Origin of the sequence: Streptomyces sp. NBC_01669 (assembly GCF_026339735.1) — a bacterium.
Lineage (GTDB): Bacteria > Actinomycetota > Actinomycetes > Streptomycetales > Streptomycetaceae > Streptomyces > Streptomyces yanii.
Window position 1 is genome coordinate 8,307,837 of sequence record NZ_JAPEQG010000001.1, and the last position, 115,343, is coordinate 8,423,179.

Sequence of the window (115,343 nt, forward strand, 5' to 3'; positions counted from 1 at the left end):
ATCGTCCGAGAGCTGTTCGCACCATCGCGCCCGTGCCCGACCCGCGCGAGGCGGCCGGGTAACACCCCTGGATGATGGGCGCACCACCAGACGGCCGCCCTGACCACCCTGACCGGAGGTATCCGATGAACGGCGCTCCCCACGTACGGCACGCGCGCCCCGCCGATCTGCCGCGCATCGCCGAACTCGCCGCCGAGCACGCCGCGTACGAGAAGGATGCCTCGCCGTCCCCGGGTCTGGCGGAGAGGCTTGCGGTGCTCCTCTTCGACGTTCCGGACCCGCGGTTGCGCTGCCTCGTGGCGGAGCGGGCCGACGGAGAGGTCGTCGGGTATGCGACCTGTATGCCCGAACTGTCCACCTGGGAGGGGCGCGAGTACCTCCACATGGACTGCCTCTTCCTCCGCGACGGCAACCGGGGGCTGGGCCTCGGGGCGCTGCTCATGGATGCCGTAGCGGCAGAGGCGCAGCGGTTGGGGCTTACCGAGGTGCAGTGGCAGACGCCCGCGTGGAACGAAGGAGCGATCCGGTTCTACGACCGTCTCGGCGGCCGGGCGAAGGAGAAGATCCGCTACACGCTGCCGGTCATGGACTGAGCGTCCGCTCCTCGGTGCGGAGCCAGTTGCCGTGCAGGCCCAGCGGTACGCGTACGGGGATGCGGACCCGGGCGAGCGGACCCGATCCCGGGTTGTCGGCGGGGATGACGAGCAGCCAACTGCTCGCGTGCGTACGGTCGGTGGCGTACGTCATCCAGTAGCCGTTCCCACCGGATCCGTTCCCCGTGGAGGGGGCGAAGACCGGTTCGCCGACCGACAGGTCGCCGGCCCGCCACAGCACCGAGGCTCCGGTGCCGTCTTCGGTGTCGTACCGGCGGATCGCGTCGTACTCGCCGGGCAGCAGGTCGACGTCGCCGGTACCCGAGGCGACGGCGGTCCAGAGGTGCTGACGGCCGATCAGTCGGTCGCCGATCCTGCGGGGTTCGATGCGCGAGTCATCCAGTTGCGTACGGTGCATCGTGCCGCGGAACGGGTCGATGACCGCCCGCACCGGACCGCCGGGGTTCGGGCGTTGTCCCTCGACGGGTGCGCCCAGGGAGAGGTGCGCCCACTGGACGTACTCCAGCACGACGTCGCCGTCACCGGGGACGGTGCTGTAGGCGTTCACCATGTGCCAGAGCCAGAACGCCTCGTCGTGCGCCCCCCGCACCGGCCCGTCGTCGCGGGGGATCAGTGCCACCCGGGTGCCCTGTTCGGGCCTTCAGGCGATCTTCGATGTCGTGGCCGACCCCAGTACGTGGAAATACGCGGCGTTCGCCGGACTCATCGCCGCGGTCGTGCTCAACTATGCCGATCTGCGGCGCGGCAGCTACAAGATGCTCGACGTCACGGGCATCGCCTGACCGTGTCCGAACGGAAGCGAGGCCGATGGCCTGCCACTCACTCATGGAAGAGTGGCAGACCACCGACCGTTCACGTGGTGCGGCTGCTTACTTGGGCCGGCGCGTGTCGCCGGAGCCCATGTTGCCGAGCTGCTCGCTCTGCTCCTGCAGCTTCCGCGCCTTCTCCTGGAGCCGCTGACGCTGCTCCGGGTCGGTCGCGCGCTCCGCGGCCTCGGTCAGATGCCGGGCCTTGTCGCGCATCTCCTGGGCGCGGCCACTGGTTTCGCCTGCAACGCTCATCGTCACTCCTAGGACGGTAGGGAAGAGCGGGCTCATTCAGAGAACCAGCGTCCGGCTGTCACCGCATTCCGAACCGTTACGCTGCGTTACCGGCTGTCCGTGGGGCCGTGGGCCGGGTCGGCGCTGGCATGATCAGGGGTATGAACGAGTGCATCATCGCCGCGTGTGACGGGGCATCGAAGGGGAATCCGGGGCCTGCGGCCTGGGCATGGGTCGTGGCCGATGCGCAGGGGACTCCGCAGCGTTGGGAGGCGGGGCCGCTGGGCACCGCGACCAACAACGTCGCCGAGCTCACCGCACTTCAGTCGCTGCTGGAGGCTACGGATCCGGCCGTGGAGACCGAGGTCCGGATGGACTCGCAGTACGCGATGAACGCGGTGACGAAGTGGCTGCCGGGGTGGAAGCGGAACGGCTGGAAGACCTCGGCCGGCAAGCCCGTGGCCAACCAGGAGCTGGTGGTCCGCATCGACGAATTGCTGAGCGGCCGGACCATCCGCTTCGTCTATGTGCCAGCCCATCAGGTGGACGGCGATCCGCTCAACGCCCTTGCGGACCAAGCGGCCAGCGAGGCCGCCGTGACGCAGCGGGCGGCCGGTACTGCGCACGGCTCCCCGCTGCCGACGCCCGCCGCGGCCAGGGCGTCCGAGAGCCGAAGCGGCAGCGCGGCGGCGAAGAGGAAGACGGCGGGCGCTGCACGCCCCGTGCGCACCGGGGGCACCATCCGGGCCAAGTTCGCCGGGCGTTGCCACTGCGGAAAGCCGTACGCGGCGAAGGACGTGATCGCGAAGAATCCGAACGGATGGGGCCACCCGGAGTGCAGGTCGGCGCCCGCCTGAGCCGACAGCCTGCCGGGCCGGGACCGGGGGAGTGCTCACCTGAAAGAGGTTCTCCGTGCCATGATGCGGCTCCGAACGCAGCGCTTTCGGTGTTCCGCCGGCGCTGCGGGAACGGCTGGACGCTGGGGGGCGGATGGGATCCACAGGCACGGTGCTGCGCGAGTTGCGCGGCGCGCAGAAGACCGCAAAGGGTGTGTCGCTCTACTCGCGGTATGTCAACCGCCCGGCCGGGCGTGTGCTTGCCGCGGGCGCCTACCGGATCGGGCTCACGCCCAATCAAGTCACCTTGGTCAGTGCGGCCTTCACTTTCACCGCAGTTGCCTCGGTGGCGCTGGTCCGGCCCTCCTGGGGGCTCGCCTTCGCCGTGTACGCGGGGCTGGCCGTCGGCTTCGCCTTCGACTCGGCCGACGGGCAGCTCGCCCGGCTGACCGGACGGGGCGGGCCGGACGGAGAGTGGCTGGACCATGTCGTGGACTGCGCCAAGCTGATCCTCGTACACACCGCCGTACTGATCTCGTTCCACCGTTTTGCGCAACTGCCCGGCGAGGGCTGGCTGCTGCTGCCGCTGGGTTTCCTGTTCGTCGCGGTGCTCACCTTCTGCGCCGGTCTGCTGCGCGAGCAGCTCGGCAAGGCGGCCGCCCGCCCCGCACCGGCCGGCAGTGCCACGGCCCCGGTGTCCCGGGTGCGGGCCGTGGCACTGCTCCCCGCCGACTACGGGGTGTTCTGCCTGGTGTTCCTGCTGTACGGCGACGAGACCGCGTTCCGTATCGGCTATGCCGCACTCGCCGTCGTGCACGCGCTGTTCCTCGTGGCGTTCCTCGTCAAGTGGTTCAGGGAGCTGAAAGCGCTCCGGGCTGCGGACTGACGAGGGTGTCCAGCGCCCGGCGCAGCTGGGTGCTGGACGTGTGCACGGTGTACGGGAAGTAGACCACCTCCACACCGACCTCGGCGAAGTCGCGTTCGAGTCGTTCCCCCTTTTCCGTGCCCCGCCAGTCGTCGCCCTTGAAAATGACGTCGAACCTGACCTGCTGCCACGTCTCGACCTTGTCGGGAACGGTCTCGACGAACGCCGCGTCCACATAGCGCACACTGCGGACGATCTCAAGCCGCTCCGGCAGCGGGATCACCGGCCTGTGGCCCTTGGCGAGCGCGGCCATCTCGTCCGAGACGACCCCCGCCACGAGGTAGTCGCACTGGCTGCGGGCATGCCGCAGGATGTTCAGGTGCCCTACGTGGAACAGGTCGTAGACCCCCGGCGCGTAGCCGACCCTGTGCACCATCCGTTCTCTCCCCCCACGGTGAACATGATGTCCGTGTTCCGGTCGCAGGTGTCCGGACATGGCATCCGGTCCTGCGGGATATCGGTATCCGTGCTGATGGTGCAATGACCTTACTGTGAAGACCACTTGCGCATCACGTGAACGGATAAGCTCACTTTTGGGGTTGTTCCCTCGGGGGAACAGAGGCTGTACCGGGGGGAAGGTGATCGTCCGATGTTCCACGCTGATCACGGCAAGCCGTTCGCATACCGCAGGCTTCTCGTGGTGTCGACCAACTATGCGCCGGAGCTGACCGGAATCGGCCCGTACGCCGCACAACTCGCCGAGCACTGGGCAGCGTCCGGAGCGGAGACCCACGTCCTCACCGGCATGCCGCACTACCCTTCCTGGCGCACGGACCCCGAGTACTGGGGGGTCTGGCGAACTACCGAGAGCCGCGCCGGGGTGCTGGTCCACCGACGAAGACATTATGTGCCGCCTCGTCAGACCGCCCTTCGCAGAGGTGCGTTCGAGGCGACCGTGCTCGCGCACGCTCTGCTCGCGCCGCCCGGGTCCCGGCCGGACGTAGTGGTATCCCAGATGCCGAGCCTGGCCGGCGGTGTCATCGGCGCCAGGCTGGCCCGCCGCCACCGGGTCCCGTACATACCCGTCGTACAGGACCTGATGGGCGCCGCCGCCGCGCAGAGCGGCATCCGTGGCGGGGACCGGGCGGCGGCCGTCGCCGCGAGGGCCGAGCGGTACGCGCTCCGCTCCGCCTCCCTCGTCGGCGTCATCCACGAGAGCTTCGTCTCCCGTGTCACCGCCTACGGCGTCGACCCGGGACGCATCCGCCTGGTCCCCAACTGGACCCATGTGCAGCGGTCTTCGGCCGACCGCGCCGCGACCCGGGCCCGGCTCGGCTGGCACGCCGACACCCCGGTGGTGCTGCATTCCGGGAACATGGGGCTCAAGCAGGGACTCGACGTCCTCGTCGACGCGGCTCGACTGGCCCCCGATGTGCGCATCGTGCTGATGGGCGACGGCAATCAGCGCGAGGAACTGCGCGCCCGCGCGACGGGCCTGCCCAACCTCGACTTCCTGCCGCCCGCCGGTGCAGATGAGTTCACCGACGTCCTGGCCGCCGCGGACGTCCTCGCGGTGACACAGCGCGCGTCCGTGCTCGACATGAGCGTGCCGTCCAAACTCACCTCGTACTTCGTCTCCGGCCGCCCCGTCGTCGCCTCGGTGGCCGACGAGGGCGGCACCGCCCAGGAGGTGCGTCGCTCCGGCGCAGGGATCCTGGTCGCACCCGAGGACCCCGGCGCGATGCTGGCAGCCGTACGGAAGCTCGTCGAGGGACCGGCCGAGGCGGACGCACTGGGCGCCCGCGGGCCGGAGTACGTCGCACGTCACCTGAGCCGCGAAGCGGGCCTCGCCCGGTTCGACGCCCTGCTCACCGAGGTCCTCGAAGACGCACAAGGGAGACCACGCCGATGACGCATCCGATCCGCGCGCTGGAGGAGCAGGACGAACCCGCTCTGCTGCGCGACCAGTTCCGGCAACTCCTGCGCTACCGCGCACTCCTCGCCGTCGGCGTGGTCCTCGGATTGCTGGGCGGCGGCTGGCTCGCCCTCAGCGGCGAGGCGAGCTACACGGCCACCGGCGAGGTGTTCGTCCGCAACGCCACCTCCGACCCCTTCGCCACCGGCGCCTCCGCCGACAAGGGGATCAACATCGGGTCCGAGCGGCAGACAGCTGTCAGCGACGCGGTGGGCACCATTGCCTCTCGCGCCCTGGCGCGGCGCGACGACCGGGTGAAGGTCGGGAAGCTGCTCGCCGGTCTCCAGGTCACCAATCCGCCCAACACCCTCGTGCTGCGCTTCTCCTACACCGCCCGCACTCCCGCCCTGGCCAAGCAGCGGGCCGAGGCGCTCGCCGACGCCTATCTGGAGATACGCAGGGAGCGCACCGAGAACAGCATCGACAACATGGTCGACGGCTACCGCGCCCAGCTGAAGCCGCTCACCGAACAGCGCGACAAGCTGGCCGGCGAGTCGGCCGGGACCAGCGGCGACGACGTGACCAGCGCCCGGGCCAACCTGGTGGTCGCGATCTCCGAACTGAGCAGAAAAATCTCGGAGTTGCGCGCTCTGGACACCACACCCGGCTATCTCAACAAGAAGCCAGTCGCACCGGAGAAGCCCACGGGGGCGGGACTGCCCCTGCTGCTCGGGCTCGGCGGCGTCGTCGGACTCGCGCTCGGTCTGCTGCTGTCCTGGGTGCGTCTCGTCTTCGACCCGGCGGTCCGCTCCACCCGGGAGCTGGTCCGCTCGCTCGGTGCCCCGCTGCTCGGCACCCTGCCGAAGGAACGCGGCTCCCAGGGGGCGCTGCTCGCCATCGGACGAAGCGGCAGCAGGCTCGCCGAGGAATACCGGGCGGTGGCGTTCCGCCTCGCCTACGACCCGTCGTTCGAACAGCGCCGACGGCTCCTCGTCACAGCCCCGCGCGGCGACAACGAAGCGGCCACCGCCGCGGCGGTCAACCTGGCAGCCGCCTTCGCCGAAATGGGCCGTGACGTGCTCCTCGTCGAGGCCGATCTCCGTACCCCGTCCCTGGCCCGCGATCTCGGCGCGGCCGTACAGGGAAGGCCCCGCTGGGCCGCGGAGGGCGACGACCGTGCCTGGCCGTCGGACAGCCGTACGAACGTGGACGTGCCCGGCTCCGGCGCCTTCACCCTGATCGCCGGACGCCGGATCGACAACGTGCCGCGCGCATTGACCTCGGCGCCCGTCAGCCGCATCGTCGCCGAGGGGGACCGCCCCGGCTCAGTGGTCATCGTGCTGGCGCCGCCCGTGCTGTCGTACGCCGACGCCGTCGCCCTGATCGACCGCGTCGAGGGCGTCGTGGTGGTCTGCGACCCGCGCGAAGTCCACCGCAGCGACCTGGAACGGATCCGCGAGATCATCGGCGCGGCCGGCGGCACCGTACTCGGTACCCTCCTGCATCCCGGGCGCGGCCGCTTCGAGCGCAGGTCGCGCCAGAAGTCCGGCAGGCGCCGCACGAACGGGGGTCGGCCGGGGCAGGACGGCCAGGACGGCCGCGGTGGACCCGAGGGCTCCGAACACACCGGCGACCCCACCGAAACCCTCGGGCTGCGCACCTTCGACACCTCCGCAGGGCGCCGGTGAGAGCACGCACCGCGGTCGTCAGCTCCGTCGCGGACCAAGGGGTGGCGGCCCTCACCAACATCCTGGTGCTGGTGGCGGCCGCACGGCTCTCCACCGTCGCCGACTTCGCCCGCTTCTCGGCCGTGTATCTCGTCTTCACGGTGCTGCTGGGGATCTCCGGCGCCTACACCGGACAGCCGCTCGTGCTGCGGCGCGGCGCCGGCGAGGAGGTGCGCGGCGCCTGCAGGTCGGCGGTCGACTTCACCCTGCTTGCCGCGTCGGCGCTCGGCGCGTTGCTGGCCGCGGTCTGCCTGTTCGTGCCCGGGGACACCGCGCGCGCCCTGATGGTCCTGGGGCTCGTCCTGCCCGTCGTGCTCGGACAGGACGCCATGCGCTACGCCTTCTCCACCCTGCAGCGGCCGCACCTGGCGCTGGCGAGCGACGTGCTGCGGCTCGCCTGTGTGCTGGGCGCCCTGGCCGTCCAGCCGTACGGCGCCCCGGCCGCACGGCTCGTCGCCGTCTGGGGGCTGTCCGCGCTGCCCGCGCTGCTGCTCTCCGCCGCCCTGCTGCGCCGCCACGTCGCCGGTACGCAGCGGAGGTTGAAGGTCCTGATGGGGCGAGGACACCTCGGGCGGCGGTTCGTGGTCGAGTTCGGCGTGGGGAACGCGACCAGCCAGCTCTCCGTTCTCGGACTCGGTGTGTTCGGCAACCCCCTGGTCGTCGGCGCGCTGCGCGGCGCGACCACGCTCTTCGGACCGCTCAACGTGCTGTTCACCTCCGCCACCAGCTTCGGCCCACCCCTGCTCGGACGGCTCGGCTCCGAGCGGCGCCGGATACGCGCCACCGCCGGTCTGGCCGCGGTCCTGGCCGCCACCGCCGCGGTCTGGGCCTCCGCGCTCGCGCTGCTGCCCGACGGTGTGGGCCGCCATCTGCTCGGTGACACCTGGCCCACGGCGGCGGCACTGCTGCCGGCGACCGGCAGCCAGTACACGGCGATGGCCGTCGGCACCTGCGGGCTGCTGGCGCTGCGGATGCTGGACCCGCGCACCACTCTCTCCATCCAGGTGGTGTTCTCGCTCGCCGCCGTCGCGTTCCTGGCGGGCGGCTACGCGGTCGGCGGCGTGCCGGGTGCTGCCTGGGGGCTGTGTCTGGGATCCGTCTGCAAGGCGGTGGCGACCTGGATCCGGGTGGCCGGGCTGCACCGGCGCACCGCACCCGCGCAGCCTCCGGTCAGCGTGTCCGTGGCCCGCCCCGGCCCCGGAAGCTCGTGACCAGCAGCAGGCAGAGTGCTCCGATGGCCAGCTTCCCGACGGACTGCAGCAGCGGTCCGCGCAGCAGGATGAATGTGTACCCGGCGATCAGCGGTGCCGCGATGGCCAGGACACTTCCGGGCCCGGGTCCGTCCCGGGACACCGCCAGCGCGTAACGGCGGTCGGTGCGCGCGGCGGCGTACCCGATCAGTGCGAGACCGCCGACCATCCCCGGCGCGCCGAAGTCGACCCAGAACTCGGTCCACAGCGGCGCCGAGAGGTTGGTCATGTTCATCCCCATCCACTGGCCGACCCGGACCCCGGTGTCCTCCGGCTTGCCGCTCCACACCGCCCGCGGCACGAAGAACAGTGCGGAGCCGGCCAGTTGACGCCCGTACGTGTGGTCACGGGTGTCGACCCAGGAGATGGTGTTCGCGAACATCACCGTCTGGTCGTAATCCTTCGTCGCCAGTGGTTCGAAGACGGACGACGACTGCACCGGCCGGTACCCGGCGTCGTCGTATCGGAACCGGTCCGCGTACGGGAACAGCACCAGAGCCCCGACCACCCCCATCGCGAGCACCGACCGGTACATCGCGGCGCTGCTCGGGAACGCGGTGAAGAGGAGCGAGACCAGCACCGTCAGGAACCAGTAACGGGCATTGGAGATAGGGTTGTTGACGATGATGTTGAGAATCGCCAGCGCCAGCCAGACCAGAACCGTCGAGGGGGAGCGGCGGGCCCGCCGCGAGGTCACCAGCCGACGGGTGTAGAACAGCAGCGCCAACAGGGCGGGCACCGTACCGAAGCCCTTGAGGAAGGCGGAGCCCACGTTCGACTCGGAGGACGCGACCGAGCTGACGGCGACGGTGGCGCTGATCTCCTGGCGGCTGGTGAAGAAGATGGCGGGCCCGCCGAGCTTCAGGATGTAGTACCCGCTCGCGGCGAACGCGAGCAGCACCAGCAGCCGGAGCCTGATCCGGTGCGCGGTGGCCGGGCCGCTCCCGCTGCGCGCCGCCGTGCGCCGGCGCAGCGGCCGCCGGGACGCCAGCAGCGCACCGAGGTCGAACGCCGCGCAGCCCACCAGGATCAGCGAGATCGCCGTCACCAGGTCCGACCGGGGCCCGACCATCGGCGTCGGGGTCTGGCCGATGACCGCCTGGGCGAACGGAGCCACCCCCATCGCGATGTACACGAACATCCAGAAGACGCCCTGGAGCAGCCGCCGTCCGGTCGACAGGATCATCGTGGCCAGCCGCGCACCCGCATAGCAGGTCAGGACGAGCTGCAGCCAGTAGGCGGTGTCGCGGACGCCCGTGCCCGGCTGGGCGGCGATCACCGCGGGCAGGAAGCAGACCAGGCCGAGGATGAGCGGCACGGCCAGCGCCCGCGAGAGCATCGCCCAGGACATCGGCCTCGCCGGAGGCCGGACCCGCCGGCCATCGCCACCCCGCCGTACGGGTACGGGCGGCGCCGTCTCGTGCACGGACGTCATACGTCCCCCGTTCCGTGGATCGGTGAACACTCTAACGAATCAACCCACTTGGGGTAATCAGGATGACTACTCTGTGAAGAGTAGGCCGAGGTCGAGGGGAACCCTGGTGAAAATCCTGCACATCGTCACACTGCACACTCCGGACCATGCGTTCGGTGGTCCGACCCGGGTGGCGCTCAACCTGTCGAAGGTCCAGCGTGCCCATGGCGACGACGCCCGGATCCTGGCGCTCGGCGACGGCTTCGTCGGCGAGCTGCCGAGCGAGGTCGAGGGCGTGCCCGCCCACCTCTTCCAAGCCCGTCACCTCCTGCCGATGTTCGAGGTCAGCGGCATCACATCGGGCGCGCTGCTGCTGGCCGCCCGGCGCCGGATGCGCGGGGCGGATCTCGTCCATGTCCATCTGATGCGCGACCTGGTGACGCTGCCCGCCGCCCTCCTCGCGCTGGCCCTGCGCCGCCCGCTGGTCGTCCAGACACACGGCATGGTGGACCCGACCGAGAAGCGCGTCGCCCAGCTGACCGACCTGCTGGGCGTACGGAAGGTGCTGCGCGGCGCCGACGCGGTGCTGCACCTGACCGAGATGGAGCGCCTCGATGTGAATGCCGTGGCCGCCCCGGTGCCGCTCACCCGCACCGTGCGGCTGGTCAACGGCGTACGCCCGCAGAAGCGCAAGCCCGCCCGGGACCCGGGGCAGCCGCCGACAGTGCTCTTCCTGGCCCGGATCCAGGAGCGCAAGCGCCCGGAGGACTTCGTCGCCGCGATGCCCGCAGTCCTTGCGAAGTACCCGGACGCCCGGTTCGTGCTGGCAGGACCGGACACCGGAGCACTCCCCGGAACGCTGGAACTGGCCGCGAGACTGGGAGTGCTGGAGTCGCTCGACCATGTGGGACCGCTCGGCCATGAAGAGGTGCTCGCCGCCGGACGGCGCGCCGATGTGTACGTACTGCCGTCGATCGAGGAACCCCTCGGGGTCTCGGTCCTCGAAGCGATGTCGGTCGGTACGCCCGTGGTGATCACCCGTACCTGCGGGCTGGGCCCCGATGTCGCGGAGGCCGGGGCGGGCCGGGTGATCGACAGTCGGGTCGGCGAGGACGAGGCCAACGCCCAGAAGGTCGCGCAGGCGATCCTCGAACTCCTGGAGCCGAAGACCAACGCCGAAGCTGGAAACGCTGCGTGGCAGCTGGTCAATGAGCACTTCACCATCAAGGCCGTGGCGCAGACCCTCCGGCGGACCTATGAGGACGTGGTCCGCCGGAAGGCCGCACTCCGCTGACACCGGAAACGGTGCGGGAGGTTCACCCCACCTTGCCCTCACGGGACTTGAGGGCGATCTGCCACCGGTAGAAACTCATCGCCAGCGCGAAGTCGAAGCCCGCCCGCCCGTCGAGGAAGCCCCGCCGGTAGACGTACATGTACGCGAACGACACCAGCGGCTTGAACGGCGCCTTGTGGAACAGCTGCCCCTGGCGCGACTTCACCTTCCGGACCTGCTCCTTGACGTCCGGATGGTGCTCCAGCCACGCCTCCCAGTCCGAGTAGCGGTTGTGCCGCTCGAACCACGCCGTCACCGGGTCGAGGTCCTGGTGCTCGATCGGGTTGCGGAGCGCACCCGCCGTCGGCGCGACCGGCTGGTAGTGCCCCTCGACCTCGCCGATCCCGGGCGCCGCAAGATCCCCGACCTCCGGATAGTGGCACCGGGTCCGGTCGGTCAGGGACCGCTTGCGGATGGTGTACCCGTGGCGCAGCCTCCGGCCCGAGAACCAGTAGCCCAGCGGGATGTCGTACGCCGCCGGCTTCGGTGCCCCGGGATCGGCGAAGATCTGCCGCAGCTCGGCCAGCAGACCGGGACTGAGCCGCTCGTCGCCGTCGAGCAGCAGGATCCAGTCGAGGTCCGTGCGGACGTTCTCCAGGCACCACTGCTTCTTCCGCGGATGACCGCCGTCCCAGGTGTACGTGACCACCTCGGCGCCGCAGCTCTCGGCGATCTTCGCCGTGTCGTCGGTGCTGTGCGAGTCGACGACAACGACCGCCTCGAAGTGGCCGAGGACCGATTTCACCGCCTCGGCGATGTTGAGGCCCTCGTTCTTCGTGGGGATCGCCACGGCTATCGGCAGCTTGCTCATCCCTTGTCTCCTTCGGGCAGCCAGGCGTAGCAGCCTGTGGAGGTGAAGGCGCGGGCCGTCGTCGCGACGGTGATCCCCACCCGCTTCCCGGAGCCGGAGGTGCCCGACGCCAGGTTCTTGCCGCCCGCCCCCGTGACCTGCCAGGTGCAGCTCTTCGTGGGGGTGACGGCGTAGTAGCGGCCCGGCCGGATCTGCTGGTTCTTGTACGTGCCGTCGGCGTACCCCAGAGCGGCCCGGTCCACCAGGTCCTGATGGTCGGTGCAGAGGTGCGCGACAGCGGGCTTCGCACCGGCGACCTCGCCGGTGACGATGGCCGCGACCGCGGTGTCCTTGTCGACCTTGACCAGGTACGACAGCTTGTCGCAGGTCTCCTGGCCGGTCTGGAGCACCGCTGCCGGGTCCATGCCCTTGGGCACCCGGTCGACCAGGTACTCCTTCTGCTTCTTCGTGAAGGAGCCGGTGGCCGGGGTGAGTTCGTCGGTGGGCAGTTTCGGTGGTTCGCTCGTCTTCTTCGCCGACGGGCCGGCGGACGCGTCGGCGTCGGGCCCGGCCGTCGCCCCCGCGACGGGGGACTCGGCGGCCGACGGCTTCGCGCCACCCGCCTCCCGGTGTTTTCCGTCGGAGGACGAGCCGCAGGCGGCCAGCGCCGCCGTCAGTACGACGACGGCGGCGCCGGCCAGGAACGGATACCTCATCCACCCGTCCTCAGGGCGTAGTGGGCACTGATCGTGGAGCTGCTGAGCGCGGTCGGGTAGACGGCGGTCTCGTCGATCTGCCCGGCGAAGAAGTCGCTCGTCGGACGGTTCGGCCAGCTGCCCAGGTTGTCCCCGCCGACCCGCCAGTACCCGTTGTAGCTCTCGTTGGCGGTGTACAGGATGTTGGACGCGCGCAGCTGTCCGTCCACGTACAACGCCATGCCGGAGCTGCCCTGCGTGGCGACGACATGGTGCCAGGTGCCGTCGTTGTAGGCCCCGGAGGTGGTGATGGTCCGGGTGCCGCCGCTGTAGACGCCGAAGGTCAGCCGCCCGTCATTGAGCATGTACACATGCTTGTCGTACTGGTTGCTGTTCTGCATGGTCAGGTTGCCGAAGCCGATGATCTTCCCTCCTCTGGTGGTGGTTGTCTTGATCCAGGTCTCCACCGAGAACTTGGTCGGCTGCGCATGCCGCTTGTTGCTGTACGCGTACTGGGTGGAGCCGTTGAAGCCGATCGCGGTCGACGGTCCGGAGACCGCGGCCGGAGTCTGCCGGTAGGCCGGAGCGTTGCGCAGGAAGCCGTTGTCCAGACCGGTCCCGGTGTCGGCGGCGAACGTCGACGTCCCCTCGTCGTACCGCCAGTACAGCGACGCGCCGTCGGCGAGCACCCTGGCCGGGTAACTCTCCGCCGCGGAGGCCACGATGGCGGTCTGGGCGGGGGACTTGGCGCTCGTGTTGGTGCCGTCGCTCGCGCTGATCCGATACGTGTGTGTCTCGCCCGGAGCCACGTCGGTGTCGGTCCACCTCAGCTGCGGCCGGTCCCAGAACACCGAGCTCCCCGTGGTCGTGTACACGGGGGTGCTCGCACCGTCCTTGTAGATCCGGTACGTGAGTTCGCCGTCGTCGGTGTCGAAGCTGGTCTGCCAGTTGACCTCGACCTTGCCCGCGGCGACCGTGGAGAGGCTGACGTTGGGCACCCACGGGGCCCCGGTGTCCGGACCGTCGGCGAACCGGGTCAGGCCCTGCTGCGCGGAGCCGTTGACCGTGGTGAACTCACCGCCGACCCACAGGTAGTGGTGCCCACCCTGGTCGGTCTGGGCCATCACCCGCGGTCCGACCGGCTCCCCGATGCCGTCGTTGGTGTCCGGGAACCACGGCAGCAGTTTTGGATCGTTCACCGACTGGGCGAGGAGATGCTTGCGCGGCTGGTCGGGGAACTCGCCCATGCTGGAGCAGTCATGGGCGTGACTGCCGCTGTACAGGACCCCGTCGTGGACCAGCACGGCCTGCGTGGCGCCGAGGCAGGTGTCCCGCCAGCGCTGCTCGAAGTTGCTGAGGTTCAGCGCGATCCGCCCGTCGAAGACACCACCTCCGGTGCCTTCGTTGGCGGTGTAGAAGCCGGTGGCGTCCGTGGTCAGGTCCTGCACCGTGGAGGTGTCCGGGATGAAGCCCGGGTAGCTCTTGGTGATCGCACCCGTGGTGGCGTCCACGACGGCGAGGGCGTGCGAGGTGGTGCCGTTGACGGTGAAGAAGTCGCCGCCGATCAGCACATGCTGCCCGTCGGGCGTCACCTGGACGGCCCGGCCCACCTCGTCCGTATTGGCCGTCCACGGCTTCAGCTGGGCGCCGGTGGTGACCGCGGCGAACTTGTTCCGGGTCTGCCCTGCGACGGTGTTGAAGTCGCCGCCCAGATAGACGGTGTCGTCCGTGACGGACAGGGCCCGTACGGTCGCCGAGACGGCGACCTTGAAGTCCTGGCGCGGGGTGCAGGTCGCCGTGTCGATCGCGGCGATATTGCTGACGCCGACCCCGTTCACCGCACCGAACTGCCCACCCGCGTACAGCGTGGTGTTGTCGGGGGAGAGGGCGAGGGCCCGAACGGTCGCCGTTCCGGAGGAGAGGGTGAACGACAGGCTGCAGCCGGTCGGTGCGCCGGTCGCCGCGTCGAACGCGGCGAAGTTGACCGCGGGCTGTTCGGATGTGCCGGCTGCCGCGCCCGGGGGACGGACGGTGGAGAAGGTGCCACCGGTGTAAACGACCCCGCCCGTGGCAGCCATCGACCAGACGATGCCGTTGGTCTGCCAGGTGGAGAGGTCGTCCGCGGTGAGGGAGACCGGCGGTGTGAGAGCCGCCGCCGGGGAGGCCCCGACCGCGGTCGCGGCCAGGGCTCCGGCGAGCAGGCAGAGCGCGGCGGACGCGGCACGCACCCGGCCACGTCCCGCGCGTCTGCGCCCCGTACTTCCGTTCATCATTCAGCTCCGAAGGTGAGAACGAGCTGCGGCCGGTAGGCCGCGGTCGATACCTCGCTCGACCAGATGCGGAGACTGTCCGTCCCGCTGCTGGTCAGGGCGAGTGAGTAGACGGAGCCGAGTGCTCCGCCCAGTGCCGGTGCGTTCAGCTCCACCGAATGGTCGGTGGAGACCGAGGTCGCGCCGGTGATGGTCCCCAGCACGGTCGAGGAGAGCGACGGCCGGGTGTTGTAGGTGACCGCCGACTCGGTCCAGGTGCCGGTGACCGGCACCACGGTGTGGCTGTCGGAGGAGCCCGCCGTCGAGTCGGACGACGTCCGGAACGTGAGCCGGGCACTCTTGAGGACCTGTCCGGCAGGGGCCGCGGGCACGGTGAAGCGCAGATAGCTCAGATACGCCGTACTGCCGCGCGAGGCGAGCTGGTTGTCGTTGTAGTTGGTGTTCGGCGCGACGCTGTTGACGTACGCGTCGTCGTCCGGAGTGAGCGTCACGGTGGTGTCTCCGGGGCCGGACGGGGTGTCCGCCAGGGCGTGGTGCGCGGCGACCTGGGCGGCGGTCAGCGCCGACGGGTAGACCGCGGTCTCGTCGACCTGCCCGGCGAAGTAGGTGCTGGTGGGACGGTTCGGCCAGGTGGTCGGCATGGCGTCGCCGCCCACCCGCCAGTACCCGTTGTACGAGCGGTTGCCCGCGGTCGTGTTGGAGCCGACGACCACCCCGTCCACGTACAGCCGCATGCCGGACGGTCCCTGGGTGGCGACGACATGGTGCCAGGTGTTGTCGTTGTAGGAAGCCGTTGTGGTGAGGGTGGGCCTGCTGCTGGTGCTGCCGACCTGGACGCCGAAGGCGAGGCGCCCGTCATCGGTCATATAGACGAGCTTGTCGGAGATGCTGCTGGTGTGGCCCTGGGCGGTGCCGATGTTGTTGCCGTAGCCGACGATCCGGCCGCCCCGCGTGGTGTTCGTCCGGAACCAGGTCTCGATGGAGTACGGCGTCGGCGAGGTGTAGTGGTGCAGACGGTCGCTGTACACGTACTCGTCCGTGCCGTTCAGGGACAGTGCCGCCGAATCGGCGACCGCGGACGGGGTCGACCGGTACGTCGGCGCGTTCATGTACACCCCGCCGTCGTCACCGGCCGAGGCATCCGCGGCGAACGCCCCACCCGCCTCGTCGTAGCGCCAGTACAGATTGGCACCGTCCGCGAGCACCCGCTCCTGGTACGGGCTCGCCGAAGCGGCCGCGGTGACGGAGGCGGCGGCCGACAGGGCGCTCGTGTTGGTCCCGTCGCTCGCCGTGATCCGGTACGAGTACGTCCGTCCGGCCACCACATCGGTGTCGGTGAACGTCAGCTGCGGGCGGCTGAAGAACAGTGAGGACCCCTGCGTCGTGTACACGGGCGTCGAGCCGCCGTCGCGGTAGACCCGGTAGGTGAGCAGGCTGTCGTCCAGATCCAGACCGGACCGCCAGCTGACCTTCACCTCACCGGCCCGGGGAGCGGAGACACTGACGGCTGGCACGGACGGCGCGCCCGTGTCGGGCGTGTTGGCGAACCGGGTCAGGGACTGCTGGGCGACCCCGTTGACCGTGGTGAACTCGCCGCCCACCCACAGGAAGTCGCGGCCGTCGCGGGAGGACACGGTCAGGGCGCGCGGCCCGACCGGCTCACCGATCCCGTCATTGGTGTCCGGGAGCCAGCCGAGCATCGCCGGATCGTCGACGGACTGGGCGGTGAGGTGCTTGCGGACCTGGTTCGGGAAGCCGCCCATGGTGGAGCAGTCGTGGACATGGCTGCCCGCGTACAGCACTCCCCGGTAGACCCGCAGTGCCTGTGTCGCCCCCTGGCAGGTGTCCCGCCAGCGCTGGTCGAACGTACCGAGCCGCATCGCGAGCCGGCCGTCGAAGGAGCCGCCTCCCGTGCCTTCGCCCGCGACGTACCAGCCGTCGGAGGCGGTGTCGGTGACGATGTCCTTGATGACCGCGGTGGACGGGATGAAGTTGCCGGTGTAGGCGCGGGTCAGCGCGCCCGAGCCGGCGTCGGTCACCGCGAGCGCGTGCGAGTCGGCGCCGCCGACGGTGAAGAAGTCGCCGCCGATCAGGACGTTCCCGCCGTCCGGAGTGACTTTGAGCGCCCGGCCGGGATCGTCGGCGTCCGGGTTCCAGGCGGTCACGGCACCGGCCGCGGTGACGGCGCCGAAGAAGCGCCGGGCCTGGCCGTTGACTGTCTGGAAGTCGCCGCCCGCGTAGACCGTGCCGTTCGCGGCCACGTCGAGCGCCCGCACGGTCGCCCCGAAGTTCGGCGCGAACCCCGGACGGAGGGTGCAGGTCGCGGTGTTGATGGCCACCAGGCCGTTGGCAGACGTCCCGTTGACGGCGTTGAAGTATCCACCGGCGTACAGCGTGGACTTGTCGGGGGAGAGCGCGAACGCCCGGACCGTGGCGGTGCCGCTGCTGCGGGTGAAGGAGAGCGAACAGCCGGTGGGCGCCCCGGTGGCCGCATCGAACGCGGCGAAGTTCACGGCGGGCGTCGTGCTGCTGCCCGCCGGGGCACCGGCCGGCCGTACGTTGGCGAAGGTGCCGCCCGCGTACACCACCCCGTTCGCCTCGGCGAGCGCCCAGACGATCCCGTTGGTCTGATAGGTGGTCAGGTTGTCGGCGGTGAAGCCGACCGGCGGAGTCAGCGCCGCGGCCGGGGGAGCGGTGGCCGCCGAGGTGGTGAGTGCGCCCGCGGCGAGCGCGAGGACGGCGGCGTACACGCCACTGCGTCTGAGACGTCTTGGCGCTCTCATCGATCCACCCGCACGGCTGCACCGGTGAGCTGGTCGGAGAGTTGCCGGATGTCCGCCTCGACCATGATCCCGGCCAGCTCCTGCGCCTTCACGACGGGCTTCCAGCCGAGCAGTTCCTCGGCCTTGGTGGCGTCGCCGATCAGGGCGTCGACCTCACTGGGACGCTCGTACTTCGCGTCGTACCGGACATGGTCACGCCAGTCCAGCCCCGCATGCTCGAAGGCGAACTCCAGGAACTGCCGGACACTGACCCCTTCACCGGTGGCCACCACGTAGTCGTCCGGCGAGTCGCACTGCAGCATCCGCCACATCGCGTCGACGTACTCGGGGGCGTAACCCCAGTCCCGTACGGCATCGAGATTGCCGAGGTGGAGGTGTTGCTGGAGCCCCGCCTTGATCCGCGCGACGCCGCGGGTGATCTTGCGGGTCACGAAGGTCTCGCCGCGGCGCGGGGACTCATGGTTGAAGAGGATCCCGTTGACCGCGAACATTCCGTACGCCTCACGGTAGTTGACCGTCGCCCAGTACGAGTAGACCTTGGCGACGCTGTATGGGCTGCGCGGATGGAACGGGGTCGTCTCGTTCTGCGGCGGTGGAGTGGCGCCGAACATCTCGGACGACGACGCCTGGTAGATCCGGGTGTCGATGCCGCTGGCGCGGACCGCCTCCAGCAGCCGGATGGTGCCGAGCCCCGTGATGTCGCCGGTGTACAGCGGCGCGTCGAACGAGACCCGGACGTGCGACTGCGCACCCAGGTTGTAGACCTCGTCGGGCTGGATGTCGCGCAGCAGGTTCACCAGCGCGACTCCGTCGGCGAGATCGGCGTGATGCAGGACGAAGGACCGGTTCTCCTCCTCCGGGCCCTGGTAGATGTGGTCGATCCGCTCGGTGTTGAAGCTCGACGAGCGGCGTATGAGGCCGTGGACCGTGTACCCCTTGTCGAGCAGCAGCTCGGACAGGTACGAGCCGTCCTGCCCGGTCACGCCGGTGATGAGCGCGGTCTTCGCCACGACTCCCCCCTTCTGTGGTCGTCTGTGTTGCTGTGGGTGCACCGAAATATCGCGATCTGAGCGATCCGCGGCAAAACGTCACCGCGACATACAGTTACTGGCACAATCCGAACCATGACGACTGATCTCCCCGGCCCTCCCCAGGAATCCGTCCGCCCCCTGCTACGTCCCGGCTCCCGCATATTCGTCGCGGGACACCGAGGTCTCGTCGGCTCGGCGGTGGTGCGCCGCCTCACCGCCGAAGGCCACGAGGTGATCACCCGCGGCCGTGACCGGCTCGATCTGCGCGACGCCGCACCGACCGAAGCCTTTCTGCGTGACATCCGCCCGGACGCCGTGGTGCTGGCAGCCGCCAAGGTCGGCGGGATCATGGCCAACAGCACGTATCCGGTGCAGTTTCTCGAGGACAACCTGCGCATCCAGCTGAGCGTGATCGCCGGTGCGCACGCCGCCGGGGTCGAGCGGTTGCTCTTCCTCGGCTCGTCCTGCATCTACCCCAAGCGCGCTCCCCAGCCGATCCCCGAGGACGCCCTGCTCTCCGGCCCGCTGGAGCCGACCAACGAGGCCTACGCGCTGGCCAAGATCGCCGGGATCGTGCAGACCCAGTCGTACCGGCGGCAGTACGGCGCCTCGTACATCAGCGCCATGCCCACGAATCTCTACGGGCCCGGCGACAACTTCGACCTGGAGTCCTCGCACGTCCTGCCCGCCCTGATCCGCCGCTTCCACGAGGCGGGACGGGGCGGCGCCCCGGAGGTCACCCTCTGGGGCTCCGGCAGCCCCCGGCGCGAGTTCCTGCACGTCGACGACCTGGCCGCCGCATGCCTCCTGCTTCTGGAGCGTTACGACGGTGACGAACCCGTCAACGTCGGCTGCGGCGAGGATCTGACGATCCGCGAACTCGCCTCCACCGTCCAGGATGTGACGAACTACCAAGGTCGTATCTCGTGGGACACGACGAAGCCCGACGGCACCCCGCGCAAGCTTCTCGACGTCTCCCGCCTCTCCTCCCTCGGCTTCAAGCCGCAGATTCCGCTGCGTGACGGCATCGCCCGGACCTACGCCTGGTGGCTGGACCACCGGGGCGCCCAGGACTGACCGCGCCCCCGGCCGGGCCGGGCGGGCCGCCGCAGAGCGCCCCCGGCCCGCCCGGCCGACCCCGTACGGCCGGTCGAGGTTCATCTTCCGCATCCGGTCCCCGCCGCTCTCAGTACGCCCCGCGGCCGTCGGTGACGGCGCGCAGCGTACGGGCCATGAGCCCCAGGTCCGTGGCCACCGACCAGTTGTCGACGTACCACAGATCGAGCGAAACGGTCTCCTGCCAGGAGAGGTCGGAACGCCCGCTGACCTGCCACAGTCCGGTCAGCCCGGGCCGGACCGCGAGTCGCCGGAGCTCACGCTCGTCGTAGCGGGACACCTCCTCCGGAAGAGGCGGACGAGGACCCACCAGGGACATCTCGCCACGGACGACATTGAGCAGCTGCGGCAGCTCGTCGAGCGAGCTCCGGCGCAGCAGCCGGCCGATCCGTGTCACCCGGGGATCACGGCGGATCTTGAACATCGCACCGTCGTTCTCGTTCGCTGCGAGGAGTTCCGCCTTGTGTGTTTCGGCGTCCTCGACCATGGTGCGGAACTTCCACATGGTGAACGGCCGGTTGTGCCGGCCCTGGCGGATCTGGCGGTGGAACACCGGGCCCTCGGATGTGAGCCGTACGGCTGCCCCGATCAGGAGCAACAACGGCGCCAGCAGCACCAGCCCGAGCGCCGCACCCGTGCGGTCCACCGCACCCTTCAGGGCCATCTGTGGCCCCTGGCGGAGCGGCGGCACGATGTGCAGCAGCGTCAGCCCGGCCGCCGAGGCGGGCCGGACCCGGTCTGCCGCGATCTCCGAGAGGTCCGACAGCACGGACAACTGCAGCCCCCCGTCGTGCAGGCCCCAGGACAGTTGCCGCAGCCGCTCCCCGGAGAGCTGTGATCCGGGTATCACCAGCGCCAGGTCCGCCTCATGGGCGAAGGCTCCGCCCAGCACCGTCGACACGTCGTCGTCGGCGGGAGCCGGTGCGAGGCGCCCCGGGACCGCAGCCTCGCAGCCCAGTGGTGCCTCACCGACGGGTATGGCCGCAACGACGTTGTATGCGTGGTCCGTTCGGGAACCGAGCAGCCGTACCGCCCGGTCCACCCCCGAAGCCTCACCGACCACCAGCACGCGGTGCTCGGCGCGTTGCCGCCTTCCTGGCCAGGTGAGTTGGCGGACGAGCGAAGCAGTCACGGTCACCAGCAGGCCGGGCAGGAGCGCCACGACCGCGGTCACCGGCCGTACCGGCTTGCCGAACACCGCGCTGAGGACGGCCAGTGCGCCGATGAGCAGCAGCCAGTCCCCGGGCGCGGTCAGTGCGCCTCGGAGGCCCCCCGGCCGCCTGGTTGTGTACCGGCCACGCGCCAACCGGGTTCCGCACCACACCAACGCGGCGACGAGTGCCGCCAGTTGGGCCTGTGGGAGCCCGCCCGTGCGAAGGATGAGCCAGGCCGGTATCCCCAGCCCGAGAAGATCGGCCCCGACGACGAGCGGCAGGTGCCGGCCCCGTCTTCTTTTCGGGGCGAGCGTCTGGTCAGAACGTTTGCGCTGTACGGTCGGGGCACTCCACAGCTGTTCAAGTTCCCTGCTGCGAGGCCGATTTGAAGTGGCCCGTGGTCGTGACGCCCCCGCCAGTCCCACGGATCCGGGTATGTCGGATTCGGGTAGCTCGACATGCCCCATGAACCCCCCAGTCACAGTTGCATCTCCACAAACGGGACGCATCCGCCGATCCCATGGACTGACGGATGCGTCCTCGCTCGCTGCACGATATCCACACACGTGCCATTTCGCTGGAGTTCTCGTGAAGTTCAGACATAAACGATGGCTCGGATCTCGTCCCGTTCCGCGCTGAATACAGGAGGTCTGCGGTCGGCTGTTGGCATTTGGCGGATTCCGCCCTGCGATTATGTGCGGATATGTCACGTCCTCGCAATGCCGCACCCACGTCTGGGAGAATCCACCCATGGCGGCGAGCGCCGGCAAGCAAGAGAAAGAAGGCGTGCGGTGACTCCCGCGGAGAAGAACTGGGCCGGAAACATCACCTTCGGGGCGCGGCGCCTCCATGCCCCCCGCTCGGTGGCCGGGATCCAGGAGATCGTGGCCTCCGGCACCACGGTACGGGCACTGGGCACCCGGCATTCCTTCAGCACCGTCGCCGACACGGCCGGAGACCTCGTGTCGCTGGCCGGATTGGACCGCGTCGTCGAGATCGACCGGGCGGCCGGATCGGTCACCGTCGGCGCGGGGCTGCGTTTCGGGGAGTTCTCCGATGTCCTCCATGAGAACGGCTACGCCCTGCACAACCTGGGCTCACTGCCGCACATCTCCGTGGCGGGCGCCTGCGCGACCGGCACGCACGGCTCGGGCATCGGCAACCGTTCGATCGCCGGAGCGGTCAGGGCGCTGGAGATGGTCACGGCGGACGGCGGGATCGCGGAGCTGAAGCGCGGCGACGCGGACTTCCCCGGAGCTGTGGTCGCCCTGGGCGCCCTGGGGGTGGTGACCCGGCTGACCCTGGACCTGGTGCCCGCCTTCGACGTACAGCAGTGGGTCTACGAGGATCTGCCGCAGTCCCGGCTCGGCGACCCGGACGGATTCGACGAGGTGATGTCCGCCGCATACAGCGTCAGCCTCTTCACCGACTGGCGCGGTGGCCCGGTGAACCAGGTCTGGCTCAAGCAGCGGGTGGACGCCGGAGGAGCGCGGCAGGCACCCGCCGAATGGCTCGGTGCACGGCTCGCGGACGGCCCGCGCCACCCGATCCATGGCATGCCCGCTCAGAACTGCACCCGGCAGCAGGGCGTCCCCGGCGCCTGGCACCGGCGACTGCCTCACTTCCGGCTGGAGTTCACCCCCAGCAACGGGGACGAGCTGCAGTCGGAGTACTTCGTGGCACGGCGCGACGCCGCGGCGGCGTACGAGGCACTGGACCGGATCCGGGACCGGATCGCCCCGCTGCTGCAGATCGGTGAGATCCGCGCCGTGGCCCGCGACGACCTGTGGCTCAGCCCCGCGAGCGGCATCGACGCGGTGGCCTTCCACTTCACCTGGGTCCCGGACACGGCCGCCGTCACGCCGGTGCTCGGCGCGATCGAGGAGGCGCTCGCACCGTTCGGGGCCCGGCCGCACTGGGGCAAGGTGTTCACGACTGCGCCCGAGACGCTGCGCACGCTGTACGGGCAGTACGCCGACTTCGAGAAGCTGATGGCCCGGTACGACCCGTCCGGCACCTTCCGCAACGACTTCCTGGACCGCCACTTCCCGCGGTGACGCACAGTGTGAAGGTCAGCGGCCGTCGCGCTTGTGCCGGTATCGGGACGGCCACGCGGTCGCCGATCTTCCCGGCGCGAGATGTTCCACCACCTCGGCGAGCTCCTCGCAGGCCTGCTCGATCCTGCGACGGATATTCATGTCCTCGCTGACGATCGATGCCAGCAGCAGTGCGGTGAGGGCCATGGAGCCGTTGAGGATCGTCAGATTGAGCATGATCTCAAGGATCGTGTGACCGGTGAACGGTCCCACTTTCTCGCTGCCCGCGACGATCGCCAGCACGGACAGCACCAGGGCACACGGCGCGCTGCCCGCGAGCTGGAAGCGCAGCGCGGCCCAGATGAGCACCGGGAACGTCACGTAGAGCATCGACAGAGAGCTTCTGGTGGCCACCAGGCCGAGCACGACGCAGACGACTGCCAGCGCGGTCGCCTCTGCCCACCGGTCGGTCCTCCGCGGCAGCCGCGCCCTGCGCATCACGAGGAGCAGCGGGGTGACGATGAGTACGCCCATGGCGTCCCCCGCCCACCAGGCCGCCCAGACCGGCCAGAAGTGGCCGAGCGGCAGCCTGCCGGTGAGTGCCAGCATGCCTGTGCCCACGGTGGCGCTGATCAGCATCCCGGCCATCGCACCGAGAAAGACCAGGACCGCCCCGTCGCGCAGCCGGTCCAGCTCCTTCCGGAACCCGGCCCGGCGGAGCATGAGGTACGCACAGACAGGCGCGAGGGTGTTGCCTGCGACGATGCCGGGGGTGGCGAGGTCGACCGGGCCGGTGATGGTGGCGACGACGAGCAAGGATCCAAGAGCGATACCGGGCCAGATACGCAGGCCGAGATAGAGCAGAGCGCTCAGTGCGATGCCCGTCGGCGGCCAGAGGGGGGTGACTCTGGCTCCGTGGATGGTCACCTGCCTGAGCAGACCGATCTGTCCCGCAGCGTAGTAGGCGGCGGCAACCGCCAGGATACTGAGGGCGGTCACCGCCGTACCTCTGGTTCCCTCACTGCGGATCACAGCTCTCATGAGACACCGCGGGCCCGGGGCGGCGGCTGTGTGACACGCTCGGCTCGGGGATGCTCACGGTGCGCTGCCGGCGTCACCCGTCGTCACGCTGTGCGGCCCGGGATGCGTCGTGGCGCAGGACAAGTACGGCGGCATCGTCCTCGTGCCCGGTGCGCTCCGCCGCCTGCAGCACCGCGTCGGCCAGCTCGTCGGCCCCGGCCCCGGCGCGTGGGGCCACCAGCCGCACCACCGTGTCCATGCCCTCCTCGATCGGGAACGACGGCCCCTCGACCACCCCGTCGGTGAGCAGCACGAACACCCCCGGGGTCGTCAGCCGGTGCCGCGTGACCGGATACTGCGGACCGGCCTGAATGCCCAGCGGCAGACCGCCCGCGTCCTCGGAGATGCCGGAACGTCCGTCGACCGTCGCCCATACCCCGGCCACATGTCCGGCGCGCGCGGTGTCGAGTACCCACGTGCGCGGGTCGAGACGGGAGAACGTGCAGGTCGCGAAGAGCGTGCTGTCGACGGACAGCAACAGATCATTGGTGCGGCTCAGTATCTCGCCCGGATCCGAGGTCGTGGCGGCGATCGCCCGCATCCCGATCCGGATCTGCCCCATGAACGCGGCGGCTTCGACGTCATGGCCCTGTACGTCCCCGATGGCGAAGGCGAGCGTGCCGTCCGGCAGCGGAAAGCAGTCGTACCAGTCGCCACCGATGTCCAGGCCGTTGCGGGCCGGCGTGTAACGGGCCGCCGTCTGCAGACCGGGTCGGGTGGGCAGGGTGGCCGGCAGCATCTCGCGTTGCAGCGCCTCGGCCAGCTCCACGCGCGCCTGATGCAGCTGCACCTCCTGCCGCGCCCGGGCGGTGAGCCGCTGCAACGTCGTGAGCAGCTCCTCCGCACTCACCGAAGTGGGAGGACGACGCCGGTTCATGGGCCGCTCCGCAGTGCATTCGTTCGCGAGCCGCAACACACAGGGCCTGACGTGGCGGGACGGAACCGTGAGGCCCTTCTTCCGGCTGCCCCTGCATCATATTTCGACGTTGAACACTCTGCAGTGCGAGCAGCCGCCGGCGGATCGCATCGTGCCGACCGGAAGGGGCCGGGCCGGGAGCGCGCGAACGGACGCGTGTGGAGAGATCCTGAGAACAGGACCGCGTCGTGGCGGCTCATCGTGGCCGGACGCGGGAGAGGAGGTGCGCGATGACACGCACGCTGGAATGGAAGCTCCGCCTCGATCTCTCCGAGGAGGAGGGCACGACCAAGGCCGAGGCCGTGCTGGACACCGGTTCCGAGAAGCTCACCGGCCACGGGGTGGCGCGCTGCAACCCGACGGACGTGGATATCCCCAGCATCGGTGACGAACTCGCGGCGAGCCGTGCGATGAAGGATGTCGCCGGCCAGCTGATGAGAGAGGCGGACCGTGAAATGGAGTCAGTGGGTGCCGGACCCCCGAAGGGTCCCCTCGGCAAGCCGTACGCCTGGACCGACGTGTCGAGCTGAGGCCCTGGTTTCGGGTCGGACCGGATCAGGGTGTGGCCCGCCGCCGAGTGACCGGTGTCGCCGCGGTGCGCGCGGCCGCACGGCGGAGGGGGGAGACAACGGGATGGCTTGCCCCCTGCCTTCAGGGCTGTTCCTGTCCCCCGGAGGACGTATGACACGTATTTCATTGAAGTGTTCACGATCAGCACCCGGCTGACCCGGGTGACCCGCGAGATGACGCACCGCGATCCGGACACGGCACCGGCCGCCGTTGCGGCGGCCGTCCCCGACCGGAGCGGCGGCACCCGGCCGGGCGAGACGCCGGGTGCCGTCCTCTACACAGGGGGCCGACGTGCCACCGCACGTGGAATCGCGGCCCTCGTGCTCTCCGACAACCGGGAGCGCGACTATCCCGCGCTGCTCGCGGATCAGATGCGGCGGCTGCACCGGCCGGCACACCGGGTGGTGCGGTCCAACCCGCGCCAGGCCGGACCGGGTTCCGAACCACGGGCAGCGGTCATGGCAGCAGCGCTGCCCGGCGTGGACGCGTTCGTCGACGAATACAGCCTGCAGGCCCTGGAGCAGTTGGCGGCCGTCGTCGGTGGAGCCGCACCGGCAGGCGGTGAGTGCCATGCGTGAGATCCTCCCGGCGCTGAGCCGCTGGTACGCCTCCGGTGAACCGTTCGGACTTGCGACGGTCGTCGCGGTCACCCGCAGCGCGCCCCGCGGACCCGGGGCGGCGATGGCGGTGGGGCCCGGAGACGAAGTCGTGGGCAGCGTCTCCGGCGGCTGCGTCGAAGGCGCCGTCTTCGACCTGGCCAAGGAGGTCGTGGAGACCGGACGGGCACAGCTCCACACCTTCGGATACAGCGACGAGGACGCCTTCGCCGTAGGGCTCACCTGCGGAGGCGAGATCACCCTCCTGGTACGTCCCGTGTCGGCCGTCACCGACCCCGCGTTCGGCGAGGTCGCCGCGTCGGTCGCCGCACACCGTCCGGTGGTGGTCGCCACCGTGACCGACGGCCCCGCCCCGCGCGGCGCCGCGCTCGCCGTATGGCCGGACACGGTGTCCGGCTCCCTGGGCACCAGCGGCCTCGACGTCGCCGTCACCGCCGACGCCCGGGGCGAACTGGCCCAAGGGGCAACGGGCCTGCGCCACTACGGACCGCGCGGCGAACGCCGCGAGGACGATGTCACCGTGTTCCTGCAGTCGTTCGCGTCGCCGCCGCGCATGCTGGTCTTCGGTGCGATCGACTTCGCCGCCGCCGTGGCCCGCATCGGCGCGTTCCTCGGCTATCGGGTCACGGTGTGCGACGCCCGCCCGGCCTTCGCCGATGCCCGCCGCTTCCCGGCCGGGGCGGAGGTGGTCGTCGACTGGCCGCACCGCTACCTGCGCGGCACCGACACCGACGAGCGGACCGTGATGTGCGTACTCACCCACGATCCGAAATTCGACGTCCCGCTGCTGGAGGTGGCCCTGCGCTCCCCGGCCGCGTACATCGGCGTGATGGGGAGCCGCCACACCCATGAGGATCGTCTGGCCCGGCTGCGCGAGACCGGACTCGGCGAGGCGGAGCTCGCGAGACTGCGCTCGCCCATCGGCCTCGACCTCGGCGCCCGTACCCCCGAGGAGGTGGCCGTCTCGATCGCCGCGGAGATCGTCGCGCTTCGCTGGGGCGGTACCGGCGCCCCCCTGGCGGACACGGCCGGGGCGATCCACCGGCCGCGACCGAAGTCCGTGTGAGGAGGAGACCATGCAGTTGCACAACTCATTCACCGTTCCGGTACCGGTCGACGAGGCGTGGCGGGCGCTGCTCGACATCGAGCGGGTCTCGCACTGCATGCCCGGCGCCACTGTGGAGGACTTCGACGGCGAGACCATCAAGGGCTCCGCCGAGGTGCAGGTGGGGCCGATCACCGTGACATACCGCGGCACGGCGACCTTCCTGGAGAAGGACGAACCGGAGCACCTGATCGTGCTGGCCGCCAAGGGCAAGGAGGTGCGGGGCCAGGGCATGGCCGCGGCCGCCGTCACCGGGACGCTCGTCGAGCGCGGCGGCGGCACGACCGTCACGGTCGACACCGACCTGACGATCACCGGACGGCCGGCCCAGTTCGGCCGCGGAGTGATGAGCGAGGTCAGCGACGGGCTCATCGGGCAGTTCGCCGGCCGCCTCTCCGCACAGCTGTCGGAGGCGGCAGCGGCCGCGCATGGACCCGCAGCGCAGAACGGCGCCGCGGAACCGGCTGCGCGCGGGCCCGTCTCGCGGACCGGCGCCGCGGAGCCCGAACCCGCGGCACCGCTCGTGGGCGGCGGCACAGGCGCACACGAGGCGGAACCGGTCGATCTGCCGCGCAGGGCGGGTGCGCCGGTGGCCGAACGCGCTGCGGCGGTCCTCGGCGCGGCCGCCCTTGCCGCGCTGGTCGTGGTTCTCCTGCGCGCGATCTGCCGCCGGCGGGGCGGCCACGGCCGGTCCGGTGAGGGGCCGGCCGGCCCAGGTGCCGCGGCCGGCCGGACCGTCGTGGTCCCGATCGGTTCTCAGCCGACGTAGGTGATGTCCGAGGGGGAGTGGATGCGGTTGCTGCCATCCGCTCCGGTACCGTTCCTGGTGGGTTCGCCGCTCATCACACCCTTGTGCAGATGTCGATATCGGTGCCGGCATCGTCATGGATCGTGAGGCCCGAGAACTGAGCTGCGTCACCGTAGTTGGTGTTGATGCCGACGAGGGTGTCTCCCGGCGAGGTGACCCGGATGTTCTGCAGTTGGACGTGCCGGCCGTACATCGTGGAGCAGTTGCCGCGCGAGCGGTACAGCTTGCCGAATTCCTCGACGAACCCCGGCAGGGGCAGCCTGCGGGCGCGCCCTCGGCACTCGTGTGACCGCAGATGCCGGCCGCTCGGGCCGTAGCGTTGCCCCTGCCAGAGATCGATCCGTGCGATTCCGGGGCGGGATGACGCCATGTGCTGGAGTGCCACCGCCGATCTCGTGGCCGGTACGGGCATCGCCGCGATCGGAGCGGCCTGCGTCGCGCGCACTCGCCGAACCCGTGATCTGCCGCTCGCCGCACTGCCGTTGCTTCTCGGAACCCATCAGATCATCGAGTCGATCGTCTGGCGCTCCGGTGGCGGCACGGGCCCCGCCACCGTGGCCTGGGCCGTCATCGCCCTTCCGGTGCTGACGTTGTGGGTGCCGCTCGGGGCTGTGCGCCGCGCCGCCGCATGCCCGGCGCCGACTCCCGATCCCGCTCACGGTGGGCGCCGTGACCGCCACCTCCCCCGCGTCCTCTCTGGCCACCCGCCCCGTGACCGCAGAGATCCACGGCCACACCCTCGGCCATGTCCTCGACCTTCCCCACTCCGAACTGCTGGTCGTGGGTTACCTCGTGGCCACGGTCGGCTCTCTGCTGCTCTCCGGCGACCGGCTGCTCCGGCTGCTCGGCGTCCTCGTCGCCGTCGGGGCCGTCGGGGCCGGGGTGTGTGCGGCGCTGTGGCGGCTGGAGTTCGTCTCGACCTGGTGCGCGTTCGCGGCGGTGTGTTCGGTCGTCCTCCTCGTCCGGGCGCGACGCGGTCCGTCTGCGGATCCACGGACACCGGCGCAGAACTGCTGAGGTTCACTCCACCGACGGGGCCGGCAGCCCGATGGGATTGGGGAACGGCAGCACCTTGGCCTCCAGCACCCGTCGGGTCGGCAGCTCCAGCGCGGCGAGCAGGGTATCCACGGTGGTGTCGTCGAGCGTGCGCAGCAGCCGGGCGGCCAACCGGTCGGTGGCGTCCTCGATCAGAGCCCGCTCCCCATGGCCGCGTGGCGTGGCGGCCCCGTCCGCGTCGACGAGTCCGCGCGCACGCAGCCGCTCCTGGGCCGCTGCCCACTCCTCCTCGCTCCAGCCCCGGTCGAGCCGGATCCCGTCGCGGGGGACCCGGTCGGTCGCGGCGGCGAGAACGAGGGCCTCCGGAGCGTCCAGACCATGGTCGGCGAGCACGGCTACATGGGCGTCTCCCCGGAACTCCCGTACAGATGTGCTGAGTTGCCACAGTCTCTCCACCGGGTCATCGCGGTCGCAGAGCGGGCGGTTGGCGGCGAACAGGGGCCGGGCCATCAGGGGCGCGTCCTCCACCATGGCCGCCAACGGCGGGCAGAGCTCACCGGCCCGGGCCTCGATGCCGGGGATCACCTTGCGCAGCGCCTCGGCGGCCCGCTGGGCGCGCATGTCCGTCATCGCCCCGGGAGAGACGATCTGCCACGCCGCGGGCAGTGCCCGCGCCACCATCCCGGGGGCGAAGACACCGAGTGCAGCGGCGGCCGCACCCGGGTCGACCCGCCCCATCGGGGCGGTGCGCGCGGCGAAATATCCCATCCAAAACCCCTTCAGGCCAAGGGATTTGCCCATGGCGCGGCACTGCGCGTCGAAATACGTGACCGCATGGAGGGGTTCGGTGCGTAGCCACAGGGTGCGGGATCTCGACTTCATGCACACCAAGCTAACGCGCGCCGAAGTGCCGCTCCACGATCGCCGTGGTGTCGGTGCCGCGCGGCAGGATGCCGTACTGGTGACCGCGGTCCGCGCCGAGGCGTGCGGCGACGAACGCCTCGGCCATGGGCGCCGGAGCATGCCGCAGCATCAGCGAGGACTGCAGGGCGAGCGCCATGCCCTCGACCGTCGCCCGCGCACGGAACTCCGCGGCGAGCGGATCGGGCAGATCCGCGACCAGCTCCTGACGCACCCGACGCACATGGGCGTCCAGCGCAGCACTGGCCCCGGCCGTGGTCTCCAGCTCGGCCCAGAAGGCATCCAGGGACTGTGGGGTCCTGGCGATACCACGCAGCACATCGAGCGCGATCACATTGCCGGAGCCCTCCCACACCGCCATCACCGGCTGCTCGCGGTAGCGCCGGGCGAGCGGCCAGTCCTCGGTGTAGCCATTGCCGCCCAGACACTCCAGGGCCTCGTACGCGTGGTGCGGACCGCGCTTGCAGATCCAGTACTTGGACACCGCGGTGGCCAGTCGGCGGAACATCGTCTCGGACTCGCTGCTGCCGGTCTCGTAGGCCCGGGCGAGGCGTAGCGAGGTCCAGGTCGCTGCCTCCGTCTCCAGGGCCAGGTCGGCGAGGACGGCTGTCATGGCGGGCTGCTCGACCAGCCTGGCACCGAAGGCGCTGCGGTGCTGCGCGTGCCAGATCGCCTCGGACACCGACTGGCGCATGCCCGCGGTGGTGCCGAGAACACAGTCCAGACGGGTGTGGTTGACCATTTCGATGATGGTGGGAATGCCGCGACCGGGCTCGCCGACCCGCACCGCCCAGGTTCCGTCGAACTCCACCTCGGACGACGCGTTCGACTTGTTGCCGAGCTTGTTCTTCAGCCGCTGGATACGGACGGTGTTACGGGTGCCGTCGGCCAGCACACGCGGTACGAGGAAGCAGGTCAGCCCGGCCGGGGCCTGGGCCAGAACGAGGAAGGCGTCCGACTGCGGGGCCGAGAAGAACCACTTGTGGCCGGTCAGCAGGTGGGTCCGGCCGTCGGGGTCGGAGGCCACCGGAACCGCGCGGGTGGTGTTGGCGCGAACGTCGGATCCCCCCTGCTTCTCCGTCATGCCCATGCCGAACGTCAGCCCCGACTTGCTGCCCGGAGCGATCAGCCGTGGGTCGTACGAGCGGCTGAGCAGGCCCGGGAGCCAGTCACGGCCCACCTCGCCGTCGCGCTGCAGGACGGGGACCACGGCGTGCGACATCGACATCGGGCAGGCGTGGCCCGGCTCGATCTGGGCGAACAGCATGAACGACGCCGCCCGCGCGACCGCGGCACCCGGCTTCGGATCGGCCCAGGCCGCGGTGTGCGTGCCGTAGCCCACGGCCGCGCCGATGACCTCGTGGTACGCGGGGTGGAACTCGACTTCGTCGACGCGAGTGCCGTACCGGTCGTGGGTGCGGAGCACGGGAGGTGATGTGTGCGCGAGCTCCGCGCTTTTCTGGAAGGGTTCCGAGCCGACCAGGCTGCCGATCTCATGGAGCTCCGGCTCGTGCCAGGCCGCGCCGAATGCCCGTACCGCCTCGGAGAGCGGCAGATTGGTGCCGTACTCGTCCAGGCCGGTCCGGGGCGGCACCTGATTGGTGACCTCGTGGGTGGGGTGCGATGCGGGAGCCCCCGACCGGAGGCCGGTGGGGTGGGCGGTGACGGTCATGGCGGCGGTCCTGTCTGACGTCGACGGTAGGAATTTCGGCCGGGAGGTTGCTCTGCTGGTACGGCGGTGCGGGGGAGCGGTCAGGTGCCGCCCGCTCCCACCGCTCTCAGGCACAGGGCGGCGATCTCTGCCACGACCGGCTCCGGGTCGGTGCGTTCGCCCACCGGGGAGAGCGGACCGAGCAGCGCCTCGCTGATCGCCCCGATCACCGCGGCGGCCGAGAGCCGGACGTTCTGCACGGGCAGCTCGCCGGCCTCGATCCCCGCGGCGATGACCATCTCGGCGAGGGTGTGGTAGCCGCGGCGATAGGTCAGCCGCTCCGCCTCGACCAGTGGATCGACCGGCTCGGCGAGCAGCGCCCAGGCCGTGCGGGGGGTCCGCAGCGCCCGGAACGCGAAGACCTCGACCAGGGTGCGCAACTGCTCCGCCGCCCCGCTTGTGGCGCCCACGGCCTGCTGCACCGCGGTGAGCTCATGACCGGCGACATGACGGAAGACCGCGGCGAGCAGCTCCTGCTTGGAGGCGAAGTGGTTGTAGACGCTGCCGGTGGCGACTCCGGCCCGCTCGGCGAGCGCGGAGATGCTGGCCGCGGCGTATCCGCCCTCGGACAGCAGTTGCCGCGCGGCGTCCAGCAGCCGCTGGCGATGCGCGAGCCGGGTCGCCTCGGTACGGGCGGTGGGGCGGTAGGCCATGATGCTCTGAACCTCGATTCATAACTTCAGCTCCCACTGAACCACCGTTGTGTCCGCCGCGCAAAGAATCGTGGTCGTCGGCCGGCGACGGCAGGGAGGTAGAACCCTCTTTCTCCTTTCTCCGGGTAGCAGAAAGCCCGTTCGAGGCCGGTCGAGCGACGGCTGTTACAGAATTCCGTGCCGGTCTCGCAAGGGTGAGCCGTGGTGCGCGCGGGTTGACGTGGCGCGCGCTGTGCCGGGTGTGCCGGTATCGAACGGGTGGGTGCAGTGGTCAGCGATTGACAGGTACCCGGGTAGTTGAATACGTGCCAAATGCACGCGTGTGTGACGGAAATGTCTGCATTTCGTAACACGTAATGAGGCGTGTGCCGCAAATCGGGCAATAGGGCCAAAGTGTGTGCTCTCGGCATCACGCCGGGACCGATCAACGCTCGGGCCGCACGGTCCGGGCCTGCACTTGAGGGGTTTTCATGTCCCGTTCCGCACGGCGGTTCGCTGCTGCCGTTATTGTTGCCGGCGCGCTGGTGGGCGCCGCCGCTCTCCCGGCCGCCGCCGACGACAACGACCGCGGTTATGGCCGGCCGAGCTCGTATTCCGGCGTCGACCTGGGCGACATCCAGTACAACAGGCCCGGATCCGACAACGGCACCAACCGCAGCTACGACGGGTGGTGGGGCCACGGACGTGACGACGACAACCGCCGTCACGAGAATCGCGATCACGATGGTTGGGGCCACAAGGACCGCGACCACAAGGACCGCGACCACAAGGACCGCGACCACAAGAACCGCGACCACGATGGTTGGGGCCACAAGGACCGCGACCACAAGGACCGCGACCACAAGAACCGCGACCACGATGGTTGGGGCCACAAGAACCGCAACCACAAGAACCGCGACCACGATGGTTGGGGCCACAAGGACCGCGACCACAAGAACCGCAACCACAAGGACTGCGATCACAAGGACCGCGACCACAAGAACCGCGATCACGACGGTTGGGGCCACGACGGTCGTCGTTGACCCCCTGCACCCACCTGTCCTGACCCTCTGACCCCCGCTCCCTGACCCGGGAGCGGGGCCCCGCCCCATTCGCCCGCGGCGCACCCCGGCCCCCGGCCGGGGTGCGCCGCCTGACTCAGAGGTACCGGTCCATGGGTCGGGTAGTTGTACAGGTCCTCGTCCTCGCCCTGCCGCTCGCGGCGCCCGGCCGGCGTGGGCAGCAGCGGTGTCTCCGTGTCCGGGCTGAACATGATGCGCTCAGTGGTCCGGTCGATCTCGGTGAGGGACCGCCGTGTCGATGCGGGCTCCAGAGCGGCGGGCAGCTCGGACGGGGGGCAGCACGGTGCTGCGAGCCGTGGCGGTCACGGCCATCACCGGCGTGCACAGGGCGACGACGACGAAGGCCAGGGTCCGCAGCGGGTGCGGCACCGCGCGGCTCGCATGCGGTTCTCCGTGGGACGTGTGCGTGCCCATCCCCTTGTGCTCCGTCGCCCTGCGGACCGGGGTGACCGGAGGGTGCCCACGTCATTCGGGGCGCGCGATCTCTTGTTCGGCCCAGAGCGCCTTGCCGGTCCGGCCGTATCGGGTGCCCCAGTGGGTGGCGAGCTGGGAGACGATGAAGAGCCCGCGTCCGCCTTCGTCGACGGTGCGGGCGTGGCGCAGGTGCGGGGCCACCGGACTGTTGTCGTGGACCTCGCAGGTCAGCGAGCGCTCCAGGATGAGCCGCAGGTGCAGCGGCGGGGTGCCGTAGCGGACGGCGTTGGTGACCAGCTCGCTGACGATCAGTTCGGTGGCGTAGACCGTCTCGTCGTCGAGGTCCCAGCCGTCGAGCCGGTCGCGCACGAGCGTACGGGCGATGGCGGGTGTCGTCCGGTCGTGGGCCAGCTCCCACGTGGCGACGTGGTCGGGCGGGACGGTGCCGGTCCGGGCGAGGAGCAGGGCGACGCCGTCGGGGAAGCTGCCGGACGGCAGGTTGTAGACGACGTCGTCGCACAGCTCCTGCAGGCTGCGTCCGGGGTGCACGAGCGCCTCCCGGACCCGCGCGGCGCTTTCGGCGTCAGGCAGCAGCGCGCGGGTGCCGAGCGCCAGGACGCTGCCCTCTTCCAGCTGAAGGGTGGCAGTGGCGAACGGGGCGCTGTCGGCGGAGAAGAGGGCGGGCCCCTCAGGTAGGTCGAAGGGCGGCGTCCTGCCGTCGGGGCCGATGACGAGCGGCTCGGGATGCCCCGCCAACGCGATCGTGCAGCGGCGCGTGAACGGGTCGTAGACCGCGTACAGACACGTCGCCGTCAGAGATTCCCGGTGCAGGGAGTCACCGGGGGGCAGTGCGGCACGCTCCTGGGCCAGGCGGCCGGCCGTGTCGCTCAGCCGGGCCAGGACCTCGTCGGGATCCAGGTCGAGGCCGGCCAGCGCATGGATGACCGTACGCAACTGTCCCATGGTGATGGCCGTCTGGAGACCGTGCCCCGCGACATTGCCGACAACCATTGCGGTGCGGGCGCCGGACAGGCCGATGGCGTCGAACCAGCAGCCGCTGTTGCGCCCGGGAAGGAGGACATGCGCGGTGTCGACGGCGACATGGCTGCTCTCGTGCTGCGGCAGCAGCCGCCGCTGCACCGTCGACGCGATCACATGGTCGCGCTCGAACCGGCGCGCATTGTCGATGCTCAGTGCGACATGGGCGACCGCGGTCAGCGCGAGAGCGACGTCGTACTCGTCGTACGGCTCCGACCCTCCGCGGCGGTACAGGCTCACCAGGCCGAGGACGGCGCCACGCAGCTTCAGCGGGGCAACGATCAGCGAATGGGCCCCGATCGCCCGGATCAGCCGGGCGCTCTCGGGATCCGCGACCAGCCACGGGGTGTCCGCGTCGAGCCGGATCCGACGGGGCCGCAGGTCGGACATCGCCAGGGCGAACGGGGTACGGGCGGGCAGCCTGCGTGTGTCGCCGACGAGACCGTCCTGGGGACCGGTGCCCTCGGCACCTCGCAGCGCTGCCCGCCGCAACGGCACTTCGGGCGCCAACGGGCCCACCCGAGGATCCGCACCTCGCAGCACATCGTCCACCACCTCGACCACGGCGAAGTCGGCGAACCCCGGTACGACCGCGTCGACGAGCGCCTCGCAGGTGGTCGCCACATCGAGGGACCGGCCCACCTCCTTGAGCACGCCGGCCAGGGTCGCGGACCGTGCGCGGGCCTTCTCACGTTCGGTGACATCGACGACCGAGGCGAGCAGGCCGAGGGTCTGCCCCTGTACGTCGTCGAGGCGGTAGACGGAGACCATGAGATTGCGATCCGGACCGGGCGTGTCCTGGAGGCGGCCCCGGATGAGGCGGTCGCGCACGGGCGCGCCGGTGTCCAGCACTCGTTGCAGCACCGCCCTGGCCTCGTCGGGCCGTTCGAGGTGGTACGCGTCGGAGAAGGGACGCCCGACAAGCCGCTGGGCGTGGGCAGGGTCGGACAGGGAGTTGATCCGCACCAGCCGCAGCTGCGGATCGAGCACATGGAGGCCCACCGACGACTGGGTGAACAGTCTTTCGAGGAGCGCGGTCCCCATGGCGTCGGGCGGCATCGGCGCGGGGACGGTGGGACCTGCGTCCGACACGGTTGCACCCCGATCGCGCTCTGCTGGTCTCTGTGCATCGACACGTATGGGATCAGTGTCCGCGCTGCCCGCGCGCCCGGCCACCGATATGTGGCAGACGGGTGAACGCGGAACAGAGGCGTCGGCACACCCCCCGGCGGAGGGGGCGGCAACCTTTCCGCTTCCGGCGGCAACTGACGTGACGACATCCGCCCCCGGCCCCGAAGGTGCCTACCGTGGCTCATCCGCATCACCGAACCGCCCGCAGACGCCGCGCAACCCGGTCGCACACCCTGTTCACCGCACGGCCCTGGCGTGGCAGAACACCGCGTACGACCAGCCACCGCACCCCAGTTTCTTCATCGGGACCGGAATGCCGACGGCGCCGCGGCCGAACGTCTCCACGCCGTGACCACGGGCGCCTGATCCAGAGCGGCCTGTCGGGACGGTTCTCCGTCCCGGCAGGCCGTTCGGATACGAGGAGGACCCGACGCGGTCACTGAGGGAGACAGGCTCTCAGGCGGAGCCGACCTCGGACGCCTTTCCGGGGACGGAGGACGCCGCGGAGGACCGCGGTGTCATGGACTCCGTGTTCGCCGGCTCCGGGGCCGGCCGGGACGCGGGCGACTCGGTGACGGGCGGTGGTGCGGAGGCCGTCGGCTCCGGGGAACGCGGGGACGGCGAATTCGGCGGCTCGGTCGACGGCGACTCGGATGCGGGCGGGTGCGAGGACGGGGACTCGGATGCCGGCGACTTCGATGACGGCGACTTCGAGGACGCCGAAGCCGACGGGCAGGGGCCGGTGGAGGGGCAGGGTCGCGGTGTGCGCTCGGCGGGCGGCTCGGTCTTCTTGTCGCTGCCACCGGTGTCACCCGCCTTACGGGCGAGCCAGTCCCCGGACTTCGGGTCGAACATGATGAACTCGTCCACCACCTGGGCCGCGGGTTTCACCACCACGACGTGCGAGGAGCTGAATCCGGGCCAGGCGTCGCCCTTCAGCCGTGTGGTGCCCTTCACCGCGACCGGCGGGAGCAGCGGATTCCCGCACGCGCAGCGCACCCGCGGTACACCGTGGTCGTCGACGAGAACGGCCGTGCCCGCCTGAAGCACCGCCTGGTAGCTGGTGGGGGCGCCGTTCCGGTACCCGTGGTTGGTGACCCGGGTGTCCATCCGCAACTGGACGGGGGTCAGCGCCCGCAGGTAGTCGGGGACGCCCGACGGATCGATGCCCAGGACGGAGGCGAAGGCCCTGTTCTTGTCCGGATCGGCTGTCAGCGCGGTGATCTGTTTCTCCACGTCGCAGCTGGCGACCTTGCGGGTACCGCCGTACAGACCTGGGGTCGCCCCGTCCACGCCCTGCGTGACGTTGGCCCGGGTCTCCGACGGGTTGGGCACCGGGGTCGGTGTCGCCGGGGCGCTGGTGCGCGCCGTCGACTCGGTGAACGGATCCTGCCCGGCCGACCCCGTCGGCTGCAGGAACACCTCACCCGCCGCCACCGAACCGCCGTGGGGGCGGGTGAGCACGATGGTCAGGACCACCGCGGCCACGAGGGCGGCGCCGATCGACGCCATCTTCGGCACGGAACGCCACCAGGGACGGCCCGGACCACCGGGTCCGCCCGGGACGGATGGCCCACCGGTGGAGCCACCACGGCCACCGCCACCGCCCGACGGGACATCGGGCGGTGGCGGCACGGAACCCGGCTTCGAGGGGCCCGAGAGCGGGCCTGAAGGGGGGCCTGTCGGGCGGCCGGACGACGGCGGTTGGGCACTCACGGGCTCTTCTTCCCAACGGAGGGATCAGTCCCAGGTTCTTCCGTTACCCGCCCATTGTGTGCCGGGTACTCGCGCGGCCCGCAAGCTGACGCCGTCGGGCCCTCCCAGGGGGCGGATGGCCGCGCTCCTGCCTAGCGTGGCAGCGTGAGCCACCAGGGAGCCATCGACCGAAGCGGAGCGCCGCGCGCCGCGCACGGCTGGGGTGAAGCTCTCCTGGCGGTGCTCGCCGGACTCGTGGTCATGGCCGTCACCGCGGCCCTCGGTCTCTGGGCGGCAGGTGCGACCGGTCTTCCCGCGGGCGCGTTCGCGCGTGTCGTCGCGGCCGTCGTGGTGATGGCGGCGGGCGGCTCCGTCTCCCTGTCGGGAAATGTCGGGGAACTGGCCAGCACCCATGCGGAATTCTCGGTGCTTCCGCTGTCCGTGACTCTGGCCGGGGCCCTGGTCATCGCCGCCGGCTTTCTGCGGCCCCTGCGCCACCGGGCGGTCGCGGGCGCACGCGAACTGGCCGGCTGGGCCGCCCGGGTGGCAGTGCTGTGGGCGCTGGTCCTGATCGGACTGTCGCTCCTGGCCCGTCAGAGCTTCGACGTCCCTGTCCAGGATCTTCCCCGGGATGTCATCGGTGACCTGCTGGGCGCCTCGCCGAAGGTCGGATTCAGGACCGACGTCCCGCTCACCCTGCTCCTCGGCCTGCTCTGGCTGGTGGGCGTCCTCGTCCTGGCTCTCGTCGTGTCGCGCGGCGCCCCGCTCCCGGCCCGCCTGCTGCGCTTCCAGGAGTCGGTGCGCCCAGCCGCGTACGCAATGGTCGCGCTGCTGCTCGCGTACGTCGTCCTGGGCGTGATCGTCGGACTCGTCGTCGTGGTGACCCGGGGCCACCCGGCCGAGACGTTCGCCGTGATCCTCCTGGGGCTGCCGAACCTCGTCTGGCTTGCGTACACGCTCGGGCTCGGGGCGTCCTGGGAGGGCAGGGTGGACGGGCCGTTCGGGCTGCCCATGCCACAGGTGCTGGACTCGGTTCTGCGTACGCCGGACCTGTCCACCCTCAGCGTCTCCACGCTCGCCGACCACGACAGTCGGGCCTGGTGGCTGGTCGTCGCCGCCGCCGTGCTGAGCCTGGCCGCCGCCTTTCTCATGGCGGTCCGCTCGCCCAGCTGGATGCGGCCTTGGCAGCACGCCGTACACATGGCGGTGGCGCTCCTCCTCACCGTGCTGACCATCTGTCTCGTCGCCGGGGTCTCGGTGCACTACGGCCTGTCGCTGCTGGGCATCGGGGACCTGGGTGGCGGTCTCGGCGGAGAGGTGACGCTGCGCCCGCGACTGGGATCCGCGCTCGTCGTCGCCGTCGCGTGGGGGCTGGTCACCGGCTTCCTCGGCAGCCTGCTCGCCTCAAGGATCCACCGGCGGGGAGAAGTCCCGGCGGACGGCTGAGGCGGTTACGGACTTCGCCTTCCGTACCAGCCCGGGGAACACGGGCAGTGCCCAGCGCGGCGGCGCGGGCGGCGGTTCGCCCCCCGCCTCCGTGGCCCAGGCACCGATCCGCATATCCACCTGCGTCGGCGGATGGTTCTCCTGCACTGCGCCCCGGGCGGCACTGCGCAGTGCCGCCACGAACTGCAGACACGAGTCGTACCGGTCGTCCGGGCTCTTGGCCAGGGCCTTCGCCAGTACGCCGTCGACGGTGGCCGGGAGATCGGGGCGCCGGCCGGTCAGCGGTGGCGGCGGGTCGAACTGATGGGCCCACAGCAGCGCCATGTCGTCGTCGCGCTGGAAGGGCGGCGCACCGGCCATCGTCTCGTACACGACACAGGCCAGGCTGTAGACATCGCATCGGCCGTCCACCGGGCGGCCGGAGATCTGTTCAGGCGCCACATAGTCGAGCGTGCCGACGAACTGGCCCACCGAGGTGAACCCGGTCAGCGACAGCGACTTCTTCGTCAGCCCGAAGTCCGTGAGGTACACATGCTCCGGGTGGTCGCTGTCCGTGCCCGCCGCGACCAGTATGTTGCCGGGTTTGACGTCCCGGTGCACCAGATCGTGGTCGTGGGCGGCATCGAGCGCGGACGCCACCTGCGTGGCGATCCGGACCGCCGCCGCGATCGGGAGCGGACCCTGACGGTCGATGAGGGCGCGCAGGTCCTGCCCGGCGACGTAACGCATCGCGATGTAGAGGATGCCCTCGGTCTCCCCGGCCTCGAAGACCGGCACGATATGCGGGTGATCGATCGCGGCGGCCACCCGCGACTCATGGGTGAACCGCTTGCGGAAGGTGTCGTTGCGGGCGAGTTCGGGGGCGAGCAGCTTGAGGGCGACGGTGCGGTCCAGTCGCAGATCCCTGGCCCGGTACACGACGGCCATGCCGCCGCGGCCGATCTCGCTCTCCACCTGGTAGCCGGCGATCCGTCTGCCGAGCAGATCGGACGGGCGGCCCACGGGCAGTGCCGTGTCCTGCCGGGGGTCGGGGGAGTGCGGGGCGCCCGGCGCGGGGTCGGGGGAGATCATGCGTCACCCGTCCGGGTGGGTGGATGCGCGATGTCCGCCCCGGACCGGTCGACGGGCCGCAGGAGCTGCGTCGGCTCGGCATCGGCGGGATCCGCCGGGCGGTACGGGGCCACCTGCACGGGGTCGACGATCTGCGTCGGCTCGGGCTCCCGTGCGTGTGCCTCGCCCTCTCCGCGGTCCGTGGGGGCACTGCTCGGCCGACCGGGACCGCCCGAGGCCGCGTACGTGCTCAGCTGTGTGCCGTCGCAGTACACCCAGCGCTCATGCTCGGCGTCGTACAGCCACATCGCCTCGCCGTCGACGACCATGCCCACCCGCAGCCCCTGGGTCCGGCGGCGGAAGGTCTCCCCGTCGATCCGGCCCTCGGCCAGCTCCTCCGCGGCGCGCCGGTACTGGGTCAGCGACTCCTGGACCCGCGCCATCAGCGGCCGGGGGTCCGCGGTGCGCGCGAGCGGCTGTCCGGACTCCGGCGGGCCGTGGGGGACGGAGACGAGCAGCCGGCCGTCGACCCATGCCGACCAGCCGTTGGCGCAGAGGATCTGCCCCCAGTCTCCCCGCCGGCCGAGCAGCTGGACGGGAAGCAGCGGGTCGAGCGGCTCGGTGGGCCGGGTCGGGTCGGGTGCCTCCCAGGCGGACATCCCGTCCGGGGGGACCACGTGTGTGGGGCGGAACCCCGGTGTCGTCATGGGCTCCCGCCTCCGCTACTTCCGCATGATGACGGGCTCGTGCCGGCGGAGCAGCCGCGCCACCACCAGTCCGAAGACGACCGACAGCACCACCAGCATCCCCATGTTCAGCAGCCACGCCGCCGCGGTGTGCTCGAACAGCGGATCCGCGCTCACCCTTCCCGGCACGATCCTGGCGAGCCCGATGGTCCCGCCCATCGCCGCGAGCGCCCACCGGGACGGCACCAGCCACGCCAGCTGCTCCAACCCGGGCACCCCGTGCAGTTTCAGCAGCGCACCGCAGAACACGACCTGGACGATGGCGAGGAGCACCAGCAGCGGCATGGTGACCTCCTCCTTGCGCACCAGCGCGGAGACGAGCAGACCGAGCATCATCGCCGTGAACGACAACAGGGCCATGGCCAGCGTGACTTCGACCAGTGGTGGCAGGAGAACGCCTTTGCCGCCCGGGGCGTTCAGATCGACGCCCACCAGACCGACCAGCGTCAGAACCACCGCCTGCAGGACCGTAACGGTGCCCAGGACCACCACTTTGGACATCAGATACGCCGATCTGGACAGCCCGACGGCCCGCTCCCGCTGGTAGATCGCCCGTTCCTTGACCAGTTCCCGTACGGCATTGGCGGCGCCGGTCAGCACGCCGCCCACACAAAGGATGAGCAGCGCGTTGATCGCCGTGTCCTGGGTCAGCCGACTGCCGGCCAGGGCCCGGGTCATCGCGCCCATCACGAACGGCAGAGCGATCATGATGGCCAGGAAGGTCCGGTCGGCGCTCAGCGCGGCGGCGTACCGGCGCACGAGCGTCCACAGCTGAGCGCCCCAGCTCCGGGTCTTCGGCGGTGGCGCGACCGGGGCGACCGCGGCGTGCGGCAGCCGGGGCTGCGCGGTGGAGTTCGCGATGCACTGCCGGTGGAACGGGGACGCGCGGTACTCCGCCGACCAATCCCGGCCCCGGTCGTGCTCGAATGCCTCGAACGCCTCCGGCCACTGCTCGAACCCGAGGAAGGCGAGTGCGTCTTCCGGGGGCCCGAAGTAGGCGGTCTTCCCGCCCGGGGCGAGAACCAGCAGCCGGTCGCAGACGTCGAGGCTGAGCACACTGTGCGTGACGACGATGACCGTACGCCCGTCGTCGGCGAGCCCCCGGAGCATATGCATGACCGAGCGGTCCATACCGGGGTCGAGCCCCGAGGTCGGCTCGTCGAGGAAGAGCAGCGACGGCTTCGTCAGCAGCTCCAGCGCGACGCTGACGCGCTTGCGCTGGCCGCCGGAGAGGCTGTGGATCGACTGTTCCGCCCGCCTTTCCAGACCCAGCTCACGGATCACTTCGGTGACCCTGGCCCGGCGTTCGGACGGGGCTGTGTCGTGCGGGAAGCGGAGCTCGGCGGCATACCCGAGGGCGCGGCGCACGGTCAGCTGGGAGTGCAGGATGTCGTCCTGCGGGACGAGCCCGATGCGATGGCGCAGCTCGGCGTAGTCGTGGTAGAGGTCGCGGCCGTCGTAGAGGACGCTGCCCTCGTCGGCCGGGCGGAGGCCGGTCAGTGCGTTGAGCAGGGTGGACTTGCCTGAGCCGCTCGGACCCACCACGCCGAGCAGGCACTTCTCGCCCACCGGGAAGGAGACCTGGTCGAGCAACGTCTTGCGGCCCCGGTCCACGGTGACCGCCAGGTCCTGTACATCGAGCGAGACCTCACCGGTGTCGACGAACTCCTGCAGCACGTCGCCGACCAGAGAGAACTCGGAGTGACCGATACCGACGATGTCACCGGCGGCGACCGGGGCGCGGCCGACCAGTTGGCCGTTGAGATACGTCCCGTTGTGCGAGCCGAGGTCGACGATCTCGTATGTGCCGTCCGGATGCGCCCGCAGTTCGGCGTGCCGGTGCGAAACGGTCAGGTCGTCGACGACGAGGTCGTTGTCGGCGCTGCGGCCGATGCGTACGGTATGGACGGGCCGCGGTCGCACAGTGGTCGGCTGCCGGAACGTAACGGTGGCGGCCGGCATGGAGACGGTGGACGGGCGGTCCGCCGGATGCAGAGCGGGGGCCGGGGGTTCCTGACCGACCAGAACGGCGCACGGCCCGTCCGCGGGATGGCCGAACCGGATGACGCTGCCGGGTCCTACGCCCGACTCGTGGATGCGCCTGCCCCCGGTGTACGTACCGTTCGTGCTGTTCTCGTCCTCCAGGGACCAGTGGTCCGCCACGGGCCGGAGCACCGCATGGTGCCACGAGACCCGGACATCATCGATGACGATGTCGCTCAGCGGGTCGCGGCCGACGTGGTAGTCCCGGCTCGGACTCATCACCGTGGGTCCTGCGTCGGTTTCGAGAATGAGCTCGGGCGCAGTCGACGCGACAGGCCTCTCTGACATGGTCGAATTCTATCTATTGGTGGGGATATCTGCTCATGGGTCCACGCCGGGCCGCTCTGTCGCAACATGGCGGGCTCACGGGGCCGGCGCGCATGTCCCCAGGCCTGACCGGACCCGATTTCCCGGCCGTCGTGGTGCGATGCCCAGCGGCCACGCTGTCGGCGCACGCTTTCGCTCGGAGAGCCGGCGCGGACAAGTCGTCGACCCGGCAGGGAAGGAGACCCGTCGCCGACCCGGGTGACGATCACTGAAGCAGACCCGCCTCATGGTGCCCGCCTCGTCCTCGCCGGGGCAGATCCCCGATGCATCGTTCCCGGCCGGATCGCGTGGGCACAGAATGGCTTGATGGCACACGTACGTGACGATCCATCGTGGTGACGCCATCCGTCGCCGGGGGTTACCTGATGGCCGGCCCCGGTTCGCTGGTGGCGGCACCTGATCCGACCGGCGACTTCGCCCGCCGAGCCGTGTCACGCACCGCGGTCCCCCAGCGGTAGGCTCGCCCTGTCGGAAGGATCCCGGTGGCGGCGACTCCGCCGCCGAACTGGGGAGGTGAAGTGCAGAGACGGCGAAACCCCGGCCATGGTGCCGGGAGCTCTGCCCCCGGCGGAGACCGCGGGGCCCTCCTGATCGAGGAAGCGGTCTCCGTCATCTGCCTACGGCCCGAGAGGAGCGCAGAGCCGGCTGCGACCGAGATCGCACCGCGAGGTGTGAGGGAGTGGCCCCGCCTACCCGCCCGTGTAGAAGCCGATCGTCGCTGCCGTCGTGGCCGCCACGACCCCCCCGTCCGCGCCCGAGGCGGCATAAGCGGCGCCCCACTCCTCGCCCGACCGCGTCATGAACTCCTTCGCCTCGGGCGACGTCTGCCAGGCCGCGGCGTCCGCCTTGCTGATCTCGCCGCCCGCGAGGTGCCTCCCGAGCCCCAGGAGCATCAGGTCCCAGCCGACCCCGACCGCCCCTGGCCCGAACTGCCCCCAGAACTCCTCCGGCACCACGGCCACATGCTCCAGCTCGAACACCGTCCGTCCCTCGCCCTCCGGCGTGAGCCGCACCTCGACCTCGCTGAACCCGGGATCCGGCCCGAACAGCCAGGTCACCCGCAACCGCTCCGGCGCGACGCACTCAAGGATCTCGCCTCCGGCGTTCCCCTCCAGCTGGTACTGCCCGCCGACCTTGAACTCCCCACTCACCGGCAGGAACCACCGCCCGATCCGCTCGGGTGACGTCACCGCGTCCCACACATCGGCAACCTCGACGTCGTAGGTGCGCCGCAACAGCACCGTACGAGCCTCACCCTCCTCGATCTGCCGCCCGCCGACCTCCCGGTGCAGCCGGTTGATCTCCTCGACGATCTCACTCATCCCTGCTCGCTCCCTCGCTCAGCCTGCGCTCGCGCTTTCCCCGCGCGATCTCCGTCCCCAGCGCGTCGAGCCGCTGCTCCCAGAACCCCCGGAACCTCTCCAGCCATGCGTCCACCTCCCGCAGCGGCCCGGTCTCGACGGCGTACAACCGCCGAGTCCCCTCCGCCCGCACGGAGACGAACCCGCTCTCCCGCAGCACCCGCAGATGCTGCGACACGGCCGGCTGCGAGATCCCGAATTCCTCGCGGATCACGGCACTGACCTCACCCGATGCCTTTTCACCCGATGTGAGTAGTTCCAATATTCGGCGCCTGACCGGGTCCCCAAGAACATCGAAGGCATGCACACGCCCGACTATGCCATCATTCGCTTATATAAGCGAACCCTTAATAAAGAGCGCAACATCTACCCGCATCCGGGTGTGCAGCTCCCGGACGCGCTCCAGCTCCGGGGGCCGGCAGCGGCCGTCATGGTGGGGCCTCCTCCGGCCGCCATCCCCAGGCCGTGATCATTCCCGGCGACAGCGCAGCGCATTCGGGTGAGTCGAGATACCGGACCGCCGCGTCGACCGCCGCGTCGTCCACCAGCCCGGTGGCCAGGATCGCCTCCCTCGCCCGGTCCCATGTCCCGGCCCAGAAGCGGCTGATGGGGCTTCCGGGGGCCAGGGGTGGCACCTGGATCTCGGCGGCGACGGACACAAGCCCCGTGGCGCGCAGCAGATTTGGGTAGTCGGGGACCCAGGAGACGTCGGTGCCGATGGTGTCCCGCAGCCCCTGCCACATGGCCTGCATGACCCGGGTGTACGGCGTCGTGGGCGCAGTCGCGGTGGTCAGGTCGATGGCGTCGCTGAGGACGAGCACCCCGCCGGGAACCAGAAGTTCGGCCAGGCCGGCGATCAGGCGCTGCCGCGAGGGCAGATGCATCAGGACGAATCGGGCGTGTACCAGCTGGAATCGGCCGGGATCGAACCCGGGGGCGCTGATGTCGGCCTCCAGGACACCGAGCCCCGGGAAGGGGCGGGCGGTGAGGAAGCGTACGTCGCGGTCGACGGCGAGCACGGTGGCGACACCCGCCTCGCGCAGCAGCCGCCGGGCGATGGTGCCGGTGCCGGCTCCTACGTCGAGGCAGTTCCAGCCCGGCCCGACCTCCAGGTTCCGCAGGCGGGCCATGGTCATGTCGTCGTACGCGAGAGCGCCGAGGTCGATGCGGTCGTCCTCGCCGGCCTGGTCGGGCCGGAACACTGCCTCCCCGTAACGGCCTGCTGTGGACAACCCCGGCGGCTGTTCGCCGGGCCGCGCGCGTGCGCACATGCGTCGGTCACCGCCTCTTTGCCTCGGAGGGCTTCGCGCGAGCGGCCTGATGCCCCTGGGGTGACGGCCACCGCCCGCCGCGGGCACTCCTCCATTATGGCCGGGGTGCTCCGTGCCTTCCTGGCGTAACTGCGGGCGGGCATGGTCCTGACCCCCGGACCCTTGACGGCGAGGCCTGCGAAGAGGGCGAGATGCGGCCGGGTCCGTCGGCCGCCGACGGGTCATGGCGGCGACCCCGGTCCTTCAGTCCGGGTTCACCGCCGGGTTCCGGAACCAGGCAATCCTGCCCGGGACGGCCCTGGGGCCCCGGCCCGGTGCTGTCCACGACGAAGGAGAACTCCCCGCATGTACCGCCCCGTGCCCGAATGGGCCGACCCCCAGGTTCCCGCAGAGACGCTCGACGCCCAGGGGCTCAGCCGCCGCGGTCTGATACGCCGCGCGGGCCTGTTCGGTGCGGCTTTCGCCGCCGCGTCGCTTGCGTCGCCCGCCCGCGCCGCGACCCCGGCCGCCGAGGGGAACGGTCGCGCCCCCGACCTGGTCTATCTGGTCGGCGACCACCACAACCACTCCGTGTACAGCCATGACGCCAAGTACACGTTCTCCCAACTTGCCGCCGCCGGGCAGAAGTTCGGTCTGGACTGGATGGTCTTCACCGAGCACAGCAACATCGGCCACGTCGACTTCGGTGCCGCGCTGGAGCACCAGGAGATCCTCAGGGCACGCGCCGACAACAAGCGCATGCTGATCTTCCAGGGGCTGGAGTGGTACATCCCGGGCGCCGAACACTGCACCGTCTTCTCCCCGCCCGGACGGCACGAGGTCGAGCTCCTCACGAGGTTCGAGAAGGCATTCGACGGGAAGCTGCTCGGCTACACCGCCGGCGCCCCGGACCACCCCGACACCCCGCGGAACGAGGCGCACGCGGTGAAGGCCCTCAGGTGGCTGGCCGAGCAGCGCCGTACCGGATACGTCGACGACGTACTCGTCCTCGCCAACCATCCGATGCGTCTGGGGATCGACTCCCCGCACGAGATGCGCGGCTGGCGTGACGCCGCACCCGGCATCATGATCGGCATGGAGGGCGCCCCGGGCGCCCAGGCCGGCGCGATCCCGGGCTGGCACCCGGACACCAACATCCGCGGCGAGTACACCAATGCGCCGTCCGCCGACTCCTGGCCCGGCTATCCGCGCGAGGCGTACGTCACGTACGGCGGCTTCGACTGGGCGACCGCGACGGTCGGCGGCCTCTGGGACGCGATGCTGGCCGAGGGCAAGCTCTTCACGATCACCTCGAACTCCGACGTCCACCGGGTCGCCCAGGACACCTGGGTCAACGGTGCCTGGCCGCCCGGCGAGAACTTCGACAGCACCGGGCATGTTCCCGACCCGTACGACACCACGGAGCCGCAGCCCGGCGGCGACTTCTGGCCGGGTCAGTTCAGTCGTACGCATGTCGGCGTCACCCGGTACGGCTACCGCCATGTGATGGAGGGTCTGCGGGCCGGCCGGGTCTGGGTCGACCACGGGCACCTTCTCGACGGCATCGACGTCAAGGTGCGCGGCGAGCACGGCAACAGCGCGACGCTCGGCGGCCGGTTGCGCGCCCGGCGCGGCGAGCGGCTCACGCTGACCGTCACGGTGACGGCAGCGTCCCGCCGCAACCCGTACGGGGTGCTCCCGCAGCTGGAGCACGTCGACGTGATCCGCGGCGCGGTCAGGGGCCCGGCCGCCGACCGCGACGACTGGCACGCTCCGGACACCCGGGTCGCCCACACCGTTGACGTTTCAGGACGCCGCGGCACGTACACCCTGAACATCCCGGTCGGACGCGCGGACGAACCGTTCTACCTGCGGCTGCGCGGCAGTGACGGCAAGCGCCACGGGACGGGGTTCCTCGGCGCGTCGGTCGACCCGCACGGTCCGCTGCCGCACGAGCCGGGGCAGGGAAACCCGTGGCTCGACACGTGGTTCTACACCAACCCGGTGTTCGTGGAGATCGTCCGCTGACCACGCAGCCGCCTCCCGCGCGACGCCCGGACGTCGCGCGGGAGGCGGCCCTTCGACCGCTCAGGCGCCCAGTGCCGCCGAGACCACGGCCTTGGCCTCGTCCTGCACCTGGTCGAGGTGATCGGACCCGAGGAACGACTCCGCGTAGATCTTGTAGACGTCCTCGGTGCCCGAGGGGCGGGCGGCGAACCAGGCGTTCTCCGTGGTCACCTTGATGCCGCCGATCGGTGCGCCGTTGCCGGGAGCCGAGGTGAGCACTGCCGTGACGGGTTCGCCGGCCAGCGTGTCGGCCGTGACCTGCTCCGGCGAGAGCTTGGCGAGTACCGCCTTCTGCTCACGGTTCGCTGGGGCATCGATGCGGGCGTACGCGGGCTCGCCGAAGCGGGCGGTGAGCCCGGCATAGTGCTCGGACGGCGACTTCCCGGTCACCGCGAGGATCTCCGAGGCGAGCAGCGCCAGAATGATGCCGTCCTTGTCGGTCGTCCACACCGATCCGTCACGGCGCAGGAACGACGCGCCGGCGGACTCCTCGCCGCCGAATCCGAGCGACCCGTCGACCAGACCGTCCACGAACCACTTGAAGCCCACCGGCACTTCGACCAGCGGCCGTCCAAGATCGGCGGCGACCCGGTCGATCATCCCCGACGACACCAGGGTCTTGCCGACGCCCGCCGAGTCCGGCCACTGATTACGGTGCGCGTACAGGTAGTTGATGGCGACGGCCAGATAGTGGTTCGGGTTCATCAGCCCGCCGTCCGGGGTCACGATGCCGTGCCGGTCCGCATCGGCGTCGTTCCCCGTCGCGATCCGATAGCGGTCCCGTTGACCGATCAGCGACGCCATCGCGTACGGCGAGGAACAGTCCATCCGGATCCTGCCGTCCCAGTCCAGCGTCATGAAACGCCAGGTGGGGTCGGTCAGCGGATTGACGACGGTCAGATCGAGCCGGTGCTGCTCTGCGATACGTCCCCAGTACGCGACCGACGCGCCGCCCAGCGGGTCCGCGCCGATCCGCACCCCGGCCGCGCGGATCGCGTCGAGGTCGAGCACGGACGGCAGGTCCGCGACATAGGTGCCGAGGAAGTCGTACGTGGAGGTGGTGGGCGCCGCCAGCGCGCGGACGTACGGCAGCTTCCGTACGTCCTTCATGCCGGCCGCGATGATCTCGTTGGCCCGCTCCTGGATCCAGCCGGTCGCCTCGGACCCGGCCGGGCCGCCGTTCGGTGGGTTGTACTTGAATCCGCCGTCGCCCGGCGGATTGTGCGACGGAGTGACCACCACGCCGTCGGCAAGACCCGAGGTACGGCCCCGGTTGTGGGTGAGGATGGCGTGCGACACCGCCGGGGTGGGGGTGTAGCCGTCGGCGGAGTCGATCAGCACAGTCACGTCATTGGCGGCGAACACCTCGATCGCAGTGACCCGTGCGGGCTCGGACAGCGCATGGGTGTCGGATCCGAGGAACAGCGGGCCGTCCGTGCCCTGCTGCGCCCGGTACTCGCTGATGGCCTGACTGGTCGCGGCGATGTGGTCCTCGTTGAACGCCGTGGCCGTCGACGTCCCGCGGTGACCCGAGGTGCCGAACGCCACCCGCTGGTCCGGCTCGGCCGGATCGGGATGCAACGTGTAATACGCCGTCACCAGCCGGGCCACATCGGTCAGGTCCTCCGGACGTGCCTGCTGTCCGGCTCGTTCGTGCGGCATCTGCCCACTCCTCCGTATCGGTCGGTCGTTGCGATCTGCCCGCCGGATCAGTTTCCCCGGTGGCCGACCTGGACCGGTGGGTGCCCCGCCGTACGCACCGCCACGGCGGCGGCGTACCCGGCGGGGACCAGCACGTCGGTGACGGTCCAGCCCGGGGGACCGGGCTCCGGCACGGGCCCGGTGCCCAGATGGTCCAGCGAGAGCTCGCGTGCGAGCCCGATCCCTTCGCCCTTCAGATACGCCTCTTTGCGGGTCCACGCCCGGGCGAAGGCGGCGGGCCTGTCCTCCGCGCGGAGTTCCGCCAGCTCCCGTACCTCCGCCGGATGCAGCATCGCCCCGACGTCCGCGGCGGCCCTGCTGTTCGGTACGACCTCCACGTCCACCCCGACCGGCGCGGCGGCGAACGCCAGCAGCGACAGGTCCCGGCTGTGCGACAGGGAGAAATGCACCCCGCCGTCGGTCGCCGGACGGCCGTGCGGACCGCCGCAGGACGGGCACGGCTCACGGACCAGCCGCACCTCGCGCGGTTCGACACCCAGCCGGGCCCCGAGCAGTATCCGCAGCGCCACATGGGCCGCGACATAGCAGCGCCGGTCGGCCGGAGCGACGAATCTCCCGGCACGCCGCTGCTCCCCGGCGTCGAGAATTCCGGGCGCGAGCCGCTCGGCCGGATCACCGTGCCGCACCGCGTCCACGATCCACAGAGCAGGTATTCCGGCAGGCCAGGAGGGCAGCATGCCCCGGGCGCCGTCCGCCGGGTCGAACTCGATGGGCTGATGCACCGGTCGGATCATCTCCAATCACTGGCGAACGCCGTGAGGGAGCGTCATCGGCGCGGGGAGCAGCGTCAATTCTATGGAGACCCCGACAGGACCCGGCATAGATTCGTCCACGATGTGAGCAGCTCATCGTGCCGGGGAGGCGCGACGAGCGCTGTTGCGACAGGGAGAAACAAGATGGCACCCAACCATTCCGCGCCGGCCGACCCCGTACTGCTGCGGAGGGCCACCGCCGAGGACGCGGCCCCCCTCACCGAAGTCTTTCTCGCGTCCCGCGCCCGGTCCATGCCGTATCTCCCGAAGGTCCACAGCGATGAGGACACACTCGCCTGGATGACGCACGTCGTCCTGCCCGAAGCAGAGGTCTGGGTTGCCGAGGCGGTGAGCGGTGAGGTGCTGGGCTTCGCCTCCCTCGACGGCACCGAGCTCGAACACCTCTACCTGCGGCCCGACGTACGGCGCCGCGGCATCGGCTCGCTGCTCCTGGCGAAGGCCCGCGAGATCTCCCCGGCGGAGCTCACCCTGCATGTCTTCCAGCGCAACACCGAGGCCCGGGCCTTCTACGAGCGGCATCGGTTCGCCGCCGTCGACTTCAACGACGGCAGCCGCAACGAGGAGAAGGAACCCGACGTCATGTACCGGTGGGTCGCGCAGGGCTGACCGACCGGCACAGCGGCCACGTACCGCATGCACCGGCTCGTACGGGTGTGGACGCGACCTGTTGCGCTGTCCGGATGATCACGCTCAAGGCGGCAGCGGGTCCCGGACGAAGGACAGGTGTCCGCTCTTGTTCGCGCTCGATCCAGGCATTCCAGGAGTCATGCATGCGTTTGCGTACACGATGGGCGTCGGTCGCCCTGCTGCTGCTCGTACCGCTGATCAGCAGTGCTTACGCCGTCGCCGCCGTTCCGGGTGACGGCGGCGTCGTGGTGGAACGTTCCGCGCGGGCCGTTCCGGGGCAGTACATCGTCACCCTCCAGCCCGAGTACTCGGCGACCTCCGCCATGGAGCAGCTCGGCGTGAAGCCTCTCTTCACGTACAACAGTGTGCTGCGCGGGTTCGCCGCCGTGCTCAGCCCCGCTCAGCTGGCCACGGTCCGTTCGTCACCCGATGTGGCGGCGGTCGAGGAGAACTCCGTGGTCACCGTGAGCGAGCCGCCCGCCGCGTCCGCCGCCGTGCCGTCGCGCTCCGCGGTCACGGCGGCGAGTTGGGGACTGGACCGGATCGACCAGCGGAAGCTTCCGCTCGACCACGCGTACAAGGTGACGGCCACCGGCAGGGGCGTCACGGCGTATGTCGTCGACACCGGAATCGACACCCGGAACAGTGAGTTCGGGGGACGCGCCGTCGTCGGATTCGATGCCGTCGCCGATGGTCACGCCGGGCAGGACTGCCATGGCCACGGAACGCATGTGGCGGGCACGATCGGCGGTGCCACCTATGGAGTCGCCCGATCGGTGTCCCTTGTCGCCGTGCGCGTTCTCAACTGCAAGGGGAGTGGGACCGCGGCCGGGATCCTGGCCGGATTCGACTGGGTGGCCGGGCATGCCAAGCAGCCCGCGGTCCTGAACGCCTCCCTCGGCGGCCCCGGGTCCGCGGCGGTCGACAACGCCGTCAACGCCATTGCGGCCCGGGGGACCGTGCCCGTCGTCGCGGCGGGGAACAGTTCGTTGGACGCCTGCACCATCTCCCCGGCCCGCGCGGAACACGTGGTCACGGTCGCGGCCAGCGACGGTCAGGACCGGCAGACCAGCTTCAGCAACTACGGCCGCTGCGTGTCGATGTACGCCCCCGGCTCTGCGATCGTCTCGGCCAAGCTCGGCGGTGGTTCCGTGGCCATGAGCGGAACCTCGATGGCCAGCCCCCATGTTGCCGGGGTCGCCGCTCTCTACAAGCAGTGGAAGCCGGCCGCCACGCCGAACGACCTCACTCGCTGGCTCGTCGACCAGTCGACCAAGAACGTCCTGTCGTCCGTGGGCGCGGGTTCGCCGAACCGGCTCCTCTACACAGCGGGGCTCTGATCGCGATCCACTGAAGCCGTTCGACCGGCGGGGTCCGCATCCGCGGGCCCCGCTTGCTGCTGTGCGGTGCACAGTCCTTTCGCTCTTCCGCACATCCATTGCGCCATGTGCGACGCCATCTGTCGATCTGCGTGGCGCGCCCCGGCGCCGGGCGTGCGGTGAGTCTGCCGGGTACGGCGGCTGCAGGCGCCTCCCCTGAGGGCGAGGGGCGCCCGTTCGGTGGACAGGGCGGCGCTTCGGGCTGTGCACAGCCGTCGACGCGCACGCCACATGCGTACTGCTGTCAATCATTTACGAAAACTGCGCGAGATATTGCGCTGTCATGGGGGTGGTGGTTGAGTGTGCCGCGCCCCGGCAGAGAGCCGGCCGCGGGCCTTCCGTGCTCCTGCCCGAAGGGGACCAACGATGAGAAGTGCTGGGTTCCGCCGTCATCGCCGTACACGCCGCACCTCCGCGGCCGCCCTCGTCACCGCCCTCACCCTGACCGCCCTCGCCTCCTGCGGTACGAGCAGCAGCGGCAACAACAACGGCGGTGGTTCCGGAGGCGGTTCGTCCGACCCGTCGGCCCCCCTGGACCCGAAGACGAAGGTGACGCTCTCGATCGACTGCATGCCACCGGCCGCGAAAGCGGCGGAGCTGCGGGAGTGGAACGAGGACATCAAGACGTTCAACAAGAAGTACCCGAACGTCACGATCCACGGAAAGTCCACCCCCGGGCAGTGCCTGGAGCCGCCGCGCTTCACCGCCATGCTCAAGGCGAAGTCGCAGCCCGACGTCTTCTACGCGTACTTCACCGACCTGGAACAGGTGCTGGACAACGACGGGGCGGCGGACATCTCCGCCTACGTCAACGACAGGACGGTCCCCGCACTCAAGGACATCCAGCCGCAGGTGCTCGACGTGGCACGCAAGGACGGCAAGCTGTACGCCCTGCCGACCAGCAACTACACCATGGGCCTGATGATCAACCGGAAGCTGTTCACGCAGGCCGGTCTCGACCCGGACAAGCCGCCGGCCACCTGGGACGAGGTCAGGGCGGCCGCCAAGGAGATCGCCGCACTCGGCAAGGGCATCGCCGGCTACGGCGAGTACAGCGCGGGCAACACCGGCGGCTGGCACTTCACCGCCACCCAGTACGCCCTCGGCGGCGACGTGGTCGACTCCACCGGCAAGAAGGCCGCCTTCAACGACGCCACCGGCAAGCAGGTCCTGCAACAGCTGCACGACATGCGCTGGGAGGACAACAGCATGGGCCGGACCCAGCTTCTGAAGTGGGGGGACCTGCAGAAGCAGATAGCCAGCGACAAGCTCGGCATGTTCCTCGCCGCACCCGACGACATCACGTACATGGTCCAGCAACTCGGCGCCAGGTACGAGAACTTCGGCATGGGTCCGATCCCCGGCGCCCAGGGCACCCTCTTCGGCGGCAACAACTACATGATCAAGAAGGGAAGTTCACCGGACCGGATCAAGGCCGCCGTCGCCTGGCTCAACTTCAAGAACCTCACGCAGGGCAAGGGCCAGTTCGACTGGGCCCGCACCAAGGCCGACCAGCTGCCCGTCGGACTGCCGCAGCCGAACTTCTTCCTCGGCGCCACCAAGGCGAAGGACGACGCGGAGCGCGTCGCCAACGCCACCATGCCGGTCGAGAACTTCAAGGCCTTCATGGACAACCCGGTCACCGGTAAGGCCGAGCCGCCGAAGGCCCAGGAGATCTACAAGATCCTCGACAACGCCATGTCCGGTGTCCTGACCAACAAGAACGCGGACATCGACAAGCTCCTCTCGGACGCCGCGAAGCAGGTCGATCAGGTGCTGGCGAACCAGTGACGGGCGCGCGGGCCGGGTCGTGCGGATCCGGCCCCGCATCCCGGCCCCGTCCATCCGCGGCTGAAGAACACCGGCACCGAGGAGAAACCATGTCGGCCCCCACTCTGTCCACCGGCAAGGCAACCAGGCCACGCCACGGACAACCACGCACGGCCCGCCCGGACTCCGCCCGTGAGGAGTTCGTACGAGCCCTGCGCCGCAACCTCTCCGCGCACGGCTTCCTGATCGGAGCGGTGCTCTGCTTCTCGTTCTTCTCCTGGTACCCGATGGTCCGGGAGTTCATCCTGGCCTTCCAGAAGAACGAGAACGGCAGGACCACCTGGGCCGGCTGGTCCAATCTCAGCCGTGTGGTCAATGACCCGGCCTTCTGGCAGGCCTGGCGCAACACCCTGCTCTTCACCGGGCTCGCCCTGCTCCTCGGATTCGCCGTCCCCTTCGTCGTCGCCGTCGTACTCAACGAATTCCGGCACGGCCAGGGCTATCTGCGGCTGCTCGTCTACCTGCCGGTCATGCTGCCGCCTGTCGCCTCCGTACTCCTCTTCAAGTACTTCTACGACCCCGGCTACGGACTCTTCAACCGCATCCTGGAGGTCTTCCACCTGCCCGCCCAGCAGTGGCTCCAGTCCACCGACACCGCGATGCTCTCCGTCGTCATCGCAGCCACCTGGATGAACATGGGCGGCGCCACCCTGATCTACCTCGCCGCACTCCAGTCGATCCCCGGAGAACTGTACGAAGCGGCCGAACTCGACGGTGCCGGACTGCTGCGCAAGGTCTGGCACGTCACCGTCCCGCAGACCCGGCTCATCCTCTCGTTGCTCCTGCTGATGCAGATCATCGCGACGATGCAGGTCTTCACGGAACCGTTCCTGCTGACCAACGGCGCCGGCCCCGAAGGTTCCACCACGACCGTCGTCTACCTCATCTACCAGTACGCCTTCAACTTCAACAACTACGGCAGTGCGGCCGCGCTCGGACTCGTCCTGCTCGTCGTCCTCGCGGGCTTCTCCGCCGTGTACGTACGACTCAGCCGCACCAGCGAAGACTAGGCGGGGACCGACCATGGCATCGAACACCTTTGTCTCCCGGCGGCGCGCCCCCGCACGGCGCACGGCCGAACGTCGCGCCGCCGCACCGGAACGCCAACGGACCCTGATCTCACCGGCCCAGCTCGCCCGGCCTCGCGGCAGAGCCGTGTACTGGACCGTCTTCGCCCTGGTGACCGTCCTGTTCACGGTGGCCTTCCTCGGGCCGCTGTACTGGATGGTCACCGGTGGCCTCAAGACCACTCAGGAAGCCGTCCAGAGCCCGCCCACGCTCTTCCCCACCTCCGTCCACACGGAGAACTACTCCCGTGCATGGACCGTGATGGACCTGTCCCGGCTCCTCTTCAACACCCTCTACTACGCGTTCGGCGCGCTCGCCTGCCAGTTGCTCTTCGACGTCACCGCCGCCTACTCGCTCTCCCGACTGCGGCCCGTGTTCGGCAAGGCCATCCTGGGCATGATGCTGGCCACGCTGATGATCCCCGCCACCGTCCTCGTCGTACCGCAGTACCTCACGGTCCTCGACATGCCGATCGTGCAGCGCAACCTGATCGACTCGCCCTGGGTGATCTGGCTGCCGTCCGTCACCAATGCCTTCAACATCTTCCTGCTGAAGCGGTTCTTCGACTCGATCCCGCGCGAACTCCTGGACGCGGCAGCCATCGACGGGGCATCCCCGCTGCGCACCCTGCGCTCCGTGGTCCTGCCCATCTCCCGGCCGATCCTCGGTGTCGTCTCCATCTTCGCCGTCGTCGGCGTCTGGAAGGACTTCCTCTGGCCGATGCTCACCCTGCCCGACCCGGGCGGACAGACCCTCAATGTGGGCATCTACTCCCTGGCCAACGGGGTTCCCGAGAACGTCCTGATCGCCGCGCTCACCATCGCGTCCGTCCCGACGCTGATCGTCTTCCTGGTCTTCCAGCGCAACATCATGAGCGGACTCACTGCCGGCGGCCTCAAGGGCTGACCCTCCCGTCCCCCGCTACCGGCACCTCCCCAGCACTCCGCCGCCGGCTCTCCCGTCCAGCGCCCCGCTGTCCGTGGCCGACGGCGGAGTCCCACCTGCCCGAAAGGAACGCAACGTGGCAGCCAACCGCCCGTCCGAGACCACCGCGAACTGGTGGCGCGACGCCGCCATCTACCAGATCTACGTACGCAGCTTCGCCGACGGCGACGGTGACGGCACCGGTGATCTCGCGGGGGTACGGGCCAAGCTGCCCTACCTCGTCGAACTGGGCGTGGACGCCCTCTGGTTCACCCCCTGGTACCTCTCGCCGCTCGCCGACGGCGGATACGACGTGGCCGACTACCGCACCATCGACCCCGCCTTCGGCACCCTCGCCGAAGCCGAGAAACTGATCGCCGAAGCCCGCGCGCTCGACATCCGCACGATCATCGACATCGTCCCCAACCACGTGTCCGACCAGCACGCCTGGTTCACCGCGGCACTGGCAGCGGGACCCGGCAGCCCCGAGCGCGACCTCTTCCACTTCCGGCCCGGCCGCGGCCCGGACGGCGCCGTCCCGCCCAACGACTGGGTCTCCGAATTCGGCGGCACCCCCTGGACCCGGCTCCCGGACGGCGAGTGGTACCTCCATCTGTTCGCCACCCAGCAGCCCGACCTGAACTGGGCGCACCCCACGGTCCGTCAGGAGCACGAGGACGTGCTCCGCTTCTGGTTCGAGCGCGGTGTCTCGGGCGTACGGATCGACTCGGCGGCCCTGCCCGCCAAGGATCCCGCCCTGCCCGACTTCACCGAGGGCCGCGACCCGCATCCGTACATCGACCGGGACGAACTGCACGACATCTACCGCTCCTGGCGCGCCATCGCCGACGAGTACGGGGCCATCTTCGTCGGTGAGGTGTGGCTCCCCGACGCCGAACGCTTCGCCCGCTATCTGCGCCCCGACGAGCTGCACACCGCCTTCAACTTCAACTTCCTGGCCTGCCCCTGGGACGCCGGGCTGCTGCGCTCCGCGATCGACGACACGCTCGCCGAGCACGCTCTTGTCGGCGCCCCCGCCACCTGGGTCCTGTGCAACCACGACGTGACCCGGACCGTCACCCGGTACGGACGCCAGGACACCGGTTTCGACTTCGCGGCGAAGACCTTCGGCACCCTCACGGACCTGGCACTCGGCACCCGCCGGGCTCGCGCCGCGGCGCTGCTCTCGCTGGCCCTGCCCGGCGCCGCCTACCTCTACCAGGGGGAGGAGCTCGGCCTTCCGGAAGCGGACATCCCGCGGGACCGGATCCAGGACCCGATGCACTTCCGCTCCGGCGGGACCGACCCCGGACGCGACGGCTGCCGGGTGCCGCTGCCCTGGTCGGCGCAGGCACCGTACGCCGGGTTCGGATCCGCCGTGGAACCGTGGCTGCCGCAGCCGGCCGGCTGGTCCTCCTACGCCGCCGACGCCCAGGATGCCGACCCCGACTCAATGCTCAGCCTCTACCGGGAGGCGCTGCGGCTCCGCCGGACCGAACCCGGCTTCGGGAGCCCGGGGACAGCGGGGGAGCGGCTGACGTGGCTGCCGACCGCGCCGGGGGTGCTCGCCTTCACCCGTACGGACCGGCTCGTCTGCGTCGTGAACCTCACCGGGGAGGCGGTCGAACTGCCCGGCCACACCGAAGTCCTGCTCACCAGCGGTCCGCTGGCCGACGGAGGAAGGCTCCCGCAGGACACCGCGGCCTGGCTGCGGGGCTGACGGCGACGCGGGCGGATCGCGCCGGTTCCGGGGCTGCGGCACAGTGGTCGTATGGATGATCTCAACGCCCTCGCCGACGAGCATCTGGCCGCCGCGCGTACGTCCCCGCACGGCCGCAGCGCCCATCTGCTGCTGCGGCAGGAGCCCCTGCGGCAGACGGTCATCGCGCTCACCGCGGGCTCGGCCCTCGACGAGCACAACGCGCCGCCCGCCGCCTCGCTCCAGGTCCTGCGGGGGGCCGTCCGCCTCACCGCAGCCTCCGGCGACGTGGAAGTGACCGCCGGAGGGCTGCAGCCCATCCCGCACGAGCGGCACGGACTGCTGGCGCTGCAGGACGCGGTGGTGCTGCTGACCGCGGTCAACGACTGACCTCACCGCACCCGGACCCGTACCCGTACCCGCTCCAGCACCCAGAGCACGAAGCTGCCCGTGGCCAGCGAACCGCCCAGGACGCAGATGCCGGTCCAGCCCGCGCGCGACCAGACCACCGAGGCGAGCGCGGCTCCCGCGGCCCCGCCCAGGAAGAAGAGGGTCATGAACCCGGAGTTGATCCGGTTGCGGGCCTCCGGGCGGAGCGCGTAGATCACGTTCTGACTGCTGTTGAGCGCCGCCTGCTGGGCCACGTTCAGCGAGACCACGCCGAGCGCGAGCCACAGCAGCGAGGACTCGCCGGCGAGAAGCAGCAGCCAGGAGAGGGCGAGCAGGGCGGCCGAAGCCCCGGAGACCGCCTGGACACGGCCGCGGTCGCTCAGCCGGGCCGCGAAGTTCATGCCCACCACACCGATGACGCCCACCAGTCCGAAGAGCCCGATCGCGGCCGCGTTCCAGTTGTAGGGCGCCCGGGTCAGCAGGAAGGTCAGCGCGGTCAGCTGCACGCTGTACGAGGCCATGGAGAGGGCGGCAACGGCGGACCGCCAACGCAACAGGGGCTCCGTGCGCAGCAGGGAGAGGGTGGAGCGCAACAACCCGGCGTAACCCATCGGGGCGGTGTCGTCCGAACGGGGCAGCCGGGGCAGACGGCGGTGCAGGAGCACCGCCATGGCCGCCATGAGCAGGGCGTTCACCCAGTACGCAGTCCGCCACCCGCCGAGCTCCGACAGGGCGCCGGAGGCCAGGCGCCCGACCAGGCCACCCAGCAGGACGCCCGACATGACGAGGCCGACGACCCTGCCGCGTTCGGCCGGAGCCGCGAGAGTTGCCGCGAACGGCACCACGACCTGGGCGCCGACAGAGGTGAGCGCCGTGAGCGCCGTCCCGGCGATCAGCAGGGGGCCGGTGGGGGCACCGGCGGTCAGCAGCAGGAAGAGCGCGGTGAGCGCGAACAGGCCCACCGCCAGCTTTCGGCGCTCCATGACGTCGCCGAGCGGAACCAGCAGGATCAGGCCCAGCGCGTAGCCGCCCTGGGCGGCGGTCACGATCAGCCCCGCCGCCGTGACACCGATGTGCAGATTCGCCTCGATCACGTCGAGGAGCGGCTGCGCGAAGTAGTTGCCCGCGGCCGAGAGTCCGGCCGCGACGGCCATCAGGAGAACGAGCCCGCGGCCGAGGACGGGCGACGCCCCGGGCGGGATCGGCAGAGCCGCGGTGCGCCGTAGCGCCTGTGTGGAGTGAGCCATGCCCCTCAGCCTCGGGGACCGGACATCCATGAGTCCAACACATGTTTTTCATTCGATCGATCGTCATTCACGATAGATGTATGGAGCTTCAGCAGATGCGGTACGTGGTGGCGGTGGCGGAGCTGGAAAACTTCACGCGCGCCGCGAAGAAATGCCTGGTCGTGCAGTCGGCCCTGAGTCATCAGATCGCCCGTCTGGAGAAGGAGCTCGGCGCCCGGCTGTTCGATCGCACGAGCCGCCAGGTCCGCCTCACCGCCGCCGGTGAGGCGTTCCTGCCCGCGGCCCGGCAGGCGCTGGACGCGGCCGAGCGGGCCCGCGCCGAGGTGACGGCAGCGGCGGGGGAAATCAGCGGGCGTCTTGGGATCGGGGCGATCCCGACGCTCTCCACGGTCGACATCCCGGCCGCACTGCGGGAGTTCCATCTCCGCCACCCGAAGGTCCGTATCGACCTGAGGGAAGGGGCGAGCAAGGACCTTGTCCAGGAAGTGCAGGACGGGACGCTCGACGTGGCGTTCCTCGGTGTACTGCCGAGCTACCGGCCGAAGGGGGTGCGCGACCGAGAACTGGGTCGCGGGGAACTCGCCGCCGTGGTGGCGCCCGGCCACCCGCTGGCCGATGAATCCCAGGTGGACCTGGAGCGGCTGGCGCGGGAGACGTTCGTCGACTACCCCGCCGGCACCGCGGCCCGCGCCCAGTCGGAGGAGGCCTTCGAGGCGTCCGGACTCACCCGTGAAGTGGCGTTCGAGGTCAGCGGAACCGACTTCATCGTCCGGTTGGTGCGCAGCGGACTGGTCGTCGCTCTGCTGCCCGCCGCGTTCGCGGCGGAGCTGACGGATCTCACCGTCCTTCCGGTGCGCAATGCGCCCGCACGGACGGAACGGCTGGTGTGGAGCCGTTTCCGCCCCACACCGGCGGCTGCCGCATTCCTGGCGGGCCTGGGCATCGGGGGCGACGAGCTCTCTCCCCAAACCCTCTGACTTCACTCCTGACGGAAGAAATGTCCGGGCACGCGATGAGTTTCACCTGCCCGACCCGTCCTACCTGTGTCCGGTAACTCCGGCTACGAACAAAGGAAACATCAATGAGCCAGAGCACCCCTCCGCCGCAGGAGTACGCCTACACGCTGACTCGTGAGCTGGACGCCTCAGCCGCCCGGGCCTTCGAAGCCTGGACCACACCGGCGCAGTACGAGCAGTGGGCCGGCGCCGCACCGGGGACGGTGAAGATGGACGCGCGGCCGGGCGGGACGTGGAGGGCGGTGATGGTCACCCCCGACGGGCAGCAGTTCCCCCTCACCGGCTCCTACCTCGACGTGGTGCCCGGCAGGCGCCTGGTCATCGGCATGGACGTGCCCGGCAAGTCCGCACCCGCCACCATGAGCCTGTTCCTCGACGAGAACGACGGGGCAGGGACCACGCGCATCACGCTGACCCAGAGTTGTGACAGCGCCCACGAACGCGACCTGGCAGAACAGGGCAGCACGATGCTCCTGGACTCTCTCGGCTCCTACCTCACCAAGAGCTGACCCGCCGCGTCACGCAGTAGCGCCGCACCTGTCGGCCGGCGGACGCATGCGGGCCCGTTCAGTCCGCCGGCAGAGCCCGGCGCCGACGGCGAAGGAACTCCTGTTCGGCGGCGTTCTGCGTACGGGCGACCGCCGCGTCGTACGCCGTCGCCGCCTCGGCGGCACGGCCCAGGCGTCGCAGCAGGTCCGCCCGTACGGCGTGGAACACGTGGTAGCGGTCGAGTGCGAGCTGCTCCACGAGCGCGAGCGCCGCGTCCGGTCCCTCGACCTCGGCCACCGCGACGGCACGGTTGAGCGCCACCACCAGCGTCGGCGCCTGCACCAGCAGTTGGTCGTACAGCCGCAGGATCTGCCCCCAGTCGGTGGCGGCCGCGGTCGGCGCATCGCTGTGCACCGCGTTGATCGCGGCCTGGATCTGGTACGGGCCGGGACGGTCGCGACGCAGACACTGCCGTACGAGCGCCTGACCCTCGGCGATCAGCTCGTGGTCCCACCGGCTTCGGTCCTGCTCGGCGAGGGGCAGCAGCGCACCGTCCGGGCCGGTACGGGCGGTGCGGCGCGACTCGCTGAGCAGCATCAGCGCGAGCAGTCCTCGCACCTCCGGTTCGTCCGGCATCAGATCGGCCAGGAGCCGCCCGAGGCGGATGGCCTCCGCACAGAGGTCCTCGCGCACCAACCGGTCGCCGGAGCTCGCCGTATGCCCTTCGTTGAAGATCAGGTACACGACGGCGAGCACGGACCGGACCCGGTCCGGAAGATCGGCATCGGCCGGTACCCGGTAGGGAATCCGGGCATCACGGATCTTCCCCTTGGCGCGCACCAGCCGCTGCGCCATGGTCGGTTCGGGCACCAGGAACGCATGCGCGAGCTCCGCCGTGCTCAGCCCGCCCAGCAGTCGCAGCGTCAGCGCGACCTGCGCACCGGTGGAGAGCGCGGGGTGGCAGCAGGTGAAGATCAGCCGCAGCCGGTCGTCGTGCACGGGACCCTCCTCAGCCGGTTCGCTCCCGGCGTCCAGGGACTGCGCCAGTGCCGCCCGGGCCTGGCGGTCGGCGCGGGAGGCCTCCCGGCGCAGGCGGTCGATCGCCCGGTTCCGCGCCGTGGTGATGATCCAGCCGGCCGGTGCGGGCGGCAGCCCGGCCGAGGGCCACCGGTCCAACGCGGTGACGAACGCCTCCTGGACCGCCTCCTCCGCGATGTCGATGTCGCCGAAGGCACGCACGAGTACGGCCACCGAGCGGCCGTACTCCTCGCGGAAGAGACGCTCGACGTCCGCGGTGAGTACGGCCGGCGCGCCGGTGGGACGGCGCGGCTCGGCGGCGCCGGGGTGCCGGGAGGCGCCGGACATCAGCCCTCCACTTCACCCTCGAACGGCCGGACCTCGATGGGCAGGGTGATCGCCCGCGCGGCTTTGCGGCCCCAGTCGAGGGCCGCATCCAGATCGGGCGCCTTGATGATGCACAGCCCGCCGAGGTACTCCTTGCCTTCGGCGTACGGGCCGTCGGTGAGCAGTGTGTCACCGTCCTTCGCCTGCACCACGGTGGCCGTGCTCGGGGCGTTCAGCCCTCCGGCGAACACCCAGGCTCCAGCCTCCCGGAGCTCCTCGTGGAAGACCTCCACGTTCCGCATGATCCCTTCCAGCACCTCGGGGGCGGGCATCTCGCCCCCGGTCGGCGTGATCACGCTGAGCAGGTAGTGCTTCATGGTGTTCCTCCTGGGGTGCGACGTCGGCACCGTGCCGGCGTCTCACCCTCTATACGAACGGCTGCTGCCCGGATCGACACGCAACACGGTCGGGCTCCGAAGAATTTTCTGCCGGAGCTCCGCGTGATTCCGGTGGTCCCCGCGTGTTCTGCGGGTTTCCGCACACGGGGACTTGTGGGAGCGCTCCCAGGGTCGGCAGGATGAGGTGATGACCCAGCTTCCCGGCCCACGGGCCTACCACCCCGACGACCACGCGGCCCTTTCCGACATCTGCGTCCGGACGGCCGACAACGGTGGCGACTCCCGACATCTGTATCCGGATCCGGAACTGATGCCCTCGATCTTCGCCACGCCCTACGCGTACCTCGAACCCGATCTGGCCTTCGTGATCGACGACGGTACGGGCCGGGCGGTCGGCTACATCCTGGGGACCGCCGACACTGCGCAGTTCGTGACGGCGTTCCGGAAGCAGTGGCTGCCCCTGGTCGAGGAGCGCTTCCCGGAACCGGACGGCCCGCCGCGTACCCCCAGCGGGGAGATGATCGCCCTCCTGCACAATCCGGAACGGATGATCGTCCCCGAAATGGCGGCCCACCCCGCCCACTTGCACATCGACCTGCTTCCCGCATGGCAGCGGAAGGGGTACGGCAGAGCGCTGATGCGCACGTTCCTGACCGCCCTGCGAGCCAAGGGGGTCGGGGCCGTGCACCTGTCCATGCTCACGGCGAACACTCCGGCCAGGGCCTTCTACGACCGCCTGGGATTCGCCGAGATCGACGTTCCCGATCCCGGACCGGTCACGTATCTGGGCCGGAGCACCACGCCGGACCTGTGAGCTCCTCCAAGGGCTTTCCTTCCGGATCGTGCCAGGCCCGATCCGGAAGACGGTCCCAAGGGGGTGTCCGCGGAGTCTGTGAAACAACCGCCCGCGCCAGCAGGAACCGCTCTGCAGGGAGCAGCTTGTGGTGGCCCGGAGCCGGCACGAACGCCCCAGGCGGTCACTTCCCCTATCTGTTGCTGGAGGTGTCGCACAGCGCGCGGTCGACAAGGTCACTGGCGGCCTTGTGTTGCCGGAGCGTTTCATCGAGGTCGTTGAAGCTGGTGGACATGGAGACGGTGACGGTGCGGCTGCCGTCGTCGGTGGCGCCGTTCAGGGTGATGTAGCCGGCTTCGCCTCCTTCGTGGCTCCAGTAGCTGCCGCCGCAGGTCAAGGGGCGGTTGACCAAGCCCAGGCCGTAGCGTCCGCCGGGCCAGAATGCCTCGATCCGCTTGTCGACCGGGACGGTGTCCTGCATCTCGGCCATGTGCGCCTCGGAGAGCAGCTTGCCGCCCAGCAGTCCCTGGAAGAAACGGTTGACGTCCGCCGTGGTGGAGACATAGCCGCCGAGGTCGGGGACGATCTGTTCGGTGACGTCGGTCCGTTCGCCGGAGGTGAAGACCTGGTAGCCGTCGGCGTGCGGGCGACGAAGGGGGGACGTGGTGCCCGGCAGATAGGTGTGGTTCATGCCGAGTGGTTTCAGGATCCGGCTCTCGACCTCCTCCTGCCATGGGCGGCCGGCGGCCTTTTCGACGATCATGCCGAGGACGACGTAGCCGGTGTTGGAATAGCTCCAGCCGGTGCCGGGCTGGAAGTCCGGGTGGTGCTTCATCGCCTGGGCGACGATCTGTTCGGGGGTGTAGGTGTCGTAGCGGTGCTGGTAGTACTCCTGCGGGGTGTCGAAGCCGGGAAGGTCGTCGTGGAGGCCGCTGGTGTTCTGCAGGAGCTGGCGCACGGTGACCTTCCGTCCGTCGTTGCCGTTGCCGTCGATCACACCGGGCAGCCAGCGGTCCACCCTGTCGTCCAGCGACAGCTTGCCCTCGTCGACCAACTGCAGGATCACAGTGGCCATGAGTGCCTTGCCGGTGCTGGCAATCCGGAAGTAGCCGTCGCGGGGCACCGGGCGGTTCGTGCCCGCCACGGCGACGCCGGTGGTGGCGACCAGATCCCGGCCGGAGGCGGTGGTCACCCGCGCCTGGACGCCGGTGATCCCCAGTGCCTGGATGCCCTCGGTGTCCAGGCGCAGGTCGTCTTGCCGGTAGCCGGACGCGGACGTCGCGGCCGCGCCGTCCGAGGGCTGGACAGCTATGGCCACACCCGCTGTGCCGAGTGCGGCCGCCGCGACGGCCAGCCACCCTCGGCCGATCCGGCGGTGACGCTGCTGGGACGGACGGTGCTGCGGCGCGGAGGCCGGAGTTGTGGATCTCATGAATGCCACGCTAGGTAAGCGTCGAGTTGCGTGTCGCTACCGCAGGCGGCCGGTTGAAACCTACAGGTGGCTGTAGTGCCGCAGGGGCGCCCGGCACGTACAGTGGCGCGTCTGAGGGCCCCTCCCGGTCCCGTACGACAGACGAAGGCGAACCAGTGCACGGCGTGATCGGCGAGGCCCGCGCATGGTTGGTCCAGACCGGGCGCAGCGGACGCTACCTGCTCGGCACTCTGATGACCGCGACGGTGACGCTCGTGGCGGCGCCACTGCTGTGCATACCGTCGCTGGCAGCTCCCTGGGCGGAGCGCCACCGCCGGCGCGCCGGGGCGCTGCTGGGCAGACCGGTGGAGCCGCGCCCGTACGCCCTCCTCCGCGACCTTGCGTGGCTCGTGACTCAGGTGGCCACCGGCCTGCCCGCGGGCACACTCGCCCTGCTGTGCCTGGGTAACCTGCTCCTCACCCTTGTCGTCACCGTGGGGTGGTGGGCCTTTCCCACGTCGGATCCGCCACGGCTGCTGCTGCTCGGTGTCCCTATCAACAGCTGGGCACCCGCGCTGACGATCAATCTGGCGCAATTCCTGCTCCTTGCGGCGCTGGCGACCATCGCCCTGCCGCCGCTCGCCCGGGTGCACGCGCGGTGCTGCCTGGCAGTCCTGGCACCGTCTCCGGCGGAACAACTTGCCGCGCGCGTCACCGAGCTCACCCAGACGCGCGCAGACGTCCTGCAGGCGCACGGCGCGGAACTCCGCCGGATCGAACGCGACCTGCACGACGGCACCCAGGCCCGGCTGGTGGCCATCGCCATACGGCTTGCCGTGGCCGGGGAGAGCCTTCCCCAGGACCCCGACGCGGCCGCTGCGCTCGTACGGCAGGCCCAAGCCGAGACCGAAGAGGCTATGACCGAGCTGCGCTCCGTCATCCGCACCATCTACCCTCCGGTCCTGGCCGACCAGGGCCTCGTCGGCGCGCTCGGCACCCTGGCCACCAGGGCCGGCGTGCCGACCTGCATCGACATCGGCGAGGTCGGTGAGGTCCCTGCCGCGGTCGAAGCGGTCGCCTACTTCGCCGTCACCGAGGCGCTGGCGAACATCGCCCGGCACAGCCGAGCCACCGAGGCCGCCGTCCGCGTCACCCGCAACGGCGCGATGCTGTCCGCAGAGATCACCGACGACGGGACCGGCGGGGCGGACGCATCTCGAGGCAGCGGCCTGGACGGGATTCGCCGCCGTGCCGCCGCCCTGGACGGCACCATGAAGATCAGCAGCCCGCCGGGCGGGCCGACCACCATCACCGTGGAGCTGCCGTGCGTGTAGTCATCGCCGAGGACAACGTCCTGCTGTCCTCCGGACTCGAACTCCTGCTGAACTCCCAGGGCTTCGAGGTTGCCGCGATCACGGATGACGCCCCCGGCTTCCTCGCCGCCGTCGAGACCCACCGCCCGGACGTCACCATCGTCGACGTGCGGCTGCCCCCGACCTTCCGCGACGAGGGTATCCGCGCCGCCCTCCGGGCCCGCCGCGACCGCCCCGGACTTCCCGTCCTGGTCCTGTCTCAGTACGTCGAGCAGGAATACGCCGGCCGCCTCCTCTCCGACACCCGCGGCGGCATCGGCTATCTACTCAAAGACCGGGTGAGCCGTATCGCAGAGTTCACCGACGCACTGCGCCGCGTGGCCGCCGGCGGTACCTCTATGGACCCCGAGGTCATCGCCCAACTCCTCGCCGTCCGCGGCGATCCCGTCGACGCCCTCACCCCCCGCGAACGCGAGGTCCTGACTCTGATGGCCGAAGGGCACGACAACGCCACCATCGCCCAGCGGCTTTTCATCACCGACAACGCCGTCCACAAACACATCGGCAGCGTCTTCCTCAAACTCGGCCTGTCGGCCGGCGGCAGCGGCCACCGCCGGGTCCGCGCCGTCCTGGCCTACCTCCGCCGCCACGGCGGCACCGAACCCAGCCCCTGTTGAGTGACTGATGAGCAGGTACGTCACGCTCGCGACTTGCTCGCCCGCCCTGAGAACACCGTCACCTCGACCGCGAAGCTCCTCGGCGTCTCCAGGAACACGATCTACAACGACGCGCCCGAGCTGAAGGGCGGTCGCCGTGCACTCACCGAGGCGACCCATAACACCGGAACTGCCCCGACCTGCAAGGTCCGGGGACTGATCACCGCCGTTTGCGGCTGGTGACGATCCTGCTGGCTTATTCGGTCACGCGGCGAGGGAGAGGTCGAGGCGGGCAAGGTGGCTGACGCGGGTGCGGTCGAGCGGGTGGCCGTTCCACCAGGCATCGAGGCGGATGAGGTTGAGCGCAACGGCGGAGAGGACGTGCTCCAGGTGGGTCTTCTGGAGGCCGAGGTAGCGGGCACGTCTCATCCCGGTGACCGCGACGGCCTGGTGGATGGTTCCCTCGACGCCCGCGCGGGTTCCGTACTTGGCTCGCCACTGCTCGTCGGACTGCTGGAGGCGGGCATGGTCGAGGACTTCTTGCAGCTCGCGGGGTTGCAGGGAGAGGGTCCGGCCGCCGGTCTTCGAGCGGGTGCACTGGTCTCGCACCGGGCAGGGGCGACATGTCTCCTTGTCGAATTTGATGACGATGGCCTTGGTCCCGCGCTGGGTCGCGGGGCTCCACCAGGTGCTGGTTTCCCCGCGTGGGCAGGTGGCCTGCCGCTTCTCCCAGTCGATAGTGAACGCGGTGCGGTCGAACCCGGCGCCGGCACGTGCCTGGGGTGAGCTGTTCAGCAGGACCGGGGTGACCAGGGTGACCCCGAAGTTCTTCTTCATCCCCACGATCAACTCGACGGAGGCATAACCGGAATCGAGGAAGTGCTCGGCGGACAGAAGACCACGGCCTGCGAGCATGTGATGGACCGGTTCAGTCATTTCCGCGTCGGTCACTGTGGCGTCGGTGGTCGCGATGCTGGTGATCAAGCGTGGCGGCGGTCCGTCGGCTCCAGGGATCGTCGCCTGGCCGGTGGGCGCGTCCTGGTCATCAGTTTCGTCGCAGGACTCACTGATGTGGATCTTGTAGCGGGTCCACCAGGAGCCCTGTTTGAGGCCGTAGCGTGCGTCCGTGTCGTACGGGGAGGCCAGCCGCAGTCTGCCGGGCGGGAGGTTTTTGCTCTCCCGCCGCTTCACCTCCGCCCCGGCCTCGGTCACGGCGCGGTGGTAGTTCTGCACCCATATCGTGCGCAAAACCTGCACCGCTGGGAGCTCACGCAGCCAGGCCGGGGTGTCAGGGGCGTGCACCGCCTCCAGCAGCGCGAACCCGTCCCGGCCGTAGACCAGGGCCATCTCCTCGCGCTTGCTCGTGGAAGCCGGCGGATGCCAGGAGTGAATCCGCGGGCCGTAGCGTTCGGCCCATTCCCGAACGGGCACCGCCTGGGTCAGCCAGTCCGGGGCCGCGCAGGCCAGCGCCTCCAGCGCGGCCCGCAGCGTCTCCCCGGCCAGCTCCAGCCTGTTCAGATCGCGTACTGCCGCCAGCACGCGGGTGGAGTCAGTGCGTTGCCTGCCTCCCGCCTTCACCAGGCCCCGGTCCTTGAGCGCGGTCAGCAGCAGGTCGAGCACCTTCTCCTCCATCCCGTGCTTGACCAACCGCGTGCGGAACTCGGACAGCACCGAGGCGTCGAACCCGGGATCATCCAGCTCCAGGCCGAGCGCGTATTTCAGGTCCATGCCGTACCGCACCCGATGCACTGCCGCCCGGTCGGTGAGGTTCTCGGCGAACTGCAACACCGTCACCAGCGCGAGCTGGCCTGGTGACCAGCCTGGCCGTCCTCTGGCTTCGAACGCCTCGGCGAACTCGGCGTCCGCGAACAACTCGCCCAGCTCGTCACGGACCCGCATCGCCAACGGGTACGGGCCCCGTGCCGCCACCGCCCGCGCCACCTGCGCGGTCAGCTCAGGCACCTTCGGCCACGGCCTCGGCTGCATCGACATTCCACACCCCACCCGCGACCGGGAAAGCCAAGACGGCCGTTGCTGTCCTGCCCAACGAGCCGTCAGCCCCGCTGGGCACGGAATAAGCCAGCAGGATCGGTGACACGGTTCTTACCGGCACCCCGACATGCTGGACCACCGGAAGTTCTACACCTTCGACACCGAATCGGCCCCCGCGGGCGCTGGCGGCAAACGGTAGGGCAGTCCGGGGCGGTCGACCTGGCCGCCCTGCCCGCGGTCGACCCCGGTGCGACGACCCGCACTTCAATCAGGCCATCGTGAAATCCGGTCACGGCGTACAACCCTCGCGGTACACAAGGTGTCGTACATGCGAACACGTATACGTCTACAGGCTCCCGGGGGATCCTTGAACACCACGCACCACCTCACCCGCCGTACCCGACTCGCGTTCGTCGCCGGCATAGCCGTCCTCGCGAGCGTCACGGCTCCGCTGACCACAGCCACCGCGTACACCGCCACCACCCCGGTTTCGAAGGCCGGCGCCGAGAACCCCGCACCGGTGACCGTCGTCCAGGAAGGCGGCCCCACCGACGTCGCCACCGGCGACGTCCCGGCGTCGAAGGTCCGTTTCACCGCCACGCTGCCCGCGGGCTTCACCGGCGACGTCAAGGCCCAGCTGGTATTCACCCGGACTCCGGGAGCGGGCTGGGAGCCCCGGCAGGTGGCCTCCGCGCTCGACGCCACTTGCTCTCTGAACGGCGGCCCGTACACGTCGTGCCGGTTCGACACCGGCCACGACGAGTACACCGAAGGCATCATCTACCTCAGCCTGCCCACGGCCACCGCCACCACGGAGAACGCGGGCACGACGCTCACCTGGCAACTCCTGGTGAGCACCAAGGCCATGCTGGCCGACGGCCTCGGGGGCACCATCAACCTGACGGACGCCGCCGGGACCGCCCTGGCCGCGGCACCCGCACAGATCAACTTCGTCGAGGGGCGTGCGACCTCCCGCCCGACCATCTACGCCCGCGACACCGCCGGTACACTGTGGCAGTACGAGTCCGACGGCAAGTACGGCACCACCGCCTACAGCAGGCGCACCAAGGTCGGGGGCGGCTGGGAGATCTACAACACGATCACCCGCCTCGGCAAAACCGCCGTGGGCAGCGCTTCCACCGGAGTGGGCCACGACCTGGTCGCCCGTGACAAAGCCGGACGGCTCTGGTTCTACCGGGGCACCGGCCAGCCCGGGACCCCCTTCAAGCCCCGCACGCTCGTTGGCAGCGGCTGGGGCCAGTACACCGCCATCGTCGGCATGGGCGACTCACGTACCGACCGCGTTAACGACCTGCTGGCCCGGGACCGCGATGGCGTCCTGTGGTTCTACCGCGGCACCGGCGACCCAGCCAGGCCCTTCAAGACCCGCGTGAAGGTCGGGGGCGGCTGGAACAAGTTCACCAGCCTGACCTCCTTCCCCAACGGCATCGTGGCGAAGGACGCGGCCGGTGTGCTGTGGCTCTACGAGGCGAACCCGACCGGCGAGGTCGCCGCCCCGCTCAAGGCCCCGCAGAAGTTCGGCGTCGGTTTCGGCACCTACCGTGCCCTCGCCTTCGGCGACGACTTGGGCTGGGGCGAGGGCAAGGAGCTGGTGGCCCGAGACGCCAGCGGCAACCTCTGGGCGTACGAAGGTTCGTACTCCTACCCAGGCAAGCGCGGCCTCACCGGCAAGCGCACCCAGATCGGCACCGGCTGGAACATCTACAACACGCTGATCTGACCCGGCCACCCGCCGCGCCACGCCGATCTTCCGGCGCCGCGCGGCGGGTGCCGGACAGAGCCAGGTCCTACAGGGCGCTGACCCAGTACACCGCCCTGTAGGGCGCGGGCAAGCCCGTGCCACCCCGGGCGCACTCGTAGTGCAACTCCGCCGCCCGTCTGTGCGCCCAGGTCCTCGTAGCCGCTTGCGCATGGCCCCGGCACCTCCCGCCCGGCCCCCTCTCCGGCCCACGTCCGCCACGGCGGATCGCCCGGCCTGTTCTTCGACGCGGCCTCCTTGCGGATCGACTCCTCGGCGATCCGCCGGGCCCTGCCCTGGTCGTAGGCCACGCCAACCCGCTGCCGTACCAGGCCCAGGTGGTTTTTCATGGTCTTCGCCGCCCGGTACACCGCCAGCGTGCCCTCCGGCAGCTCCACCGCCCGCCGCACGAACTCCGCCACCGCCTCCGGAATGTTTTCCACCTTCGGGAAGCACCCCATGCGCTGATACGACTTGGCACCGCCTGGGTCAGCCAGTCCGGGGCCGCGCAGGCCAGCGCCTCCAGCGCGGCCCGCAGCGTCTCCCCGGCCAGCTCCAGCCTGTTCAGATCGCGTACTGCCGCCAGCACGCGGGTGGAGTCAGTGCGTTGCCTGCCTCCCGCCTTCACCAGGCCCCGGTCCTTGAGCGCGGTCAGCAGCAGGTCGAGCACCTTCTCCTCCATCCCGTGCTTGACCAACCGCGTGCGGAACTCGGACAGCACCGAGGCGTCGAACCCGGGATCATCCAGCTCCAGGCCGAGCGCGTATTTCAGGTCCATGCCGTACCGCACCCGATGCACTGCCGCCCGGTCGGTGAGGTTCTCGGCGAACTGCAACACCGTCACCAGCGCGAGCTGGCCTGGTGACCAGCCTGGCCGTCCTCTGGCTTCGAACGCCTCGGCGAACTCGGCGTCCGCGAACAACTCGCCCAGCTCGTCACGGACCCGCATCGCCAACGGGTACGGGCCCCGTGCCGCCACCGCCCGCGCCACCTGCGCGGTCAGCTCAGGCACCTTCGGCCACGGCCTCGGCTGCATCGACATTCCACACCCCACCCGCGACCGGGAAAGCCAAGACGGCCGTTGCTGTCCTGCCCAACGAGCCGTCAGCCCCGCTGGGCACGGAATATGCCAGCAGGATCGGTGACACGGTTCTTACCGGCACGACGGCAGTGAGTTCAGCGTGACTGAGGGGCTTTCACCGGGAACCCACGGCGTTTTCCGCTGGCGGGCACGAAAGTGCGGTGGGTATCGGCAGGATACTGAACTTGAATTCGTGATGCCGGTCTGACCGGGGCGGGTGTGGTTGCCGGTATCCGACGGTGCAGGCGGTCGACCAGCGAGGCATCCACTCACCAGACTGAGCGGGTGACGACACGACCATCCTCTCCTGAAGATCTCCGGGCTGTTCTCTTCGATTCAGGCGGCGTGCTGATGCAGCCGATCGGTGGCCGGTGGAACCCACGAGCGGACTTCGAGCAGACCGTCCTCGCCTACGACCCCTCGATCACGCCGGAACAGTTCGCGGCAGCCATCGCCGCAGGCGACCATTTCTTCGCCACCTCGTCGTCGACGCCCGACTACGACGACTACCACCGGGTGATGCTTCACAACCTCGGTGTGGACCCGACCTCGCAACTCCTCGCTGACTTGCGCCGCGAAGTCCCCCCGGCCACGGTCCTGGAGACGTACCCAGAGGTCGTTGGAACCCTGGAAGAGCTGAGCCGGCGAGGCGTGCGGATGGCGGTGGTGTCGGATGCCTGGCCCGGTCTGCCCGCCCTCCACGCGGGACTGGGGATCGGGCAGTTCTTCGAGGCGTATGCGATCTCCGCCGAGCTCGGCTGCAACAAGCCGGACCCGCGCATGTACCACCACGCCAGCACCGCGCTGAATCTCCCGCCTGCGCAATGCCTGTTCGTCGACGACGATCCGAGCCTGGTCGCCGCCGCGATCAAACTCGGATATGCGGGGAGCGCGGTCTGTCGGGGATCGGCTACCTCGGATATGCCATCCATCGCGTCCCTGGCGGAATTGCTGGACCTCTTCTGAAGCGATGGCAGGCAGTGCGGTCTTCGCGCGGTCACCGGCAGCGGTGGCGATGGCGCTGCCAGCAGACCGCCGGTCAACCGTCGAGGGGCAGCCCGGTGCCCGTGCTCAGCCGAACGGCCCCGACATCACCCAATCAAGTTCAGTAGTCATTCGCCCTCGGCGGCCCGCTCGATCTGGTCGTCCAGCAGGTCCTGGGCGATGGTCGCGTAGCGGCTCGCGGTGGTGTGGGACAGGTTGAAGACCAGGGCGAGGTGCAGCGGGTCGGCGCCGACGGTCAGGGCTTCGTGCAGTACCCGGTCGCCGCGGATGCGTTCTAGGTAGACGCCCTGGTGCAAGAGGTGCCGCTTGAGGTATTCGGCGCTGACGGGCCCGGTCCCCAGGGCGGTTTTCGCGTTGATGATCACGTGCCGGTTGGGGGTCTTCGGCCAGCTGACGCTGCGTTGGTTGAGCCAGGCCAGCAGGGTCTGGTGGGGGAGTTCGCCGAGTCGTTGAGCGTGTCCGGAGATGGAGATCCGGCGGTGGGGTAGGTCGAGGTCGTCCAGGGTGAGGTGTCGGATGGCCGTGGCGCGGGCGGCGTGGACGGCGGCCAGGGCGACGATCAGTCGTTGCGCCGGGGTGACGGCGATCCGTTCGACGGCGAGCACTTCGGCGTCGGTCATCGGCAGCAGGTTGCGCTCGATCTCTTCGGTCTTGAGCCGGGTAGTGGGGTTGGCGAAGATCAGGCCGCGTTTCTTGGCGAAGCGGAACAGCGAGCGCAGTGCGGCGATGGCGTTGCGCCGCCGCCATCCGCGCAGCGGAGCCAGGGCGGTACTGACGTCGGCGACGGTTATCTCACGCAGGTGCTCGCGAGTGGCCGCCCAGTTCTCCAGCAGAGGTTTGACGCACCCGAAGTAGACGTAGAGGCAGGCGTGCGACCGTGGCCTGGCGCGGCTGTCACCGTCAAGCAGGACCAGCAGCCAGTCACGGACGTCTCTGGCGAAGCCGGCGGGTAGTTCGCTGGTGCGGCGGTCGAGCCAGGAGCGGATCGCCAAGGTGCCGTCCTCGTCCAGAAGTCCCAGAACGGGCTCCGGTCACCCGGACGAGGTAACAGGTCCTGGTACAGGCACTCTCAAGAACGCCGGTCGGTCGTGGACGAGGCCGGGAACTCAGCGACTATTGCTCACCCGGTCTCGCCGTCCATCCGCTGGCCGGGCGGGACTCCGCGGAACGCCCTGGCGTCGCGCTCATCGCGTCCGTTCCATGCACACCAACTGGTCCCGCCCGTCCCACGGTTGCGTGTGCGTGAAGCCGAGCCGCTCGTGCAGGGCGATGGCGCCCGTGCGCCACTTCCACACGGACAGACGGACCGTCGGGACTGCGCGCTCCTCGGCATCCGCAAGCGCGGCGTTGATCAGCCGGGACGCGATGCCCCGGCCCCGGAACCCGGGGTCCGTCCACAGCCGCTTGACCTCCGTACGCCCGTCGACCGCGGCCGTCACGACGAGACAGCCCACGGGCGCGTCCCCGCTGAAGGCCATCAGGACAAGATCGTCACGGAAGGCGGACCGCGGATCCGAGATCTCCGCCCGGTACCGGTCGGGCAGCTCCGTCACATCGGCGACGGCCTCGCCCTTCTAGGCCTGCGTCTGCAGATGGTAGGCCGCCAGCAGGTCGGTCAGCGCGTCCGCGACGGCCGGAGCAAGGCCGCGACCTGGGTGACGATCGACGGCAACCCGGGATGGATCACTCATGACGCCAGGATCACATACCGCGACGTGTCTCGATCGGCCGGAACCGGGTGCGGGAGCGGCGCCCCACGGAGGGATGTCCCGGTAAGGACCTGGGCAGGTAGTGGTGTACGAGCCGGACCGGGGCCGGGCCGGGTGCAGAAGGGTGTGCGATGTGAGCGAGCGGACCGAGTGGCAGTTCTCCGACGACCGTGGACAACTGTCGAGTGCCGGGCGGCGCCCGTCGCGTGTGCTCGCCTATGTCCAGGCCGGAGCCACGCTGTGGGACCACGGGATACGTCCGAGCGGGATCTTCGGATCGGACCACGACGGCGAGTCGCCCGACCGGGCCAAGACCGGGTCGCTGCCGCTCACCGAGGTCGACTATCTCGGTGCGGGCAGCGTCCTGGACGTGGACACCCTCTTACGGGGCGGGCCGGATCTCGTGGTGGCCGTCAGCTACGGGGGAGGGCGTGTCTACGGATTGGCCCCGGAGACCGCCAAGCACTTGGAGGAGCACGTGCCGGTCGTCGTGATCGACGTGGGCCAGGCACGCCCCCTCAGTGACATCGGCGACCGGTTCGCCGAGCTGGCCCGCTCGCTCGGGGCCGAGGAGGGAGGGTCCGCGGCGACGGACGACCTGGAAGCAGCCCGGGAACGGCTGCGCACTCTCGCCGCCGGTCCGTCCCGGCCCCGGGTGCTCGCCCTGTCACCGACGGAGCAGGACCAGGCGCATCTCGCGCGTCCCCGCATGTGGCCGGAGCTGCGCGTGCTGGCGGAGCTGGGTGTCGACGTCGTCGAACCGGCCGCCGGGCCCGGTGCCAACTGGTCCACGGTCGGCTGGGCGGAGGCGGCGGCCCTCCGTCCCAGGATCCTGCTCACCGACGTCCGGTCCAATGCCACACCTCTGGACCGGCTCCGGTCGAACGCTGACTGGACGGCGCTGGAGCGGGCGGCCGCGGTGGTGCCGTGGAATCCGGAACCGGTCTGCAGCCCCCAGGCCCATGCACATTTCCTGACGCTGGTGGCCGACGCGGTGGAGGCGGCGCAAGGCCGGTAGCGCGCCGGAACCGTCGCACCGCCCGGCACGTCCGACGGGCAAGCAGCAAGGACCGAGGGTGGACAGGGGCGGGGCATGAACAGAGGCAGGGTGGGCGGAACGGTCGCGGTGATCCTCGTGACCGCGCTGACGGCGTCGGCGTGCGGCGGGGGTGCCTCCGAGGATCTCGTGACCGAGGGGAGCCCCCCGGCCGCGCCCTACAGCGGCCCGCTCGACGTACCGCATCCGAACGTCGAAGCCGACACCCCGCAGGCGATGAAGACGAAATCGGGGGCCGCCGGCCGCGCTCTGGAGTGCGCGGGGGACATCTACTCCGGCAGCGGCAGCGAAACCTGGAGCAAGGGCGACGGCGGGGCGACGCCCGAGGAAGGGCTGAAGCTGCACTTCGAGATCGAGCAGCCCGATCTGCCGCAGTACGGCTATCGCGTGGAACGCGAGGAGGCGGACCGGGTCCTGTACTCGTTCGACGTGGACCGCAGGACGAAGATCGCCGTCGTCGTCGCCAAGGACCAAAAGGGGCGTCCGGGCTGGGGGCCGGAGACCGCCGCCTCGTGCGACCCGGCGGAGCTGCCGTCGAGCTATACGGACAAGCGGCCGTACCGGGTCTGGACCGACAAGGACGGCCACCGGGTGCCGGTGTCCGAGCTGAACAGCTCGGCGGGCGAGGCGCACTGCGACTGGCAGGAGGCGAACTTCCTTGAATGGGAAGCGGGTTCGGGAGGGGAGGTCTCGGCCGATCGGAAGGTCTATGCGCGTGACCCGAAGGGCGTACTCCCGTCCGGCATGCTCACCTCGGCGTACGACGGGGACGTGACGATGCCCGCCGGTGCGCGGTCCACGGGCTACCACCTGGACGACTGGGAACTGTGGCTGACCGACGACATGTCCAGGGTCTATGTCCGCACCCCGGACGGGGTGGAGGCGTGGCCCGCCGTGAAGCAGGACATGGGATGCCGGTGACCTGTCCGGCGTGGCGGGCCCTCACGACGGGTCCGAGGGTCCGTCATCGAGCGCCGGACAGGCGCGGTACGGCGCCCAGGACCTGTGTGACACATGCTGATGGGCCCGACGCGTCTGCGCGGCAGCAGATGTGTGGGCCCCGAGCGCGTCGGTGGTTGTTACTGTCGACGCCTTGACCGGCGGGAGGGCGGCGGCAGGGCATGCGGGTGACGATGACGAGCACTGCGGCGCGGACTGGCCACGTGAACGAGGACTTCACTGGCGCCGTACCGACGGCAGCGGTGCTGATCGACGGCGCCGGCATCTCCGGCACCGAATCGATCTGCCGGCACGGCGTGGCCTGGTAAGCCAGCCGACTGGGAGGCAGCCTCCTCGGTCTCTTGTCACTCGTGCGGGACCGCAGCCTTTCGGCGCTGCTCGCCGAGGCCATCGAGCAGGTGACGGACGATCACCGGGGCACCTGCGACGTCGCCGACCCCATCAGTCCGTCGGCGACCATAGCCATCCTGCGTCTGTCCGACGGCCTCATCGAGCACCTGGTGCTCGGTGACTCGGTCCTCGTGCTCGACAGAGCAGACAGTGCGCCGCTCGTCGTGTCCGATCCCACGCCGAGAGCCACCCCTTCTTCACCGGCAAGGCCCGGGTCGTCGACACCGAGGGGCAGGTCGCCAAGTTCGAACGCCGGTACGGGGAGGGAGAGCGCCCGGAAGCCCCCTGACCCCGTACCGCCCCGGAGACTTCCGCCGCGCCGCCGGGTGCGGCGGAAGACTCCGGCCGTCACCCCTCTTGACACCGTCGGTCAACCCCTCGTAACTTGCCTGCAACATCGAACTAACGCGCGTTACTAAAGCGCGTAACCGGAGCACGACCCGCCGCCGGCGGGACGCAGGGGGTAGTCGAACATGGCCACGAACAAGGCGCGCCGCGTGACGATGAGCGATGTCGCTCGCCATGCGGGTGTCTCGCGGACCACCGTCTCCTTCGTGCTCAACGAGCGTGCCGACGCCGCCATCCCCGAGGACACCCAGGCCCGCATCCGGGCCTCGATCGAGGAGCTCGGCTACCGGCCCAACGCCGGAGCCCGCGCGCTCGCCGCCAAGCGCAGCGAGTGGTACGGGCTCATCACCGAGATCGTCACCGCGCCGTTCGCCGTCGATGTGATCAAAGGTGCCCAGGACCGGGCCTGGGCCGACGGGAAGTTCCTCCTCATCACCGCGGGCGACAACGACCCCGCCATGGAGGCCGCCGCCTTCGACAAACTCCTGGAGCAGCGCGCAGAGGGGCTGCTGTACGCCACCACCTGGCACCGCGCCGTGACGCTGCCGCCCGCCGCCCGCGAGGTGCCGGTCGTCCTGGTGAACTGCTTCGACGCGGACGGCGCCCTGCCGTCCGTGGTGCCCGACGAGGTGGCGGGCGGGTACACCGCGACCCGGCGGCTGATCGACGCGGGCCACCGGCGCATCGGGTTCATCAACCTCGACACCGGCATCCCGGCCGCCGTCGGCCGGCTCAAGGGGTACGAGCAGGCGCTGCGCGAAGCCGGCGCCGACATCGACGACACCCTCGTGGTATCGGGGCACGCCACCGCGGACGGCGGCTACGCGGCGGCCTGCGAACTGCTCGACCGCGCGGATCCGGGTCACCGCCCGACCGCTCTGTTCTGCGGGAACGACCGGACGGCGATGGGCGCCTACGACGCCATCAAGGAACGCGGACTGCGGATCCCCGACGACATCGCCGTCATCGGATTCGACAACCAGGAACTCATCGCCGCCTACCTGCGGCCCGGCCTCACCACGGTCGCCCTGCCCTTCGAGGCCATGGGGGCAAAGGGCGTTGACATGCTCGGCGCTCTCACAGCGGGCCAGCCGCTCACCACCACACAGGTGACGGTCGACTGCCCGCTGATCGAACGCTCGTCGGTCTGACTGCAATCAGTCCGACGGGGATCCTCACCCGTCTTCGGCACAGTGAAGAGAGAGAAGAAACCACATTATGGCACCGACCATACGTGTCCGGCGTTTCCGGCCTGCCGTACTCGCCGCCCCCGTCGTCGCCGCGGCCCTGCTGCTCACCGGCTGCAGCGGCACCGGTACGAACGCCGCGGGGGACACCTCCGGCGACCAGCTCCTCACCATTCCCCGTGAGGACTTCGCCACCTTCACCCGGAACTTCAACCCGTTCGCCCCCAGCCAGGTCGTGGCGCCCCTGACCACCCAAGCGATCTACGAGGCGATGCTCGTCTACAACCCGGCCAACGGCAAGGCAACGCCGTGGCTGGCCACCTCCTGGGAGACCAGTGCCGACGGCAGGACGGTGACGTTCACGCTGCGCGACGGCGTCAAGTGGTCCGACGGCAAGCCGCTGACCGCCGAGGACGTCGCGTACACCTTCGCACTGCAGAAGAAGCTGCTCGGCGGCTACGAGTATCTGAAGTCGGCGAAGGCCGAGGGCGCGGACAAGGTGGTCTTCAGCCTCACGAAGCCCTATTCGCCCGGTCTGTTCGAGCTGGGCAAGCAGGTCATCGTGCCCCGGCATGTGTGGGAGAAGGTCAAGGACCCGGCGAAGGACACCAACCCGAACCCGGTGGGCACGGGCCCGTACACCAAGGTCGCCAACTTCCAGAGCCAGTCGTACGAGCTCCGCAGGAACCCCGAGTACTGGCAGCCGAAGAAGCAGCAGATCGCCGGGATCCGGGTGCTCGGCTTCTCCGGGAACGACAGCGCCAACCTGGCGTTCGTGAACGGCGAGGCGGACTGGACGCAGTCCTTCATCCCCGACGTGCAGAAGAGCTTCGTCGACAAGGACCCGAAACACAACGCGTACTGGTACCCGCGGACCGGGTCGATGGTCGAGTGGACCATGAACACGACCAAGGCGCCGTTCGACGACCCGAAGGTGCGCAAGGCGCTCAGCCAGGCCGTCGACCGGGACAGCGTCACCGAGGTCGGCATGAACGGGTACACGGAGCCGGCCGACTGCACCGGCCTGTCCGGCGGTTACGACGCGTGGCGCGACGCCGCCCTCGCCGCATCCTGCACCTGGACGAAGCACGACGCCGTCGCTGCCGGCAAGGCGCTCGACGAGGCCGGGTACCCGAAGGGCTCGGACGGCAGGCGCAAGCTGAAGAGCGGCAAGCCGTTCACCTTCGACATCTCGGTCGGATCCGCCTCCTCCGACTGGCTGTCCGTCGCCAACATCATCAAGCAGAACCTCGCCGAGGTCGGTGTCACCGCCCACGTGAAGTCCCCCGACTGGGCCGCCGTCGTCAGCGGTTACGAGACCGGTGACTACGACACCGGGATCGTGTGGAGCGACAACGGCGCCACACCGTTCCAGTTCTACCGGACCACGATGGGCACGGAATCGGTCAAGCCCGTCGGCACCAAGACGGTCAGCAACTACCACCGCTTCGGTGACAAGAAGGCCGATCGGCTGCTGAACGAGTTCGCCGCCGCCCCCGACGAGGCCGGGCAGAAGGCCAAGGTCGACGCGTTGCAGAAGCTGTTCGCCGAGGACGCGCCCGTGGTGCCGCTCTTCCCCGGCCCGGAGTGGGGCGCGTACACCGACATCCGGTTCACTGGCTGGCCGACGGCGGACAACCCGTACGCCACGCTGACCAACCGCGGTGACACCACCGTCCTCGTCCTGACGAGCCTGAAGCCCGTCAAGAACCGACAGCACTGACACCCCCACTCACTCCGGTGGTCCGCCCGCGCCGACAGCAGCTTCGGCGGGCCACCGGCCCCTCAAGATCGGAGAGGGACCAGTGCGTTACATCCTGCGCAACCTGGGCTTCTACCTGCTGGCCTTCTGGGCTTCCATCACCCTGAACTTCATGCTGCCCCGCTTCATGCCCGGCGACCCGGTCTCCCGGATGTTCGCCCGCTCGCAGAGCCAGATGCAGCCCGAGCAGATCGACCAGCTCCGACGGCTCTTCGGCCTCGACCACCGGCCGATGTGGCAGCAGTACCTCGACTACGTCAAGGACGTCTGCACCGGGCACATGGGCATCTCCATCTCCCGCTTCCCGACCCCCGTCTCCGAGGTCATCGCCTCACAGATCGGCTGGACGCTGCTGCTGGGCGGAACCGCCCTGGTCATCGCCGTCGTCATCGGTAATCTGCTGGGCATCCTCGCCGCCTGGCGCCGCGGTGGCGTCCTCGACTCGGTGTTCCCGCCGCTGCTCGTCTTCGCAGGCTCGTTCCCTTACTTCTGGCTCGCCATGGGCGCCCTTTACCTGTTCGGCATGACGCTCGGCTGGTTCCCCATGCGACACGCCTTCGACGTCGGCTTCAGCCCGGACCTGTCCTGGGCATTCCTTTCCAACGCGGCCTCGCACCTGGTGCTGCCCGCACTGACGATCGTCCTGGTGTCGATCGGCGGCTGGATGCTCGGCATGCGCAACACGATGATCGCCACGGTCGCCGAGGACTACATCACGATGGCTGAGGCCAAGGGGCTCAGCCCCAGCCGCATCATGTTCCGGTACGCGGCACGCAACGCGATGCTGCCGTCGGTCACCAACTTCGGCATGGCGCTCGGATTCGTGGTCGGCGGCGCGTTGCTCACCGAGGTCGTCTTCGCCTACCCGGGCGTCGGCTTCCAGCTGCTCGCCGCGGTCCAGGGCCTCGACTACCCGCTGATGCAGGGGATCTTCCTCACCATCACCGCCGCGGTCCTGGTCGCCAACTTCCTCGTCGACCTCGTCCATGTCCGTCTCGACCCGCGCGTGCGCGTCCGCTGAGCGGCCGGAGAAGGAGAAGACCCATGAGTGTCCTCGACTCCCGCACGGAGCCCGCCGCGCCACGGACGGCGCCCCCGGACGCCGACGCGCCGAAGGCCCCTCGCGCCCGTGCCGGGCTGCTGCGGTCGCTGCTCGCCAACCGCAAGGCCCTGTTCGGTGCCGTCGTCCTCGTGCTGTTCGTGCTGCTCGCCCTGCTGGCGCCGCTGATCGCCCCCGGCGACCCGTCGAAGATCAACAGTCTGGGTGCCGGCGCTCCGTCGGCGTCCCATCCGCTCGGTACGACCGCCAAGGGGCAGGATGTCCTCGCACTGACCCTGTGGGGTGCGCGCAGCTCGCTGCTCGTCGGCTTCTCGGTCGGGATCGCCGCGACCGCCCTCGCCGTGCTCGTCGGCATGGCGTCCGCCTACTTCGGGCGGCTCGTCGACGACGTGCTCTCGCTCGTCACCAACATCTTCCTGCTCGTGCCCGGCGTACCGCTGCTGGTCATACTCGCAGCGTTCATGCCGCCCGGCACCACGACCGTCATCCTGGTCCTCGTCGTCACCGGCTGGGCGGGCTCCGCCCGGGTGCTGCGCGCCCAGGCCAAGTCGATCCGCGGCAAGGACTTCGTCGCCGCCTCCGTCGTCACCGGTGAACGCGCCGTACGGATCATGTTCCGGGAGATCCTCCCCAACATGGCGTCGGTCGTCATGACGACGCTGCTCGGCTGCGTCATCTTCGGCATCGGCGCCCAGGCGGGCCTGGAGTTCCTCGGTCTCGGCGACGCGAGCGTCGTCAGCTGGGGCACCAACCTGTACTGGGCCGGCAACGACGGCGCGCTGATGACCGGCGCCTGGTGGGTGTTCGTGCCCTCCGGCCTGTGTATCGCCCTCGTCGCCTTCGCCCTCGCGATGGTCAACTACGCGGTCGACGAGATCACCAACCCGAGGCTGCGTGCACGCCGCCCCAGGACCGCCACGAAGAAGGGCTGAACGATGACCGTGCCCTCTCACCGGACCGCTTCCCCCCACCGGCCGGTTCCGTCCCGCGAACCCGTCCTCGACGTACGGAACCTGCGCGTCGAGTACGGCGGGGACGGCCGCTCCGTCGTCGGCGCCGACAACGTCTCCTTCACCATCGGCGCGGGCGAGATCTTCGGTCTCGCCGGGGAGTCCGGCTGCGGCAAGTCGACCGTCGCCAACGCCGTGATGCGCCTGCTGAAGCCGCCCGCGCAGATCACCGCCGGGTCGATCCTTTTCGACGGCCGTGACGTCCTCGCCATGGACCCGCGCGAACTGCGCGCCTTCCGCTGGCGCGAGATCGCCATGGTGTTCCAGTCCGCGATGAACTCGCTCAACCCGGTCCTCACCATCGGCGAGCAGATCGGCGACATCTTCACCACACACGAACGGATGAGGAAGCGCCGGGCCCGGGCCCGCTCCGGGGAACTCCTCGAACTCGTGGGCATCGACCCGGCCCGGCTGAAGGCCTATCCGCACCAGCTCTCCGGCGGAATGCGCCAGCGCGTCGTCATCGCCATGGCCGTCGCCCTGAAGCCGACGCTGCTCATCATGGACGAGCCGACCACTGCGCTCGACGTCGTCGTGCAGCAGGAAATCATGGCGCAGATCGGCGACCTCCAGCGCGAGCTGGGCTTCTCCGTCCTGTTCATCACCCACGACATATCCCTGATGGTCGAGCTGTCCCACCGGATGGGCGTGATGTACGGCGGCCGGCTCGTCGAACTCGCGGCGGCGAAGGAACTCTTCGCCCAACCGCTGCACCCCTACACCCAGGCGCTGATGAACGCCTTCCCGCCGCTCACCGGACCGCGCGTCGAGCTCACCGGCCTCGCCGACACCCCGCGTACGGAACACGGCTGCGGCTTCCACGCCCACTGCCCGGACGACCGGTCCGACTGTTCGACGAACATCCCCGACCTGCGCGAAGTGGCCGCCGGCCGCTTCGTCGCCCGTACCGGTGGAGGCGCGCGATGATGGCCCCGGCCGCCGCGACCCGTGCCCCGCTGCTGAGCGTGCGCGGACTCACCAAGGACTTCCGGATGGGCGGGCTGTTCTCCCGCGACCGTCACCGGGCACTGAACGCCGTCGACGTCGACATCCCGCACGGCCGGATCGTGGCCCTCGTCGGCGAGTCCGGGAGCGGCAAGTCGACCCTCGCCCGTTGCCTGGCCCGGCTGGAACAGCCGAGCTCCGGCCAGGTCCTGCTGGACGGCGAGGACGTCCTGAGAACGCAGAAGCGCGGCGCGTCCCGTGCCTACCGCTCAACCGTCCAGATGGTCTTCCAGGACCCGTTCGGCTCCCTCAACCCCGTTCACCGGGTCGAGCACTTCCTGCGCCGGGCGCTGCTCGTGCACGGGCGGCCCGCGGGCGAGGACGAACTGCGGGAGCTGATCACCACGGTCGGGCTGACCGAGGACATGCTCGAGTCGTATCCGCACGAACTCTCCGGTGGTCAGCGTCAGCGCGTCGCCATCGCCCGCGCGCTCGCCGTCGACCCCCGGCTCGTCCTCGCCGACGAACCGACGTCCATGCTCGACGTCTCCGTACGCATCGGCATCCTCAACCTGATGCGGCGGCTGCGCGACGAGCACGGCATCTCCCTGCTGTACATCACGCACGACCTGGCCTCGGCCCGGTATGTCGCCGACACGACCCAGGTGCTGTTCGCCGGTGAACTCGTCGAGGGCGGCGACTCGCTCGCCCTGATGGACCGACCCGCCCACCCGTACACCCAGCTCCTGCTGTCGGCCGTGCCCGACCCGGAGCGCACCGAGGGCTACGACCCGGTGCTGCGGGCCGGGCTGCGCGCCGCCGTGCTGACGCCGGAGTCGTGCCCGTACGAGGACGAAGGCACCTGCAGCCGCACGGAGCCGGTCCGTCACACCGTCGGTGAGGACGACGGACAGCCGCACTGGGTGCGCTGCCATCTGTACGCCCCCGCCACCCCCACCGCGCGCCGCGTCCTGACCGCGGCCACCCCGGAAGTCGAGAACGTCTGATATGACTCACGACATCACCCTGCCCCGCGCCCGCCACCAGGACGCGCCGAGGGGCCTGGCCGAACGGGCCGTCCTCGACCCGCACCGGCCCCGATTCCACTTCACCGCTCCCGGCGGCTGGCTCAACGACCCCAACGGGATGACCCATTGGGACGGCGTCTACCACCTTTTCTATCAGTACAACCCCCTCGCCGCCGCCCACCACCGCATCCACTGGGGCCACGCCACCAGCCGCGACCTCGTCACCTGGACCGACGAACCCGTCGCCCTCGTCCCCGGAACCGACGGACCCGACCGTGACGGCTGCTGGTCCGGCGTCCTCGTCGACGACGGCGGCACCCCGACCCTCGTCTACTCCGGTCGGCACGGCGATCGTGAACTCCCTTGCGTGGCCACCGGATCACCCGATCTGCGCAGCTGGCGCAAGGAACCCGCCAACCCGGTGATCGCCGCCCCGCCGGAGGGCGACCTCACCGCCTTCCGCGACCACTGCGTGTGGCAGGAGGACGGCAAGTGGCGCCAGCTCATCGGCTCGGGCATCCGGGGCGTCGGCGGCACGGCATTCCTGTACGAGTCCGAGGACCTGCGCAGCTGGCGGTACGTGGGCCCGCTCCTCACCGGCGACGCGAGCACCGGCACGGCGGCCGACCTCGACTGGACCGGCACCATGTGGGAGTGCGTCGACCTGTTCCGGATCGACGGCGCCGACATCCTGGCCTTCTCCGCCTGGGACGAAGGCACCACGCACTACCCGCTCTACTGGACCGGACAGTACGAGGGCGACACGTTCACGCCGCGCGGACTCCACCGACTCGACTACGGCCAGCGGTACTTCTACGCCCCGCAGTCCACGCGTGACGCACTCGGCCGGCGCGTCATGTTCGGCTGGCTCCAGGAGGGCCGCGACGAGGACGCCATGGCCGACGCCGGCTGGTGCGGAGTGATGTCCCTGCCGCGCGTGGTCACCCTGGGCGCCGACGGCCTGCTCGCCCAGGCACCCGTGCCGGAGCTGGCGCGGCTGCGCCGCGACGCGGTCCGCACCGGTGCGTTCGCCGTCACCGACGGGACATACGTCCGGCTCGACGACGTCAGCGGCGACCAGCTCGACATCGAGGCGACGCTGCGCCTCGCCCCCGGAGCGGTCGCCCGGCTCGTGGTGCGTGAGACCCCGGACGGTTCGGAGCGGACCGTCGTCGAAGCGGCACGCGCCGAGGACGGCACCGGCACCCTGCGACTGCGCCGCGAGGCCAGCAGCCTCGACCCGGCCGTCGACACCGAACCCCGGCACGGGGAACTGCCGTTGACCGGAGACGGCACGGTGAATCTCCGGGTCGTCGTCGACCACTCAGCGCTGGAGATCTTCGCCAACGGGCGCGCGCTGACCGCCCGGATCTACCCGACCCGCCCCGACGCCCTCGGCGTGGGTATCGCCGCCGTCGGCGCAGTCGCCGTGGAGCGGCTCGACGCCTGGCAGATGGCCGCCGTCTTCGACGGTCCGCGCCCGCTCTGGCCCTGAACGACACCCCTCCACCCTGAGGAGACGACCCATGTCCCTTTCTCGGCGTGCACTCCTGTCCTCGGCCGGTCTGACGCTGCTGGCCCCCCTCGCGGGGGCCGGCCGGGCGTCGGCCGCGCCTTCGGCCCCGGCCGGGGTCCGCTCCGGATCCCTCTCCGGCGACCTTGCCGCGATTCCCGATCCGATCGGCCTCACCGGCACATGGACCCGCACCACCGACGGCGGCCAGCGGGTCGTGACGGGATCCGGGCGCAGTGCCGTCGCCCTGTCCGAGCAGCGCATCGGGGCCGTGGCCGGATATGCGGCGCACATCACCATCGACCCGCAATCGCCCCATGCCGTCGGCTCGTTGGTGGTGCGCGCCACCGAGGACGGCGCGGCCGGCTACGCGGCGAGCCTCGACCCCAACCTGCACCGGGTGCGGCTCCACGACCTCGCCACCGGCCGGGACCTCGTGCCCCCGGCTCCCGTCACAGCCACACCCGGAACCACCTTCCTTCTCGAAATAGCCGTGGACGGTGCGGATTTGACCGTCTCACTGGACGGCGAGCAGGTTCTCGCCGCACGGGACACCAGGTACGAGGAAGGCGCCGCCGGGCTGCACGCCTACAACGGCACCGTCGTCTTCGGGCCGCCCGGACTGCGCTCGGTCACCACCACCGCGACCGGCTGGACCACTGACGGCGGCACCTGGACCGCCACCCCGCTCGGCTGGCACGCGCAGGCCCCCGCCGACACCAACTGCCGTGCCTTGGCGTCGACCCGGGTGTATGACGCCTCCTTCCAGGCCGACGTCCGGATCCGCGATCCTTACGCCGTCGCCGCCCTGCTGATGCGCACCGATGCGAAGGGAACGGACGGCTACGGCATCCAGGTCGACCCGAACCTGAACCGGCTGCGGCTCTACCGGATCGACGGCGACACCACCCTCGGCACGCACAGCACCGCCATCGAGGTGGGCCAGGTGTACCGGATCCGCATCGAGGCGGACGGCCCGCGCCTGAGCGTCCGCTGGCAGACCGACTTCATCACTCCTGACGGCTACGCTCCCGTCATCACGGCCGAGGACTCGGCGCACACGGCCGGGCAGCTCGGTGTACAGGCATACAACGGATCCGTCCTCTTCGAAGGGGTCGCCACCAGCGGCCCGGTGACGGACCTTCAGGGATGGTCGACGGTATCCGGAAGCTGGACCCCCGATCTGCGGGGACTGCGGGCCGAGGGGGCGAGCGCGCTGAGGACCGCCCCGTTCCCGGGCGGGGACGTCCTGTACAGCGCCGATGTCCGACTGGCCGGGGCGGCCGGCGCCGGTCTCGTGTTCCGGGCCGACGCATCCGGCGCGGGCGGCTACGAGGTGAGGCTCGATGCCACCGGCGTACGGCTCCTGGACCGCAGCGACGCCACCGAGCTCGGCCGCGCCGCGCCGCCCGTCCGGCCGTTCGCGGCGGGCGGCACGTACCGGACCGCGATACGCGCCCTCTCCAGTGCCGTCACCGTGACCGTGGACGGCGTCGACGTCCTCACCACCACCGTGTCCCGCACGGGCGGAGCCGCCGTCGGACTGGCCGTGACGGGCGGCACGGCCCTCTTCCAGGAGGTCAGGGCCCGCACCCCGCAGACGTACTGGACGGACACCTACCGGCCCGCGTACCGCTACACGCAGCTTGCCTCGCACACCAGCGACCCCAACGGTCTGGTCCGGTACGCGGGGGAGTACCACCTCTTCCACCAGGACTCCGGCCAGTGGGCGCACGCCGTCTCCACCGACCTGCTGCACTGGCGGCCCCTGCCCGTCGCGCTGCCCGTCTCCGCATTCGGCCACACCTGGTCCGGCTCCTGCGTGGTGGACACCGACGACGCGAGCGGCCTCTTCGGCGGCGGCTCCGGACTGCTCGCCTTCTACACCAGCTATCACCCGGACAAGCCCGGCGGGAACCAGTCGGTGCGTCTTGCCTCCAGCAGGGACAGGGGCCGCTCGTGGCAGTGGTACGGCACCGAACCTGTCGTGCAGAACCCCGGCGGCCCCGACGGCGGCTGGGACTTCCGTGACCCGAAGGTCGTCCGCGACGAACAGCGCGAACAGTGGGTGATGGTGGTCTCCGGCGGCGACCACGTCCGCTTCTTCACCTCCACCGACCTGCTGCACTGGACCCACCGGTCGTCCTTCGGCTACGGGGACTGGGTGACCGGAGGAGTCTGGGAGTGCCCGGACTTCTTCCCGCTGCCGGTCGACGGCGACCCGGACCGGGTGCGATGGGTGCTCACCCTCTCGACCGGGGCGGTCCGCACCACGGACGGGTCGGCGGCCGAGTACTTCGTCGGCGACTGGGACGGCGCCGTATTCCGTACCACCAACACGGCCGGCACCCCGTTGCGCGCCGAGGCCGGCCGCGACTACTACGCCGCCATGAGCTTCTACGGGCTCCCTGACGGCCGGCGCGTACAGCTCGGCTGGCTCAGCAACTGGGACTACGCGTTCAGCGCCCCGACGGGCGAATGGAACGGCCAGCTCGGCATTCCGCGCGAACTGACCCTTTCCGACGAGGGACTCGTCCAGCTCCCCGCCGCCGAGGCCGAGACCCTGCGCACGAGAAGCACCAGCATCAAGGGCGTCACGGTGAGCCCGGACTCCGTCAACCCGCTCGCGGAGGTGCGCGGCCGTTCGTACGAGATCGAGGCCGAGATCGCCCTGCCGGGCACGGGCGCCTCGACCGAATTCGGTTTCCGGCTCCGCACCGGAGGGGACCGGCGGACGCTGGTTGGCTACGACGTCGGCGCCGGGAAGCTCTTCGTGGACCGTACCGCCTCGGGTGTTTCCGACTTCACGGAGCACTTCGCGGGACGGACCTCCACGCCTCTGCCCCTCGACACGGTCGACGGTGAACGACGGTTGCGGATACGGCTGTTCATGGACACCTCCTCGGTCGAGGTGTTCGGCGGCGACGGCCGCGGCACGATCAGCAGCCTTCTCTTTCCCGAGCCGGACGACCAGGGCATGGCGTTCTACGCCGACGGAGGCGAGGCTCGCATCGTCAGCCTGAGCGTCCACCGGCTCCGTGACGTCTTCCGGATCACCGATACCGGCCCGAGTTCGCCCGCAACCCCGGCAGACGGTGAGTTCCGCAGCGGCGGGCTCGGCGATCTCACGGTGGTCCCGGCCGGCCACTGGACCACCAGCGGCGCCGGCCGCACCGGAACCTTCGACCGGGACTCGACCGCCGTCTCCAGCACGGAATACGGCGACCTGGAACTGACGACCCTGGTACGGTTCGGCGGCCCGGACGGCATCAGCGGTGCCGGATCCGTGCTGCTCCGAGCCACGCCCGACACGGCCGACGGATACGCCGTCAACCTCGACCCGAACCTGCGGACGGTCCGGCTCTTCCGCAGGGACGGCGGACAGACGACCGTCCTCGCCGAAGTGCCCCTGCTGCTGCGCACCGGGGTGACCCTTCCGCTACTGATCCGGGCCCGGGGCGGACGGATCGAGGCGTTCATCGACGGCCGGCCGGTCATCGATGTGACCGACACCCGCTATGCACGCGGCAGGATCGGGCTCAATGTGTTCGGAGGCCGCACCGCCTACCAGGACACCTTCGTCACCGCACTCTAGGAGACCCCACCCTCATGCTCGACAGACTCGACCTGCTGGTCATCGGCGAATGCGTCGCCGACATCGTCCGGGTGCCGGGTGCGGCCGACCAGGTCCACCCAGGAGGCAGCCCGGCCAACGTCGCGTACGGCCTGGCCCGGCTCGGACACGGCGCCACCCTGCTGACCCAGCTCGGCCCGGACGACAACGGGCGGCTGATCAGGGACCATCTGGCCGGAGCCGGGGTCGAGGTCCGCACCGACGGCGCCGCGGCGCCCACCCCGTCCGCCGCCGTGACCCTGGACGACAGCGGCCGGGCCGCGTACACCTTCGAGATCACCTGGACGCTCGACCCGGTCTCCTTGGACCGGCCGCCCCTCCATGTCCACACCGGCTCCATCGCGACAGTGATGGAATCCGGTGCGGCCACCGTCCTCGCCGCCGTCGAGTTGCTGCGGACGTCCGCGACCGTCAGCTACGACCCCAATGTGCGGCCCGAGCTGATGGGGGACCACGACGCGGCCGTCCGCAAGGCCGAGCGCTGCGTCGCGCTCAGCGATGTGGTCAAGGCCAGCGACGAGGACCTGGAGTGGCTGTATCCGGGCGAGGAACCGGAGGAGGTCGGCGAGCGGTGGCTCGCCACCGGCCCGGCCGTCGTTCTCGTCACCCGGGGAGGCGACGGTGCGCTGGCCGTCTTCCCCGGCGGGCAGGTGACGGTCGACGCGCTGCCCACCGACGTGGTCGACACGGTGGGGGCGGGCGACGCCTTCATGTCCGGCACCCTGCACGCCCTCGCCACGCACGGGCTGCTCGGTGCGGACAGCCGCGAACGGCTGCGCTCGCTGGACCGGGACACCGTGACCGATGTCCTGTGCCACGCGGTGGCCAGTGCCGCCGTGACCGTCGCACGGGCCGGCGCCAACCCGCCGGACGGGGCGGAGTTGGCGGAGGCGTTCACCCGTTTCTGAACGGGGTGCCGACATGACGGTGCCACCGCCCCTCGCGGGGACGGTGGCACCGTCATGTGATGACGTCAGCGCGGGGTCACCCGACCGGAATGGCCCGGGGGAGCGCCGAGTCGACGGTGTTGCCGTGCCGGTCCTCGGCCGTCACACGGAGGCCCAGGAAGCCGCCCTTCACGAGCGCCGAGTGCGGCGCGAGGAAGCGGTACTCACCGTCGTGGTGACGGAGGACCACGACCTGCTTCCAGGTCACTCCGTTGTCGGCGGTGACCCAGGCGCGGACCTTGCGCAGGCCGTCCACCGCGCCCGTGACATCGGCCTTCACCAGGAGCGGCAGGCCGGCCCGTGCCTGGTTCAGGTTGTTCAGCGGAGCGTCGAACGAGACATTGAGCAGCTTCACCGGGGTCGCCGTGTCACCCGTGCCGCCAGCCGTGAAGGTCCACTTGTTGGTGGCCTCACCGCCCATCGGGAAGATCCCGGCGGAGGTAAACGTGCGGCTCAGCTCGTAGGAGGCCTTGTCGGCGTCCGCGAAGGTCTTGTCGATCAGAGAGCCCCGATCGGCGACCAGCGCGCCGTTGCGGTAGAGGCGCGTGGTGGCCTGGAAACGCTGCGGGAAGTTGAAGTCGGAGTACTCACCGACGAGTCCCTCGGGGTCGACATTGTCGTCGATCTTCAGCTGGAGCCGGGCGCCCGTGGCCTGTCCCGAAGCGCCGACCGAGAACGGTCCGGTGAACCAGGTGTCATGGGTCGAGCTGCCCGGCTCGTAGGTGAACTGGCGTGGTGTGTAGTCCATTTCCGCGCCGCTCTGGTGGCGGTAGGTGAACCGCAGCCACGTCCTGTCCTCGGCCTGGATGTACTCCGTACGCTCGCGCGGGACGGTCAGGTAGGACGGCGAGGACACGTTGAGGCCGTTCAGCCCGGTCCCGTAGACCGTGCTCCCCTCCTGGTAGCGGAGTTTCTCGTTCATGCCCCTGTACGTCATGCGGACCTTGGCGAACTTCTTGATCTCGCCGCGGGTCAGCCGTCGCTCAGGGTTGTCGCCGACCTCGTCCTGGGCGTAGGCCGCGTCGTAGAGGGTGGAGGTGTCGCCCACGGTGATGTCGCTGTCCGCGTCGGCGAGGCGCCAGCGCTCGTTGAACGCGACCTTGCCGAGGTGGGCCTCCGTGGTCGGCGTGATCCACAGCGCGTCGCGCGGGAAGGCCCCGTAGGCGCCGCCGGCCAGCATGCTGTGCCGGATGCCGAACTGACCGTCGTCCGTGGTGCGGCTCAGGTTGCCCGTCATGAACTCGGGCCTGGTGTCCTTGCCCTCCATGGACGCCGTCCAACGGCGGGCCTTGCGCGCGTCGAAGACGATCTCGTTCGAGCCGGCCTTCAGGTCGGCGCTGACGATCGCGATCTGCGGGACCCCGTCGGTGATCATTCTGATCATCGCCAGACCCATGTAGCGGCCCTCGGGCACCCGCAGGTCCCGGGTGCCCTCCGCGCGGACCTCGGCGTTCATCGCGGCACCGTTGTCCGCGTTGAGCAGGGAGATCTGGGCGGCGGCGGGCTTGCCCGCGCGGTCGAGCGTGGTGACCTTGACGGTCTGCGCGCGGTCGAGGAGAAGCGGGATGCGCAGCGACTGGCCGCCGCCCGCCGGGAGTGCGGTCAGGGAGCCGCTGTACGTGCCGGTCGGCGTGCCCGCCGTGTCGACGGTCAGCGTGACATCGGTGGACTCACCGGCGCCCAGCGTGACGGTGGACGCCGACAGCTTGAGCAGTCCGGCGGGCGGAGTCGAACCCGTGGCGGCCAGCGTGCCCGTGAGCCCGAGGGTCACGGAGGCGTCGCCCGTGTTGGTGAGCTTCACGGTACGGGTCGCGGTGCCGTCCGCGATGTCCAGACGGCCGAAGTCCACGGCGCCGGTGTCCGCCACGACGGACTGCTTCAGCGCGGCCGGAAGGTTCACCACACCCGTGCCGACGTCGTACACCGACTGGCTGCTCTGCGGTGCCGTCGCGGTGCCCATCAGCGTGTGCTTCAACTGGTCCGGGGTCCAGTCGGGATGTTGCTGGGCCAGCAGCGCCGCGGCGCCCGTGATGTGCGGGGCGGCCATCGACGTACCGCTCAGGGCCGTGTACGCCGGGTCGGACTGCACGGTGCCGATGTTCGTACCCGTGGCGCGTGCCGCGACGACGTTCACGCCGGGGGCGGCGATCTCGGGCTTCACCGTGCCGTTGAAGGAAGGGCCACGGCTGGAGAACGAGGCGGTGCCGCCCGCGAAGTCCACCGCGGCGACCGACAGCGCGTGCGGGGCGATGGACGGGGCCGACACGGTGCTGATGTTCGGACCGTTGTTGCCCGCCGATACCACGAACAGCGTGCCGGACGAGGCGGCCAGCGCTTCGAGCGACTGGGTGACCGGGTCCTGGCCGTTCGTCGGACCGCTGCCCAGCGACATGTTGACGACCTTCGCGCCCTGCGCGACGGCCCACTCCATGCCGGCGATGACCGACGAGTCCGAACCGGAGCCGTCGTCACCGAGCACCTTGCCGACGATCAGGTCGGCGTCCGGCGCGACACCGGAGCGTATGCCCGGGGCGCCGGCCCCGCTGCCCGCCACGGTCGCCGCGACATGCGTGCCGTGGCCGACCTTGTCGAGGGTGTTGCCGCTGCCGGAGAAGTCCTTGACCTCACTGATCCGCCCCGCGAGGTCGGCGTGCGTCCGGTCGACGCCGGTGTCCAGCACGGCGACCTTGACGCCCTTGCCGGTGCGGCCGGACTGCCAGGCGCTGTCCGCGCCGATCTGGGTGAGGTTGCGGTCCAGCGCGTCGGCGTGCACCTTGCCGTCCAACCAGATGCCGACGACGCCGTTCAACGCACCCTTGGTGTCGAGCGCTTCACCGACCTCGTCCGCGTCGTCCTTGTCCAGGACCGCCGTGCTGGCCTTCAGCGCGTGGAAGTCCCGCTTGGCAGGGAACAGCCCGTCGCTGGAGAGCGCCTCGGGGCGGGCCGCGCCGGTGCGGCGCACGATCAGCGGCAGCGAGTCGACGTGGGAGTCGTCGTAGCCGTCGCGGATCAGACCGTCGACGTTGAACAGTTGCGGGTCGAGGAAGGAGCCGACCTTGCCGATCACGTCCGTCGGGTAGAAGTACGCGTCGCCGTCGATGTCCGTACGGGCGAGCATCGTGCCGGGGGCCGAATCGGGGGCGGGCACCGCGCTGTACGACTTCCTGCCGTCCGCGGTGGTGGTGACCGTCACCCGGTCACCCGTTATCAGCGTGACCGTACGGCTCACCGCGGCGCCGAACGCCGTGGCGGCCGGCTCCGGTGCGGGCCCGGCGGTGGCCGACGGCACGACCGCGGGCGAGCACAGGGCGGCGACGGTGATCGCGGCCACAAGTCTGGCGCGGGCAAGGGGTCTCATGAGGACTCCGGCTTCTGGAGGGGGGACGGATGCGGCGTGCCCGGCGCGGGAGACGGCGGCAGCTTGATGCGGTACGCGCTCTGCTCGCCGGTCTCCTCGTCGGTGAGCAGAGTGGAGCCGGTGAGCCGGCACCATCCACGGAGCGACGAGCGGACCCGAGGGTTGGCGCTGTGCAGTTCCAGCACGCTGCCCATCGGCAGTTCGCGGCAGCGCCGTTCCAGCAGGCCGAGGATGCGCTCCCAGGGTTCGCCGCCCGCGTCGACGACGGCGCGGACCGAGTCGTCCGGACCCGACGCGTCGGACGACGCGGGGGACGAGGCAGCACACATGGGCACTTCTTCCTCGGCGGGAGGTACGGGCACACACGCCCCGGGGTTCCGGGGCTGGTCAGGACCGTAGGGAAGCCCCGTTACCCGCGAATTACCGCTGCTACGACGTGGTCGGCGGCTGCGCGGCGCGGGCGGCGGCGAGCTCCTCCGTCAGCCTGCGCATGCCGTCGAGCACCTGCGGATCACGCGCCAGCGACACCGCGTCGCCGCACTCCCGCAGCGCCTCGTCCGCCTCCGCAAGGCGCCCGCACCGCAGCTCCACCTCGGCGAGCCCCACCAGCGCGTACGGCAGAACCCACGAGGTACCGAGCGAACGGGCCAGCCGGACTGCGGTGTTGGCCAGCGCCGTCGCCCGCTGATGATCGCCCACGAGGAGTTCGGCACCCGCCAGATTGCTCTGGTCGAAGGCGAGCACCGTGGGGTCACCGGTGCGGCGGGCGATCGCCACGGCACGTCGCGCGCAGTCCCGTGCGGCCTCCGACCGGCCCTCCTCGCGGGCCAGTTCACCCACCACGGACAGCGCGCTGGAGAGCAGCGCGGCGTCTCCGGTCCGCTCGGCCGTCCGCAGTGCCTCCTCGGCGGCCTCGCGGCTCTCGCGTACCTGCCCGGAGACCAGCAGGGAGGCGGCACGGATCGTGAACAGCCGGGACAGCAGCGGATCCCGGTCCCTGTCGGGCAGCCGCGCCGTCTCCTGCTCGGCGCGGCGCAGGGCGGACACCGTCTCGTCGACATGTCCGGCGTAGAAGCTGAGCGCGCCGATGGCCAGCTGCAGCCCGGCACGGTCGACCACGGGTGACCGCTTGGACGCCGGTGCCGAACGGAGTACCGCGAGACCTTCGAGCGGGCGCCCGGCCCGGCCGAGCACCTCGGCCAGGGACACTGCGGCCCGCAGTGCCCCGATGTGGTCGGCGGCCGACGTCAGATCCCGCAACGCGCGGCGCAGCACCTCTTCGGCCTCCGGGTAGCGGGCCGCGCGGCGCAGCACCTTTCCCCAGGCCAGCCGCGCATCGGCGGCCCCGGCCCGGTCCAGCGCATCCAGATGGGCCACCAGTTCCCGGTAGTAGTCGCAGGCGCTGTCGTTGGCGTACAGGGCGGCCGCCCGGTCGGCGGCGGCACGCAGGAATACCGGCGCACGGGCGTCGTCCGACACCGCCATATGGAAGGCAATGGTGTCGACGGCGTCGGGACGCAGACGCAGCACCGTGTCCGCGTAGGCCTGGTGGAGCTGTCTACGCGCGGCCCTGCTCAGCTGCTCGGCACAGGCCAGGCGCACCAGGGGGTGACGGAATGCATAGCCGAGGACGGACCGGCCGCCCAGGATGACGTCCCGTTCCTCGACGATGCCCGAACCGGCGGCGGCGTCGAGCGCCGCCGTGACCTCGCGGCCGTCCAGGGGCGGGTGCAGACCGGCGGAGGTGACGGTCTCCAGTTCGGCGAGCGAAACCGCGGTTCCGCCGGCCACCGACAGGGCGGCCAGTGTGCGCCGGGCGTCCCCGGGCAGCCGGGCCAGCCGGCCCGCGACCAGCCGGCGGATGCTGTCCGGAACGGCATCGCTGTCCGGTTCAGCAGTGGTGCGCTGCCGCGGTTCCATGCGCTCCAGATCCGCCTCCGGACTGCTGGTCAGTTCGAGGGCGAACAGCGGGTTCCCGAGGGAGAGCTGGAAGATGCGTGAGGCCGTGCGACGGTCCTTGGCGCGCCCGCCGAGACCGGCAGCCGCGGCGAGACCGGCGCAGTCCGCGCGGCTCAGACGGAGCAGATCGATCTCCACCGCCATCCGCTGTCGCAGGATCGCGTCGAGGACCTGCCGCCGTGCGTCGTTCGGGTCCGGACTGTCGACGCGACAGGTGGCGATGAACCGCCACCGTCTGGCCTGTGTGGTCCGCACGAGGTGATGCAGCAGACTCAGCGATCCCGGGTCGGCGGCGTGCAGATCGTCGAGCACGACGAGGACCGGACGGGATGCCGCGAGATCGGTGAGGACTCCGGCGACGGCCCGGAACAGCCGGGCGCGTTCTTCCTCCGGGCTCGCGGCGGCAGGTGGACCGCCGCCCAGGGAGGGCAACAGGGCAGCCAGCCCGATGTGTTCGGCGCTCACCCGGGAGCGTTCCGCGGCGCTGCATCCGGCGAGGTGACCGTCGAGCGCGTCCGCGAACACCCCGTACGGGGTCTGCCCCTCGGCCTCGTGGCTCGTACCCCACAGCACGCACACGCCCTGCGCTGCCGCACGCCGGGCAGTCTCCGCGACCAGCCGGGTCTTCCCGATGCCCGCCTCACCGCGCACCACGACGAGCGGAGTGTCCCCGTCCGCCGCCGAGGCGTGCTGGGCCAGGAGCGCCAGCGGGCGTTCCCGGCCGAACAGCGGGAGTCGTTCGGGGCGGCGGATCGCGGGGGGCAGCGGCGCGGGGTCCGGTGAGATCCGGGAGAGAGGCGGGGCGCCGAGGGCATCGAGCGCCGCCAGGGCCGTACGGTGCATGGCTTCCAGCTCCGCGCCGGGACGCACCCCGAGCTCGTCGGCGAGCGCCTCACGGCAGGCGTGGTACTGGCGAATGGCCTGACGCGGCCGGCCCATGTCGCACCAGATGCGGGCCAGTTGCAGATGCAGGACCTCATCGGCGGGGGAGCGGTCCACCGCGTCCCGCAGCACTGCGACAGCCTCGTCGGTGCGGCCGTTGTCCAACAACTGTCCGGTCAGGGCCGGGACGAGCTGTTCGCGCAGCACCTCGATACGGCGACGGCGTTCACCGGCCCACTCCGCGTAACGGTCCTCGGGCAGCAACTCCATGTGAAGCGAGCTCAGTGCGGTGCCGAGTGCATCGGCGTCCCCGGCGGCGAGCGCGGTGCGCGCGCTCTTCTCCACCTCGTCGGCATCGACCCGTACCCGGTCCGTGGCCAGGAACAGCAGATCGCCCTCAGTCACCAGGTAGGAGGACGGAACGCGGGCAGCCAGCTCCGGCTCAAGAGCGTGGCGTGCGGCGTGCAGGGTGACCCGGAGATTGCGTACCGCCGCGTCCATCGGGGCGTCCGGCCACAGCAGGTCCATCACTTCCTCGCGGTGACGCCGGAGACCCGGAGCCACCGCGAGCAGCTTCACCAGGGTCTGCGCGGTGCTGCGCCGCCACCTGCGCGGGATCTCCACGCCGTCGTCGCGCACCGCCGCGAAGCCGCCGAGGAGGTACAGGGACAGCCGAGGAGCGCGCGGGGCTTCAGCCGGTCCTGACATGCGGACACCTTAGCGATCAACGGTCAGCTGCACGACACGTGTGTACCGCTGTGCCGTTACTGAGGCGTTACTGAGAACTCCACCCATCGGATGACCTGGTTCCGAACGCCCGCGAAGACCGCGAGTCTTACGCCGACCGTGCCGGGCCAGGGAGGGAATGCGGTGTTCGAAGCTCTGGGACTGACCGAGGAAGAAACACGGATTTATGCAGAGCTGGTACGTCGGGGTCCGTGCCGGATCGACCGGCTGCCCGCCCTGACCTTGCTGTCGGCCGAGCGCATCGAGGCGGCGTTGACAGGCCTGGAGAAGCAGGGCCTGCTGACCCACACGGATGGTGCGTGCCCCCGGGTCGTCGCTTCCCCGCCGGACATCGCCGGCGAAGTCCTGCTGCTGCGCCGCATGCAGGAACTGCACACCGCCCGCGCGGCCATGGGCCGGCTCGCCGCCGCGTACCGCACCACTGCACGGCACCGGGAGACCGACCGGGTGCCGGTGGAATTCACGCCGGATGCGGCAGTCGCCCAGCGCATCGACCAGATCCAGAGCAAGGCCCGGGAGGAGGTCCTGATGTTCGACATGCCGCCGTACGTCTCCCTGGTCGGCAGTCCCGGATCCCTCTCCCACTCCAACGACCGGGAACTGGAGCAGCTTTCAGCGGGTGTGAGCTATCGGACGGTGTACGACCTCCGCGCCCTCGACGGCCCCGGCGGCCTCGGCCGGATCAGGCGGTACGTCGAGGCCGGCGAGGAGGCCAGGTCGGCGCCCAGGCTGCCGATGAAGATGGTGATCGTCGACCGCGAACTGGCGATCCTGCCCGCTTCGGACGACAGGCACAGCGGGCACAGCGGGTCCGTGCTGGTCCGCCCGAGTCCGCTCCTGGACGGCCTGATCGCCCTGTTCGAGCAGTTCTGGGCCACGGGGCTGCCGCTCGCGCCGGTCGCCGGATCCCCGGGCGCGAGTGGGGCTGGGTCATCCGAACTGGCCGCGTCGGACATCCAGTTGCTCACGCTGCTGCTCAGCGGCATGACCGACGAAGGGATCGCCCGGCAGCTGGGGCTGGGCAGACGCACGGTCCTGCGCAGGGCCAGGGCGCTGATGGACCGGGCGGGCGCGGCAACCCGTATGCAGTTGGGCTGGTACGCCGCACGGCGCGGTTGGATCGGGCTGCCGCGCGGACCGGTGGACGGGCACGAGGGCACGGCCGGCCCGGTGCGTGGCGCTTAGGTGACGCTGGCACGAATGCGCCGCCACCTGCTCTTCTTCACTGTCCGCGACCGGTTGTAGCGTCCCGGACTGCGACGCCGACCCTGCACATGACACGAGGCCCACCGGTCTTCGCTGTCCGCTTTCCGGTTCCGGCGCGCCATCGTTCCCGATCTAGGAGGAGCACGTGCAGCACTCTTCGCGAGGGAGAACCAGGAGACGCCTGCTGGCCACCGCCGCGGTCGTCGCCGTCAGCGCTTCACTTCCCGGCCTCACCGGGGCAGTCGGCGCCCAGGCCGCCCCTGCCGCCACCGGAATCGTCCAGCCGCAGCAGAAGGCGGTTACCGCAGACATCACTCTGGTCACGGGCGACACCGTCGCGGTGACCACCGCGGCGGACGGAAAGCAGTCCGTGGAGGCCAGGACGGCTCCGGGCACGGGCAAGACGTTCCAGACCATGAGCGGGCCGGACGGCGACCTGTACGTCTTCCCCTCGGACGCCCTGGATGGCATCGCCTCCGAGGCCCTGGACCGTCAGCTGTTCAATGTGACACGGCTGCTGAAGGATGGCTACGGCGACAGCAAGGCGGCCGAGCTTCCCGTCATCGTGTCGTACGGCGACAAGCCGTCGGTGGCGACACTGAAGAAGCGGGCGGATGCCCTGCCCGCCGGTGAGCGCGGCGCTGTGGTCGACACGCTGGACATGGCTGGTGTGCACGTGGCGAAGGACGGCGCGAAGTCGTTCTGGCAGGCGGTCAGGCCGGTCTCCAGGAAGTCCGTCCGCGGCAAGGCCGTCACGGCCCCGGCGAGCAGCGGAGTGACCAAGGTCTGGTACGACGGCAAGGTCAGGGCGACGCTGGACAAGAGCGTCCCGCAGATCGGCGCACCCGAGGCATGGGCCGCCGGCTACGACGGCAAGGGCACCAAGGTCGCTGTCCTGGACACCGGCATCGACACCACCAACGCCGATGTGAAGGGCCGCGTCACCGCGGCCCAGAGCTTCGTGCCCGGCGTGCCCGTCGACGACCGTCAGGGCCACGGCACCCACGTTGCCTCGACCATCGCGGGCAGCGGTGCCAACTCCGCGGGCAAGTTCAAGGGCGTGGCGCCCGGGGCCGACCTGATCATCGGCAAGGTGCTCGACAACAGCGGCTCCGGCGCCGTCTCCTGGATCATGGAGGGAATGGAGTGGGCCGCTGACCAGGGCGCCGACGTCGTCAGCATGAGCCTCGGCGGCCCCGCCCAGTCCGGCGGTGACCCGATGACGGAGTTGGTGGACCGGCTCAGCGCCACCACCGGAACCCTCTTCGTGATCGCCGCCGGGAACTCCGGACCGGCCGCTTCGACGCTCGGCAGCCCGGGAACCGCCGACTCCGCGCTCACCGTCGGCGCCGTCGACAAGTCGGACGTCCTCGCGAGCTTCTCCAGTCGCGGTCCCCGCAAGGGCGACTACGCCATCAAGCCCGAGATCACCGCGCCGGGTGTCGCCATCGTGGCGGCCCGCGCCGCCGGGACCGCGATGGGCACCCCGGTCAACGAGTTCTACACCTCGGCGAACGGTACGTCGATGGCCACCCCGCACGTCGCGGGTGCCGCCGCCATCCTCGCCCAGCGCCACCCCGACTGGACCGGCGAACGCATCAAGAGCACGCTCACCGCGCACGCCAAGCCCGGCACCGCCACCGCCTACCAGCAGGGCTACGGCCGGGTCGACATTCCCGCGTCCCTCGACCCGAAGCTGGACCTTTCCGGCAGCGCCGACTTCGGCCTCGTCGAATGGCAGGAGGGGCCGTACGAGAAGGAGACCCGCAAAGTCACTCTCTCCAACCCGACCGCCACCGCCACCGAGGTGACGCTGTCCACGGAGATCGGCGGCCTGCCCGCAGGCGCGTTGACGCTCTCCGACCCCGAGGTCACCGTTCCGGCGAACGGCACCGCCGAGGTCACCGTCACCCTCGACCCGGCTCTGGTCACGGACGGCGAGTTCACGGGGCGGATCAACGCGACGACCACCGAAGGCGCCACCGCGCATACCGTCGTCGCCCTGATCAAGGAGCCGAAGCGGTACGGCATGACACTGGACTTCAAGGACAGGTTCGGGAACGCCCCGAGCCGCACCGACGTCCAGATCCTCGGTCTGGACAACAACGTCTTCGAGACCTTCACCAACTATGGCGGTCGCCACGAGCTGCGGCTGCCCGAGGGGCACTACACCGTCACCGGCATGATCGTCACGAGCGCCGCCGGCACCGCGTCCACCGACTACGCCAGTGACCTGTTCAGCCTCGACGAGCTCGACCTCACCGCCAAGGACGGCAGTGCGGTCGTCGATGCCAGGCAGGCAACCGACTTCCGGATGGACGTGAAGGACGAACGGCGCCCGTTGGAGGACTCCGACTTCTCGTACCAGCTGACCCGGTCCGCGGACAACGGCTGGCGCCTCATGCGCGGTGTCGCGGGCCTGAGCAACTGGAGCGACGAGCACTTCGGCGCCATCCCGACCAGCAAGCCCACCTCCGGCCAGCTGTGGACCTCCTTCTACCAGGGTCTGCGCGAACCCATCGTCCAGGCGACGGTCACGCGGCCCGACACCTTCCCGATCAAGGCGAAGACCTCCAGCTACCTCAACCGGTTCGAGGGCACCAAGAGCTTCGACCTGGTCGATGTCGGCGGTGGCTCCGCCGAGGAGCTCGCGGGGAAGGACCTCACGGGCAAGGCCGCGGTGCTGCACGTCGACCGCACCAGTGCCGCGAGCGCGCTGTCGAAGGGGGTCGAGGCCGCCGGGGCCTCCGCGATCATCCTGGTGCCCAACGACGCCTCTCCCCAGGCCATGGTGGTGGTCGGCGTCACCGTCCCCTACTTCGCGACCAGTCACACCGACGGTGGCAAGCTGGCCGCCCGGCTCGCCAAGGGGCGCACCACGGTCGCGTTCAAGGGCGTCAAGGAGTCCCGCTACGCCTACGCCGGCCAGTGGGACCACCACAACGGCATCCCGGCGGACCTGCGCACCCCGGCGCGCATCGCCGACTTTGCCAAACTCAAGGACACCTTCCACAGCGACGGGGCGGAGCGGATGGGGTACGCCACCATCAACTCCTGGGGCCCCTACCCCATGACCTCGTTCCGCAGTGGTCAGTTCCTGCAGCAGGGCAACCAACGGGACCAGTACCTGTACGGGGCGTCGACAGTGACGTACGGTCACTCGCTCCAGGCCCGTACCGACTACGGCGCGAACGTGTCGGAGACAGCCAAGGGGTACAAGCCGGGTCGCTCCTACCAGGAGGACTGGAACGCCCCCGCGATGCACCCGTCCAACTGGACCTCGTACATGTGTAACTTCTGTCGCACGGACGTCGGTACCGTCTTCGGCGGTCAGGTCGGCGGCGACTCCGACCCCGATCACTACCTCAAGGGCGGCAGGGCACGCACCTGGTCGTACTTCCGCAACGGTGAACGGATCACCGACACCACTCAGTTGATGGTGAAGGAGAAGGCCGACTACATGTTCGTCGACGACAACACCCGTGCCAAGGACTACCCGGGCGTCACACTCGGCACCAAAACCCGTACCGAGTACGGCTTCTCCTCCGCCGCGCCGACCGAGATGCAGGTGGAAAACTGCACGGCCACCCTGCCCAAGGCCACCACCTGTGAGGCGTTGCCGGTCGTCCTGCTCGACTACGGCATGGACGCCGACGTCCTCAACCGGGTACAGGCCGACCGGAGGTACTCCTTCACCGTCGACGCGTCCCGCTCCAAGGGCTGGACCGGTTCCACCGGGATGGCCGGGGCGAAGGTGTCCGTCAGCTACGACGACGGCGCCACCTGGAAGTCCGTCGACGTGGATCGCGCCGACAGCAACTCCTTCCGGGCGTCCTACCGGACCCCGAAGCTCTCCGCCACCAACGGGTTCGTGACCGTCAAGGCGGAGGTCTGGGACCACGCGGGCAACCGCACCGTCCAGACGATCACCCGGGCCTACGCGCTCAAGTAGGCGCGTGCCGGCTGCCGTCAGCCCCGCGCGGTCGGCAGCCCCTTGGAATGCACCGAGCGCTGCCCGCCGCACGGCGGGCAGCGCGACCCGGTAGACGCCCCCCCGCCGTACCCCGGACCCCTTGCACCCAACCGAGGCGCAGGGCCTGTTCCAGCCCGGCCAGGGTGTGCGCCCGCTGAGTGGATTCAACCCCACGACTGATAGCGGCAAGTGACAGTCCCTCAGGATGTGGCGCGAGAAGGCTGACGACATCCCCCACCTCCTGCGGCTCTCGTTCCAACCGCTGCTGTACCCGGCCCGGATACAGCGCGCACAGCGGATTTCCGCCGGAGAGACGGAAGATCTCGTGCCCCTCGAATCCGCCGCCCGCCATCCGGGCGCACTGCTCGCGGGTCAGCCGGCCGAGAGCGACTCGATGTGCCTCGGCCACCACCTGCGGCAGCTTCTGATCCCTCGCCCGGTACGCCACCACGAACCGAACCGGCAGCGCGGCGCAGTGCCGCGCCAACTGCCGCAGCAGCCGCAGCACCTGCGGAGCGGCCCGTTCGAGATCGTCGACGAACAGCACGACCGGCCGGTGCTCGGCAAGATCCGCGACGAAGGCACAGATGTCCGCGGGACTCGCTTCACCCGCCCTCTCCATGGATCCGTACAAGGACGTCAGCACGGAGGCCACCCCGGGGTGCGCGCCGGCCACCGCCGCGCGCGCCCGGGGCGCCAGACGTCCCACGAAGTCGTCGATCGGCGCCAGGACAGCGCCGTACGGCCCGCCGAATTCCGGACCGTCCCCCCGTGTGTGAAGAACATGGATCCGCCGGCCACGCAGCCGGGCCGCCGCTTCGGCCAAGGTCCGGGACAATCCGATGCCCGGCTCGCCGGTAAGTGCCACGACGCGCGGCGCCGCAGGGCCGGGCACCGCGGTGAGCAGGGCCAATTCGGCATCACGGCCCATGAAGGGCGACTCGTCGGCCACCACGCGCAGAGTCCTGGGGGGAGCGACCGGCGCGGCCAGGGCCTGGGCGAAGAGTTCGCGCAACGGCCGGTCCGGTTCCGTAGCGCAGGCGTTGAGCAGGGCTTCGCGATACGCGTGGTACTGCCGCACCGCCTCCTCGGGACGCCCGGCAGCCAGCAGGCACTCGAGGAGCGCCTGGCACACATCCGCGGCCAGTGGATCGACCTGGAGCACCTCGCTCAGCAGCCCGGTCACCACACCGGTGGCCCGGTCGGCACGGGCCGTCGCCACCGCTCCCCGGCGACGGAGCTCGCGATGGGCCCTGCGCGCTGTCCGGACGAACCCCTCATGGTCGTCGTCCGGCAACAGTTCGGGCAGCAGCGAGCGGGCAACCTGCACGAGCCCGTCCGGGGTCGCCCGGTCATCCGACACTGCCTCCCGGGCAGCCGCGAGATCGACCCGGACCCGGTCCGGGGACAGTGCCACCGAACCGTCCACGCACGACACGAGGTACGAGGAGGCAGCCCTGGCCGACAGATCGGGTTCGAGCGCCCGCCGCACGGCGTGCAGTGCCACCCGCAGACTCCGGGCGGCAGCGTCCCGGTCGGCATCGGGCCACAGCAGCGCGCCGAGCCGGATCCGGTGCAGCCGGCCCCCCTCGGCGAGCGCCAGGGCCTTCAGCAGCCGCCGGGCACTCGGCCGGGACCATCGCTCGGCCGGGAGCTCCATGCCCCCGCACTCCACCCGGAATCCGCCGAGCACCCGGATGGTGACGTCTTCCACCGTTGACGGGGCCACCGGAGTCCCTCCGTGCGCCGGACCATGACGCCGGTTCACGGTAGGAAGCCCGCATTACCCGGCCATTACCCGTGCGCCTGCCCGTGGGGTTCCGGAAGCAGATGGGGCGTGCTGTCGTCGTCGAGGAACTCCACGACCGCGAGGGCGAACAGCGCCGCGATCGCGATCCACACGGTGACGAGCCCCGTCGGCCGGTCCCACACGAGCAGGACCGCGGCGGCGACCACGACGACCGTCCAGTTGAGCCACGGCTTCGCCCGGTGCACCCAGGCGCCGACCGGACCGCCGGTGAAACCGGCCGCGTCGCGTACGGCGCCGATGCCGCCGTTCCACATGGCCTTGACCCGGGTGGCGGCGCGGCCCTCTCCGGAGAGCCAGGCCGCGAGCGCCACGACCACGCCGAGCGTGACCACCAGCCGGACCACGGCGCGCAGATAGATGACCAGGGCGTCGAAGACGGCGGCGGCCGCCGGCTGTGACACCGACGCCGGAAGGCTGTCCAGATAGAAGGCGCGGAACACCCACAGCGCCAGGCCCAGCACCGCACCGCCCACCACGATCGCGAGGGCCGCCGTGACCAGTGCGCGCCGTCGGCGCAAGGCGAGCAGCACCCCGCCGGCGGCGAGCACCAGGGTCACCACCGGCAGCCAGAACCCGGCCAGTTGCAGCAGCCGGAACCCCTTCTGGGCCTTGCCGACCGCGTCGGACGTCAGCACGGTGAAGTCGGTGTGGATCTCGGGGATCTTCGCGGCGATCGTCAGCCCGTGATCGACGAGGAGCTGCTTCACCCGGTCGATCACCGGAGCGAGATCGATGACAACCGTGTCGTCGGTGAGTTTCACGGCCCCGCCCCCACTGCCGGTCAGCGCCTTGACGGCCGCGGCGTGGGCGTCGCGGTTGAGGCCGACCCACACCTTCTCGAAGGCGTCCGAGGCCACGAACTTCTCCACGGTCCCGTGCACGAAGTTTGTGAGGCCCGTGGTGAGCGGGGCGCTCAGCCGTCCCAGCGCCTTGTCGAGGACCGGCCGGTCCGCCGGGGCCACCTCGTCGAGCAGCGCCTTGACGTCCAGATGTGTCATGACGGCACCGGTGACCCGGTTCGCCAGAGCTGCCTGCACAGCGGGATCCGACGCCAGCGGCTTCATCATCGCCACATAGCGGTCGGTGTCGCCGACGTCGTTCTTGGCCCAGGCAGCAACGGCGCTCAGCGGCGTGAGGACGGCCGCGACGAGGATCAGCAGCACAGCGAAGAACGAACGGATCCGGGGCCGGGAGCGCACGGGCGTGCGCGCTTCCAGCTTCGTCACCCGCGCACGCAGCGCGTTCAGTTCGGCGTCGTCCGAGGGGTGCTGTGACTCGTCGTGGTCCGCTGATGCCATGTCCCAAGGGGACGCCCTGTGCGTGCGGGCAGCACGGCGAGTTGCTCCGTACGGGGGAGCAGGGGGCTCGCCAGGCGTGAGCCGGTGGTGCTCCCGTGCTCCTCGCGCCCCCATTCGGCCCAGTGAACGCATCCTCACCGGGGTGACGGCCGTTCGCCAGCCGGCGGGCCCGATCGGTTGCGGGGAGTCGGAGCAGCGAGTGACGAGGGATGCGTACTCGACGCCGGGGTGCAGCCGGATGCGGGGACGGGTGGCGGTATGCGGACTCACCGCCTCCGGAGGGTGGTCCGACCTGGGGGTTCAGCCGTACTTCGCCGGCCGGGAGCCCATACGGACCACGCACAGAGGGCGACGGAAGGAATGGCACATGACGCAGGCTGACACCGGGGTCGCGGTGACGGGAGTGGGGCTGGTGACCCCCGCGGGCGCCGATGAGCACGCCTTCTGGGCGGGGCTGTGCGCGGGACACTCCGTGGCACGGCGCTGTGACGAACTGGCCGGACTGTCGGTCGACTTCGCCTGCCCGGTCGACGGACTCGACCTGGACGCGGCGGTGGGCGGACGCTCGGTGTGGCGGATGGCACGGTTCGTGAAGCTGGCCCTGATCGCCGCCCGTCAGGCCGTCGCGGACGCCGGACTCTCCCCGGCGGATTGGGACGGGAGCAGGGTCGGCGTGGTGCTCGGCGTCGGCGTGGGTGGTGTGTCCGTCCTCGTCGACAACCTTCGCAAGCTCGACGGCGTAGGACCTGAGGCCGTCTCCCCGCTCCTGGTGCCGATGATGATTCCGAACGCGGCGGCCGGGGAGCTCGCCATCGAGCTGCGCGCCCAGGGCCCCAGCCTGGCGCCCGCCACCGCCTGCGCGTCCGGGGCGACCGCGATCGCGGTCGCCCGTGACCTGCTGACGAGGGGCCGATGCGATGTGGTCGTGGCGGGAGGCTCGGAGTCCGCGCTGACCCCGCTCGTGGTGGCGGCCTTCGCGAAGATGGGGGCGCTCTCCACCCGTACCGGTGATCCGGGGGGCGCGTCGCGGCCGTTCGCCACCGACCGGGACGGGTTCGTCATCGGGGAGGGTGCCGCCGTGCTCGTGCTGGAGCGGACCGCTGACGCGTGCGCCCGCGGCGGACATCCGCGGGCGCTGCTGACCGGCGTGGGTTCCAGTACGGATGCCCACCACCCCACTGCCCCGACACCCGACGGGCGCGGTGCGCAGCGGGCGGTGGAGGCGGCGCTGCGCGAGGCGGGCTGGGCGCCCCGCGAGGTCGACCACATCAACGCACACGGCACGTCCACTCCGTTGAACGACGCGATGGAGACGGCGCTCATCTCCCGGCTCTTCCCGCACCGGCCCTCGGTCACTGCCCCGAAGGGCGTCGTCGGACACACCCTCGCCGCTTCCGGGGCGATCGAGGCGGTGGCGACCGTACTGACCCTGGAGCAGGGCATCGTGCCGCCGATCGCCAACCTGGATGCGCTGCCGGACGGGTTCGCGCTCGACTGCGTGACCAAGGAGCCGCGCCGGCAGTCCGTCGAGCGCGCCGTCAGCCACTCCTTCGGCTTCGGCGGACACAACGTCGCTCTTGCCTTCCAGCGCGTCTGACCGGTCGAAGCGCCCGCAGGTCCCGGTGGGAGCGGCGAGGGTGTGTCCTCGCCGCTCCTGCATCGTTCTCCAGTTCATGACCGCAACGATCGACAGCACCACCAGCCAAACCGTTGCTGACGTGTTGAGAGGCGTCATCTTCGGCGGCAACTTCCCTCAGGAGCACGGCTTCTGGCGGCGGCTGATCTCAACGGAACCGTTCCGCCGCCCGGTCGGCGGCGGTCCCGACGAGCGTCTCGCCCTGACGTACGAACGGCTGAGGATCCTCAACAGCGCGCTCGACAGCGCAGCCGGGCCCGCTGCCGACCCACGCGCCCTAGCCGCCCTGCACGAGTGGCTCGGCCCGGTCGATCCGGCGCTGACCACCGTTGCGGGCATCCACTACAACCTCTTCCTCGGCAGCCTCCTCGACCACGACGGCGAGAGCCGCCGTGACCTGTCGGACTTCCTCAGGTTGCGGCGCATCGGCACCTTTCTCTGTACGGAGGTGGCGCACGGCAATGACGCGGCGGCCGTCGAGACCACGGCGACGTACGACCGCGTACGCGACGGGTTCGTGCTGCACACCCCGCACTCCGGGGCACAGAAGTTCATGCCCAACACCAGCCCGGCCGGCGGCCCCAAGTCAGGACTGGTCGCGGCGCGCCTGCTCGTCGACGGCGCCGACCACGGGGTCTTTCTCTTCCTGGTGCCGCTCACCGACGACACGGACGCTCTCCCGGGGGTACGCGTCCGCAGGCTTCCGGCACGCCTGGGCAGCCCCGTCGACCACTGTCTGACCTCCTTCGGCCGGGTCTTCGTGGGGCGTGACGCATTGCTCGGCGGTGAGCACGGACGGATCGGCGACGACGGGGAGTTCAGCAGCGTTCTGCCCAACCGCAGGCGCCGCTTCCTCACCTCGATCGCACGCGTCACGGTCGGCAAGATTTCCATGAGCGCCTGTGCGGTCGGCTCCGCGCGCGCGACGCTCGCCGTCGCGGTGCGCTACGGAGGCCATCGGCACATCTCCGGGCCGCGCGCGACGGAACGGGTGCGGGTGATCGCCCACCGCAGCCATCACGGCCCGCTCGCCGAGGCCATGGCCACGGTGTTCGCGATGAGCCTGCTGCACCGCAGGGCCCTCGACCGCTGGGAGGGGCAGCTCGGGACCGGCACGGAGACGGGACGGGCCGCGGCGGAGCGGCTGGTCGCCGTCGCGAAGGGGTGGATCACCTGGCAGGCCCGTGCCGTTGTCGTCGAATGCCGCGAACGGTGCGGAGCGCAGGCGCTGTTGGAGAACAACGGCATGACCGAGCTGATCACCGGCGTGGAGGCGGTGATCACCGCCGAGGGCGACAACCTGGCCATCCTCGCCAAGGCCGCCGCGGAAATGCTCTTCGCCGCCTCACCGGCCGCGGACGGTGGCACCTCGGGCCGAGCGACCGGAGAGCTCGCGGACCCCCGGTTCCTGGGGTGGCTGCATGCGCAGGTGGAGGTCATCTGGTTCGCCCGCGCCAGGGAGCGGATGAGCAGCGCACCGCACGGTGATCCGCTGGCGCGGTGGAACGCGGCGTCCGGGCCCGCCCTGCGGGGCGTCGAGGCGCACGCCCGCCGACAGGCGGCCGAGGCGTACGCGGAGGCGGTTGCGGAACTGCCCGAAGGTCCTGGCCGCGAGAGGCTGGCCGAGCTGGAGCGGCTGTTCGCCCTTCAGTGGGTGGCCCGCAACAGTGGCGATCTGCTTGCCGCCGGCCATCTGACGACCGATCAGGTCACTGCCCTGCCGGAGGCCGTCGAGCAGCTCATCGCCGCCGTCGCCGGGCATCTGCCCACCCTGATCGAGTCCTTCGCGCTGCCGGGCGAGGTGCTCGCGGACTGGCCCATCGCAGGCGCCGACTATGTCGATGCGTACGACGATCCGGAGGCGTCCTGGCACGCCACCGGGGCGCAGGGGGAGCGGTGAAGGCTTCGGACGAGCGAACCGCCGGGCAGCTGTGCCGGGTACGGGACGTGGTCGGGGCCCTCGGAGTCCGGGTTGTTGTGCTGGCGTACTGGGGCACCGCATCCGTCCTTTCCCGGTGCTGTACGAAGCCGCGGATGATCGTTGGCGAATCGGTTCGCCGCAAGGCGTAACCGGCAGATCGGGAGTCAGTTACATCGGCGTCGGGACCGTGCGTTCCGCCGTCCCGGGCATCGGCAGAACCTGCATGACGTGCGAGACCTGTACGACCTAGCGAAGAGGAAGATCATGAGCGCGATTCACCCCAAGATCACCGACGTTCTCACGAACACCTTCAAGGTGCCCGCCGCCGAGATCCTTCCCGGTTCCACGATGGACAGCCTGGAGATGGACTCACTCGCCGTCGCCGAGTTCGCCGTCATCATCAAGGAGACGCTGGGGGTCGAGGCCGACTCCGACAAGCTCTACAAGGACGCCACCCTCGCCGACATCACGACGTTCATCGATGCTGCGGTGAGCGGCGACCCCGCGATGAGCAACGCCCGATGAACAGGCCTGCCGTCGCCGTCACCGGCCTGGGGATGATCACCCCGGTCGGCAACGACACCGACACCACCTGGGACGGGGTGTGCGCCGGGGTCTCACCGGCCCGCACCGTCCCCGAACTCGAAGGCTGCGCGATCGACTTCGCCTGCACGGTCTCCGGCATCGATCTGGACGAGGCGGTCGGCGGCCGTGCGGCCTTCCGGATGGGGAGGTACGTCAAGTTCGCCGTCCTCGCCGCGCGGGAAGCGGTCGCGGACGCCGGACTGGACCCGGCCGACTGGGACGGCACCCGGGTCGCCGTGGTCGTCGGCACCAGCAGCGGAGGCTCCGCGGGCCTGACCGAACAGGCCGTCGCCCTCGACCGGCGCGGACCGGGGGCCACTTCACCGGCGGGGATCCTCCTCACCATTCCGAACATGCCCGCTGCGGAGATCGCCATCCGGATGGGGGCGACCGGTCCCAGCCTGGCGCCGTGCACCGCTTGTTCGTCCGGGGTCACCGCGCTCTCCGTCGCCCGTGACCTGTTGGTCACCGGGCAGTGCGACCTCGCGATCGCCGGAGCCACCGAGTCGATCGTCTTCCCGGTCGCCATGACCGGATTCGCCCGGTCCGGTGCCGCCGCGACGAGGGACGGCGACCTGGCCCGCCTCTGCCGGCCCTTCGCGGCCGACCGCGCCGGTCTCGTCATGGGCGAGGGCGCCGCCGTCATGGTGCTGGAACGGGCGGACGACGCACGGGCCCGGGCAGCGGTCCCGCGGGCGCTGCTCGCCGGGACGGGCGCCACCACCGACGCCCACCACCCCACCAGTCCGCATCCGTCCGGCGCCGTCGCCCGGGCCGCGGTCGAGGCCGCGCTGCGCGACGCGGACTGGGGGGCCGAGGACGTCGAACACGTCAACGCGCACGGCACGTCGACACCGCTGGGCGACGCCACCGAAGCCGCTCTCATCAGCCGGGCCTACCCGCACCGGCCGCCCGTCACCGCCCCCAAGGGGGTACTGGGCCACTGCATGGGGGCTGCCGGAGCCATCGAGGCGGGGCTGACGATCCTCACGCTGCAGCGCGGTGTCGTACCGCCGATCGCCAACCTGGAAGCCCCGGCGCCCGAGTTCGACATCGACTGCGTCACCGAACAGCCTCGCCACCGGCCCGTCCGGCGCGCCGTGAGCCACTCCTTCGGGTTCGGCGGCCACAACGCCGTGGTCGCCCTCCAGCGCCCGTAGGCATGGGGGAGCGGGCCGGGGCGGGACGGCGGGGGCGCCTGCGGCCCCACCACACCGCCGACCAGCCGCACGGGGCAGCGTGATAGCTTGCCGAAGCCAGTCAAACTCCACGTAGGGGTCAGGGAATCCGGTGCGAATCCGGAGCTGACGCGCAGCGGTGAGGGGGACGGGCGGGGCCACGGCCACTGGGACATCCACGGATGTCCTGGGAAGGCGTCCCGTCCGAAGGAACCCGAGTCCGAAGACCTGCTGGCACCTGCCGCCCGGTACCGGGCGGCAGCACTCCGTACACCGGGCTCCGCGCATGGGCCCTGAGACGCAGAGGGACTCCGTGCCGTCCATAGCCAGCCCTGTCCGCGCCGCCGCCCTGCTCTCGGCGGCACTCCTCCTGCTGACCGCGTGCGGCGGAGGGACCGACAACTCCACAGCCAAGTCAGCCGGTGGCGAAGGCTATCCGGTGACGCTCAGGAACTGCGGCCGCACCGTCACCGTCGCAGCCGCACCGCACCACGCCGTCTCCGTCGACCAGGGATCGACGGAGATCCTGCTCTCCCTCGGCCTCGCCGACCGGCTGGCGGCCACAGCCACCTGGACCGACCCGGTGATGAAGGGGCTGGAGAAGGCCAACGCGAAGGTGCCACGCCTCTCGGAGAACCGGCCGTCGTCGGAGAAGGTCCTCGACCAGGAACCCGACTTCGTCAGCGCCTCGTTCGAATCGACCCTCGCCAAGGGCGGCGTCGCCCCCCGGGAACAGTTCGAGGAGCTCGGTGTCCCCACCTACGTGTCGCCCGCCGACTGCACCGGCAAGGACAACAGCGGCGGCGGCGACGGAGCGCGTACCGAAGCACTGACCATGGACAGCGTCTACGGCGAAGTGCGCGACCTGGCCGCGGTGTTCGGCGTCCAGCAGCGCGGAGACGAGCTCGTCGCCCGGCTGCGGGAGCGGGTCAAGAAGGCCACCCACGGCATCGACGCCTCCGACGCCACCCTCCTCTACTGGTTCTCCGACTCCAAGGCCCCGTACCTGGCGGGCTGCTGCGGCGCACCCGGCGTCATCACCAGGGAGCTCGGAGCGAAGAACGTCTTCGACGACACCCATGAGGAATGGCCGCAGATCAGCTGGGAGACCGTCGCCGACCGCAACCCCGACGTCCTGGTCATCGGCGATCTGACGCGCAAGGCACAGACCGCCGAGAGCGCCGCGAAGAAGATCGAGTTCCTGGAGTCCAATCCCGCGACGAAGAACATGGACGCCGTCAAGCACAAGCGGTACGTGCTCCTCAGCGGCCAGGCCATGAACCCGTCCATCCGGACGGTCGAGGGTCTGGAACAGGTCGCCGCCGGGCTGCGGACGTTCGGGCTCGCCGGGTGACGGACACCGAACGGGTCGCAGCGGTACGCACGGAGCAGGCACCCGGAACCGATCCGCACCACAGGGCCGGTGGCGCGCGGGGGCTGCGCGACGGTGTGCTGTGGGCCGCGGGCGTCGCCCTGCTCGCGCTGTCCGTTGCCGTCGCCGTCACCATCGGCCCCGCCCGGATCTCCGTCGCCGACGTCTGGTCCGCGGTGGCCGCCCATCTCGGGGTGGGCGACTCGCGGCTCACCCCGATCCGGGACGGCATCATCTGGAACCTGCGCATGCCCCGTACTCTGCTCGCCGCCGTGTGCGGCGCCGGGCTCGCGGTGTGCGGCACGGTCATGCAGTCCCTGCTCCGCAACCCGCTCGCCGACCCGTTCGTCCTCGGCGTCTCCTCCGGGGCGTCGACGGGCGCGGTCGTGGTCGTCGTACTCGGGGTGGGCGGGGCAGCGGTGTCGATCTCGACCGGGGCATTCATCGGGGCGCTCTGCTCGTTCGCCCTGGTGCTGCTGCTCAGCCACACCCTCGGCGGTACGACGGACCGGGTCGTCCTCTCCGGCGTCGCGGCCATGCAGCTGTTCTCCGCACTGACCTCCTTCGTGGTGATGACCTCGGCCGACGCCGAGCAGACCCGAGGTGTGCTGTTCTGGTTGCTCGGCTCGCTCAGCGGGGTCGGCTGGACCGATGTGTGGGTCTGCTTCACCGTGCTCGTCGTGACCCTGCTGATCTGTCTGGGCCACGCCCGTACGCTCGACGCCTTCGCCTTCGGTCAGGACGCGGCCGCCGCACTGGGAGTCAACGTCGGCCGCACCCGGATCGTGCTGCTCTGCACGACCGCGCTGCTGACCGCCGCGCTCGTCAGCTCGGCGGGCGCCATCGGCTTCGTCGGACTGGTGCTGCCCCATGCCGCCCGGGCGCTCACCGGCTCCGGGCACCGGCGGCTGCTACCGGTCACCGCGCTGGCCGGGGCGGTGTTCCTGGTCTGGGTCGACACGCTCGCCCGGACCGTCCTCGATCCGCAGGAGGTGCCGGTGGGCGTCGTCACCGCCCTCATCGGCGTACCCGCGTTCGTATCGGTCCTGTACCGCACCCGGAGGACCACATGACATCCAACGGCACCGCCGCAGGTCTGCGCGCCCAGCGGGTCTCCCGGGAGGCGGGCGGCCGTCTCGTCCTCGACGGGGTCTGCCTCGTCCCCCCGCCCGGCGCGACCGTCGGACTCCTCGGCCCCAACGGGTCGGGAAAGTCCACGCTGCTGCGGGTGCTCGCGGGGGTCCTCGCGCCGGCGGCGGGCGTGGTGACGCTCGACGGCGAACCGCTCGCCGCGATCGGCCGGCGCACCGTCGCGCAGCGGGTCGCCGTGGTCGACCAGCACGCCGACACCCAGGTCGAGCTGCGCGTCCGCGACGTCGTCGGGCTCGGCCGCATTCCGCACCGCCGCGCCTGGTCGGCGCCCAGCCGCGCGGACGAGGAAGCGGTACGCGAGGCGCTGGAACGCACCGGACTCGCCGAACGCAGCGACCAGTCCTGGCACACGCTCTCCGGGGGCGAGCGCCAGCGTGTCCAGATCGCCCGCGCACTGGCGCAGCAACCGCGTGAACTGCTGCTGGACGAGCCGACGAACCATCTCGACATCCAGCACCAGTTGGAGCTGCTGTCCCTGGTCACTTCGCTGCCCGTCACCGGCGTCATCGCCCTGCACGACCTCAATCTGGCCGCGATGTTCTGCGACCGGATCGTCGTCATGAAGGAGGGGCGGGTGGTGGCCGCCGGTACCCCGACGGAGGTGATCACCGAGCAACTCATCGCGGACGTGTACCGGGTACGGGCGGTGGTCACCCAGGACGGCCCGGACGGGCGGCCCTCGGTGCGATTTCTGCCCGGACGCGCGGAGTAGCCGGACATACGGAACTGGAGGCGGACCCCGGCACGGTGCGGGCCCGCCCCTGGCCTGTCCGCTCCCGGGAGCCGCGCCTGCCCGGTCGCGGGGACCGGCCGTGGAACTCACCTGGTGAGGCCGTAGTGACGGTAGAGCTCCTCCTCCTCGGAGACGGAGAGATGCGCATCCGCGTCCACTCTCGGGGCGCCTTTCACGCGGTCCTTGGGATGAGGGATGTGCAGATCGGAGCCGACCCGGCGAGCGCCCTCCAGGGGCACGAAACTCTCCTTCATGCCGAACAGGCCGGTCTTCACCGTGATCCAGTCCGGTCTGCCGGTGGCGTCGTCGAGATACACCCGCCCCACGGTGCCGACCTTCTCGCCCCTGGGGTCGTACACCGTCAGGCCGTCGAGCTCCTTGGACTCCGTGAAACCGTCAGCGGCTCCCATGACCGGTTCCTCCTCGCCCGGGCGCGCGTTCTGTGGTCGGCTCCACCGAGGAAGGCACGTCCGGCTTCCATCGCGCCTCACCCGGATGGGCGATGCAACTTCCCGGCCCGGAACCGTGGCCCGTCGCATCCGGGGCGGCAGCGTGCGATGCCGGTGGTGGGGGAACAGCCCGGCGTTGGACCATTCGAGTGAGGTTGTGACGGGGGAGGCGTACGTGGGACTGCGGACGGGCATCCCGGGCGGCCCGGCCGAACGGCGCGCCGACCGCACCGGTCCGCAGGAACGAGGCCGCCTGGCGGGCGCGCGATGGGGTCGGCTCAGGTTGAAGGATCCTGCGCGGGCACCACTGGCTGTGATCATCGAGACGGCTGTCCATCCGCGATCTGAACGTGGCGCGGCAGTGCCGCCTGAGGTCGCGTCGGCTTTCGTGTAGAGGACCTCGCGGGCCTGCTCCGCGGCGCGGATGATGCTCTCGCCGACGAAGTCGACGAAGCGGGCGATGTTGTCGAGGCGGGTGGCGGCCGGTGTGCCGGGGCCGAGGACGCTGACGCCCTGCCGTGTGGTCTCGACGAGGTGGGCGTGGCCGCGGGCGCCGACGATCACCGACTGGTACCGGACGTCGTCGTCGGCGACGTAGCGCTCACGGCGGCTGTCGGCCGGCCCCGGCGCGATCTGCCGGCGTTCCTGCTGGGTGAGCCTGCCTCCCGGCATCGCAACTCCCTTCGTGCTTCCTTGATGCCTCCGGCATAGCGTTCATTCTCAATCCATTGCAATGAACGGCT

Annotated in this window: 91 protein-coding genes, 7 pseudogenes and 1 riboswitch; of the genes and pseudogenes, 56 read left to right on the top strand and 42 right to left on the bottom strand. The window is 70.4% G+C overall.

Going from position 1 to position 115,343, the window contains the following annotated elements; all coding sequences use genetic code 11:
* Positions 1 to 125 precede the first annotated feature (125 nt).
* On the top strand, positions 126 to 593 hold the full coding sequence (locus tag OG972_RS37175; RefSeq protein WP_266989043.1) for a GNAT family N-acetyltransferase: 468 nt from the start codon (positions 126 to 128) through the stop codon (positions 591 to 593).
* Here OG972_RS37175 and OG972_RS37180 read toward each other — a convergent pair.
* Positions 583 to 1,254: pseudogene (locus tag OG972_RS37180) on the bottom strand (carotenoid oxygenase family protein); the annotation flags it as partial. The gene OG972_RS37175 and the pseudogene OG972_RS37180 overlap by 11 nt on opposite strands.
* A 19-nt stretch (positions 1,255 to 1,273) precedes the next feature.
* Between OG972_RS37180 and OG972_RS37185 the strand changes: the two are divergent.
* Positions 1,274 to 1,396, top strand: a complete 123-nt coding sequence (locus OG972_RS37185; protein WP_266989045.1) for a hypothetical protein — start codon at positions 1,274 to 1,276, stop codon at positions 1,394 to 1,396.
* Positions 1,397 to 1,483: 87 nt separating this feature from the next.
* Here the strand turns inward: OG972_RS37185 and OG972_RS37190 are convergent, their stop codons facing one another.
* Positions 1,484 to 1,675, bottom strand: a complete 192-nt coding sequence (locus OG972_RS37190) for a DUF6381 family protein (protein WP_266989047.1) — start codon at positions 1,673 to 1,675, stop codon at positions 1,484 to 1,486.
* A gap of 140 nt (positions 1,676 to 1,815) precedes the next feature.
* On the opposite strand from OG972_RS37190, the gene OG972_RS37195 reads away from it, so the two are divergent.
* Together OG972_RS37195 and OG972_RS37200 are read left to right on the top strand one after the other, a co-directional pair.
* Positions 1,816 to 2,511 (top strand): ribonuclease H, encoded by a 696-nt coding sequence (locus OG972_RS37195; RefSeq protein WP_266989049.1) that lies wholly within the window; start codon positions 1,816 to 1,818, stop codon positions 2,509 to 2,511.
* A gap of 133 nt (positions 2,512 to 2,644) precedes the next feature.
* Entirely contained in the window at positions 2,645 to 3,376 is a 732-nt protein-coding gene (locus OG972_RS37200) for a CDP-alcohol phosphatidyltransferase family protein (protein ID WP_266989051.1), read from the top strand.
* On the opposite strand, the gene OG972_RS37205 is transcribed toward OG972_RS37200, so the two are convergent.
* Complete coding sequence (locus OG972_RS37205; protein WP_266989053.1) at positions 3,342 to 3,791, bottom strand: adenylyltransferase/cytidyltransferase family protein; 450 nt, start codon at positions 3,789 to 3,791, stop codon at positions 3,342 to 3,344. The two genes, OG972_RS37200 and OG972_RS37205, sit on opposite strands and share 35 nt — an antisense overlap.
* 213 nt (positions 3,792 to 4,004) lie before the next feature.
* Between OG972_RS37205 and OG972_RS37210 the strand changes: the two genes are divergently transcribed.
* The 3 genes from OG972_RS37210 to OG972_RS37220 are packed head-to-tail and all read left to right on the top strand — an operon-like array spanning position 4,005 to position 8,208.
* Positions 4,005 to 5,267: a glycosyltransferase gene (locus OG972_RS37210; RefSeq protein WP_266989055.1), complete on the top strand. Its 1,263-nt coding sequence runs from the start codon at positions 4,005 to 4,007 to the stop codon at positions 5,265 to 5,267.
* The gene (locus OG972_RS37215; RefSeq protein WP_266989057.1) at positions 5,264 to 6,958 is read left to right on the top strand and encodes a lipopolysaccharide biosynthesis protein; all 1,695 of its coding nucleotides are present in this window, start codon (positions 5,264 to 5,266) and stop codon (positions 6,956 to 6,958) included. Before OG972_RS37210 ends, OG972_RS37215 begins: the two co-directional genes overlap by 4 nt.
* Entirely contained in the window at positions 6,955 to 8,208 is a 1,254-nt protein-coding gene (locus tag OG972_RS37220; protein WP_266989059.1) for a hypothetical protein, read from the top strand. The genes OG972_RS37215 and OG972_RS37220 overlap by 4 nt, the downstream gene beginning before the upstream one ends.
* Here the strand turns inward: OG972_RS37220 and OG972_RS37225 are convergent.
* Complete coding sequence (locus OG972_RS37225; protein WP_266990957.1) at positions 8,168 to 9,598, bottom strand: hypothetical protein; 1,431 nt, start codon at positions 9,596 to 9,598, stop codon at positions 8,168 to 8,170. The genes OG972_RS37220 and OG972_RS37225 overlap by 41 nt on opposite strands.
* A 190-nt stretch (positions 9,599 to 9,788) precedes the next feature.
* On the opposite strand from OG972_RS37225, the gene OG972_RS37230 reads away from it, so the two are divergent.
* The gene (locus tag OG972_RS37230; protein WP_266989061.1) at positions 9,789 to 10,955 is read left to right on the top strand and encodes a glycosyltransferase; all 1,167 of its coding nucleotides are present in this window, start codon (positions 9,789 to 9,791) and stop codon (positions 10,953 to 10,955) included.
* Between the two features lie 22 nt (positions 10,956 to 10,977).
* On the opposite strand, the gene OG972_RS37235 is transcribed toward OG972_RS37230, so the two are convergent.
* The 5 genes from OG972_RS37235 to gmd are packed head-to-tail and all read right to left on the bottom strand — an operon-like array spanning position 10,978 to position 18,542.
* The gene (locus OG972_RS37235; protein ID WP_266989063.1) at positions 10,978 to 11,805 is read right to left on the bottom strand and encodes a glycosyltransferase family 2 protein; all 828 of its coding nucleotides are present in this window, start codon (positions 11,803 to 11,805) and stop codon (positions 10,978 to 10,980) included.
* Positions 11,802 to 12,500, bottom strand: a complete 699-nt coding sequence (locus tag OG972_RS37240; protein WP_266989065.1) for a hypothetical protein — start codon at positions 12,498 to 12,500, stop codon at positions 11,802 to 11,804. The genes OG972_RS37235 and OG972_RS37240 overlap by 4 nt, the downstream gene beginning before the upstream one ends.
* Positions 12,497 to 14,749 (bottom strand): LamG domain-containing protein, encoded by a 2,253-nt coding sequence (locus tag OG972_RS37245; RefSeq protein WP_266990959.1) that lies wholly within the window; start codon positions 14,747 to 14,749, stop codon positions 12,497 to 12,499. The genes OG972_RS37240 and OG972_RS37245 overlap by 4 nt, the downstream gene beginning before the upstream one ends.
* Complete coding sequence (locus OG972_RS37250; protein WP_266989067.1) at positions 14,749 to 17,532, bottom strand: LamG-like jellyroll fold domain-containing protein; 2,784 nt, start codon at positions 17,530 to 17,532, stop codon at positions 14,749 to 14,751. The genes OG972_RS37245 and OG972_RS37250 overlap by 1 nt, the downstream gene beginning before the upstream one ends.
* Positions 17,529 to 18,542: a GDP-mannose 4,6-dehydratase gene (gene gmd / locus OG972_RS37255; protein WP_266989069.1), complete on the bottom strand. Its 1,014-nt coding sequence runs from the start codon at positions 18,540 to 18,542 to the stop codon at positions 17,529 to 17,531. Before gmd ends, OG972_RS37250 begins: the two co-directional genes overlap by 4 nt.
* Before the next feature lie 114 nt (positions 18,543 to 18,656).
* Between gmd and OG972_RS37260 the strand changes: the two genes are divergently transcribed.
* Positions 18,657 to 19,640: a GDP-L-fucose synthase gene (locus OG972_RS37260; RefSeq protein ID WP_266989071.1), complete on the top strand. Its 984-nt coding sequence runs from the start codon at positions 18,657 to 18,659 to the stop codon at positions 19,638 to 19,640.
* Positions 19,641 to 19,749: 109 nt separating this feature from the next.
* On the opposite strand, the gene OG972_RS37265 is transcribed toward OG972_RS37260, so the two are convergent.
* The gene (locus tag OG972_RS37265) at positions 19,750 to 21,300 is read right to left on the bottom strand and encodes an exopolysaccharide biosynthesis polyprenyl glycosylphosphotransferase (RefSeq protein ID WP_266990961.1); all 1,551 of its coding nucleotides are present in this window, start codon (positions 21,298 to 21,300) and stop codon (positions 19,750 to 19,752) included.
* Positions 21,301 to 21,624: 324 nt separating this feature from the next.
* On the opposite strand from OG972_RS37265, the gene OG972_RS37270 reads away from it, so the two are divergent.
* A complete protein-coding gene (locus OG972_RS37270) occupies positions 21,625 to 22,890 on the top strand; it encodes an FAD-binding protein (RefSeq protein ID WP_266989073.1) in 1,266 nt (421 codons plus the stop codon).
* Between the two features lie 15 nt (positions 22,891 to 22,905).
* On the opposite strand, the gene OG972_RS37275 is transcribed toward OG972_RS37270, so the two are convergent.
* Both OG972_RS37275 and OG972_RS37280 read right to left on the bottom strand, forming a co-directional pair.
* Entirely contained in the window at positions 22,906 to 23,901 is a 996-nt protein-coding gene (locus OG972_RS37275; RefSeq protein ID WP_266990963.1) for an MASE1 domain-containing protein, read from the bottom strand.
* Positions 23,902 to 23,983: 82 nt separating this feature from the next.
* Positions 23,984 to 24,826: a PP2C family protein-serine/threonine phosphatase gene (locus OG972_RS37280; protein ID WP_266989075.1), complete on the bottom strand. Its 843-nt coding sequence runs from the start codon at positions 24,824 to 24,826 to the stop codon at positions 23,984 to 23,986.
* A gap of 269 nt (positions 24,827 to 25,095) precedes the next feature.
* On the opposite strand from OG972_RS37280, the gene OG972_RS37285 reads away from it, so the two are divergent.
* From OG972_RS37285 to OG972_RS37300, 4 genes are all read left to right on the top strand, one after another.
* Positions 25,096 to 25,395, top strand: a complete 300-nt coding sequence (locus tag OG972_RS37285) for a DUF1876 domain-containing protein (RefSeq protein ID WP_266989077.1) — start codon at positions 25,096 to 25,098, stop codon at positions 25,393 to 25,395.
* 171 nt (positions 25,396 to 25,566) lie between these two features.
* Complete coding sequence (locus OG972_RS37290; protein WP_266989079.1) at positions 25,567 to 26,013, top strand: VWA domain-containing protein; 447 nt, start codon at positions 25,567 to 25,569, stop codon at positions 26,011 to 26,013.
* Positions 26,006 to 27,118, top strand: a complete 1,113-nt coding sequence (locus OG972_RS37295; protein WP_266989081.1) for an XdhC/CoxI family protein — start codon at positions 26,006 to 26,008, stop codon at positions 27,116 to 27,118. The genes OG972_RS37290 and OG972_RS37295 overlap by 8 nt, the downstream gene beginning before the upstream one ends.
* 10 nt (positions 27,119 to 27,128) lie before the next feature.
* A complete protein-coding gene (locus OG972_RS37300) occupies positions 27,129 to 27,926 on the top strand; it encodes an SRPBCC family protein (RefSeq protein WP_266989083.1) in 798 nt (265 codons plus the stop codon).
* Between the two features lie 73 nt (positions 27,927 to 27,999).
* Here OG972_RS37300 and OG972_RS37305 read toward each other — a convergent pair whose 3' ends face one another.
* Positions 28,000 to 28,335: a pectate lyase gene (locus OG972_RS37305; protein ID WP_266989085.1), complete on the bottom strand. Its 336-nt coding sequence runs from the start codon at positions 28,333 to 28,335 to the stop codon at positions 28,000 to 28,002.
* On the opposite strand from OG972_RS37305, the pseudogene OG972_RS37310 reads away from it, so the two are divergent.
* A pseudogene (locus OG972_RS37310) lies at positions 28,334 to 28,982 on the top strand (DUF6629 family protein). The gene OG972_RS37305 and the pseudogene OG972_RS37310 sit on opposite strands and share 2 nt — an antisense overlap.
* 3 nt (positions 28,983 to 28,985) lie before the next feature.
* On the opposite strand, the gene OG972_RS37315 reads toward OG972_RS37310, so the two are convergent.
* From OG972_RS37315 to OG972_RS37325, 3 genes are all read right to left on the bottom strand, one after another.
* Positions 28,986 to 29,843: a hypothetical protein gene (locus OG972_RS37315; protein ID WP_266989087.1), complete on the bottom strand. Its 858-nt coding sequence runs from the start codon at positions 29,841 to 29,843 to the stop codon at positions 28,986 to 28,988.
* Between the two features lie 10 nt (positions 29,844 to 29,853).
* Positions 29,854 to 31,554, bottom strand: a complete 1,701-nt coding sequence (locus tag OG972_RS37320; RefSeq protein ID WP_266989089.1) for an acyl-CoA dehydrogenase family protein — start codon at positions 31,552 to 31,554, stop codon at positions 29,854 to 29,856.
* Positions 31,555 to 31,634: 80 nt separating this feature from the next.
* The gene (locus OG972_RS37325) at positions 31,635 to 32,246 is read right to left on the bottom strand and encodes a TetR/AcrR family transcriptional regulator (RefSeq protein ID WP_266989091.1); all 612 of its coding nucleotides are present in this window, start codon (positions 32,244 to 32,246) and stop codon (positions 31,635 to 31,637) included.
* Between the two features lie 470 nt (positions 32,247 to 32,716).
* Here OG972_RS37325 and OG972_RS37330 point away from each other — a divergent pair, with 470 nt between their 5' ends.
* Positions 32,717 to 33,268, top strand: a complete 552-nt coding sequence (locus OG972_RS37330) for a hypothetical protein (RefSeq protein WP_266989093.1) — start codon at positions 32,717 to 32,719, stop codon at positions 33,266 to 33,268.
* 504 nt (positions 33,269 to 33,772) lie between these two features.
* Here the strand turns inward: OG972_RS37330 and OG972_RS37335 are convergent.
* Positions 33,773 to 35,803: a SpoIIE family protein phosphatase gene (locus OG972_RS37335; RefSeq protein ID WP_266990965.1), complete on the bottom strand. Its 2,031-nt coding sequence runs from the start codon at positions 35,801 to 35,803 to the stop codon at positions 33,773 to 33,775.
* Positions 35,804 to 36,125: 322 nt separating this feature from the next.
* Between OG972_RS37335 and OG972_RS49335 the strand changes: the two are divergent.
* Positions 36,126 to 36,242: pseudogene (locus OG972_RS49335) on the top strand (hypothetical protein); the annotation flags it as partial.
* A gap of 104 nt (positions 36,243 to 36,346) precedes the next feature.
* Here the strand turns inward: OG972_RS49335 and OG972_RS37340 are convergent.
* Entirely contained in the window at positions 36,347 to 37,606 is a 1,260-nt protein-coding gene (locus OG972_RS37340; protein ID WP_266989095.1) for a DUF6777 domain-containing protein, read from the bottom strand.
* A 144-nt stretch (positions 37,607 to 37,750) separates the two neighbouring features.
* On the opposite strand from OG972_RS37340, the gene OG972_RS37345 reads away from it, so the two are divergent.
* A complete protein-coding gene (locus OG972_RS37345) occupies positions 37,751 to 39,031 on the top strand; it encodes a streptophobe family protein (protein ID WP_266989097.1) in 1,281 nt (426 codons plus the stop codon).
* On the opposite strand, the gene OG972_RS37350 is transcribed toward OG972_RS37345, so the two are convergent.
* The 6 genes from OG972_RS37350 to OG972_RS37375 form a co-directional block, all read right to left on the bottom strand.
* Positions 38,990 to 40,102, bottom strand: coding sequence for a serine/threonine-protein kinase (locus OG972_RS37350; protein WP_266989099.1), 1,113 nt, complete (start codon positions 40,100 to 40,102; stop codon positions 38,990 to 38,992). The two genes, OG972_RS37345 and OG972_RS37350, sit on opposite strands and share 42 nt — an antisense overlap.
* On the bottom strand, positions 40,099 to 40,788 hold the full coding sequence (locus OG972_RS37355) for a hypothetical protein (RefSeq protein WP_266989101.1): 690 nt from the start codon (positions 40,786 to 40,788) through the stop codon (positions 40,099 to 40,101). The genes OG972_RS37350 and OG972_RS37355 overlap by 4 nt, the downstream gene beginning before the upstream one ends.
* A gap of 15 nt (positions 40,789 to 40,803) precedes the next feature.
* Positions 40,804 to 43,158: an FHA domain-containing protein gene (locus OG972_RS37360; protein WP_266989103.1), complete on the bottom strand. Its 2,355-nt coding sequence runs from the start codon at positions 43,156 to 43,158 to the stop codon at positions 40,804 to 40,806.
* A 728-nt stretch (positions 43,159 to 43,886) separates the two neighbouring features.
* Positions 43,887 to 44,519: an SRPBCC family protein gene (locus OG972_RS37365; RefSeq protein WP_266989105.1), complete on the bottom strand. Its 633-nt coding sequence runs from the start codon at positions 44,517 to 44,519 to the stop codon at positions 43,887 to 43,889.
* Positions 44,512 to 44,865, bottom strand: coding sequence for a helix-turn-helix transcriptional regulator (locus OG972_RS37370; RefSeq protein ID WP_266989107.1), 354 nt, complete (start codon positions 44,863 to 44,865; stop codon positions 44,512 to 44,514). Before OG972_RS37370 ends, OG972_RS37365 begins: the two co-directional genes overlap by 8 nt.
* 121 nt (positions 44,866 to 44,986) lie before the next feature.
* Positions 44,987 to 45,829, bottom strand: a complete 843-nt coding sequence (locus tag OG972_RS37375) for a trans-aconitate 2-methyltransferase (RefSeq protein ID WP_266989109.1) — start codon at positions 45,827 to 45,829, stop codon at positions 44,987 to 44,989.
* Between the two features lie 345 nt (positions 45,830 to 46,174).
* Here OG972_RS37375 and OG972_RS37380 point away from each other — a divergent pair, with 345 nt between their 5' ends.
* The gene (locus tag OG972_RS37380) at positions 46,175 to 47,836 is read left to right on the top strand and encodes a PHP domain-containing protein (RefSeq protein ID WP_266989111.1); all 1,662 of its coding nucleotides are present in this window, start codon (positions 46,175 to 46,177) and stop codon (positions 47,834 to 47,836) included.
* A gap of 60 nt (positions 47,837 to 47,896) precedes the next feature.
* Here OG972_RS37380 and pgm read toward each other — a convergent pair whose 3' ends face one another.
* Positions 47,897 to 49,537, bottom strand: a complete 1,641-nt coding sequence (pgm, locus tag OG972_RS37385; protein WP_266989113.1) for a phosphoglucomutase (alpha-D-glucose-1,6-bisphosphate-dependent) — start codon at positions 49,535 to 49,537, stop codon at positions 47,897 to 47,899.
* 47 nt (positions 49,538 to 49,584) lie between these two features.
* Entirely contained in the window at positions 49,585 to 50,319 is a 735-nt protein-coding gene (locus OG972_RS37390; protein WP_266989115.1) for a 4'-phosphopantetheinyl transferase superfamily protein, read from the bottom strand.
* Positions 50,320 to 50,493: 174 nt separating this feature from the next.
* Between OG972_RS37390 and OG972_RS37395 the strand changes: the two genes are divergently transcribed.
* From OG972_RS37395 to OG972_RS37425, 7 genes are all read left to right on the top strand, one after another.
* A complete protein-coding gene (locus OG972_RS37395; RefSeq protein ID WP_266989117.1) occupies positions 50,494 to 50,976 on the top strand; it encodes a GNAT family N-acetyltransferase in 483 nt (160 codons plus the stop codon).
* Between the two features lie 164 nt (positions 50,977 to 51,140).
* Complete coding sequence (locus OG972_RS37400) at positions 51,141 to 52,337, top strand: S8 family peptidase (RefSeq protein ID WP_266989119.1); 1,197 nt, start codon at positions 51,141 to 51,143, stop codon at positions 52,335 to 52,337.
* 405 nt (positions 52,338 to 52,742) lie between these two features.
* On the top strand, positions 52,743 to 54,167 hold the full coding sequence (locus OG972_RS37405) for an extracellular solute-binding protein (RefSeq protein ID WP_266989121.1): 1,425 nt from the start codon (positions 52,743 to 52,745) through the stop codon (positions 54,165 to 54,167).
* Positions 54,168 to 54,256: 89 nt separating this feature from the next.
* Positions 54,257 to 55,216 carry a carbohydrate ABC transporter permease gene (locus tag OG972_RS37410; protein ID WP_266989123.1) on the top strand — a complete coding sequence of 320 codons (960 nt, stop codon included), beginning with the start codon at positions 54,257 to 54,259 and terminating at the stop codon, positions 55,214 to 55,216.
* Positions 55,217 to 55,229: 13 nt separating this feature from the next.
* Positions 55,230 to 56,180 (top strand): carbohydrate ABC transporter permease, encoded by a 951-nt coding sequence (locus tag OG972_RS37415; RefSeq protein ID WP_266989125.1) that lies wholly within the window; start codon positions 55,230 to 55,232, stop codon positions 56,178 to 56,180.
* 115 nt (positions 56,181 to 56,295) lie between these two features.
* Positions 56,296 to 57,918: a glycoside hydrolase family 13 protein gene (locus OG972_RS37420; RefSeq protein WP_266989127.1), complete on the top strand. Its 1,623-nt coding sequence runs from the start codon at positions 56,296 to 56,298 to the stop codon at positions 57,916 to 57,918.
* Between the two features lie 51 nt (positions 57,919 to 57,969).
* On the top strand, positions 57,970 to 58,287 hold the full coding sequence (locus OG972_RS37425) for a cupin (protein WP_266989129.1): 318 nt from the start codon (positions 57,970 to 57,972) through the stop codon (positions 58,285 to 58,287).
* Between the two features lie 2 nt (positions 58,288 to 58,289).
* Here the strand turns inward: OG972_RS37425 and OG972_RS37430 are convergent, their stop codons facing one another.
* On the bottom strand, positions 58,290 to 59,534 hold the full coding sequence (locus OG972_RS37430) for an MFS transporter (RefSeq protein ID WP_266989131.1): 1,245 nt from the start codon (positions 59,532 to 59,534) through the stop codon (positions 58,290 to 58,292).
* A gap of 80 nt (positions 59,535 to 59,614) precedes the next feature.
* Between OG972_RS37430 and OG972_RS37435 the strand changes: the two genes are divergently transcribed.
* Together OG972_RS37435 and OG972_RS37440 are read left to right on the top strand one after the other, a co-directional pair.
* Entirely contained in the window at positions 59,615 to 60,511 is an 897-nt protein-coding gene (locus OG972_RS37435) for a LysR family transcriptional regulator (protein WP_266989133.1), read from the top strand.
* A 104-nt stretch (positions 60,512 to 60,615) separates the two neighbouring features.
* Positions 60,616 to 61,059 carry an SRPBCC domain-containing protein gene (locus tag OG972_RS37440; protein WP_266989134.1) on the top strand — a complete coding sequence of 148 codons (444 nt, stop codon included), beginning with the start codon at positions 60,616 to 60,618 and terminating at the stop codon, positions 61,057 to 61,059.
* A 58-nt stretch (positions 61,060 to 61,117) separates the two neighbouring features.
* Here the strand turns inward: OG972_RS37440 and OG972_RS37445 are convergent, their stop codons facing one another.
* Both OG972_RS37445 and OG972_RS37450 read right to left on the bottom strand, forming a co-directional pair.
* Positions 61,118 to 62,404, bottom strand: coding sequence for an RNA polymerase sigma factor (locus tag OG972_RS37445; protein ID WP_266989136.1), 1,287 nt, complete (start codon positions 62,402 to 62,404; stop codon positions 61,118 to 61,120).
* Positions 62,404 to 62,760, bottom strand: a complete 357-nt coding sequence (locus OG972_RS37450; RefSeq protein WP_266989138.1) for a YciI family protein — start codon at positions 62,758 to 62,760, stop codon at positions 62,404 to 62,406. The genes OG972_RS37445 and OG972_RS37450 overlap by 1 nt, the downstream gene beginning before the upstream one ends.
* 208 nt (positions 62,761 to 62,968) lie before the next feature.
* Here OG972_RS37450 and OG972_RS37455 point away from each other — a divergent pair, with 208 nt between their 5' ends.
* A complete protein-coding gene (locus OG972_RS37455) occupies positions 62,969 to 63,595 on the top strand; it encodes an N-acetyltransferase (RefSeq protein ID WP_266989140.1) in 627 nt (208 codons plus the stop codon).
* Between the two features lie 172 nt (positions 63,596 to 63,767).
* Here OG972_RS37455 and OG972_RS37460 read toward each other — a convergent pair whose 3' ends face one another.
* Complete coding sequence (locus OG972_RS37460; RefSeq protein WP_266989142.1) at positions 63,768 to 65,006, bottom strand: serine hydrolase; 1,239 nt, start codon at positions 65,004 to 65,006, stop codon at positions 63,768 to 63,770.
* A gap of 155 nt (positions 65,007 to 65,161) precedes the next feature.
* On the opposite strand from OG972_RS37460, the gene OG972_RS37465 reads away from it, so the two are divergent.
* From OG972_RS37465 to OG972_RS37475, 3 genes are read left to right on the top strand one after another with little or no spacing between them, the layout of a single operon-like run.
* Positions 65,162 to 66,319 carry a sensor histidine kinase gene (locus OG972_RS37465; protein ID WP_266989144.1) on the top strand — a complete coding sequence of 386 codons (1,158 nt, stop codon included), beginning with the start codon at positions 65,162 to 65,164 and terminating at the stop codon, positions 66,317 to 66,319.
* Positions 66,310 to 66,975: a response regulator transcription factor gene (locus tag OG972_RS37470; protein WP_266989146.1), complete on the top strand. Its 666-nt coding sequence runs from the start codon at positions 66,310 to 66,312 to the stop codon at positions 66,973 to 66,975. The genes OG972_RS37465 and OG972_RS37470 overlap by 10 nt, the downstream gene beginning before the upstream one ends.
* A gap of 33 nt (positions 66,976 to 67,008) precedes the next feature.
* Positions 67,009 to 67,197 (top strand): hypothetical protein, encoded by a 189-nt coding sequence (locus OG972_RS37475; protein ID WP_266989148.1) that lies wholly within the window; start codon positions 67,009 to 67,011, stop codon positions 67,195 to 67,197.
* Positions 67,198 to 67,218: 21 nt separating this feature from the next.
* On the opposite strand, the gene OG972_RS37480 is transcribed toward OG972_RS37475, so the two are convergent.
* On the bottom strand, positions 67,219 to 68,940 hold the full coding sequence (locus OG972_RS37480; RefSeq protein ID WP_266989150.1) for an IS1182 family transposase: 1,722 nt from the start codon (positions 68,938 to 68,940) through the stop codon (positions 67,219 to 67,221).
* Positions 68,941 to 69,313: 373 nt separating this feature from the next.
* Here OG972_RS37480 and OG972_RS37485 point away from each other — a divergent pair, with 373 nt between their 5' ends.
* Positions 69,314 to 70,687 carry a hypothetical protein gene (locus OG972_RS37485; protein ID WP_266989152.1) on the top strand — a complete coding sequence of 458 codons (1,374 nt, stop codon included), beginning with the start codon at positions 69,314 to 69,316 and terminating at the stop codon, positions 70,685 to 70,687.
* Here the strand turns inward: OG972_RS37485 and OG972_RS49660 are convergent.
* Both OG972_RS49660 and OG972_RS37490 read right to left on the bottom strand, forming a co-directional pair.
* Positions 70,669 to 71,166, bottom strand: coding sequence for a hypothetical protein (locus OG972_RS49660; protein WP_353961649.1), 498 nt, complete (start codon positions 71,164 to 71,166; stop codon positions 70,669 to 70,671). The two genes, OG972_RS37485 and OG972_RS49660, sit on opposite strands and share 19 nt — an antisense overlap.
* Positions 71,052 to 71,741 carry a transposase gene (locus OG972_RS37490; protein WP_266989154.1) on the bottom strand — a complete coding sequence of 230 codons (690 nt, stop codon included), beginning with the start codon at positions 71,739 to 71,741 and terminating at the stop codon, positions 71,052 to 71,054. The genes OG972_RS49660 and OG972_RS37490 overlap by 115 nt, the downstream gene beginning before the upstream one ends.
* A gap of 330 nt (positions 71,742 to 72,071) precedes the next feature.
* Here OG972_RS37490 and OG972_RS37495 point away from each other — a divergent pair, with 330 nt between their 5' ends.
* Complete coding sequence (locus tag OG972_RS37495; RefSeq protein WP_323135923.1) at positions 72,072 to 72,752, top strand: HAD-IA family hydrolase; 681 nt, start codon at positions 72,072 to 72,074, stop codon at positions 72,750 to 72,752.
* A gap of 146 nt (positions 72,753 to 72,898) precedes the next feature.
* Here OG972_RS37495 and OG972_RS37500 read toward each other — a convergent pair whose 3' ends face one another.
* Together OG972_RS37500 and OG972_RS37505 are read right to left on the bottom strand one after the other, a co-directional pair.
* Positions 72,899 to 73,783: a hypothetical protein gene (locus tag OG972_RS37500; protein ID WP_266989158.1), complete on the bottom strand. Its 885-nt coding sequence runs from the start codon at positions 73,781 to 73,783 to the stop codon at positions 72,899 to 72,901.
* Between the two features lie 192 nt (positions 73,784 to 73,975).
* Positions 73,976 to 74,482 (bottom strand): annotated as a pseudogene (locus OG972_RS37505) (GNAT family N-acetyltransferase).
* 151 nt (positions 74,483 to 74,633) lie between these two features.
* Between OG972_RS37505 and OG972_RS37510 the strand changes: the two are divergent.
* The 13 genes and pseudogenes from OG972_RS37510 (at position 74,634) to OG972_RS37570 (ending at position 90,302) form a co-directional block, all read left to right on the top strand.
* Positions 74,634 to 75,518 carry an ABC transporter substrate-binding protein gene (locus tag OG972_RS37510; RefSeq protein ID WP_266989160.1) on the top strand — a complete coding sequence of 295 codons (885 nt, stop codon included), beginning with the start codon at positions 74,634 to 74,636 and terminating at the stop codon, positions 75,516 to 75,518.
* Positions 75,519 to 75,593: 75 nt separating this feature from the next.
* Complete coding sequence (locus OG972_RS37515; protein WP_266989162.1) at positions 75,594 to 76,478, top strand: hypothetical protein; 885 nt, start codon at positions 75,594 to 75,596, stop codon at positions 76,476 to 76,478.
* 212 nt (positions 76,479 to 76,690) lie between these two features.
* Positions 76,691 to 76,825: a hypothetical protein gene (locus OG972_RS37520; protein ID WP_266989164.1), complete on the top strand. Its 135-nt coding sequence runs from the start codon at positions 76,691 to 76,693 to the stop codon at positions 76,823 to 76,825.
* A 210-nt stretch (positions 76,826 to 77,035) separates the two neighbouring features.
* Positions 77,036 to 77,196 (top strand): annotated as a pseudogene (gene rpmE, locus OG972_RS37525) (50S ribosomal protein L31); the annotation flags it as partial.
* Positions 77,197 to 77,380: 184 nt separating this feature from the next.
* Positions 77,381 to 78,406 (top strand): LacI family DNA-binding transcriptional regulator, encoded by a 1,026-nt coding sequence (locus OG972_RS37530; protein ID WP_266989166.1) that lies wholly within the window; start codon positions 77,381 to 77,383, stop codon positions 78,404 to 78,406.
* 67 nt (positions 78,407 to 78,473) lie between these two features.
* On the top strand, positions 78,474 to 80,165 hold the full coding sequence (locus OG972_RS37535) for an ABC transporter substrate-binding protein (protein WP_266989168.1): 1,692 nt from the start codon (positions 78,474 to 78,476) through the stop codon (positions 80,163 to 80,165).
* 82 nt (positions 80,166 to 80,247) lie between these two features.
* Entirely contained in the window at positions 80,248 to 81,225 is a 978-nt protein-coding gene (locus tag OG972_RS37540) for an ABC transporter permease (protein WP_266989170.1), read from the top strand.
* 23 nt (positions 81,226 to 81,248) lie between these two features.
* Positions 81,249 to 82,196, top strand: a complete 948-nt coding sequence (locus OG972_RS37545) for an ABC transporter permease (RefSeq protein WP_266989172.1) — start codon at positions 81,249 to 81,251, stop codon at positions 82,194 to 82,196.
* 3 nt (positions 82,197 to 82,199) lie between these two features.
* Entirely contained in the window at positions 82,200 to 83,201 is a 1,002-nt protein-coding gene (locus OG972_RS37550) for an ABC transporter ATP-binding protein (protein WP_266989174.1), read from the top strand.
* On the top strand, positions 83,198 to 84,226 hold the full coding sequence (locus tag OG972_RS37555; protein WP_266989176.1) for an ABC transporter ATP-binding protein: 1,029 nt from the start codon (positions 83,198 to 83,200) through the stop codon (positions 84,224 to 84,226). Before OG972_RS37550 ends, OG972_RS37555 begins: the two co-directional genes overlap by 4 nt.
* A gap of 1 nt (position 84,227) precedes the next feature.
* On the top strand, positions 84,228 to 85,742 hold the full coding sequence (locus tag OG972_RS37560; protein ID WP_266989178.1) for a glycoside hydrolase family 32 protein: 1,515 nt from the start codon (positions 84,228 to 84,230) through the stop codon (positions 85,740 to 85,742).
* A gap of 31 nt (positions 85,743 to 85,773) precedes the next feature.
* The gene (locus tag OG972_RS37565; RefSeq protein WP_266989180.1) at positions 85,774 to 89,355 is read left to right on the top strand and encodes a glycoside hydrolase family 32 protein; all 3,582 of its coding nucleotides are present in this window, start codon (positions 85,774 to 85,776) and stop codon (positions 89,353 to 89,355) included.
* 14 nt (positions 89,356 to 89,369) lie between these two features.
* Positions 89,370 to 90,302 (top strand): carbohydrate kinase, encoded by a 933-nt coding sequence (locus OG972_RS37570; RefSeq protein ID WP_266989182.1) that lies wholly within the window; start codon positions 89,370 to 89,372, stop codon positions 90,300 to 90,302.
* 76 nt (positions 90,303 to 90,378) lie between these two features.
* Here OG972_RS37570 and OG972_RS37575 read toward each other — a convergent pair whose 3' ends face one another.
* The 3 genes from OG972_RS37575 to OG972_RS37585 form a co-directional block, all read right to left on the bottom strand.
* Complete coding sequence (locus OG972_RS37575) at positions 90,379 to 93,699, bottom strand: S8 family serine peptidase (protein WP_266989184.1); 3,321 nt, start codon at positions 93,697 to 93,699, stop codon at positions 90,379 to 90,381.
* Complete coding sequence (locus tag OG972_RS37580; protein WP_266989186.1) at positions 93,696 to 94,028, bottom strand: hypothetical protein; 333 nt, start codon at positions 94,026 to 94,028, stop codon at positions 93,696 to 93,698. Before OG972_RS37580 ends, OG972_RS37575 begins: the two co-directional genes overlap by 4 nt.
* Before the next feature lie 100 nt (positions 94,029 to 94,128).
* Positions 94,129 to 97,248: an AAA family ATPase gene (locus OG972_RS37585; RefSeq protein ID WP_266989188.1), complete on the bottom strand. Its 3,120-nt coding sequence runs from the start codon at positions 97,246 to 97,248 to the stop codon at positions 94,129 to 94,131.
* 162 nt (positions 97,249 to 97,410) lie between these two features.
* Here OG972_RS37585 and OG972_RS37590 point away from each other — a divergent pair, with 162 nt between their 5' ends.
* Complete coding sequence (locus OG972_RS37590) at positions 97,411 to 98,472, top strand: helix-turn-helix transcriptional regulator (RefSeq protein ID WP_266989190.1); 1,062 nt, start codon at positions 97,411 to 97,413, stop codon at positions 98,470 to 98,472.
* Positions 98,473 to 98,638: 166 nt separating this feature from the next.
* Positions 98,639 to 102,445 carry a S8 family serine peptidase gene (locus OG972_RS37595; protein ID WP_266989192.1) on the top strand — a complete coding sequence of 1,269 codons (3,807 nt, stop codon included), beginning with the start codon at positions 98,639 to 98,641 and terminating at the stop codon, positions 102,443 to 102,445.
* Here the strand turns inward: OG972_RS37595 and OG972_RS37600 are convergent.
* Together OG972_RS37600 and OG972_RS37605 are read right to left on the bottom strand one after the other, a co-directional pair.
* The gene (locus OG972_RS37600) at positions 102,438 to 104,195 is read right to left on the bottom strand and encodes an AAA family ATPase (RefSeq protein WP_266989194.1); all 1,758 of its coding nucleotides are present in this window, start codon (positions 104,193 to 104,195) and stop codon (positions 102,438 to 102,440) included. The two genes, OG972_RS37595 and OG972_RS37600, sit on opposite strands and share 8 nt — an antisense overlap.
* A 65-nt stretch (positions 104,196 to 104,260) precedes the next feature.
* Positions 104,261 to 105,574, bottom strand: coding sequence for a hypothetical protein (locus OG972_RS37605; protein ID WP_266989196.1), 1,314 nt, complete (start codon positions 105,572 to 105,574; stop codon positions 104,261 to 104,263).
* Positions 105,575 to 105,941: 367 nt separating this feature from the next.
* On the opposite strand from OG972_RS37605, the gene OG972_RS37610 reads away from it, so the two are divergent.
* The 7 genes from OG972_RS37610 (at position 105,942) to OG972_RS37640 (ending at position 114,130) form a co-directional block, all read left to right on the top strand.
* Positions 105,942 to 107,171: a beta-ketoacyl synthase gene (locus OG972_RS37610; protein WP_266989198.1), complete on the top strand. Its 1,230-nt coding sequence runs from the start codon at positions 105,942 to 105,944 to the stop codon at positions 107,169 to 107,171.
* 76 nt (positions 107,172 to 107,247) lie between these two features.
* Positions 107,248 to 109,110 carry an acyl-CoA dehydrogenase gene (locus OG972_RS37615; RefSeq protein WP_266989200.1) on the top strand — a complete coding sequence of 621 codons (1,863 nt, stop codon included), beginning with the start codon at positions 107,248 to 107,250 and terminating at the stop codon, positions 109,108 to 109,110.
* A gap of 285 nt (positions 109,111 to 109,395) precedes the next feature.
* Positions 109,396 to 109,656: an acyl carrier protein gene (locus tag OG972_RS37620; protein WP_266989202.1), complete on the top strand. Its 261-nt coding sequence runs from the start codon at positions 109,396 to 109,398 to the stop codon at positions 109,654 to 109,656.
* The gene (locus OG972_RS37625; protein ID WP_266989204.1) at positions 109,653 to 110,876 is read left to right on the top strand and encodes a beta-ketoacyl synthase; all 1,224 of its coding nucleotides are present in this window, start codon (positions 109,653 to 109,655) and stop codon (positions 110,874 to 110,876) included. Before OG972_RS37620 ends, OG972_RS37625 begins: the two co-directional genes overlap by 4 nt.
* A gap of 80 nt (positions 110,877 to 110,956) precedes the next feature.
* Positions 110,957 to 111,145: riboswitch (cobalamin riboswitch) on the top strand.
* Between the two features lie 35 nt (positions 111,146 to 111,180).
* Positions 111,181 to 112,248 carry an ABC transporter substrate-binding protein gene (locus tag OG972_RS37630; protein ID WP_266989206.1) on the top strand — a complete coding sequence of 356 codons (1,068 nt, stop codon included), beginning with the start codon at positions 111,181 to 111,183 and terminating at the stop codon, positions 112,246 to 112,248.
* An 83-nt stretch (positions 112,249 to 112,331) separates the two neighbouring features.
* Positions 112,332 to 113,339 carry an iron ABC transporter permease gene (locus tag OG972_RS37635; RefSeq protein ID WP_266990967.1) on the top strand — a complete coding sequence of 336 codons (1,008 nt, stop codon included), beginning with the start codon at positions 112,332 to 112,334 and terminating at the stop codon, positions 113,337 to 113,339.
* Positions 113,336 to 114,130, top strand: coding sequence for an ABC transporter ATP-binding protein (locus OG972_RS37640; RefSeq protein WP_266989208.1), 795 nt, complete (start codon positions 113,336 to 113,338; stop codon positions 114,128 to 114,130). Before OG972_RS37635 ends, OG972_RS37640 begins: the two co-directional genes overlap by 4 nt.
* Positions 114,131 to 114,240: 110 nt before the next feature.
* Here OG972_RS37640 and OG972_RS37645 read toward each other — a convergent pair.
* Together OG972_RS37645 and OG972_RS37650 are read right to left on the bottom strand one after the other, a co-directional pair.
* Positions 114,241 to 114,561: pseudogene (locus tag OG972_RS37645) on the bottom strand (PRC-barrel domain-containing protein); the annotation flags it as partial.
* 423 nt (positions 114,562 to 114,984) lie between these two features.
* Positions 114,985 to 115,215 (bottom strand): annotated as a pseudogene (locus OG972_RS37650) (MarR family transcriptional regulator); the annotation flags it as partial.
* Between the last annotated feature and the right edge of the window lie 128 nt (positions 115,216 to 115,343).

Excerpts from the sequence above, each read along its gene's own strand:
- OG972_RS37425 (WP_266989129.1), top strand. The coding sequence starts at position 57,970 with ATGGATGATCTCAACGCCCTCGCCGACGAGCATCTGGCCGCCGCGCGT.
- OG972_RS37190 (WP_266989047.1), bottom strand. The coding sequence starts at position 1,675 with ATGAGCGTTGCAGGCGAAACCAGTGGCCGCGCCCAGGAGATGCGCGAC.
- OG972_RS37295 (WP_266989081.1), top strand. The coding sequence starts at position 26,006 with ATGCGTGAGATCCTCCCGGCGCTGAGCCGCTGGTACGCCTCCGGTGAA.
- OG972_RS37405 (WP_266989121.1), top strand. The coding sequence starts at position 52,743 with ATGAGAAGTGCTGGGTTCCGCCGTCATCGCCGTACACGCCGCACCTCC.
- OG972_RS37620 (WP_266989202.1), top strand. The coding sequence starts at position 109,396 with ATGAGCGCGATTCACCCCAAGATCACCGACGTTCTCACGAACACCTTC.
- OG972_RS37200 (WP_266989051.1), top strand. The coding sequence starts at position 2,645 with ATGGGATCCACAGGCACGGTGCTGCGCGAGTTGCGCGGCGCGCAGAAG.
- OG972_RS37455 (WP_266989140.1), top strand. The coding sequence starts at position 62,969 with ATGACCCAGCTTCCCGGCCCACGGGCCTACCACCCCGACGACCACGCG.
- OG972_RS37610 (WP_266989198.1), top strand. The coding sequence starts at position 105,942 with ATGACGCAGGCTGACACCGGGGTCGCGGTGACGGGAGTGGGGCTGGTG.
- OG972_RS37380 (WP_266989111.1), top strand. The coding sequence starts at position 46,175 with ATGTACCGCCCCGTGCCCGAATGGGCCGACCCCCAGGTTCCCGCAGAG.
- OG972_RS37585 (WP_266989188.1), bottom strand. The coding sequence starts at position 97,248 with ATGTCAGGACCGGCTGAAGCCCCGCGCGCTCCTCGGCTGTCCCTGTAC.
- OG972_RS37280 (WP_266989075.1), bottom strand. The coding sequence starts at position 24,826 with ATGAACCGGCGTCGTCCTCCCACTTCGGTGAGTGCGGAGGAGCTGCTC.
- OG972_RS37515 (WP_266989162.1), top strand. The coding sequence starts at position 75,594 with ATGAACAGAGGCAGGGTGGGCGGAACGGTCGCGGTGATCCTCGTGACC.
- OG972_RS37395 (WP_266989117.1), top strand. The coding sequence starts at position 50,494 with ATGGCACCCAACCATTCCGCGCCGGCCGACCCCGTACTGCTGCGGAGG.
- OG972_RS37240 (WP_266989065.1), bottom strand. The coding sequence starts at position 12,500 with ATGAGGTATCCGTTCCTGGCCGGCGCCGCCGTCGTCGTACTGACGGCG.
- OG972_RS37335 (WP_266990965.1), bottom strand. The coding sequence starts at position 35,803 with ATGGGGACCGCGCTCCTCGAAAGACTGTTCACCCAGTCGTCGGTGGGC.
- OG972_RS37535 (WP_266989168.1), top strand. The coding sequence starts at position 78,474 with ATGGCACCGACCATACGTGTCCGGCGTTTCCGGCCTGCCGTACTCGCC.
- OG972_RS37445 (WP_266989136.1), bottom strand. The coding sequence starts at position 62,404 with ATGTCCGGCGCCTCCCGGCACCCCGGCGCCGCCGAGCCGCGCCGTCCC.
- OG972_RS37530 (WP_266989166.1), top strand. The coding sequence starts at position 77,381 with ATGGCCACGAACAAGGCGCGCCGCGTGACGATGAGCGATGTCGCTCGC.
- OG972_RS37640 (WP_266989208.1), top strand. The coding sequence starts at position 113,336 with ATGACATCCAACGGCACCGCCGCAGGTCTGCGCGCCCAGCGGGTCTCC.
- OG972_RS37315 (WP_266989087.1), bottom strand. The coding sequence starts at position 29,843 with ATGAAGTCGAGATCCCGCACCCTGTGGCTACGCACCGAACCCCTCCAT.
- OG972_RS37570 (WP_266989182.1), top strand. The coding sequence starts at position 89,370 with ATGCTCGACAGACTCGACCTGCTGGTCATCGGCGAATGCGTCGCCGAC.
- OG972_RS37400 (WP_266989119.1), top strand. The coding sequence starts at position 51,141 with ATGCGTTTGCGTACACGATGGGCGTCGGTCGCCCTGCTGCTGCTCGTA.
- OG972_RS37215 (WP_266989057.1), top strand. The coding sequence starts at position 5,264 with ATGACGCATCCGATCCGCGCGCTGGAGGAGCAGGACGAACCCGCTCTG.
- OG972_RS37415 (WP_266989125.1), top strand. The coding sequence starts at position 55,230 with ATGGCATCGAACACCTTTGTCTCCCGGCGGCGCGCCCCCGCACGGCGC.
- OG972_RS37375 (WP_266989109.1), bottom strand. The coding sequence starts at position 45,829 with ATGTGCGCACGCGCGCGGCCCGGCGAACAGCCGCCGGGGTTGTCCACA.
- OG972_RS37305 (WP_266989085.1), bottom strand. The coding sequence starts at position 28,335 with ATGGCGTCATCCCGCCCCGGAATCGCACGGATCGATCTCTGGCAGGGG.
- OG972_RS37460 (WP_266989142.1), bottom strand. The coding sequence starts at position 65,006 with ATGAGATCCACAACTCCGGCCTCCGCGCCGCAGCACCGTCCGTCCCAG.
- pgm (WP_266989113.1), bottom strand. The coding sequence starts at position 49,537 with ATGCCGCACGAACGAGCCGGACAGCAGGCACGTCCGGAGGACCTGACC.
- OG972_RS37480 (WP_266989150.1), bottom strand. The coding sequence starts at position 68,940 with ATGCAGCCGAGGCCGTGGCCGAAGGTGCCTGAGCTGACCGCGCAGGTG.
- OG972_RS37625 (WP_266989204.1), top strand. The coding sequence starts at position 109,653 with ATGAACAGGCCTGCCGTCGCCGTCACCGGCCTGGGGATGATCACCCCG.
- OG972_RS37580 (WP_266989186.1), bottom strand. The coding sequence starts at position 94,028 with ATGTGTGCTGCCTCGTCCCCCGCGTCGTCCGACGCGTCGGGTCCGGAC.
- OG972_RS37565 (WP_266989180.1), top strand. The coding sequence starts at position 85,774 with ATGTCCCTTTCTCGGCGTGCACTCCTGTCCTCGGCCGGTCTGACGCTG.
- OG972_RS37550 (WP_266989174.1), top strand. The coding sequence starts at position 82,200 with ATGACCGTGCCCTCTCACCGGACCGCTTCCCCCCACCGGCCGGTTCCG.
- OG972_RS37555 (WP_266989176.1), top strand. The coding sequence starts at position 83,198 with ATGATGGCCCCGGCCGCCGCGACCCGTGCCCCGCTGCTGAGCGTGCGC.
- OG972_RS37265 (WP_266990961.1), bottom strand. The coding sequence starts at position 21,300 with ATGGGGCATGTCGAGCTACCCGAATCCGACATACCCGGATCCGTGGGA.
- OG972_RS37210 (WP_266989055.1), top strand. The coding sequence starts at position 4,005 with ATGTTCCACGCTGATCACGGCAAGCCGTTCGCATACCGCAGGCTTCTC.
- OG972_RS37605 (WP_266989196.1), bottom strand. The coding sequence starts at position 105,574 with ATGGCATCAGCGGACCACGACGAGTCACAGCACCCCTCGGACGACGCC.
- OG972_RS37355 (WP_266989101.1), bottom strand. The coding sequence starts at position 40,788 with ATGACGACACCGGGGTTCCGCCCCACACACGTGGTCCCCCCGGACGGG.
- OG972_RS37320 (WP_266989089.1), bottom strand. The coding sequence starts at position 31,554 with ATGACCGTCACCGCCCACCCCACCGGCCTCCGGTCGGGGGCTCCCGCA.
- OG972_RS37260 (WP_266989071.1), top strand. The coding sequence starts at position 18,657 with ATGACGACTGATCTCCCCGGCCCTCCCCAGGAATCCGTCCGCCCCCTG.
- OG972_RS37440 (WP_266989134.1), top strand. The coding sequence starts at position 60,616 with ATGAGCCAGAGCACCCCTCCGCCGCAGGAGTACGCCTACACGCTGACT.
- OG972_RS37545 (WP_266989172.1), top strand. The coding sequence starts at position 81,249 with ATGAGTGTCCTCGACTCCCGCACGGAGCCCGCCGCGCCACGGACGGCG.
- OG972_RS37325 (WP_266989091.1), bottom strand. The coding sequence starts at position 32,246 with ATGGCCTACCGCCCCACCGCCCGTACCGAGGCGACCCGGCTCGCGCAT.
- OG972_RS37330 (WP_266989093.1), top strand. The coding sequence starts at position 32,717 with ATGTCCCGTTCCGCACGGCGGTTCGCTGCTGCCGTTATTGTTGCCGGC.
- OG972_RS37245 (WP_266990959.1), bottom strand. The coding sequence starts at position 14,749 with ATGAACGGAAGTACGGGGCGCAGACGCGCGGGACGTGGCCGGGTGCGT.
- OG972_RS37365 (WP_266989105.1), bottom strand. The coding sequence starts at position 44,519 with ATGAGTGAGATCGTCGAGGAGATCAACCGGCTGCACCGGGAGGTCGGC.
- OG972_RS49660 (WP_353961649.1), bottom strand. The coding sequence starts at position 71,166 with ATGGGGTGCTTCCCGAAGGTGGAAAACATTCCGGAGGCGGTGGCGGAG.
- OG972_RS37575 (WP_266989184.1), bottom strand. The coding sequence starts at position 93,699 with ATGAGACCCCTTGCCCGCGCCAGACTTGTGGCCGCGATCACCGTCGCC.
- OG972_RS37350 (WP_266989099.1), bottom strand. The coding sequence starts at position 40,102 with ATGATCTCCCCCGACCCCGCGCCGGGCGCCCCGCACTCCCCCGACCCC.
- OG972_RS37435 (WP_266989133.1), top strand. The coding sequence starts at position 59,615 with ATGGAGCTTCAGCAGATGCGGTACGTGGTGGCGGTGGCGGAGCTGGAA.
- OG972_RS37430 (WP_266989131.1), bottom strand. The coding sequence starts at position 59,534 with ATGGCTCACTCCACACAGGCGCTACGGCGCACCGCGGCTCTGCCGATC.
- OG972_RS37205 (WP_266989053.1), bottom strand. The coding sequence starts at position 3,791 with ATGGTGCACAGGGTCGGCTACGCGCCGGGGGTCTACGACCTGTTCCAC.
- OG972_RS37225 (WP_266990957.1), bottom strand. The coding sequence starts at position 9,598 with ATGTCCTGGGCGATGCTCTCGCGGGCGCTGGCCGTGCCGCTCATCCTC.
- OG972_RS37250 (WP_266989067.1), bottom strand. The coding sequence starts at position 17,532 with ATGAGAGCGCCAAGACGTCTCAGACGCAGTGGCGTGTACGCCGCCGTC.
- OG972_RS37450 (WP_266989138.1), bottom strand. The coding sequence starts at position 62,760 with ATGAAGCACTACCTGCTCAGCGTGATCACGCCGACCGGGGGCGAGATG.
- OG972_RS37285 (WP_266989077.1), top strand. The coding sequence starts at position 25,096 with ATGACACGCACGCTGGAATGGAAGCTCCGCCTCGATCTCTCCGAGGAG.
- OG972_RS37175 (WP_266989043.1), top strand. The coding sequence starts at position 126 with ATGAACGGCGCTCCCCACGTACGGCACGCGCGCCCCGCCGATCTGCCG.
- OG972_RS37630 (WP_266989206.1), top strand. The coding sequence starts at position 111,181 with ATGGGCCCTGAGACGCAGAGGGACTCCGTGCCGTCCATAGCCAGCCCT.
- OG972_RS37360 (WP_266989103.1), bottom strand. The coding sequence starts at position 43,158 with ATGTCAGAGAGGCCTGTCGCGTCGACTGCGCCCGAGCTCATTCTCGAA.
- OG972_RS37615 (WP_266989200.1), top strand. The coding sequence starts at position 107,248 with ATGACCGCAACGATCGACAGCACCACCAGCCAAACCGTTGCTGACGTG.
- OG972_RS37235 (WP_266989063.1), bottom strand. The coding sequence starts at position 11,805 with ATGAGCAAGCTGCCGATAGCCGTGGCGATCCCCACGAAGAACGAGGGC.
- OG972_RS37560 (WP_266989178.1), top strand. The coding sequence starts at position 84,228 with ATGACTCACGACATCACCCTGCCCCGCGCCCGCCACCAGGACGCGCCG.
- OG972_RS37195 (WP_266989049.1), top strand. The coding sequence starts at position 1,816 with ATGAACGAGTGCATCATCGCCGCGTGTGACGGGGCATCGAAGGGGAAT.
- OG972_RS37300 (WP_266989083.1), top strand. The coding sequence starts at position 27,129 with ATGCAGTTGCACAACTCATTCACCGTTCCGGTACCGGTCGACGAGGCG.
- OG972_RS37410 (WP_266989123.1), top strand. The coding sequence starts at position 54,257 with ATGTCGGCCCCCACTCTGTCCACCGGCAAGGCAACCAGGCCACGCCAC.
- OG972_RS37520 (WP_266989164.1), top strand. The coding sequence starts at position 76,691 with ATGACGAGCACTGCGGCGCGGACTGGCCACGTGAACGAGGACTTCACT.
- OG972_RS37490 (WP_266989154.1), bottom strand. The coding sequence starts at position 71,741 with ATGCAGCCGAGGCCGTGGCCGAAGGTGCCTGAGCTGACCGCGCAGGTG.